This is a genomic window from Bradyrhizobium sp. RD5-C2, assembly GCF_019972155.1.
Taxonomy (GTDB): Bacteria; Pseudomonadota; Alphaproteobacteria; order Rhizobiales; family Xanthobacteraceae; genus Bradyrhizobium.
This window is the reverse complement of the sequence record NZ_BOVL01000008.1, coordinates 155,271-270,309: the sequence shown is the minus strand read 5'-3', so window position 1 is coordinate 270,309 and position 115,039 is coordinate 155,271. Positions and strand designations below refer to the sequence as shown.

Below are 115,039 nucleotides of genomic sequence, written 5' to 3'. Positions count from 1 at the left end.
CGCCGCGTCGCCATTCAACGGCGTATGGCGGTTTGCCTTCGGCTAATCCGCCATGCGCTGCTGCGGAGGCGCTATTTGGCGATCGCTCAATGGAGCGGCGCCGACCCGATGTGGATGTCAAATTCGCCGTTCGTCATGTGGAGCGATGAGGCCGGCTTGAACCTACTGGGCGATTGTCCTCAGCTAGAGCTCCTTTTGGCTCTCTTGTCGCAGGAAGTCGAAGCTAAGATAGCTGTAATCCGAAATGGCGGCTGCTATGCACAAGTCTCGATCGGAAGATATCAGGAGGGCGCGCTTTGCAATTTCCAACAAAACGTTGTCCGCAACTCCAAGTTCAACATGTTCCTTGCGAGAAATAGCATTTGCACTCGGGACATATACTTCGGACTGATTAGCAATAAAGACATTGAAAACCTGCCTGATTTCCGATCGTGCCGGATCGCGTATGTGATCGATCCAATTCGAGGTTTCGGTAATTGTATTTGGAGTGAGGATGATTTTCCCGGAGCGATCCAATGTTTCGGTAAGAAGAAGAAAATCTTGGCGAGAGTAATCGACTAAGCGCTTGTGCTTGGAGATGTAGTCGGCGTTTGTTAAGCCAACTATGAGCAGAAGGAGTAAATTCGTATCTACCGTGACTGCTTTGCTCAAGTAGAGTCACCAACACGCCGTTTCATTGATACAACCTTGCCGTCCAAGTCGCTTATTGAGATGACTCGGTACGCTCTCTTTAGCGCAGGCTGCGTAACTGCGAGCGCGGCAGCAAGGCCAGTAAGCTGGCTGTCTTTTGGAGTATTCCAACGACGTGAAAAACCTATTGTAACGTCCCAGACATGATCCTCGTCATTATATTCAACTTCCTCCAGTCCGACATTTTGGACATCCTCGTCCGCCAGAATTTCTTGAACCCAATTTTTAGCGGTATTGACGGCGTCCTTCACATCCATGGTATTTTGCTCGTCCTGGTTGTCCGCTGATAACTTTCCGCTCTACACCACTACCCGAAATCGTTGAATGCCTTAAGAAGCTTCATCGTAGCAAATCCGTCGAGACTGTCTCCAGTGTAGCGGCATTCGTACAACCCCTGTAGGTTCGAAGGTAGCTTAACGCCATCCTCAACTAGGAGAATAAATCGGCGCCCATATAGCGCCATTGCGGCGCCGATCTCGATTAAGACGTTCCCATTGATCTGCGGAATAAGGGTGCCGTTTTGATCCGCAAGTACGCCCTCCGGTGCGACATGAATTACCGCCGCTTGGCACATCCTCATGTCTTCCAGGACCTTCTCGGGAACGGGTTTAGAGACAGTTTCATGCTCCACAGAAACGACTGGTTCGTGTTTGCCGTATCGCACGATTTCCTTGATCTGCTCGAGAATCTTAGTGTTTTTTCCGTGCGTAATGAAAACCTTCCGGACACTCGCTGCCTCGGGGGGCGGGCTCTTTCGTTCGCCGCCTTCGATCACTTCGAAGTGCCTAGTTCCATCCGGTAGCCCGCTTATGTCGGGAGATTCCTCATCGAGCGTTTGCCCTGGACGAGAAGGCGAGAGACGACCTGACGGACTAAGAGCAACAAATAGACCGGTTGGTATGTCGCGTAATAGGCCTGAGAAGTGCCCGTTCTCTTTAAGAAGAGCTAATCCCGCTTCTGAACGCTCCTTCGGAAGCCCAAGTGAAATCAGAACGTTCTTGGCAACATCATCCTTCGGAAACTTTGCCGCGTCATATTTTCGGTAGAAATCTCTAAATATCCTGGGCCGGAGAACGGCCTCAACTCGCGCTTGAATCTCAGCACCGTCCTCTAATGGGGAGACGACTGCCTTGCCCAACGGCGCGAGGCTAATCTCACGCGAATTCCAGCCAGCTGTAACCAGTCCATAGGCTACCGCGGCGTTGGCGAGCATTCGCCACCCGCTGCTCGTCGGACTCAGTCCCATTGCGATTGCGAGGTCGTGCGGGGCACAACCTTTGCCCGCAAAGTTGTCCCACAAACAGCGGGGAACTTCGATGGCCTTCTCCAACGGGTATGCTGGAAAGTCCGATTGACTTACGGTTGTCGCGCGATCCTTCGCTGGAGTTTTTTGAGATTTCGCCATAACTCAGCGTCTTTCCTTGTACCCGAAATGTTCTGCTAGCGACTCGCCCTCGGTCAAGGTGACCAAGGGCGCTTCTGTGCTTCTTCTCGATTTACTTTTGAGGCTTCACGAACACCCCGTCGTGCTGCCGCAAGTATCGCACTTCATGCAGGTGCCATTCCGCACCAGCGTGAAGTTGCCGCACTCCGAGCACATCTCGCCCTCGTAGCCCTTGGCCTTGGCTTCGGCGCGACGCTCGGCCTTGCTTGGGGCGGCGGCTGCGGCGGTGCCGGGCTTGCTCCAGTTCAGCGCCTCGAGCTTCTCGGTCGGCGAGAGGTCGTGGCTGACCTCCTGCTTCAGCGCAACCGCGCCCTCGATGGTGTCGGAGACGCCGCGGGCGGTGGCGCCGTGCGGGGCGAGAGCCGTGACGCGGCTGCCGCCGGCGGGGGCGTTGTCGGCGTTGCCGCTGACCGCGGCCGAGCCGCCGCGCATGACGACGAGGTTGTCGGTGCGCGAACGGGTCAGGCCCTTCGACACGTACTTGGTCGCCTGGTGGGTCGGAGCCTCATCCGGCTCCTTGCCTTCCTCGACACCCTTGCCGAGCGCGTCGAAGCCAGACTCGTTCGGATCGACGTGGGCGAGGTCGAAGCGGCTCATGTAGCTCACCGCGAGCTCGCGGAAGACATAGTCGAGGATCGAGGTCGCGTACTTGATGGAGTCGTTGCCCTGCACCGGACCCGCGGGCTCGAAGCGGGTGAAGGTGAAGGCGTCGACATACTCTTCGAGCGGCACGCCGTATTGTAGGCCGAGCGAGACCGCGATTGCGAAGTTGTTGATGAAGGAGCGAAGTGCTGCGCCTTCCTTGTGCATGTCGATGAAGATCTCGCCGAGCCGGCCGTCGTCATATTCGCCGGTACGGAGATAGACCTTGTGGCCGCCGACAACCGCCTTCTGGGTGTAGCCCTTGCGGCGATCCGGCATCTTCTCGCGCTCGCGCATCACGATGATGCGCTCGACCAGCTTCTCGACGATCTTCTCCGAGACATGGGCGGCACGCGCCGCCATCGGCTTCTCGTAGAGCGCTTCCACCGCATCGTCCTCGTCCTCATCGTCGGAGATGAGCTGCGAGTTGAGCGGCTGCGACAGCTTTGAGCCGTCGCGGTACAGCGCGTTGGCCTTCAGTGCCAGCTTCCACGACAGCAAATAGGCGGACTTGCAGTCCTCCACCGTGGCGTCGTTCGGCATGTTGATGGTCTTGGAGATCGCGCCCGAGATGAACGGCTGCGAGGCCGCCATCATCCGGATGTGGCTCTCGACCGACAGGTAGCGCTTGCCGATCTTGCCGCAGGGGTTGGCGCAGTCGAACACGGGGTAGTGCTCGGCCTTCAGGTGCGGCGCGCCTTCCACCGTCATCGCACCGCAGATGTGGACGTTGGCGGCTTCGATCTCACGTTTGGAGAAGCCGACCGCAGAGAGCAGGTCGAAGCCCGGCGCAGCAATCGCTTCCGCGCCGATGCCGAGCGTGTCGCGAATGAAGTCTTCGCCAAAAGTCCACTTGTTGAAGGCGAACTTGATGTCGAACGCGGTCGGCAGCGCCTTTTCCACCTTGGCGATGGCTTCATCGGTGAAGCCTTTGGCCTTGAGCGTCGAGGCGTTGATCCCCGGCGCATTGGACAGCGAGCCGTGGCCGACGGCGTAGGCCTCGATCTCGGCGATATCAGCTTCGCGATAGCCGAGCGCGCGCAAGGCCGCCGGCACCGCCTGGTTGATGATCTTGAAGTAGCCGCCGCCGGCGAGCTTCTTGAACTTCACCAGCGCAAAATCAGGCTCGATGCCGGTGGTGTCGCAATCCATCACAAGGCCGATGGTGCCGGTCGGCGCCACCACCGTGGTCTGGGCGTTGCGATAGCCGTTGACCTCGCCGAGCGCCAGCGCGTCGTCCCATGCGAGCTTGGCATGCGCGACGATGTCGGCCTGCGGGCACGATTCGTGGTCGAGCGCCACCGGATTGACGGCGAGCGCCTCATAGCCGCGGCTTTCACCGTGGGCGGCGCGGCGATGGTTGCGGATCACGCGCAGCATGTGGGCCGCGTTCTTCTTGTAGCCCGGGAAGGTGCCGAGCTCGGCCGCCATCTCGGCCGAGGTCTTGTAGGAGATGCCGGTCATGACAGCGGTCAGCGCGCCGCACAGCGAACGGCCTTCCTTCGAGTCATAGGGCAGGCCCATGGTCATCAGCAGGCCGCCGATATTGGCGAAGCCGAGGCCGAGCGTGCGGAACTCGTAGGAGAGTTCGGCGATCGCCTTCGACGGGAACTGGGCCATCATCACGGAGATTTCGAGCACGATGGTCCAGAGCCGGCAGAGGTGCTCGTAGGACTCGATATCGAACCGCTTGGTGGTCGAGCTGTAGAACGTCAGCAGGTTGGCCGAGGCGAGGTTGCACGCCGTGTCGTCCAGGAACATGTATTCCGAGCACGGATTGGAGGCGCGGATGTCGCCGGACGCCTTGCAGGTGTGCCAGTCGTTCATCGTGGTGTTGAAGTGCAGGCCCGGATCGGCGGAGGCCCAGGCGGCGTAACCGATCTTCTCCCAGAGGTCGCGCGCCTTCAGCGTCTTCGTCACCTTCTTGGTGGTGCGGCCGACCAGGTTCCAGTCGCCGTCGGTTTCCACTGCGCGCAGGAAGTCATCCTTCAGCGACACCGAGTTGTTGGAGTTCTGGCCGGAGACGGTCAGGTACGCCTCGGAATCCCAGTCGGTGTCGTAGATGTCGAACGAGATGTCCTTGTAGCCCTGCTTGGCGAATTGGATGACGCGCTTGATGTAGTTGTCGGGCACGAGGCTGCGGCGCGCGAGCTTGATCTCGCGGCGGAGCGCCGGGTTCTTCTCGGGATCGAAGCAATCGTCGCCACTGCCTTCGCAGTTCACGCAGGCCTTCATCACGGCCTTGAGGTGCTTCTGGTTGATCTTGGAGCCGGTGACCAGCGCCGCAACCTTCTGCTCCTCCTTCACCTTCCAGTCGATATAGGTCTCGATATCGGGATGGTCGGCATCGACCACGACCATCTTGGCCGCACGACGCGTGGTGCCGCCCGACTTGATCGCGCCCGCGGCGCGGTCGCCGATCTTGAGGAAGCTCATGAGGCCGGACGAGCGGCCACCACCGGACAGCTTTTCGCCTTCGCCGCGCAGGCTCGAGAAGTTGGAGCCGGTGCCGGAGCCATACTTGAACAGGCGCGCCTCGCGCACCCAGAGGTCCATGATGCCGCCCTCGTTGACGAGGTCATCGCCGACGCCCTGGATGAAGCAGGCGTGCGGCTGCGGATGCTCATAGGCCGACTTCGATTTGGTCAGTTTGCCGGTCTTCCAGTCGACGTAGTAGTGGCCCTGGCCGGGACCATCGACGCCATAGGCCCAGTGCAGCCCGGTGTTGAACCACTGCGGCGAGTTCGGCGCGACCATCTGCTTGGCGAGTTGGAAGCGCAGCTCGTCGAAGAAGGCGAGGGCATCTTCTTCCGTCGAGAAGTAGCCGCCCTTCCAGCCCCAATAGGTCCAGCAGCCGGCGAGGCGATCGAACACCTGCTTGGCGCTGGTCTCGCCGACGATGCGCTCGTTCTCGGGCAGGGTGGCGAGTGCGTCGGTGTCGGGCACCGAACGCCACAGCCAGGACGGCACGGTCTCTTCCTCGACCTTCTTCAGGCGCGCGGCAACGCCGGCCTTGCGGAAGTACTTCTGCGCCAGCACGTCGGAGGCGACCTGCGACCAGAACTCCGGAACCTCGACGTTCTCGGCGCGGAACACGACCGAGCCGTCCGGGTTGCGGATCTCAGATGTGGTCAGGCGGAAATTGATCCCGGCGTAGGGAGATTGTCCGCTGGTGGTGTTGCGTCGTTGGATCTGCATGGTCGAGCCCCGTCTCTTCTTCTGCCCGGCCCCACGTTATTCGCAGGTTGCCGGAATGTTATCTGTTCGCGGACTTTGGGAGAACGCGTCAGCACGCCTCCCGTCATCCGCAGCTCAGCCGGTGGATCCGGCCTGTTTTCTCTCGTCCGCCAGGCGCCGGTTTGACCCGATCCAGCGGCGGCATGGTCCCGCGGCGGTGCCCGACTGGTCGGGTCCTCCGGGTCATGCATTCAACGCCCCAAACGCTCACGCGACACGTCACGCGTACGCTTCTCGTGGGCCGGTTACGGCCTCTGTTTCCGGGTCCTTCTCGGCCCGTTCTGTCGTCCCTACAGCGGCCCAAAATCAGGGCAGACAAGCCCTTCACCCGCGGCCCGAAGGCCTGGCGGAGTGGTCATTTTGGAACCCTTGTGGGAGCGACCGGCGGGGACCCAAACACACTCGCGCCGAACAGGTTGAAAGCTAGGCCATGTCCGTTGCGCCCGTCAAGGACTAGTACGAGTTTCTGAATCAAACACTAAATATGGTGGACGGAGGGGGATAACAGGGGTCAGTGCCGCGCCTGTGATCGAGCCAACTATCGGTGAGTCCTCAGGGATTCCCAAGCCAAAAAAATTCACTCCGCCTGTGGATTGGAGGTTCGCCCCGCTGTTCACAGGCGAAGTTTTTATTCGCCGTGGCGGATTGAATTTTGGGGACTCACGTAACCCTACGGGCAAACTACGGATCAGGCATGTCAGAGGCGTGATGGTCGGGCGACAAAATCGCGGGCAAGCTGCGGCCGACTCACTCCTCTTCAGACCTTTGCTCTTCACACCCTTGCCGGGTTCCATGACAGATCCGAAGCCTTCCGGGCGGACGCGCCTTGCGCCCGCCGGCCTGATGTTCCTCGCCATCACCTCGGTGGGCTGGGGGTTCAACTGGCCGTCCACCAAGTTCCTGCTCAGCGAGCTGCCGCCGCTGACCCTGCGCGGCATCACCGGCGTGATCGGCGCCGTGCTGCTGGCTGCCCTCGCGCTGCTCCGCGCCCAGAGCCTGCATGTCGAGGCAAGGCTGTGGCCGCGCCTCGTGCTGTATGCGGCGCTCAACGTCAGCGGCTGGATGGTGCTGATGGGGCTCGCGCTGTTGTGGCTGCCGGCGAGCGAGGCCGCATTGATTGCCTACACCATGCCGGTCTGGGCCTCGCTCCTGGCCTGGCCGGTGCTCGGCGAGCGGCCGACGCTATTGCGGACCATCGCGCTGGTGATGGCATTCGCGGGGCTTGCCGCGATCATGGGCGGCAACGGGATTTCCGCGAGCAAGGACAAGCTGCCGGGAATCATCATGGCGCTTGGCGGCGCGTTCGGCTTTGCGCTCGGCACGGTGCTGGCGAAGAAATATCCGCTGGTGATGCCGCCGATCCCGGCTGCGGCCTGGCAGATCGGCCTTGGCTGCGTGCCGATCGCGATCATCGGCCTGATGATCGAGACCACGCATCTCGACCGCGTCACGACGGTCGGCTGGTGGCTGCTGGCGTATTCGACGCTGATCCAGTTCTGCGTCGCCTATGTGGCGTGGTTTGCCGCGCTCGCCCGCCTGCCGGCCTCTGTGGCGGCAATCGGCACCATGGCGGTGCCAGTGATCGGCGTGATTGCCTCCGCCGTCGCGCTGCACGAGCCGCTCGGGCCGACCCAGATCACAGCGCTGCTGTTCACGCTCGCCGGCGTCGCGCTGGCGACGAGGTAGCTCGCCTCACTCGCCGAGCGCCTGTTGCAGCATGCTGGCGAGCTGCGCCTTGCGGTAGGGCTTTGCCAATAACAGCACGCCTTCGTCGAGGCGGCCGTGATGCACGATCGCGTTCTCGGTATAGCCTGAGGTGTAGAGCACCTTCATGCCGGGCCGCCGTTTTGCCACTTCGTCCGCGAGCTGCCGGCCGTTCATGCCGCCGGGCATGATGACGTCGGTGAACAACAGGTCGAACTTCTCGCCCTTGTCGACCAGCGCCAGCGCGGCGCGGGCGTCAGGCACGGCAATGGTTTTGTAGCCGAGCGCGCCGAGCTGCGTGACCACGTAATTGCGCACCAGCTGGTCGTCTTCAACGACCAGGATGACCTCGCTGCCGCGCCGCGGCGGCTCCGGTGCAGGCGCCTCGACCTCGACCTGGCCGCGGGCAGGGGGCAGATAAAGCTTGATCGTGGTGCCGTGGCCTTCCTCGCTGTAGATCTTGATGTGGCCGCCGGACTGCTTGACGAAGCCGTACACCATGCTCATGCCAAGGCCGGAGCCCTTGCCGACCTCTTTGGTGGTGAAGAACGGCTCGAACACCTTGTCCTGCACCGCGTGCGACATGCCGGTGCCGGTGTCGCTAACCGCGAGCAGCACGTAACGGCCCGGCGTAATGTCGGGATTGACAGCCGCATAGGCGTCGTCGAGCACGATGTTGCTGGTCTCGAACAGCAGCTTGCCGCCGTTCGGCATCGCGTCGCGGGAGTTGATCGCCATGTTGAGCAGCGAGTTGGCAAGCTGCGACGGGTCGATGTGAACGCTGGCGACATCGGGCGCGAGCACCTGATCGATCTCGATCTGCTCGCCGAGCGTCGGCCGCAGCAGCTTGGCGATATCGACCACGGTGCCGTTGATGTCGACGGTGCGCGGCTCCAGCGGCTGGCGGCGGGCGAAGGCGAGCAGATGCTGGATCAGCTCGCGGCACCGCTCGGCGGCGCGGTCGATCAGCTCGGCGGTTTGCGCAAGCTTCGGCTGGCTGCGCAGGCTGTCGACCAGCGTCTCGGTGGTGCCGGTGATCACCGTCAGCATGTTGTTGAAGTCGTGCGCGACGCCGCCGGTCAGCTTGCCGATGGCGTCGAGCTTCTGCGCCTGCTGCAGCTTGTGCTCGGTTTCGCGCGAGGCCGTGATGTCGTGATAGATCAGCGCCGCGCCGGTGATGGCGCTGTCGCCGTCACGCAACGGCCGGCCCGACACCACGAGGTGAATCTCCGGCGCGCCGCGCACCGGCCGGGCGACGAATTCCAGCCCGTCGAATTCCTCGCCGCGCAGCGCCTTGGCCGAGGGCATGTCATCGGCCTGCATCGGCGTGACGCCGTCGGCCTGGAACACGTTGCTCATGGCGCGCAGCTGGCGGACCGTCATGCCGGGCTTATAGCGCAGCATCTTCTCGGCAGCCGGGTTCGAGAGCAGCACGATGCCTTCGGCGTCGATCACCAGCACCGCCTCAGCCATGGTGCGGAAAGTGGTTTCCATTACCGAGGTGGAGCGGCGGAGCCCTTCGAGGGCGGCGCCGAGGTCCTTGGTGCGTTCGGCCACCTTGCCCTCGAGCGACAGATTGGTCGCCTTGGTCGCGCTGAGCACGCCCTGCAATTCGCGGCTGGCGCGCCGGGCCGCCAGCGTCAGCGCGACCGCGAGCAGGAGGATCATCACCACGCCGGCAAGGTCGACCGCCAGCAACAGCCGGCCATTGGTCTTCGACTGTTCGGTGCGAATCCCGAGCAGGCGGCGTTCCTCGGTGACCAGGCGGTCGAGCGCCGTACCGACCTTGTCCATCAGCGCGCGGCTCTCGTCCGCCGAGATCAGCGCCGCGGCGCCGGCCGTGTCGCCCGCCGTCCGCAACCTGATCAGTTCGGCGCCGAGCGCAATGGCGCGCTCGACCTGTCCCTTGGTGCCCGCGATCAGCTGCGCTTCCTCCGGGGCCGACTTCACCGCGGCCATCAAATCGTCGAAGGCGGCGGTGAGGGCGGTGCTCTGCTGGCGAAACTCGTCGGCAAAGGACGTATCGCCCGTCAGCGCGAACCCGCGCGCTGCGCTCTCGACGCCGCGCGGCAGCGAACGCGCGTCCGAAATGCGCTTGAGGATGCCGAGCGCGTGATCGACCGAATCAATCTCGCTGCGCGACTTGACGTCCAGCCCGATCGACGCCGCGCTGATGACGAGAAGGATCGCAAGGCCGCTGCCGAGGATGAGACGCTGGGAAGCCATCGACGATTAGTACGAGCAATTATTTGGAAAGACGAGCAGAAGGAGCAGACTTCGCAAGACATTCGTTAACGGCGGCAACCAGCGCCTGCGGGGTAAACGGCTTGCGCAGGCAGGCCGATGCGCCGAGCTCGATCGTCATCCGCAGGAAATCCGGCGCCCGGTCGGCATTGGCGAAGGCATAGCCGGACATCGCGATGACGGGAATATGGGGCGCGCGTTCGTGGAAGACGCGGATCGCCTCGAAACCGCGCATATGCGGCATGAAGACGTCGACCAGCATGACGTCGAACGACGCCTTGTCCAGCGCGCGCATACCCGATTCACCGCCATCCGCGACGGTGACGTCGAAGCCCTGGCGCTGCAAACACACCTCGATGGCGACGCACACCATCGGGTCGTCATCGACCACGAGAACGCTCGGCACGATGCATCCTCTTCCTGCGGCCTTGCGTGCCGTCGACTCGCTTGGCCCGTCTGCCGATTAAGGCGGAACCTGGATGGAAAGTCTGTATCATAGAATGCATATGCTGTTTGCTGACAAGCAGATTTCCAGCTAGCCCTGACACCATCACTTGTATTTGTCCGCCCACATTACGACGGGTCCATGACCGCAGTTCCAGTCGCCGGCCGCGCCCCGCTGTCACCGCTCGGTCTCGCATTCCTGGTGGTCGCATCGACCGGCTGGGGTCTCAATTTCCCGATCATGAAGTTCCTGCTCACGGAGTGGCCGCCGCTGTCGTCGCGCGGGCTCTGCGGCGTGGTCGGCGCGATCGCACTCGCTCTGGTGGCGGTCGTACGCGGACAGACGCTGCGCGTCCCTGACGGCATGTGGTTGCGGCTCGCCCTGGTGTCGACGCTGTCGATCGGCGGCTGGGTCGCGTCGATGGGCCTGGCGCTGATCTGGCTGCGGGCCAGCGAGGCGGCCGTGCTCGGGATCTCGATTCCGGTGTGGGTCGCGCTGGTCGCCTGGCCGGTGCTCGGCGAGCGCGTGTCGCTGCCGCGTGCGCTCGCGCTTGGCGTGGCGCTTGCCGGCATCGCCGCACTGATCGGCGGCGGCGGCCTCGACGCGAGCCTCGGCAAGTTGCCGGGCCTGCTGTTCGCGCTCGCGGGCGCGCTCTGCGTCGGGCTTGGCACGGTGCTGACCAAATCCTTCAAGCTCCCAATGCCACCGCTGTCGCTCGCCGCCTGGCAGCTCGCGATCGGCTGCGTGCCGATCGCAATCGCCGGCGTCCTGATCGAGCAGCCGCAGCTTGCGGCGCTGTCGCAACTCGGCTGGGCGTCGATGGTCTACATGACGCTGATCCAGTTCTGTCTTTGCTATGTCTGCTGGTTCGCGGCGCTGGAGCGGTTGCCGGCGGCGACCGCGTCGATCGGCACGCTGCTGGTGCCCGTCGTCGGCGTGCTGGCGGCAGCGGCCATGTTGCGCGAGCCGCTCAGCACGAGCGACGTCGCGGCGCTGGTGGTGACGTTCGCGGCCGTCGCGGTGGCGTTGCGGACATGAAAAAGGGCGGCGTTGCCGCCGCCCTTCGCCAACTCAAAGATTCAGGCCGTGATTACGGGCAGGGGTGCCGCAGGCCGTCAAAGCCGAGATAGGTGCCAGAGGCCGGATCGTAGGACCTGTAGCGCTGCGCGCAGTAGCTCGCATCGCCGCCCGGCGCGGCCTCGACGGCGACAGGCGCGCTGTCGTCGTAATAGCCGTAGCTGTCGTCATAGTAGCCGGGGCCGTAGCCGCCGTAATACGCGCCCGAGGCGAGGGCACCGCCGACGACTGCACCGGCAACCGCGCCCGGCCAGAAGCCGCCGCCGCGGTGATAGCCACCGTGCCAGCCGCCACCGCCGCCGCGCCAACCGCCGCCGCCACCACCGGCCCAGTGGCCGCCGCCACCGCCACCGCCACCGGCCCAATGACCGCCGCCGCCACCGCCCATCGCGGCACCACGGCCGCCGCCAAAGCCACCACCGCCGCCGCCGACATGGCCACCGCCACCGCCGCCGCCGCCGCGAGCACCACCGCCACCGCCCATCGCGCCCATCTGCGCGGCAGACTGGGCGAACGAGATGGTCGGCGCCACAGCCAACGGCAGCGCAAGCGCCAGCGCCGCGGCGGTGCTCAGAACCTTCATATTGATCATTTTGGACTCCATCAAAACGGACAATGTCTAACCAACTCTGCGGTCGGACGTTCCCGCGTTCCACATTGATTGTCCGTCATCTTTGCTTGACCGGCGGCGCATGTATGGCAGGTGAACAAAACTCCTCGTGACCGCGTCATTTGGTCGCCAAAGGGCCCGCATCCCGGTCTCTGCCGGGAGTGCCGGGCTACCTTGGCGGCGGCTGGACATTTGGAGATTCAGGTGGCATCAGAGCCAGACTGCCTCGAACCGACGACCGGCCACGCATGAAACAATTCCTGCTGAAATTCTTCACCTGGTGGAACGGCCAGACCTTTGGCACGCAATTTTGGACCTCGCGCTACGGCGAGCTGGTCGGCGAGGACGAGCAGGGCAATCGCTACTACCGGACCAAGGGTGGCGAGATCGATCCGACGCTGCATTTCGAGCGCCGCTGGGTGATCTATAACGGCTATGCCGAAGCGTCCCGGATTCCGGCCGGCTGGCACGGCTGGCTGCATCACACCGTTGATGTGCCCCCGACCGAGGAGAAGTACGCGCCGCGGGAATGGGAAAAGCCGCATCTGCCGAACATGACCGGCACCGCGCAGGCTTACCGTCCGTCCGGCTCGACGCTGGCGAGCGGCCGCCGCCCGAAGGCGACCGGCGACTATCACGCCTGGACGCCGGGAAGCTGAGCTTCACGCATTGTTGTTTCGGATGCGCGCGCGCGTAACACCGCGCGTGCGTCGCACACGCGCCTGTGGCAGCGCAAGCGCGCCTGTGAACAACGGTAACAGCGGGGACAGGTGCGCCGCATGCGATGCTGTCCGCTTGCGCTGTGCGCGCCTTCGCGGCTCAATGAAGCCATCTTACGGAGATGGGAAACCATCGCGTCGGATCGGGCTCCAGATCGCGACTGTCCCGATGAGCAGCGGCCTCCGAGTTGGATGCGGCCGGGAGATAGGCCCCCGGTGCAGACGTCCGGAAATCGCCCGCAAATGTGAGGCTGCCGTGAGACAGGAAGGGCCGCTCGGGAAACCGGGCGGCCTTTTTCTTTGTCTCACGATCTTTTTGGTCTCACGATCGGGTCAGGACAGCCGTGCCGCGGCGCGGCTCATCAATTCGCCCCGGCGCGCGTGTGCCGGTCCCATCCGCTCCTTCATGGAGGCGAGGATCTCGGCCGGCGCGGTATCGGGTGAGCCGGCATTGAACGGCGGGGCCGGGTTGTATTCGAGCCTGAGCTGGATCGCTTCCGCGGTCTTGCGATCGACGAGTTCGGACACCAGCGTCAGCGCGAAATCGATGCCGGCCGTAACGCCGCCGCCGGTGAAACGGTTGCGGTCGACGCAGACGCGCGTCTTGGTCGGGATGGCTCCGAAGCTCGACAGGAAATCGATCGCGCTCCAATGCGTGGTGGCACGATAGCCCTTCAGCAGACCGGCGGCGCCGAGCACCAGCGAGCCCGTACAAACCGACGTGACGTATTTCGCTCCTTCGGCCTGCTTGCGCAGGAAGCCGAGCATCTCCTCGTCGCCGACCATGTCGTCGGTGCCGAACCCGCCGGGCACGCAGATCACGTCGAGCTGCGGACAGTCGGTAAAGGTCGTGGTCGGCGTCAGGATCATGACGGAGTCGGTCGGAACGGGTTCGATCCGTTTCCAGATCAGATGCACCTTGGCGCCGGGGACCGAGGAGAACACCTGCAGCGGGCCGGTCAGGTCGAGCTGGGTCACCTTCGGGAAGACGAGCAATCCAATCTGCAGGGGTTCGGACATCGGAGGTCTCCAAATAGCGCTTGACGGAACCACGATGCCATGGTGGCCTCCTGTCCAAAATGGCGTAATTCCCTCATTTTCGGACGTCGACGCCATCTCCCGGTATTCGGCATTGCGAGGATTTGGCAGATGATCGGCGTCCTGATCTTTCCCGACTTCCAGCTGCTCGACGCAGCCGGCCCGATCGCGGCGTTCGAGATCGCGGCACGCTTCGCCAACAATCCGCCTGATATCAAGACGATCGCGCTGAAGGTCGGGCCGGTGCGCTCTTCGTCCGGCGTCGAGATGCTGGCGCGCGGCTTCAAGCCGTCGGCGGCGATCACGACGCTGATCATCGCGGGCGGCAACGGCGTGCGCACGCCGGCGACGTGTCCGATCACGCTGTCATTCGTGCGGCGGATGGCGAGCCGCGGCATCCGCGTCGCCAGCGTCTGCTCGGGCGCCTATGTGCTGGCCGAGGCCGGTCTGCTCGACGGCCGCCGTGCCACCACGCATTGGCAGCGCACGCCGCATTTCGTGAAGACCTATCCGAAGGTCAAGCTCGAGCCGGACCAGATCTTCGTCCGCGACGGCAACATCTGGAGCTCGGCCGGCATCACCGCCGGCATCGATCTCGCGCTCGCCATGATCACCGAAGACTACGGCGACGAGGTCGCACAGAAAACCGCGCGGCAGCTCGTGCTGTATCATCGGCGCAGCGGCGGGCAGTCGCAGTTTTCCTCGCTGCTGGAATTGAAGGCGCCGAACGGCCGGTTCGGGCCGCTGCTCGCCTGGGCGCGCGAGCATCTCGACGCGCCGCTGACGGTCGAGGATCTCGCCGACAAGGCCGGGATGAGCTCGCGCCATTTCACCCGCGCCTTCATCGCGGAGACCGGCACCACGCCGTCGAAAGCGGTCGAGCGGTTGAGGATCGAAGTGGCGCGGCAGCGCGTGCAGTCGTCGGGCGAGGCGATCGAACGCGTCGCCGAGATCACCGGCTTCCGCGATCCGGAGCGGATGCGCCGCGCCTTCATCCGCGCCTTCGGCCAGCCGCCGCAATCGCTGCGCCGGGCGTCGCGCGCCGGGTAGGTCGTGGACGCGCGGAACCCCGGCGCGTTGTTGGAAAGATTGGGTGATCATTCCAGCGGCGAAGCGAACGCGGCCGCCGATGAGGGGCCGTCGCCAAGCTCACCGGCGCTGCCGGCAGCGGCAATTTGAGTTTGGGACAAGCTCGTTGTCCGATCTCACGCGATTCATTCAGTCGTTGCACCGATGAACCGGCGCGAAGGTTCCTGTGACCCACGTTAGGTGGGGCGTTGCGGACCCGAGGAGGTTCCACATGACAAAGCATCGAACGATTACCGGGTTCGTGGCCGTCACCCTGCTGGCTGTCACTGCAACCGCCGCGACGATCAGGTCGCACCTGCCCCGGACCGAGGGTGTCGTCGTCTCCGACACGGACGCGCTCCCGGCCAAGGATTTCAGCGACCGCTGGTCCCCGATTTCAGCCTTGCCTCCGGCGACGGACATGGCTGAGCGCGCACCTGACGTGCGTTAAGCGGTCATCGACGCAGATCCGGCCCAATCGCGGACACGCCGCGCGCAGAGTTCACCGCAGCACAAAGGCCCCGCCGAAGCGGGGCCGGATGTTGAACCACTTGATGTTGAACGACTTAATCCCGAACGACTTGGTCTCGAATAGAACTAACGGTTCCGCCGCGCCGGAATAGCGCAGGCCTTAACCTATGCACGCCCAAGAATCCACGGATGGCTGAGCACGAAACGTGTGCGAGCCGAAATATCAATTGCCCAATGTGTCGGTCGCGATCTTCTTCTTGAGTGCTTCGCAGGTATTCCTGACCTCCGTGGTCATCAACGAAACGGCTTCGATCTGCAGGAAGAAACGCTTGCCCTGGTCGCGGTAACCCGCGGCGAACTCCTTGATTTCCGCGATCATCTCATGGACGCCTGCCACCATTGCCTCACAGTTCTTGGCAGCCGCTTGCAGTTCCGTTCCAAGGGCCTCGATCTCTTTGACCGCCGCTTCGTATTCGCGCACGACCGCCTCGGCCGATAGCTTGCCAACCTCGTTGACGCCGTTGCGGTGCTCGACGTAGTCCGGCATCGGTGAGAGAGGTCTGACGTTGCTGCGTGGTCGAGGCGAAGTCATCGTGTCGACTTCGCTCTGCAACTGTTCCAGCGGGGCGCGGGCGAGGACTTCTGCACTGACACTCATGCGAACGCTCCATAAGTTGTTACGGCGAATGGAGTTTAGCAATGTCAACGGATTTGTCTCGCTTTTCCACAAGTTTGAAGCAATTAAATTGTGCGTCGCAGCATGGCGGACTCTGCATTTGCGTCAGTGCGGCGCGTCGGGATGCCAGCCGAGCAGAGTAAGCATCACGAAGAAGCCGACGACGTAGGCCACCATGATCGGCCAGCCCTGGGTGATCCAGCGGACCACCGACTTGGCTTCCGGATACATGTTGGACACCGCAACGCCCGCGGACGAGCCGAACCAGACCATCGATCCGCCAAATCCGACCGCGTAGGCGAGGAAGCCCCAATCGTAGCCGCCTTGCCTAAGTGCCAGCGCGGTCAGCGGAATGTTGTCGAACACCGACGAGATGAAGCCGAGCCCGAGTGCGGTCTGCCATGATGCGGCCGGCAGCGTCTCCACCGGCATCATCGAGGCCGCCGTCACCAGCGCGAGCAGGAACACGGTGCCCTTGAACGTCTCGGGCATCACCGACCAATCCGGCCGCCGCAGCAGGGAGGTGACGAGGATCGCGGCCCAGACCGCGAGCCCGAGCACGGGCAGCGCATCGAGCAGCGCCGGGAATTTCAGATTGGCGGTCACATTGGCCGAGAGCGCGGCGAGCAGGATCACCGCGACGATCGCAACCCGCGACCAATCGATCGCGAGACCGGACGGCGCGTTCTTCACGATCGGGGAATAGCGGTGCTGCTGCAACGAGGCCGGCACCGCAAACACCAGCATCGCCACGATGGCCGCGACATAGGCGTCGACGACGGTGAGCGGGCTGACGCCGTCGATCCACATCATCGTGGTCGTGGTGTCGCCGACGACGCTGCCGGCGCCGCCGGCATTGGATGCGGCAACGATGGCCGCGAGGTAGCCGATATGGACTCGGCCGCGGAACACAGAACGCGCGACGGTGCCGCCGATCAGCGCCGCCGCGATATTGTCGAGGAAAGCCGACAGCACGAACACGATCACCAGCAGGATCAGTCCGCCTTTCCAGTCATCGGGCAGCAGCGCCGGCATCTCGTCCGGGATGCGGCTTTCCTCGAAATGCCGCGACAACAGCGCAAATCCCATCAGGAGCAGGAACAGGTTCGCGAGCGTGACCCACTCATGCTCCATCTGGTGCACGAGGCCGGGCAGGCCCGTGCCGAACCTTGCGAAGCCCGTGAACATCAGCTTGTAGGCGACGATCGTGGCAAGGCCGGTCAACGCCACGGCGAGCGTATGGTGATGGAAGATCGCAACGCCGAGCAGCGTCAGCGCAAACAGGATGAATTCGAGCGGGATACCGTAGACGAGGATGGGCGTGAACAAGACGATCTCGATGGCTGGAGTGCCCGGTGGCGCGAAGCGTGCCCGGCCGCACTATCGCGCGGCGCGGGGAACTTCAAGGCGCGCTAACGCCGCAAGCTGCGCGCGCCATCCACTCCGAGCTTCGATCGAGAGGGCGACGCTGCAAGCGCGTCGCCCGGATCGGATCGCTAGCCGAGCGTCTTCAGCCAGGCGCTGATCTCGGTCACCGCGATGTTGGCCTGGTTGAGCAGCTTGCCCATGGTGAAGAAGCCATGGAACTGGCCGGGGAAATGCCGGTAGGTGACGGGCACGCCGGCGTCCTTGAGGAATTTGGCGTACTCGTCGCCTTCGTCGCGCAGCGGATCGGCGCCGGCGGTCAGCACATAGGCCAGCGGCAATCCGGCGAAGTCTTTCGCGCGCGCGGGCGAGGCGCGCCAGTCGCTGTTGTCGGCGCCGCCGAGATAATGGTCGCCGAACCAGCCGATCACCGAATGCGTCAACAGGATGCTGGTCTCGGGCTCGCGATGCGAGGGATGCTTCCGCGAGAAATCAGTCGCGGGATAGACCAGCAGCTGGGCGGCGAGCTTCGGTCCGCCGTCGCGGGCGGTGAGGGCGACCACCGCAGCCAGATTGCCGCCGGCGCTGTCGCCGCCGACGATCAGGCGCGCAGCATCGATGCCGAGCGCCTTGGCGTTGGCGGCGACCCATTTGGTTGCGGTGACGGCGTCGTCCACCGCAGCAGGGAAGCGGTGCTCGGGCGCCAGCCGGTAGTCGACCGAGATCACGATCAGTTCGCCCTCATGGGCGAGCTTCTGGCAAACCACCTCATGGGTGTCGAGATCGCCGATCACCCAGCCGCCGCCATGGAAGAACACCAGGCACGGCGCGAGCCCGTCCTTCCTGCGCAGCGTCTTCGGCGTGTAGATGCGGGCCGGGATCGCGCCGTGCGGCGCCGGGATCGCAAGCGGCTTGCTCGATTCAAGGGCCGGCGGCTCGGGATTGGAGACGATGCGGGCGGCGCGATAATAGTCGCGCGCTTCCGGTGCGGTCAGCGATTCATAGGCGGGGCGGCCGGCCTCCTGGAAAGCCTTGTAGACGGCAGCGGCATCGGGATCGAGAACGACGGGCATATTGGTTGTGACCTATGATGTTCGGTTTTGATTGATGTCATTCCGGGGCGATGCGTAACATCGAACCCGGAATCTCGAGATTCCGGGTTCGGTCCTGCGGACCGCCCCGGAATGACGGTTGTGTCAGGCGGCGGTGCGGCCGCCGTCGACGGTGTAGGCGGAGCCGGAGACGTAGCTCGCCTCGTCGGAAGCGAGGAAAGCGACGATCGATGCGACCTCGCTTGCGAGGCCGAGCCGGCGCGCCGGGATGCGGTCGACGATCTTCTCGACCGGCGGCGGCGCGTTGCCGCCGGAACGTCCCTGCAGAATGGTGCTCAGCATCCGGCTCTCGATCATGCCGGGGCAGACGCAATTGACCCGCACGCCGGTGCCGGTGCATTCCCAGGCCGCGCTCTTGGTCAGCCCGATCACCGCGTGCTTGCTGGCGCTGTAGACCGCGATCATCGGCGATCCCATCAGGCCGGCGATCGAGGCGGTGTTGATGATGCTGCCCTTGTTCTGCTTCAGCATCACAGGCAGCACATGCTTCATGCCGAGGAAGACGCCGACGACATTGACGTCGAGCACCCGGCGAAAGCTCTCCAGCGAATATTCCTGGATCGGCCTGACGTCGCCCTCGATGCCGGCGTTGTTGTAGAAGGCGTCGATGGTGCCGAAGCGGTCGACGGCGGCGCGGACATAGTCCCTGACCTCGTCCTCATCGGTGACGTCCGCGGTGATCGCGAGGGCCTCGGCCGAGGCGGGGAGGTCCTTGATGGCCGCTGCAAGATCGGCCCCCTTGCGGTCGACTGCGACGATCCGGGCCCCACGTTCGGCGAGCAGCTGGAGCGTGGCGGTTCCGATGACGCCGGCAGCCCCGGTGACGACGGCAACCCGGCCGTCGAGCCTGATGCGATCTGGCATGTTTGGGTTTCCTCTGGCTGGTCCGGTTCGATCCGGATTTTCTCAGGTTTTCGCGCGGTGTCGCGCGCCTTCAGCGTGAGGACTATCACACGTGTTCCCAAGGGTGACCAGAGGGTGACCCGTGCCTGGCCGACGGCCCGGGGACGGGCCTCCGGGCGCCCTTTCCCCGCCGTATTCGGCGTGTTAACCGGAGGCCTGCGAGCGGCCGATATCAAGGTAAACTGTCGCGAGCCCGATTCGCCTTTTAAAGCCCGCGAGATGCTTCGAACCATTGCCCTGACTGGCTTTGCGGCCCTGGTCGCCGCCTCAACCATCTCGCTTGCGCCGCCCGCGCGCGCGCAGATCGGAACGATTTTCTCCGATCCCGCGCCGCGTCCGCCCGGCTCGATTCCGCGTGGCCAGGTGGCGCCACCCAGCGACGACGACGAGGAAGTGCCGGAACTGCCGCGCGGCCGTCTGCTGCCAACGCAGCCGCGCGCGTTGCCGCCGGGCCAGTCGGTGCCGCCGCCTGGTAATGTGCAGTCGCAGCCTTTGGCACCGCCGCCAGGCAGCACTGTCGCGCCGCCCGGCGTTGCGGTGCAGCCGCCGCAGCCCGGTGGGCCCGCCGTTGCCAACACACCGCCCGCAGCCAACCCGGCGCCGGGGCAGCGTCCGGCCGCCAAGGGCGCGGCTCCGGGCGCGGCGCCGCAGACACCGGCCGCGTTGCAGCCGGGCGACGAGGTCGTGCAGGAGCCACCGTCGACCAAGATCACCAACAAGAAGGCGAGCTTCTCCGGCCTCGACAAGATCACCGGGCGCATCATCAATTTCGACGAGGACATCGGCGAGACCGTGCAGTTCGGCGCGCTGCGGGTGAAGACCGATGCCTGCTACACCAGGCCGTCGACGGAAGCCGCCAACACCGACGCCTTTGTCGAGGTCGACGAGATCACGTTGCAGGGCGAGGTGAAGCGGATATTCTCCGGCTGGATGTTCGCGGCGAGCCCCGGCCTGCATGGCGTCGAGCATCCGATCTACGACATCTGGCTGACCGACTGCAAAGGCCCGGACCAGACCATCGTGACCGCCGCGCCCGATCCGCCGAAGGCGCCGACGCCTCCGCCGCCGGCCCAGAAGCGCGCGCCGCCGAAGCAGGCCGCACCGCGTCCGCCGCCGCAACCGCTGCCGCAATACCAGCAGCAGCCGCCGCCACCTCCGCCGCCCCAGCAGCAGCGGCCGGGCGGACTGTTCGGCGGATTGTTCGGAAATTGATTGGCACTGCGTAGCCCGGATGGAGCGTTAGCGAAATCCGGGTTCTTTCTGCGCGGATAGCGTCGTCCCGGATTGCGCTTCGCTTCATCCGGGCTACATCCGCCGCGAGATCAATTGCGCGCAGCGATGATCGAAAGCGCCTCGGCACCCTTGACCGGCTGTGTCGTGTCGAGCTTGCGGAAATCCGCCGGCTCGCCTGCGATCGCCTTGTCGAGCAGCGCGCGATAGCGGCGGCGCGAAATCTCCACCGCGCCGAACGTCTTCAGATGCTCGGTCACATATTGCGTGTCGAGCAGCTCGAACCCGCCCGCGATCAATCGGGCCACCAGATGCACCAGCGCCACCTTCGATGCGTCGCGCGTGGTGTGAAACATGCTCTCGCCGAAGAAGGCGCGGCCGAGGCTGACGCCGTAGAGGCCGCCGACCAGATTGTCGTCCTGCCAGACCTCGACACTGTGGCAATGGCCTGACGCGTGCAGTCCGAGATAGAGATCGCGGATCCGCTTGTTGATCCAGGTGTCGTCGCGGCCGGGCTGCGGCGCCGCGCAACCGGCGATCACGGCCTTGAACGCGGTATCGACGGTGACGCTGAACACATCCGAGCGCACGGTGCGCGCCAGGCGGGAGGCGACACGGAAGCCGTCGAATGGAATCACGCCGCGCAATTCGGGCTCGACCCAGAACAGGGTCGGATCGTCGGCGCTCTCCGCCATCGGGAAGATGCCGCAGGCATAGGCGCGCAGCAGCACCTCGGGCGTGATCTCGGAGGAGGCGGAGTCGCGTGCGGTCATGCCGGCGAAGATAGCAAAGCGCGGGCAGACTTGCGATGGGGCCTGCCAGGGGTCGCGACGTGTTGACGAAACGCGCCGGTTCCTCCACAAGCCGCGCCATTCCGCCGCAGTTTCCCGAGACGGACTGCGCGGCCATGCTACATTGCCGCAAAAAGATGGCGCCGACGCCCGGGACATGGCGGCTTGCGCGCCTGACAATCAACACAGGTGAGGGGGACGCTGCATGAAATCGTCATGGCGGACGTTTGCGCCGTTGCTGGTCTGGCTGGTGATCTATCTGGTGCCGGTGCCATCAGGGCTGAACGCCAATCAGTGGCACTATTTTGCGGTGTTCGCCGCCGTGATCACCGGGCTGATCCTCGAATCGATGCCGGTCGGCGCCGTGGGCCTGATCGGCCTCACGGTCGCCGGTGTCGGCGGCTACGTCGAGCCTGACCCGAACAAGTCGCTGCGCTGGATGCTCGCCGGCTTCTCCGAGAGCACGGTGTGGCTGATCGTCGGCGCCTTCGTGTTCTCGATCGGCTACCGCAAGAGCGGGCTCGGCCGCCGGCTGGCGCTGCTCCTGGTGCGCGGGCTCGGCCGCCGCACGATCGGGCTCGGCTATGCGGTGGCGTTCTCCGATCTGGTGCTGGCGCCGGCAACGCCCTCCAACACCGCACGCTCGGGCGGCACCATCTATCCGATCGTCAGCAACATCCCGCGCATCTACGGCTCCGAGCCCGGCCCGACCGCGGGCAAGATCGGCACCTTCGTGATGTGGACGGCGTTTGCGACCACGGCCGTCACCAGCTCGCTGTTTCTGACCGCGCTGGCGCCGAACGCCGCCGCGCTGTCGATCGCCAAGAAGCTCGTCAATATCGAGATCGGCTGGTCGCAATGGTTCATCGGATTCGCGCCGCTGGGTATCCTCTTGCTGCTGCTGGTGCCGCTGTTGAGCTACGTCATCTGCCGGCCCGAGATCAAGGAGAGCCCGGAGATCGTGACCTGGAGCGAGGGCGAGCTCGCCAAGATGGGGCCGCCGTCGCGCCACGAATGGATCATGGCGGTGCTGGTGCTGCTCGCGATGTTCCTGTGGATCTGCGGCTCCAATCCCAACATCAGCGTGCCGCTGCTCGGCTCGAACTTCATCAACGCGACCACGGTGGTGTTCGTCGTGATCTCGCTGATGCTGCTGTCAGGTGTGATCGCGTTCGAAGACATCGTCGCGGAGAAGAGCGCGTGGGAGGTATTTTTCTATTTCACCTCGCTGCTCACGCTGTCGTCGGGTCTCAACGAGATCGGCTTCATCAAATGGGTGGCCGAGGGTTATGCGAAGCCGCTCGCAGGGACGTCGCCGCTGGTCGGGATGATCCTGCTCGTCACATTCTTCTTCTGGATCCACTATTTCTTCTCGAGCATCACCTCGCATACCGCCGCCGTGCTGCCGGTGGTGCTCGCCGTCGGCTCCAGCATTCCCGGCCTGTCGGTGCAGACCCTGATGCTGCTGTGCGTCTATTCGCTCGGACTGATGGGGGTGATCTCACCCTACGCCACCGGACCGGCGCCGATGTATTACGGCAGCGGCTATATAGGCAAAGGCGACTTCTGGAAGTTCGGGCTGATCTTCGGCGTAATCTACTTTGCCGGATTGTTGCTGATCGTGTTGCCCTGGCTACAGATGATCGGGTAAAATAGCCACAATCCAGCGAGAAACAGCGGCCGATCGGGAAGGAGGGCTATCCTTTCCGATTCTTAACGCGCTTTGTCCGACCGAAGCGTTCAAAATGCTTCCTCGGATGTGGCGCGCGCGAACTTCAGGGGACACATAGAGCGGCGCGAGCTCGTTCGTGTTTCTTCGTGGGCAAGTTTATGGACCAGCATGTCAAAGACCCGTCGATTGTGGCGCCCGAGCAAACCAGGCGGCCGTCGCGCGGGCGAGGGTTTCTGACCGGGTGTGTCGTGCTGGCGGTGCTCGCCGGCATCGTCTGGTGGACGCGGCAGCAGGCCGCGCCGCCGCAGGCCGGCGGCGGGCGCAACGCCGGGCCGATGTCGATCGTGCCGGAGGCCGTCGGCAAGGGCGACATCGGCGTCAGCCTGAATGCGCTCGGCACCGTGACGTCGCTCGCCACCGTGACGATCCGGAGCCAGATCAGCGGCTACCTGATGAAGATCGATTTCAAGGAGGGTGATGAGGTCAAGAAGGGTGACCTGATCGCCGAGATCGATTCGCGTCCCTATGAGGCGACGCTGGCGCAGGCCAAGGGCACTCTGGCGCGCGACGAGGCGCAGCTGAAGGGCGCCCAGGTCGATCTCACCCGCTACCAGAACCTCGCCACGCAGAACGCCGTGCCGCATCAGACGCTCGATACCCAGGTCGCGCTGGTCGCGCAGTATCAGGGCACGGTCGAGGCCGACCGCGCGTCGGTGAAATCGGCCGAAGTGAATTTGCAATATTGTCACATCGTCTCGCCGATCAACGGGCGGGTCGGACTGCGCCAGGTCGACCTCGGCAACTACGTGACGCCGGGCGACACCAACGGCCTTGTCGTGATCACGCAGCTCGAGCCGATCAGCGTGCTGTTCACGCTGCCGGAGGACAATCTGCAGGCGGTCGCGAAGCGGTTGAAGGACGGCGCGGTGCTGCCGACGGCGGCCTATGACCGCAGCGGCGCCAACAAGCTCGCCGAGGGATCACTGCAGACCTTCGACAGCCAGATCGATGCGACCACCGGCACGATCAAGCTGCGCGCCCAGTTCGAGAACGAGAAACGCACGCTCTATCCGAACCAGTTCGTCAACATCCGCCTGCTGCTCGACACCCACAAGGATGCCACGACGATGTCGACCGCCGGCATCCAGCGCGGCGTCCCCGGCACCTTCGTCTATCTCGTCAACGCCGACAGCACGGTCTCGGTGCGGCCGGTGAAAATCGGCGTCACCGACGGCGACCGCGTCGAGGTGCTCTCGGGGCTTGTGCCCGGCGATCGCATCGTGATCGACGGCGCCGACAAGCTGCGCGAGGGCGCCAAGGTGGTGGTGCGCTCCGCCGCCGATGCCGCAAGCCCGGCCGGCGCGGCCAAGGGGACGGCGAGCGGCGCGGCGAATGGCACCGCCAAGGGAGACGTCAAGACAGATAGCAAGGGCGGCGCTGCTCCCGACAAGCCGGGAGGCGGCGACCATAAGGGTTCCGCGGACGGGCAGAAGAAATGAACCCGTCGCGGCCATTCATCCTGCGGCCGGTGGCGACGACCCTGATGATGATCGCCATCATGCTGTCGGGCATGCTGGCGTTCAGATTCCTGCCGGTCGCAGCGCTGCCGGAAGTCGATTATCCGACTATCCAGGTGCAGACCTTCTATCCGGGCGCCAGCCCGGACGTGATGACGTCGTCGGTGACGGCGCCGCTCGAGGTGCAATTCGGCCAGATGCCGAATCTGAACCAGATGAGCTCGGTGAGCTCTGCCGGTTCATCTGTCATCACACTGCAGTTCGGCCTGTCGATCTCGCTCGACGTCGCCGAGCAGGAGGTGCAGGCCGCGATCAACGCCGCGGGCAATCTGTTGCCGTCGGACCTGCCGGCGCCGCCGATCTACGCCAAGGTCAATCCTGCTGACGCGCCAATCCTGACGCTGGGCCTGACCTCGAAGACCATGCCGCTGACCCAGGTGCAGGACTTCGTCGACACCCGGCTGGCGCAGAAGATCTCGCAGTTACCTGGCGTCGGCCTCGTCAGCATCAGCGGCGGCCAGCGGCCCGCGGTGCGCATCCAGGCCGACATCCGCAAGCTCGCGGCCTATGGGCTGAACATCGACGATCTCCGCACCACGCTCGGCAACGCCAACGTCAATACGCCGAAGGGCAATTTCGACGGCGCGATGCGGGCCTACACCATCAATGCCAACGACCAGATCCGCAATGCCAGCGACTACCGCTCGCTGATCATCGCCTACAAGAACGGCTCGCCGGTCCGCCTCAGCGACGTCGGCAACGTCGTCGACGGCGCGCAGAACGACAAGCTCGGCGCCTGGATGAACGAGACGCAGGCGATCATCCTCAACATCCAGCGCCAGCCCGGCGCCAACGTGATCTCGGTGGTCCAGGGCATCAAGGACCTGTTGCCGCAGTTGCAGGCGACGCTGCCGGCGGCGATCGACCTCAACATCCTGACCGACCGCACCGTCACGATCCGGGCCTCGGTCCGCGACGTCGAATACGAGCTGGCGCTTGCGGTGATCCTGGTCGTGCTGGTGATCTTCGTGTTCCTGCGCTCGACCCGCGCCACGCTGATCCCGAGCCTGTCGGTGCCGCTGTCGCTGGTCGGCACGCTGGGGGCGATGTATCTGTTCGGCTTCAGCCTGAACAATCTGTCGCTGATGGCGCTGACGATCGCGACCGGCTTCGTGGTCGACGACGCCATCGTCGTGATCGAGAACATCTCGCGCTATATCGAGGAGGGCGAATCTCCACTCGAGGCGGCGCTGCGCGGCTCCGAGCAGATCGGCTTCACCATCATCTCGCTGACGGTGTCGCTGATCGCGGTGCTGATCCCGCTGCTGTTCATGGGCGACGTCGTCGGCCGCCTGTTCCGCGAATTCGCCATCACGCTGTCGGTCACGATCCTGATCTCCGCCGTGGTGTCGCTGACGCTGGTGCCGATGGCCTGCGCAAAACTGCTGAAGCCGGAGAGTATGACGCGCGAGAACACCTTCCAGCGGCTCAGCCGGGAAGGCTTCGACGCCGTCATCGCGATCTACGGCCGGATGCTCAACTGGGTGCTCGACCGCCAGACGTTCGTACTGCTGATCGCGCTCGCCACCTTTGGTCTCACGGCGCTGCTCTACGTGGTCATCCCCAAGGGCTTCTTTCCGGTGCAAGACACCGGCGTGATCCAGGCGATCTCGGAGGCGCCGCAATCGGTGTCCTATGCGGCGATGGCCGAGCGGCAGCAGCGGCTCGCCAGCGCGATCCTCAGGGATCCCGACGTCGAGAGCCTGTCGTCGTTCATCGGCGTCGACGGCACAAACACCACGCTCAACAGCGGCCGCATCCTGATCAATCTGAAGCCGCACGAGCAGCGCAAGGCCGGCGTCGCGACGATCATGAACCGGATCAAGGCCAGTACGGCTGATCTGACCGGCATCACGCTCTACATGCAGCCGGTCCAGGACCTCACCATCGAAGGCACCGTGAGCCGCACGCAGTATCAGTTCATCCTGCAAGACGCCGACCCGAACGAACTCGCGGAATGGACGCCGAAGCTGGTCGACAAGCTCAGGGAATTGCCGGAGCTCAGCGACGTCACCAGCGACATCTCCGCACAGGGACTTTCGGTATTCGTGGACATCGATCGCGACCAGGCCGCGCGGTTCGGCATCACGCCGGCGACGATCGACAACGCGCTGTACGATTCCTACGGCCAGCGCATCGTCTCCACCGTCTTCACCAATTCGAACCAGTACCGCGTCATCCTCGAGGCCGATCCGTCGTTGCAGAACTCGCTGGATTCGCTGTCGTCGATCTATCTACCGTCATCTGTGGGCTCGACGCCGGTGCCGCTGTCCGTCATGGCCAGGATGCGGGTCGAGACCGCGCCGTTGCAGGTCTCACATCTCGGCCAGTTCCCGTCGGCAACCGTTTCGTTCAACCTGGCGCCGGGCGCCTCGCTCGGCGGGGCGGTGACCGCGATCAAGCAGGCGCAGGCTGAAATCAACCAGCCGCTCGGCATGATCACGAGCTTCCAGGGCGCGGCGCTGGCGTTCCAGTCCTCGCTTTCCAACCAGCTGTTCCTGATCCTGGCTGCGATCATCACGGTCTATATCGTGCTGGGCGTGCTCTATGAGAGCTTCATCCATCCGCTGACCATCCTCTCGACGCTGCCTTCGGCCGGGATCGGCGCGTTGCTGGCGCTGATGATGGCAGGCCAGGACCTCACCATCATCGCGATCATCGGCATCATCCTCCTGATCGGCATCGTGAAGAAGAACGCGATCATGATGATCGACTTCGCACTCGATGCCGAGCGCAACGAGAGCAAACCGCCGCGGGAGGCGATCTACCAGGCCTGCCTGTTGCGGTTCCGGCCGATCATCATGACGACGATGGCAGCCGTGCTCGGCGCGCTGCCGCTGATGCTCGGCAGCGGCGCGGGCTCCGAGCTGCGGCATCCGCTCGGCATCTCGATTGTCGGCGGCCTCTTGGTGAGCCAGCTGCTGACCCTGTTCACGACGCCCGTGATCTATCTCTGGTTCGATCGCCTGGCGCTGCGGTTTGCAGGGCGGGCGGACGAGGTCGGCGAGGCGAGCGGGTCGCGTTGAGCCATGGATCCGTCAACGCCCTTCATCCGCCGGCCGGTCGCAACCACGCTGTTGACGTTCGGGCTTGCGGCGGCCGGCCTTGTCGCGTTCTTCAAGCTGCCGGTGTCGCCGCTACCGCAAGTGGATTTTCCGACCATCTCGGTGCAGGCGACGCTGCCCGGCGCCAGCCCGCAGGACGTCGCAACCACGGTCGCCAGCCCGCTTGAGCGGCATCTCGGTCAGATCGCCGATGTGACTGAAATGACGTCGTCGAGCTCGGTCGGCTCGACCCGGATCACGCTGCAGTTCGGGTTGAACCGCGACATCAACGGCGCGGCGCGGGACGTGCAGGCCGCAATCAATGCGGCGCGGGCCGATCTGCCGACCAGCCTGCGCAGCAATCCGACCTACCGCAAGGTCAACCCGGCCGACGCGCCGATCCTGATCCTGACGCTGACGTCGGATACGCTGACCCGCGGCGCTCTCTACGACGCCGCCTCCACGGTGCTGGCGCAGAAGCTGTCGCAGGTCGAGGGTATCGGCGAGGTCGTGGTCGGCGGCAGCTCGCTGCCTGCCGTGCGCGTCGATCTGATCCCGCAGGCGCTCTACAAATACGGCATCGGTCTGGAAGACGTCCGCGCGGCGCTGTCGAGCGCCAATGCCCACAGCCCCAAGGGCGGTATCGATGTGGGCGACCAGCGCTACCAGGTCTACGCCAACGACCAAGCCAACAAGGCCGACGACTACAGATCGCTGATCGTGGCCTACCGCAATGGCGCCCCGGTTCATCTCTCCGACGTCGGTGAGGTGGCCGACGGCGTCGAGAACCTGCGCAATGCCGGGCTCGCCAACGGCAAGCCGGCGGTGCTGCTGATCCTCTACCGGCAGCCGAACGCCAACATCATCAGTACCGTCGACCTGGTAAAGGGGCTGATGCCGCAATTGCAGGCCTCGATTTCGCCGGCGATCGACATCGGCTTGGCGGTCGACCGCTCGACGACCATCCGCACCTCGCTCCGCGACGTCGAACGGACGCTGGTCCTGGCGGTGATGCTGGTCATCATCGTGGTGTTCGCGTTCCTGCGCAATTTGCGCGCCACCCTCATTCCGGTGGTGGCGGTCTCGGTGTCGCTGGTGGCGACTTTCGGGGCGATGTACCTGATCGGCTACAGCCTCGACAATCTGTCGCTGATGGCGCTGACGGTCGCGACCGGCTTCGTGGTCGACGACGCCATCGTCGTGCTGGAGAACGTCACCCGCTACATCGAGGAGGGCCTGAGCCCGCTCGAAGCAGCGCTGAAGGGCGCCAACGAGGTCGGCTTTACCGTGCTGTCGATGAGCATCTCGCTGATCGCGGTGTTCATCCCGATCCTGTTGATGGCCGGCATCGTCGGGCGGCTGTTCCGCGAATTCGCGATGACGATCTCGATCTCGATCCTGATCTCGCTCGCGGTCTCGCTGGCGACCACCCCGATGATGTGCGCGGTGCTGCTCAAGCCGGACCGCGGCGGCCACGGCCGGCTCTATTGGGCCAGCGAGCGCTTCTTCGAGGCGATGCTGAACTTCTACCGCAGGACGCTGACCGCGGCGCTGGCGCATCCACTGTCGGTGATGCTGATCCTGGCGGCGGTGTTCGGCCTCAACTTCTATCTCTACGATGTGATCCCGAAGGGCTTCTTCCCGCAGCAGGACACCGGGCGGCTGGTCGGCTCGATCCAGGCCGACCAGAGCGTGTCGTTCCAGTTGATGCAGCAGAAGCTCGCGCAGTTCGTCGGCATCATCAAGCGCGATCCGGCGGTCGAGACGGTGGTCGGCTTCACCGGCGGCGGCCAGACCAATTCCGGTTTCGTGTTCGTCTCGCTGCGCCCGCTCGACCAGCGCAAAATTGGGGCCGACGGCGTGATTTCACGGCTGCGCCGGGAGATGGCGGTGGTGCCCGGCGCGAGCCTGTTCCTGCAGGCGGTGCAGGACATCAGGGTCGGGGGCAGGGCCTCGAATGCGCAGTATCAGTACTCGCTGCAGGGATCGACGCTGGAGGAGCTCAATGACTGGACGCCGAAGATTGCGGCGGCCATGCAGCGCGATCCGAACCTCGCCGACGTCAACAGCGACCAGCAGAACAAGGGCCTGGAATCCGACCTCGTGATCGACCGCGATGCCGCGGCCCGGCTCGGCATCACGGTGAGCCAGATCGACAACACTCTCTACGACGCCTTCGGCCAGCGTCAGGTGTCGACGATCTATGTCGCGCGCAACCAGTATCACGTCATCATGGAGGTCGCACCGCGCTACTGGCAGAACCCCGAGACGCTGAAGGACGTCTATATCAGCACGTCGGGCGGATCGGTCGGCGGCTCGCAATCGACCAACGCGGTGGCGGGCACCGTGGTGGCGTCGGGAGCCTCGAGCGCGGCCAGTTCGGCCAATGCCCAGGCCGCGCGCAACCAGGCCACCAATTCGATCGGCTCGACCGGGAAGGGCGTGGCCTCGACCGGATCGGCGGTCTCGACCAACAGCGAGACCATGATCCCGCTGTCGGCGGTGGCGGCGTTCAAGCAGGGCGCGACGCCGCTTGCGGTCAACCACCAGGGCCTCCTGGTCGCCAACACCATCTCGTTCAACCTGCCGCCGAACGTGTCGCTGAGCACCGCGGTCGGCAGTATCGAGGCGACGATGAACCGGATCGGCGTCCCGGCCACGATCCGCGGCACCTTCCAGGGCTCGGCGAAGGCGTTCCAGGATTCGCTGAGCAACCAGCCGTTCCTGATCCTGGCCGCGATCGTCACGATCTACATCGTGCTGGGCGTGCTCTATGAGAGCTACGTCCATCCGCTGACCATCTTGTCCACACTGCCCTCTGCAGGTGTGGGTGCCTTGCTGGCGCTGATGGCATTCAAGACCGAGTTCAGTATCATGGCGCTGATCGGCGTCATCCTGCTGATCGGCATTGTGAAGAAGAACGCCATCATGATGATCGACTTTGCGCTGGACGCGGAACGCAGGCGCGGGCTGGAGCCGCTCGAGGCGATCAAGGAGGCATGCCTGCTGCGCTTCCGTCCCATCATGATGACGACGATGGCCGCGCTGCTCGGCGCGGTGCCGCTCGCCGTCGGGATGGGCGACGGCGGCGAGCTGCGGCAGCCGCTCGGCATCGCCATCGTCGGCGGCCTGATCCTGAGCCAGGTCCTGACGCTCTACACGACGCCGGTGATTTACCTCTATCTCGACCGGTTCCGCTTGTGGGCCCTGCGCGTCCGCCGCGGCGGCGCCGTGCGGATGCCGGGCTCCTCACTTCAACCGGGCGAGTAAATGCCGACAGGTGCAGCGTTGCATAGTTTTCGAATCTTGCGGAAACCGGTCCGGTTTCGGCGCGTGGCCGCGTTCGGCGGCCTCAGCCTTGGTCTGAGCCTTGGCCTGACCGGCTGCATTCCCGGGGTGGAGAAGCCCGAGCTCAGTCTCGAAGTGCCGGCAAGCTATCGCGCCGCGGCCAAGGGTGATGCCGACGCCGCCGTTCCGGCGCTCGCCTGGTGGCGCGGCTTCCGCTCGCCCGAGCTGACCGGGCTGATGGAGTCTGCGCAGCAATACAATCTCGATATCGCGGTGGCGATCGCCCAGATCGTGCAGGCGGACGCGCAGGCCGGCGTGTCCGGCGCCGCGCTGCTGCCGTCGATCTCGGGATCGGCGAATGCCGAGCGTCAGAAGGTCGCGACGGGATCGAGTTCATTGCTCGGCGGGAGCAGCGGGACGTTCTCGCAGTACAGTCTGGGGCTGAGCGCGAGCTACATCGTCGATTTCTGGGGCAAGAACCGCGCGACGCTGTCGGCGTCGGAGGAGAGCGCAACCAGCGCACGCTACAATCGCGAGGTGGTCGCGCTGACCACGATGGCGACGGTGGCCAACACCTACTTCCAGGTGCTGGCGGCGCAGGACCAGATCAAGGCCACCCGGCGCAATCTGGCGGCGGCCGAGCGCATCCTGGCTTTGATCAAGTCGCAATTCGCCGGCGGTACCGCCTCGCAGCTTGACCTGTCGCAGCAGGAGGCGCTGGTCGCCACGCAGCGCGCGGCGATCCCGCCGCTCGAGGTGACGCTGGGGCAAAACACCGCCGCGCTCGCGCTGCTGGTTGCGCGCGCACCGGCTGATTTCGCGGTGCGCGGCGGCAGCACCACGCAGATCTCGGTGCCGCGCATTACGCCGGGGATGCCGTCGGAACTGCTCTACCAGCGGCCTGACGTCCGCCAGGCCGAGGCGCAGCTCGCGGCCTCCAATTTCAGTGTCGATGCGGCGCGCGCGGCGTTCTTTCCGCAGATCCAGCTGACCGGCACCACGGGCTTCCAGAGCGCGGCGCTCGCCTCGCTGTTTGCGCCGGGCGCCTGGTACTACACGCTCGCCGCCGGGCTGACCCAGCCGCTGTTCGACGGCTTCCTGCTGGAGAGCCAGTTCAAGCTCGCCAAGGGCCAGCAATTGCAAAACCTGCAGGCCTATCGCAAGGCGGTGCTGTCGGCCTTCGCCGATGTCGAGAAGGCGCTGATCGCGTTGCAGAAGTACACGCTGCAGGAGCGGCTGCAGTCCGACGTGGTGGCGAGCTCGCGCAAGGCGTTCGAGGTTTCCGAGACGCAGCTGCGCGGCGGCACGGTCAATCTCATCACGGTGCTGCAGACGCAGCAGACGCTGTTCACGGCTGAACTCAACCTCGTGACGGTGCGGCTCAACAAGCTGCTGGCGGCAAGCAGCCTGTTCCAGGCGCTGGGCGGTGGCTGGACGCCGGCCGGCACGCTCGCGGCGGCAGTGCCATGAGGTCGGTCATGCAGCGGTTCGTCACACTGTTCGTCGTTACCCTCGTCATCGCGCTGGGCGCGCCGGCCGGCGCGGCCCGGGCGCAGCAGCGGCCACCCAACAGCATTCCGCTCGCCTTCGGCATGAGCGCCGACCAGGCCAGCCAGTCGCTCGGCGTTCCCCTGAACTATGTCCGCGGCACGCCGGGCAATGAATTGTTCGTCGCGCTGCCCAATGTCAGGGGCAGCGTGCTGTCGCGGCGCAGCGACGGGCTCTATCTGCAATTCGGCAAGGGACGCCTGATCGCCTGGAAGGGTGATTGGGGGACCATTCCGCAATGAAGGCCTTGGCCATGACCGCTATCAGAGCATTGATCGCCTGCGCTGCCATCGCGCTCGGCACCGCCGCTGCCTCGGCCCAGAACCTGTCTCATGACTTGGCGCCGCAACGGCCGCTGCGTTACGGCAGCACCGGCGGTGCATATTTCGACGGCAGGAACGACGATCGCGATTTCCGCAGCAACGGCTCCTTTCCGGGCAGCTTCGCCGCCGATCCCTTCAGCGCGGGCTTCGGCGCAGCGGGTCTGTTCGGCTCGACGCCGTACCACTCCGCGCGGCCCTATCCGTCGCAGGTGATCTTCGGCGCGCCATGTCAGGATTGCCGTCTGCATCGCCCGCGGCGGCACCGCGATCGGGCTGATTGAGGGTTTAGCTCTTGCTCAGAAGGTCGTCGATGATGCGCAGCTTCATCCAGCCGGCCTTGTCGATGATCTCTCGGCGCAACGCGTCCTTTTCCATTTCATATTGCTCGTGCGGGACGTGGTGGCCGCCGCTCGTGGCTATTCCGAATTCCTGGAGCAGGGCGTTGTGCCGCGCCTCCCACGCGATCACATGCTCGGTCATGAGCTGCGTCACCGCCGGAAGGAAGCCGGGATGGCCAGCCAGCCCGCATGTTTCCGTGGTCTGCGGATCCTCCGCCAGCATGATCACGTTCCACTCGTCGTAGCCGATCAGATCCAGCTTCGCGTAGAGAAACGCGCCGTGCGACCCGTCCCAGATCTTGTGGTCGATGACCAGAAACGGCAACGCACGGCAGTGGCCGTGGCGCGCCGTCATGTCACGGTTGAAACTCTCGGTGCGCTCCTGCAGCCGTTGGTTGGCCGCAGCAAACACGGCGAGGCGATTGTCCGCCGTCGGCACGATGCTGGCTGTGTCGTCGGGCACGAACCCCGCATCGCGCAGCATCGGCCCGATCCGCGGATCTTCCCACTGCCTCCTGTGAAAGGCGGGTGCCGCGCCGTCGGCACCCGGTGCCGGACGCAAGGGCTCCCTAGGGTCGCCCGCGGTCGCCTGCTTCTTTCCAAAAACCACCCTGCGCTCGAACATCGTGCCGTTCCTGCCAAGCTGGGGGAAAAGCATGGCAAGCAATGCCCAGATTTGTCTTAACCCGGTCAGGGCAGGCGGCTGCGATCGAACAACAGGGTGACGCGGCCGTTAACGCCAGCGCGAAAATTCGATCAGTCCGCCGGCGGCGGCCTAACTGGCGGCGACGCTTGTCGATTTCGCCGGCGCTGGGGTGACGCGGGAGAACCGCACCACGATGCGGGTGCCCTTTTGGCTGGGGTCGCGCTCGACGCTGGCGTCGAGCTTGACGGCCATCGCCGCGACGATGCGCTGGCCCATGCCGGTGCCGCGTGGATCGGCCTTGTCGGAGAAGCCCACGCCTTCATCGCTGATCGCAAGCTGCAATTCGTCCGCCCGTGGCTTCAACTCGACATGGATCGGGCCGGCGCTGTCGGGATAGGCGTATTTCACGGCGTTCATCACCAGCTCGTTGACGATGATGCCGATCGCGACCGCACGGTCCGGATCGATCTCGACGGGGTCGGCCTTCAGCGTCAGCCGCGACATCTTGTTGCCTTCGGCCGATCGCCTGAGATCCTCGAGCAGCGCCTCGAGATACTGGTTGAGCATCACCGTCTTGAAGTCGTGCGAGGTGTAGAGGCGGCGATGCACCTGCGCGACGGCGGCGACACGGCCCATCGCATTGGTGAGCGCCGCCTTGACGTCCTGCTGGGTCGAAGAATTGGCCTGCAGGTGCAGCAGCGAGGCAATGATCTGCAGCGAATTGCCGACACGATGGTTGACCTCGCGCAACAGAACCTCGCGCTCGGCGGCGAGCGCGGCGTAGCGGTCGCGTGAAGCGTGCACCTCGGCCTCGGCCTCGTCGCGCGCCTTCTGGATCGCGGCGCGCCGGATCGCGCCGTTCACCGCGACCTGGAGCAGGGGGATGAATTCGCCCCTGACGTCCTTGACCAGATAGTCCGCCGCGCCGGCCTTCAGCGCGGTGACGGCGATCGCCGAATCCTGCGAGGCGGTGACGAACACCACCGGCGGCGCGTCCGCGATCTTGAGGATCTGCTCCAGCGTCTCAAGCCCGTCGAGGCCGGGCATGTACTGGTCGAGCGCGACGACGTCGATGCCGCCCTGGGCGAGCCGGTCGAGACCGTCCTGGCCGCTTGCGGCGTGCACGACCTTGTAGCCCGCGCGCGTCAGCCCGCGTTCGACCAGGCGCGCCAGCGCCGCGTCGTCGTCGATATAGAGCAGTGTCGGCGTTGCGCTGGTCATATTGAAGCTGGCGGCACCTGAATCACGGAAAAGAACAGGCCAAGCTGGCGAATGGCGTTGGCAAAGCTTTCGTAGTTCACCGGCTTGGTGATGTAGACGTTGCAGCCGAGTTCGTAGCAACGCTTGATCTCCTGGGAGTCGTCGGTGGTGGTCAGCACGACCACCGGCGTCGCCTTGAGATGCTTGTTCTCCTTGACCCGCTTCAGAATGTCGATGCCGGTCATGTCAGGCAGATTGAGATCAAGCAGGATGAGCAGGGCCTGGTTCTTGCGCTCGACCGCGCTGCCATCCTTGCCGAACAGGTAGTTGACGGCCTCTGTACCGTTGGTGAACGGGACGATCTCATTGTTGACACCTGAGCGCCGGATATTCCGCTCAATCAGGCGGGCATGGCCCTCGTCGTCCTCGATCATGATGATGGTGACTGGATCGCTCATGATTCCCTATCCCGGTTCTTGCCTGAGTTCTTGCCTGACCATTTGATGGGCAGCGTGATGGTGAACGTGCTGCCGTTGTGAAGTTCCGATGCTACCGACATGGTGCCGCCCAGTCTGCGCACAAGTGCGCGGACATGGGCAAGCCCGATGCCCTGACCGGGCTTGTCCTGGGTTCCGGCCCGGCGGAACAGATCGAAGATGCGCTGGTGGTCCTTCGGATCGATGCCGCGGCCGTTGTCCGTCACTTCGAAGATCGCAAAGCCCAGCTTGGTGCGGCCCTCGATCGCGATCTCCCCGGGGACGCCGTCCTTGAGGTATTTGAGTGCATTGTCGATCAGGTTGGAGAATATCTGCTCCAGCGCGAGGCGGTCGCTGACGATATTCGGCAAAGCGCCGATCTCGACGGTCGCATTGGCCTCGGCGGCCTGATGCGCGACCGTCTTGACGATGCTGTCGATCAGCTCGCGGAGATCGATCCGCACCGGCTTGAACTCGCGGCGGCCCTCGCGGGTGAGATTGAGGATGGCGCTGATCAGGCGGTCCATCTTGGCGATCGACGATTTGATGAAGCCGAGCGATTCGTTGAAATCGTCGGATAGCTGCTTGTCGGAGCCTTCGAGCTCCGGCTCGGCCACGTCGGTCGCATCTTCCATCGCCGGCGCCAGCAATGCGGTGCGGTTGAGCGTGGCGATGCGTCTGAAGATGTCGCCGCGCAATTCCTCCAGTTCGCTGGTGAAGCCCATGATGTTGACCAGCGGCGAGCGCAGGTCGTGGCTGACGATATAGGCGAAGCGCTGGATTTCCTCGTTGGCCTCGCGCAGGTCGGCGGTGCGCTCGTCGACGATGGTTTCGAGATTGACGTAGTTGTCGCGCAGCCTGGCCTCGGCGTCGTCGCGCGCCCGCGAGGATTGCCGCAGCAGCACGAGAGAGAGGGCGGCGAGCGCCAGCACCATGCAGGAGCCGGCGATGGTGACGGAGGAGGCGAGCACCTGCGTCCGGTCCGCGGTCGCGGTGCGCGCCGCCAGCAGGCGATCCTCCTCGGCGCGCATGTCGCGGCCGATCCGGGCGATCGCCTCGACCGCATCGGTCGATGTGCCCTTGCGCAGGATGTCGACGCTGGTGGCGACGTCGTTGTTCTTGACACGCTCGACGCCGAGGGCGAATTCGGCGAGTCGCTGCTCGACGGCGGCCTTCAGCTTCGCGGCATTGGCGACCTGCGTCGGATTGTCGACGGTCATCATCTGGAGATGACCGAGCGCGGCCGGGAGTCCTGCCGCCGCGGCCTGATATTCGGACAGGTATTGTGGTGCGGATGTCAGCAGATAGGCCCTGGTCGCGCTCTCGGCGCGCCTGATGTCAAGCAGCAGGTTGGCGACCTGGCTCTCGACCTCGACCGTATGGACCACCAGGGCGTTGTCCTCGCGTGCCTTGTTGACCAGCAGGACGGACGCCACGCTGATTGCGACCAGCACGAAAAATCCCGCCGAAAGCAGCAGGATCTGTAACGTGGACCGGCGTCGTGAAACTTGTGTCACGACGGTCTCTTCGCAGGAGTGGGATTCAATGCGTCCCCGTGGAAAGCCAATAACCCTTCAGTACGTTAGTACGTTTGAGCAGGGCGCTGGGTTCCACCGGGTTCCAAACTATTTCGGGGCGTCGGATGGCTGGCCGGCGAGATACTGCTCCAGCCAGTGGATGTGGTAGTCGCCCTCGATGATGTCGGGCTCGCGCACCAGCGCGCGGAAAAGCGGCAACGTCGTCTCGATGCCGTCGACCACCATCTCGTCCAGCGCCCGGCGCAGCCGCATCAGGCACTCGCCGCGGGTCTTGCCGTGCACGATCAGCTTGCCGACCAGCGAGTCGTAATAGGGCGGAATCACGTAGCCCTGATAGACGGCGGAATCGATCCGCACGCCGAGGCCCCCCGGCGCATGGAATTGCGTGATCCGTCCGGGCGAGGGGCGGAAGGTCTGCGGGTTCTCCGCGTTGATGCGGCACTCGATGGCGTGGCCGATGATCGCGATGTCGCTCTGCTTGGCCGGAAGCTCGCCGCCGGCCGCAATCCGGATCTGCTCGAGCACCAGATCGATATCCGTGATGCTTTCGGTGACGGGATGCTCGACCTGGATGCGCGTGTTCATTTCGATGAAATAGAACTCGCCGTCCTCGTAGAGGAATTCGATGGTGCCGACGCCGAGATACTTCATGTCCCGCATCGCCTTGGCGCAAGTCTCGCCGATCCTGGTGCGGGCCGCGGCCGCGAGCACTGGCGAGGGGCCTTCCTCCCAGACCTTCTGGTGACGGCGCTGCAGCGAGCAGTCGCGCTCGCCGAGATGGATGGCGCCGCCGCGGCCGTCGCCGAGAATCTGGATCTCGATGTGGCGCGGCTTCTGCAGGTATTTCTCCAGATAGACCGACGCGTCGCCGAATGCCGACTTGGCTTCGTTGGCCGCAGTCGTGAGCGCCAGCGCGAGGTCAGCCTCGGTGTGGGCGACCTTCATGCCGCGGCCGCCGCCGCCGGCCGCCGCCTTCACCAGCACCGGGAAGCCGATTTCCCTGGCGATCGTCATGGCGTCGTCGTCCGCCGTCACCGCGCCGTCCGAGCCGGGCACCACGGGAATGCCGAGGCGCTTGGCGGTCTTCTTGGCCTCGATCTTGTCGCCCATCAGGCGGATGTGCTCGGCCTTCGGTCCGATGAAGCCCAGATTGTGATCGGCGAGGATCTCGGCGAAGCGCGCATTCTCGGACAGGAAGCCGTAGCCGGGATGCACGGCGTCGGCGCCGGTGATCTCGCAGGCGGCCAGCAGCGCCGGGATGTTGAGATAGGAATCCTTCGACGGCGGCGGGCCGATGCAGACGCTCTCGTCGGCGAGCCGCACATGCATGGCGTCGGCGTCGGCGGTGGAATGCACCGCGACGGTGGCGATGCCGAGCTCCTTGCACGCCCGGAGCACGCGAAGCGCGATCTCGCCGCGATTGGCTATGAGGATCTTGTCGAACATCGCAGCGCCTGACGTTGACGGAAGCTATTCAATGATGACGAGCGGCTCGCCGAATTCGACCGGCTGGCCGTCCTCGATGAGGATCTGCGTCACGGTGCCCGCGCGCGGCGACGGGATCTGGTTCATCGTCTTCATCGCCTCGATGATCAGAAGCGTCTGGCCAGCCGCGACCTTGCTGCCGACTTCAATGAACGGCTTGGCGCCGGGCTCCGGCGCCCAATAGGCGGTGCCGACCATCGGCGAGGGCACGACACCCGGGTGCTTCGCCATGTCGGTGGCGGCAGCGGCGGCAACCGGCACTGCCACCGGCGCGGCGACTGCATGTACGGCTGACGGCACGGAGGCGGCGATGCTGATGTTGCGTGCGACCCGGACACGCAGGCCGGCGCGCTCGATCTCGATCTCGGTGAGGTTGGTCTCGGCAAGCAGCAGCGCGAGCTCGCGGATGAGGACGCTGTCGTCGCTCCGGGCGTCGTTCTTGGACTTTACGGCTGATTTGTCGTCTGGCTGGCGCGCCATGTTGTTTGATCCGAAATCTCTATCTGGTGACGGGGAACGTCAGGATTGACGATTAAGTCTTTGCCTTCGCACCGATCCTGGTGGCGAGGCCGATGATCGCAAGCCGGTAGCCGTCGATGCCAAAGCCGCATAGCGACGCGAAGGCGGCTTTAGCAGTGAACGAATGGTCCCGGAAGCTCTCGCGGGCGTGGATGTTGCTGACATGGACCTCGACGGCGGGGATCTTGACCGCAACCAGCGCGTCATGCAGCGCGATCGAGGTATGGGAGTAGCCGCCGGCGTTGATGATGATGCCGACCGCCTTCTTGGCGTGGGCCTCATGGATGAAGTCGATCAGTTCGCCCTCGCGGTTGGACTGCCGGCAATCGGCGGTCAGCCCGAACTGCCGCGCGGTCTCCGCGCACAGCTTCTCGACGTCGGCGAGGGTGGCATGGCCGTACGTCTCCGGCTCGCGCGTCCCCAACAGGTTGAGGTTCGGGCCGTTCAGCACATAGATCGTTCCGGCAGCAGCCATTTCCAGGGGTTCCGGCGAAGGGGAAAGTGGGCCGGGTTATAGGTAACAACCGGCCGCAGGGGAAGTCTTTAGGTGAAATCGGAACCTGTTCAACAGCTTCCTCCGGCCTGTTAGATAGCTGGCGTAACCTGCGGAAATCGCTGATTAACCAAATCCGGAGGTGGCCGCCCCTCGGCTGTGCTCCCGCCAGCCATCCACCGGCGACTGCGAGCTGCAGCCGCATGCAAAACCCCGCCCCTGAGGGGGCGGGGTTGAGATCGAGGCGAGGGCCGTCAAGGCACCCTCGCGCCGAGGCCGAGGTCAGCCCTCGATGATGTAGACGATCTCGTGGGTCTCCGGCTGCACGATAATGTAGCGGCCGTGGACCAGGATGAACTCATAGCCGCGCCACTGCGGGTAGATCGTCACGACGCGCTCCGGCACCGGGTAGAAGTGCACGTCGGTCGGGACGCGGGTGCCGACCGCCACGTTGAAGTTCACGTTGGTGACCTCGGTGACGTGCTCCGACTTGATCGCGGTCGAAATCTGGGTGCGCTTCTCGGCCGGCGGCGCCGCGGTGGCCGACGTCGCCGCGTTGCCGGTCGTGGTCTGGGTACGGCTGGTGTCGTTGGTCTGGGCGCGATTGGTCTCGGCCGGGCTCTTGGTCTGAGCGTTCTGGTTGGTGGTGGCACCATTCTTGTCGCGGCTCTCGGCGGCGTTGTTCATCTTGCCGCTCTTGTCATGCTCCTCGGCCTTCATGTTGCCGCCCTTGTCGCGGCCTTCGGCCTTCATGTCCTTCGAACTCTCCTTGGCGCCCTTGGTCGCATCGTTCTCCGAGCTCATGCTCTTCGACTTCTGCGTGTTCTCCTGTGCACCCTTGGTGGCGGGGCCAGACTTTTCGGACTCGGCGCCCTTCATACCGGACTGGTCATCCTTCATGCCTGAAGACGACTCACCGGTCGTGGAGTGCTCGGAACCCTTCATGCCGCCCGTATCGCGCTGCATGGCGCCCGACGATGCGCCGCCGGACGGTGCAGAGTGCTGCACGGTCGCGCCGCTGCCGGCCCCGGTCTCCTTGTTGGCGCCGCCTGCGCCCTGTGCATTCGCGAAACCGGTGCCGGCGATCAGGGCCGCCGCAGCGACCGAAATCAGAAAGCGGTTCATCATCATATTCCTCCTCGTTATTCAGCATTGCCCGCGCCGACAACGGGAGAGGATGTGTGATGTTCCTGTTGATTTGCGGTTCCCCGCGGTTTGTTTCTTGTGTGAATGCGCGATGAACAATCTGCACTTCAACCGCAGGCCCAGTCGAACTCCATGCTCGCAAGATCGAGCTGGCCGTTGCCGCCGCCGAAATTGAAACCGCCGAAATGTTCCTCGATCTCGAGATAGGTCGCGCTGAATTTTGGTGTCCACTGGTTTGGAAACATCGTGCCGCCGAGATGGTTGCGGCCGTGCAACCGCTCGAGACCGCGTGCACTGCCTTGCTCGCCGTAAGGCGCGATGTAGTCACCGAGCTCGCCCTTGTGCAGCAGATGATCGCGCGGCGGCTTGCCGACGTTGGGATCGTCGTCGCGCGGCGCAAGGGCGATGCCGTAGGCGTGGTGTCCGGTCGCGGGGATGCCGCCGAACAGGCGATACCAGTATGTCTTCTCCAGAGCGTCGGTGCGGGTGCGGCCGACATTGACGTCGAACGCGGTGCGCGCCGCGCCCTTCACGAGCCAGCGCGGCGGCGAGTTGGCTTCCAGCAGCGGATTGCCGGCAAGCTCCGGCGGCCGGCAGAGCGGTCCGGCGAACTCGGTCTCGGTGAGCCAGATCGCCGCGAAATTGTGGTCGATGATGTCCTTCATCCGAAACTCCATCGGATGACGGTTCTGCCGATAGGCGAAGTAGGGCAGCAGATTGGGATCGGATGGACGCGCGATGGTCTCTGCAGCGAGATATTGCGCGACCGCGTCGATCTCGTCGGGTTCGTCATATTGCTGATCGGCGAACATGGCGAGCGCGACATGGGCGTCACCCTTGGCGCGGTATTGCGATGGGACACGCAGCGTGAAGCAGTGCTGCATCGGAAAGCCGTCATGGGGACTGAGCGGCCATTGCTCGGTGCGAATGCCCGGCGGCAGGCCGTAGCACCAGCCGTGATCGTGGTCGGTGCCACGCTGTGGCGCCGTCTTCAGCAGCGTGAGATCGTAGCCGAGGGTTGGCGAGGCCAGTGTTGGCGAGGCCAGTGGCATGGCGCGCGGCTTCCGTTGTTGGTGATGCCCCTTGGTTGCGCCCAGCGCGGAAGCGGTTCGGTGCCGCAAACAAAAAAATCCGGCTGCCTGGCAGCCGGATTTTTGAATGGATGAGCGCTGTCGAAGCGACGATCAGCAGGTCGCCTTGCCGCAGCGGGCAATGCCGATCTTCTCCTTGAGACCGTCGACGCCGACCGCGCCGATCACGACCTGCTTGCCGATCACGTAGCTCGGCGTGCCGTTCATGCCCATGGATTCGGCGAGGCGGAAGTTCTCCTCGATGGTCGCCTTCACCTCGGGGCTGGCCATGTCCTTCTCGAGCTTGGTCATGTCGAGACCGACCTCCTTGGCGACCGCCAGCGCACGCGCCTTGTCGGCGGCGCCGCGGCCGCCGAGGAGTTTCTGGTGAAACTCGAGATACTTCTTGCCGGTCGGATCCTGCATGCGCACGGCGACCGCGACCTGCGCGGCCTCGACCGAGCCCTGGCTCAGCACCGGGAATTCCTTCAGCACGACCTTCAGCTTCGGATCCGACTTCATCAGGTCGAGCATGTCGGACATCGCGCGCTTGCAGTAGCCGCAATTGTAATCGAAGAACTCGACGAAGGTGACGTCGCCGTCCTTGTTGCCGATCATGACGCCGCGCGGCGAGTTGAAGATCGTGTCGGCGTTCTTGGCGACACTCTGCTCATGCTTCTCGGCTTCGGCGGCGGCCTGCCGCTTGCTGAGCTCGTTCATCGCCTCTTCGAGCACCTCGGGATGCGCGATCAGGTAGTTGCGCACGATGGTCTCGATGTCGCCGCGCTGGGTGTCGTTGAAGCTCTGCGCGGACGCAGTCAGCGGCGCGGCGCAAATGCCGAGCGCGAGCAGGGCAGGGGCGAGAAAACGAAGCGCTGGCATGGCAAAATCCTTGTTCGAGGTGGCCCGAAATACGGCAGGGCCGCGGGCCGGTTTCGGTGATCGTTGTATGGAACTACGGTTTATTTCTAGTTGTTTTTCTGACCCGGCATCGGCTTGGCGCTCACAATGTCGTCAGCTTTGACCCAGCCGGGCGTGCCGATCGCAAACCGCGTCTTGGCGCGCGAGGCCAGTTCGCGGGCCGTCTTGTTGTCGCCACGGAGATAGGCGGCCTGCGCCGAGGCAAGGTCGGCCTGGGCATAGTCGCCCTTGCGGCCATACGCCATCGCGAGCTGGGTATAGCCTATCGGCGCCTCCGGCTCGCGCGCCACGGCGTTGCGCAGCATGTTGATCGCGTCGTCGGTGTAGCCCTTGTTGTCGGAGGCGACCAGCGCCTGGCCGAGCAGCATCTCGATCAATGGCGAATTGCCGGAGAGCTGCACCGCGCGGCGCAGCGGCGCGATGGCCTCCGCCGGCCGGCCGCCTTCGAGCAGCGCCTGGCCGCGCAATTCGTAGAAATAGGGATTGTTGGGCTGGACCTGGATCAAGCCGTCGATCTGCGCGATCGCCGAACGCAGGTCGCCGTGCAGATAGGTGGTGATCGCGCGGGCATAGCGCGCCGGCATGCTGGTGTTGGACAGCGGATAGCGGCGATAGACCGTGTCCTGCCGCTCCATGAAGCCCGAGATCTTGGCGCGCATCATGTCGTGACGCAGCTGCAGCGCCGGATCGTCCTTCTTGTCCCAATAGGGACTCGAGCGCGCCAGGTCCGCCAGCGCCGAGACACGATCGACCGGCATCGGGTGCGACTGCAGATAGGGGTCGGCGCCGCGCGCGGCGAACAGGCTCTCGTCGGTGAAGCGCTTGAACGTCTCGTACATGCCCTTGGCCGACTGGCCGGTCGCGTTCAGGAACTTGACGCCGGCGCGGTCGGCGTTTTCCTCCTGCTGGCGCTGGTAGGAGAGCAGCGTGCGCTGAATGACCGACTGCGGCGCCGAGATTGCGGCAGCTCCAGCGCTGGAGAGGCCGTTTCCAACGCCGCCACCCGCGGCGCCTGCGGCCAGCGCACCGACGCCGAGCAGCATCGCGATGATCATTTGGGTCTGCGCCTGCGCCAGCTGCTCGCGCATCTTGGCGAGGTGGCCGCCGGCCAGATGGCCCGTTTCATGCGCCAGCACGCCGATGATCTGGTTCGGGGTCTCCGACTGCAGCAGCGCGCCGTAGTTGACGAAGATGCGACGGCCGTCGGCGACGAAGGCGTTGAACGAGCCGTCGTTGATGATCACGATCTGGATGTTCTGCTTTTCCAGACCCGCGGCGCGCAGGATCGGCCTTGTGTATTCGCGCAGCAGCTGCTCGGACTCGGTGTCGCGCAGCACCGGCGGGCCCTTCTGCTGGGCGCGCGCAGGGACGACGGGGCCGACGGCGAGCGCAACCGCGGTGAGCAATGCGGTCAGCTTGGAGGTCTTGGTGCGATGCGTGAGGCGGAACAGCATGGGCGATCTATCGGCGATGGCTGGCCGCGCCGCGGCAAAGTCCGGTTCCCGACCCGACCGGATCAGGCGCGTGGCACAGTCTGTTGTTTTTGCAGTTCTTCTTCACGCGAACCGGGTATTCACTTGGCCTGAAAGCGTTATAAGGAGCCACCGAATGCGGCCAGTCTGGGGCGGCAGCCGGTATCGGAACCCGAATTCGGCAGCGGCCGTGCAATAGCAGAAATCCATGCCTGAAGCGACAGCGAGAGACCGTGTGAGCAGCCTTTTGACGGCGTCCGGCCGGAGCGATGTTCCGCCGTTCATGGTGATGGACGTGATGGCCGCGGCGGCGCGAATCGAGGCCGCCGGCGGCCATGTCATCCACATGGAGGTGGGGCAGCCCGCCGAGGGCGCGCCGAAGCCGGCGATCGCGGCCGCACAGGCCGCCCTTGCCGGCGGCCGGATCGACTACACGTCAGCGCTCGGCATCCCCTCATTGCGCGCGCGCATCGCCCGGCATTACCGCGACACGTATGGCTGCGCGGTCGATGCGGAGCGCATCATCGTCACCACGGGCTCGTCGGGCGGGTTCATCCTGGCGTTTCTTGCGATGTTCGAGCCGGGCGACCGGGTCGCCGTCACCGTGCCGGGCTATCCGCCTTACCGGCACATCTTGACCGCGCTCGGCTGCGAGCCCGTGCTGATCGAGACCTCCGGCGACACCCGCCACGCGCTGACCGGGGAGGCGCTGCTGGCCGCCCATCGCAAGGCGCCGCTGAAGGGCGTGCTGGTCGGCAGCCCTGCGAATCCGACCGGCACGATGATGTCGCGCGAGGCGCTGTCGAGCCTGATGGCCGCCGCCGACAGCGCGGGCATCCGCTTCATCTCCGACGAGATCTATCACGGCCTCGACTACGCGTTTCCGGCGGTGACGGCGGCGGCGCTGTCGCCGAACGCGCTCGTCATCAACTCGTTCTCGAAGTACTTCTGCATGACCGGCTGGCGCGTCGGCTGGATGGTGGTGCCCGACGTGCTGGTGCGGCCGATGGAGCGGCTGCAGCAGAATTTGTCGATCTCGGTGCCGACCTTGTCGCAGATCGCCGCCGAGGCGGCGTTCGAGGGCCGCGAGGAGATGGAGGCGATCAAGCGCGGCTATCAGGAGAATCGCCGCATCCTGATCGAAGGCTTGCCCAAGGCCGGGCTGACCAAGTTCCTGCCGGCCGACGGCGCATTCTATCTTTACACCGATGTCTCCGACTTCACCTCCGACAGTTTCGCGTTCGCCAGCGAGATGCTCGAGAAGGCGCATGTCGCAGCGACCCCGGGCGTCGATTTCGACCCGATCCACGGCCGTGCCTTCATCCGATTTTCCTATGCGCGCTCTGCGGCGGAGATGCAGGAAGCAGTTGCGCGGATCGCGCATTGGCTTAAATAGCCCGCGAAGTTCGAGATCTTTCCGTCTTGTCAGACAGATCGATTTCGCATCCGGCGCCGTGATCGCGGCCGCGTGGTGCGCGGCAGATCGTCGCGGATAAGCGGCAGGGCGCAAACAGTTCCAGTTTGACTCGAACGGCCAAGTTGATCTTGGCTATTTCCGCCATTTCTGAGGGGGAGTGACACATGGCAACGGCAACCGTTGCCACGGCTTCACCGGCGTCTGCCGGTGGCAAGCCGTGGTACAAGATTCTCTATGTTCAGGTTCTGATCGCGATCGTGCTCGGCGCGCTGGTTGGCTGGTTGTGGCCCGGCATTGCCACCAACGAGTGGATCAAGGCGCTCGGCGACGGCTTCATCAAGCTGATCAAGATGGTGATCGCGCCGATCATCTTCTGCACGGTGGTCTCGGGCATTGCCCATATCCAGGACGCCAAGAAGGTCGGCCGCATCGGCGTCAAGGCGCTGGTCTATTTCGAGGTCGTCTCGACTTTCGCGCTGGTGATCGGCTTGCTCGTCGGCAATATCGTGAAGCCGGGTGCGGGCTTCGGTGGCGCGGCGGCGAGCGCCCAGGCGGTTGCCGGCTATGCCAAGCAGGCGGAAGCGCAGAAGAGCGTCGACTTCGTGCTGCACATCATTCCAGACACTGTGGTGGGTGCGTTCGCGCAGGGCGAGATCCTGCAGGTGCTGCTGTTCTCGGTGCTGTTCGGCTTTGCGATCATGGGCCTCGGCGAGCGCGGCCACACCATCCGCTCGTTCATCGACGACGCCGCGCATGCGGTGTTCGGCGTGATCTCGATCGTGATGCGGGCGGCGCCGATCGGTGCGTTCGGCGCGATGGCCTTCACCATCGGCAAGTTCGGCACCGGCGCCATCCTCAACCTGATGGGGCTGATCGCGACCTTCTATCTGACCGCAGCCCTGTTCGTCCTCGTGGTGCTCGGCATCATCGCGCGGATCGCCGGGTTCTCGATCTTCAGGTTCCTGGCCTACATCAAGGACGAGCTCCTGATCGTGCTCGGCACCTCGTCCTCCGAGAGCGCGCTGCCGTCATTGATGGAGAAGCTCGAGCGTCTCGGCTGCTCGAAGTCCGTGGTCGGCCTCGTGGTGCCCACGGGTTATTCGTTCAACCTCGACGGCACCAACATCTACATGACGCTGGCGACGTTGTTCATCGCGCAGGCGCTGGGCTACGACCTCTCGTTCAGTCAGCAGCTCACGATCCTGGTGGTGGCGATGCTGACTTCGAAGGGCGCCTCGGGGATCACCGGCGCGGGCTTCATCACGCTGGCGGCAACGCTTGCCGTGGTCGATCCGCGGCTGGTGCCGGGCATGGCGATCGTGCTCGGCATCGACAAGTTCATGAGCGAGTGCCGCGCGCTGACCAATCTGTGCGGCAACGGCGTCGCCTGCGTGATCGTCGCCTGGTGGGAGGGCGAGCTCGATCGCGACAAGCTCAATGCCAATCTCGCCCGGCAGATCGACCCGACCGACCTGGAGACCGCCCTGACGACGGATTGATCTTCTTTCGACGTCAGAAGCGATCCAGCCGATACGGCGAGGTGTCCACCGAGGATGCCTCGCCGTTCATCGTTTCGGCCAGCACCCGTGCTGTCGCCGGGCCGAGCGTAAAGCCCTGATGGCCGTGACCGAAATTCACCCACAGCCCGCGATGGCGCGGCGCCGGCCCGAGCACCGGCAGCATGTCGGTGGTGCAGGGGCGGGTGCCGAACCAGGGCTCGGGCTCGACACGGCTGCCGATCTCGATCAGCTCGCGTGCGGCCGCTTCGGCATGGCCAAGCTGGATCGGCGTCGCCGGCGCATCGGGGCTGGTCAGCTCCGCGCCGGTCGTGATGCGGATCCCCTTGGCCATCGGCGCCATCGCATAGCCATTCGCGGTGTCGACCAGCGGCAGGTCGAGCGAGCGACCGCCCTGGTAATGCATATGGTAGCCGCGCTTGCGTACCAGCGGGATCCGGTAGCCGAATTTGCGCAGCAATTGCGGTGACCATGGCCCGAGCGTGATCACGATGTGGGCGGCATCGATCCGGCCGCCGGTGGTGTCGACCGACCAGCCGGTTGTGGTCTCGGTCAGCGTCTGCGCGTCGCCGCGCAGCAGCGTGCCACCGAGACGCTCGAACAATCCGGCATAGGCCGAGACGAGGCCGCCGGGGTCCGACACGGTCCACGGCCCAAGCCAGTGAATGGCGCCGGGCAAGTCGTCGCGCAGCAAGGGCTCGGCTTTGGCGAGCTCGCTGCCGTCAAGCACGCGAAACTGCACGCCGAAGTCACGCTGGTTCTCTTCGGCGACTGCGATCGCCTGCTCCAGTGCCGCCGGGTCGCGATGCAGCAGGCGATAGCCGGCGCGGCGGATCAGATTGTCGGCATGCGCATCGCGGATCAGCGTGTCATGCTCTGCCGTGGCGTAGGCGATCAGGCGCGCCCAGGCGATGGTGGCTTCGCGGTGCCGCTCGGGCGTCGAGTTCCACCAGTAACGCAGCAGCGGACCGGCGTGCCCGGGCAACGACGCCAGACGGTAGCGCACGTCGTTGGTGCGTCCCATCGCGATCCTGGCGAGCGTTGCCGGATCGCGCGGCATCGGATAGGGCCGCACCGCCTCGCTCTGGATGATGCCGGCATTGCCGTAGCTGGTCTCGCGGCCCGGTTCCTTGCGATCGACGAGCGTCACCGACCAGCCGCGGCGTCGCAGGTGTAGCGCCGTGCTGACGCCCACCATGCCGCCGCCAAGAACGATCGCGCTTTGCATCGGGATCCGTCTCCGTCAGGCTCCGTCACGCCGGCGTCTGACGAACGGATGGCCTGTCCAATAAAAACGCCCGGCGTGAACCGGGCGTTTTGACTTTCAGGTGGCGCTAGTTGCCGCCGCCGCCGAAGCGGCGCGACCACCAGCCCTTGCGGGCCGGAGCCTCGGCCGTGGCGGCGTCCGGTGCGGACTGCGGGGCAGCGGCTGCGGGTTCAGGGGCAGGTTCCTCCGCCGGGCTCTGAGCCAGTGCCGCGGCCTCGGGCTGCGGGCTCGACGCGAAGCTGACCTTTTCACGCACAGTCGAGCGGCGGCGCTGCGCGCGATCGGCGTCCGCCGTGTCCTCGGCGGCAGGCGCCGCGACAGGCTCGGGCTCGGGTGCTGCAATCGCCTCAACCGGTGCGGCCTCGATCGGCTGCCATTCCGTCGGCGGGGCAAACAGCTCGGGCTGCGCGAGCGAGGGGGCCGGCTCCGCATCGTGGCTGTCGAAATCGGCGACCGCATCGGTGGCCTCGGGGGCCGCCGCGGGGCTCAACTCATCGGAGATCGATCCGGCGAGACCGTCTTCCGGTCCGCCAGTGCCGCGCCGCCGGCGGCCGCCACGACGTCCGCGGCGTCGCGGACGCCGATCGCCGTTGCCGGCCTGGTCGTCGCCGGCCGCGCCCTGCGCTTCGCCGCCTTCATCCTCGTCGCCTTCGGCATCCGTGGCGGCAACCGCCTCGGTGCCATCGGGCATGACATGCATCAGATCGCCGTCCTCGCGCGGCTGCGGAGCGCCATCACGCGGCTCGTTGGCGCCACCACGGCCGCGACGCCGGCGGCGGCGCTTGCGGCGCTGGCCGTCGCTGTCGCCCTCAGCGGCGCCCGATTCCTCGCCGGCCGCCCGGTCGTCGGCGAGGCCTTCGGTCTCGTCGGTCTCGATCTCGGCCTCGTATTCGAACAGTTCTTCCTCGTCATCCGGCTCATCGGCCTGCGCCGGCGCAGCGGCAGCTTGTGCAGCAAGCAGCGCCTTGGCGGCTTCGAGCGTATGCACCTGTTCGCCGCGATCGATGATGTAGGATTGCTGGCCGTGCACCGTGGCGTCGGCGACGATCGACAGCGAGACGCGGAAGGAGTCCTCGAGGTCGCGCAGATGGCCGCGCTTGTGATTGAGCACGTAGAGCGCGACGTCGGTGCGGGTGCGGACCACCAGATTGTGGGTCGCGCCCTTCATCAGGATTTCCTCGATGCCGCGCAGCAGCTGCAGCGCCACCGACGAGACCGAACGGACGTGACCGCTGCCGCCGCATTGCGGGCAGGGCTCGGTCGAGCTCTCCAGCACGCTGGCGCGGATGCGCTGGCGCGACATTTCCAGGAGGCCGAAATGCGAGATGCGGCCGACCTGGATCCGGGCACGGTCCTGGCGCAGACAGTCGGACAGCTTGCGCTCGACCGCACGGTTGTTGCGCTTCTCGTCCATGTCGATGAAGTCGATGACGATCAGGCCCGCGAGATCGCGCAGACGCAATTGACGCGCGACTTCTTCCGCGGCTTCCAGATTGGTCTTGAGCGCGGTGTCCTCGATATGGTGCTCGCGCGTGGCGCGGCCCGAGTTGACGTCGATCGAGACCAGCGCCTCGGTCTGGTTGATGACGATGTAGCCGCCGGAGCGTAATTGCACGGTCGGCGAGAACATCGCGTCGAGCTGGCTTTCGACGCCCATGCGCGAGAACAGCGGCTGGCCGTCGCGATATTGCTTCACCGCGCGCACGTTGGCCGGCATCAACATCTTCATGAAGTCGCGTGCTTCGCGGTAGCCGGCTTCGCCCGCCACCTGGATCTCGTCGATTTCCTTGTTGTAGAGGTCGCGCAGCGAGCGCTTGATCAACGAGCCTTCCTCGTAGACCAGGGTCGGCGCCTGCGACTTCAAGGTCAGGTCGCGCACCGTCTCCCACATCCGGATCAGGTACTCGAAGTCGCGCTTGATCTCCGGCTTGCTGCGGGAGGCGCCGGCGGTGCGCAGGATGATCCCCATGCCCTCGGGCACGTCGAGGTCCTGCACCACTTCCTTCAACCGCGAGCGGTCCTGGGCCGAGGTGATCTTGCGGCTGATGCCGCCGCCACGCGCGGTGTTGGGCATCAGCACGGCGTAGCGGCCGGCGAGCGAGAGATAGGTGGTCAGCGCGGCGCCCTTGTTGCCGCGCTCTTCCTTGACGACCTGCACCAGCATCACCTGCCGGCGCTTGATCACTTCTTGGATCTTGTACTGGCGACGGGGGCGGAACGCGCGCTCCGGAACCTCCTCGAGCACATCGTCGCCGCCGACGGACTCGACGACATCCTCTTCCTCGCCTTCCTCGCCGTCATCCTCGTCATCGTCTTCGCCAGCATCGTCGCCATGCCGGGCCTCGGCCGCGGCTCCGTCCGCAGGCGTTGCGTAGTCGGCGACGCCGTGCTCATCGGCGGCGGCGTGGACTTCGTCGGCAGCCCCATGCGGCGCGTCGTCGGCATGCGCGGCGTTTTCCGCGACCTGTTCCTCACGGGCCCGCTCGGGCTCATGATTGACCTCGGCGGTCTCGACGAATTCCGGCGCGGCTGACGCAACGGAGGCCTCGACCACCGCGACAACGGGATCGGACGGCGCGTCGGCGGCCGGCGCCTCGCTCACGACGGGGGCGTGGTCGTGATCGTGCGCATGATCATGGTCGTGGTGATGATCGTGATCATCGTGGCCATGATCGTCGTGACCATGGTCATGGTGATGCTCATGCTCATGCTCGTGGTGATGGTCGTCGTGATGCGCATGATCATGCGCATCATGCTCGTGACCCTCATGGGCGACCACGCCGTGCTCGTGATGCCCGGCATCATGTTCATGATGCCCCGTATCGACAGAATGTTCGTGAGCCTCGGCTGCCGGCTGCGCCTGCGCGTCGCCCGCGCCCTCGATCACCTCGCTCTGGACACGGTCGCCATGGCCGCGGCGGCGGGCATTGCGATGGCGCGACCGGCGGCGATGGCCGCGGTTCTCGTGCTCTTCCTCGGCCTCGCGATGGGCGCGCTCGTCGGCTTCGATCAGCGCCTGACGGTCGGCGACCGGGATCTGGTAGTAGTCGGGATGGATTTCGCTGAAGGCCAGGAAGCCGTGTCGGTTGCCGCCATACTCGATGAAGGCAGCCTGCAGCGACGGCTCTACGCGCGTGACCTTGGCGAGGTAAATGTTGCCGCGCAGTTGTTTGCGCTGGGCGGTCTCGAAATCAAACTCTTCGACGCGATTGCCGCGGACCACGACGACCCGGGTCTCTTCCGGGTGGGTGGCATCGATCAACATCTTGTTGGGCATTTTGGGGCTCTTGACGGCGGCGGGCGCGGATCAAGGCGCGCGCAAACTGCGCCGCCCGGTGACGCGACGGTCCACCTGATTCGGGGGTGAGGGGAAGGCCAAAACGCGTCTCGCGGCGCAGCGCCGGACGGGAACCCACCGGGATGATGCGACGGGCGAAGTTTTCACCTCGCGTCAGCGCGATCATTGGGGGGATCCTGGTCGGCAATGCAGTCTGGCGCATTAAGCGTCGGCCCGTCTAAACATGTTGGCGGCGAAATTGACCGCCGTATCTTTTGCTGAAGGCCCCGCCTGGCGCCGAAGCACCTGCCGGCCATCGCATATCGAGGCCCCAAGGGGCCGGATAATCGGTTACGCCGTGTCTCAAACCGTCCCTCTGGCGAGGGAGTGTGTCTGGGACCGGACGCCGCTCGGGCTTGAATCCGCCTCTCCGTGTCAGCCGCGCGCGGCGCTGGCTGGGGAGGGACCGGAAAAACACGGCGGGATCTTCGACTTGGAAGGTTCCACCGCTGCACCAAGAGGCTGAACGTGACACAACCGGGAGTACTAGCCGTCAGCAACTCCGTACATACGTGGATTGCCCGTCGCGTGCAAGGGAAGCGTCACGCCGCCGCAACACTCGGTTCTTTTCACCGGCGCGTCATTAGCCTGCGATTAACCGTGCGGTTCTAATGCGGTAAGAAGCAGCTGGGAGGCTCCGAATCGGGTGGAGAACCGCGCAAAACACCTTGTTTTCTTGGGATGCGGGCTGTTGTGCGCTGCAGCATTGGCGCTTGCCGTGGCCAGCGCCCCGAGCGCGGCCGAGGGACCAAAGGACGGCCAGCCGGCCGCCACTGCTTCTGCCGCCAACGCTCCGAATTTCCCGGTCGCATCCGGCGCCAGGCTCGCCGGCGACGACAAGCAGACCCGATTCATCCTCGATCTCGACCGCAAGATCGAGTTTCGGGCTTTCCCGTTGGCCGACCCCTACCGTGTCGTGGTCGATATCCCGCAGGTCAGTTTCCAGCTTGCTGCCGGCACCGGCGCGGCGGCGCGGGGATTGGTGAAGGCGTTCCGCTATGGCCTCGTGATGCCCGGCGGCTCCAGAATCGTGTTCGACATGACCGGCCCGGTGAAGATCGCCAATTCCTATGTGCTCGATGCCGCCAATGGCCAGCCGCCGCGGCTGGTGCTCGACTTCGAGCAGGTCGATCGCACCAGCTTCGTGCAGTCGCTCGCGCCGGAGAGCCGGCCCGAATTGAAGCCCGCGATCTCCGAAGGCAACACGGCAAGCATCCCCGCCGTCACCACGGCGGCATTGCCGCCGGTTGCGACCACCGACTCGCGTCCGCTGATCGTGATCGATCCCGGGCACGGCGGCATCGACAACGGCACCCAGTCCGGCGACCAGACCGAGAAGAGCCTGGTGCTGGGCTTTGGCCTCGCTTTGCGCGATCGGATCGAGAAGTCGGGCAAATATCGCGTGGTCATGACCCGGTCTGACGACACCTTCATCCCGCTCAACGACCGGGTGAAGATCGCCCGCTCGCAATCCGCGGCACTGTTTGTCTCGATCCATGCCGATGCCTTGCCGCGCCGCGAGGGCGACGCCCAGGGCGCCACGATCTACACCGTGTCGGACAAGGCTTCCGACGCCGAGGCCGAACGGCTGGCGGAAGCGGAAAACAAGGCCGACGCGATCGCCGGCGTGAACCTGACCGACGAGCCGACCGAGGTCGCCGACATCCTGATCGACCTCGCGCAACGCGAGACCAAGACCTTCTCCAACCGCTTCGCCCGCCTGCTGATGGACGAGATGAAGTCCACGGTGCGGATGCACAAGCATCCGCTGAAATCGGCCGGCTTCCGGGTGCTGAAGGCGCCCGACGTGCCGTCGGTTCTGGTCGAGATAGGCTATGTCTCCAACAAGGGCGACCTCGAGCATCTGATCTCCGAGAACTGGCGCAACAAGGCCGTCGGATCGATGGTCCAGGCGATCGACGCGTTCTTCGCCAAACGGCTGGCAACCGCCGGACCTGCAAAGTGAAATTGGCCGTCTGAAAAGCCCGGGCCGTGGCCCGGAAGCCCTAGTTTGGCCACAGCGGCGACGCTATAGACAAGGGACCGCAGGTCCGCAGAATCGACCATATTGTCCGGCGGCTTTTGTTTATTCGCGTGCGCAAGGCGGCTCGCTGGGCCAAGGCTTTGAAGTAAGGCCTCAATGCAAAGGCCTCGACGATGTAAAGGCCTCCGTTATGTGAGGCTTCGCACTTTTGGACAGGCGCTTCTGACGATTGAGCGCCGGAGGGTAGGAACGGAACGTCGATAATGCGCCTGCTCGTGCGGTTCATGGGTTTCTTGTTCGCCGCCGGAACGGTCGTGTTCCTGGTCGGTGTCGCCGCCGTCGCCGGCGCCATCTGGCATTTCTCCAAGGATCTGCCCGACTATTCGCAGCTCCAGGACTACGAGCCGCCGGTGATGACCCGCGTGCACGCCGCCGACGGCGCGCTGCTCGGCGAGTACTCGAAGGAGCGCCGGCTCTATCTGCCGATCCAGGCGGTGCCGAAGCTCGTGATCAACGCGTTCCTCGCTGCCGAAGACAAGAACTTCTACGAGCATGGCGGCATCGACTATCAGGGCATGGCGCGCGCTGCGATCGTCTACGCGCAGAACTACGGCTCCAACCGCCGCCCGCAGGGTGCCTCGACGATCACCCAGCAGGTCGCCAAGAACTTCCTGCTGACCAACGAGGTCTCGTTCGCGCGCAAGATCAAGGAAGCCTTGCTGGCGATGCGCATCGAGCGCGCCTATTCCAAGGATCGCATCCTCGAGCTCTACCTGAACGAAATCTATCTCGGGCTCGGCGCCTACGGCATTGCGGCCGCGTCGCTGGTTTACTTCGACAAGTCGGTCAATGAGCTGACGATCGCGGAGGCGTCCTATCTGGCCTCGCTGCCGAAGGCGCCGGCCGCGCTGCATCCGGTGCGCAACCGTGACCGTGCGATCGAGCGCCGCAACTATGTGATCGACCGCCTGCTGGAGAACGGCTGGATCAAGCAGGCCGACGCCGACAAGGCGCGCAAGGACCCGCTCAACGTCACCAGTCGCTCGAACGGCGCGCACATCTTCGCCGGCGAATATTTCGCCGAGGAAGTCCGCCGCGACATCTTCGAGCGCTACGGCGAAAAGAAGCTCTATGAGGGCGGCCTGTCGGTCCGCACCACGCTGGATCCCAAGATCCAGGTGATGGCGCGCAAGACCATGGTCGCCGGCCTCGTCAATTACGATGAGGCGCAGGGCTGGCGCGGGGCGGTGCACAAGCTCGACGTCTCCGGCGACTGGGGCGTCAAGCTGGCCGACGTCAAATCGCTCTCCGACATCTCGCCGTGGCGGATGGCAGTCGTGCTCGAGACCAGTGATCAGTCGGCGCGGATCGGCTTCCAGCCGGGCCGCGAGCTCGGCGGCGCGGTCAGCAAGGAACGGCAGACCGGCATCATCACGATGGACGGCGTGCGCTGGGCGAAGAGCAAGGGCAAGGCGCCGACGGCGGTTTCGCAGGTGCTGCAGCCGGGCGACGTGATCTATGCCGACCCGCTGGTGACCAAGGACGGCAGTGCGGTCGAGGGCCAGTATCGCCTGCGGCAATTGCCTGAAGTCTCCGGCGCAATGGTGGCGATGGATCCGTGGACCGGCCGCGTGCTCGCGATGGTCGGCGGCTTCTCGTTCGACCAGAGCCAGTTCAACCGTGCGACGCAGGCCTACCGGCAGCCCGGATCGTCGTTCAAGCCGATCGTGTACTCGTCGGCGCTGGACAATGGTTATACGCCGTCGACCACCGTGATCGATGCGCCGATCGAGATCGATCAGGGGCAGGGCGCCGGCGTGTGGCGTCCGGAGAATTATTCGTCCGGCAAGTATTACGGCCCGACCACGCTGCGCAACGCGTTGCAGCGCTCGCTCAACACCGTGACGGTGCGGCTCGCGCAGGACATCGGCATGCCGCTAGTCGGCGAGTACGCCAAACGCTTCGGCGTCTATGACGAACTGCCGAACTATCTGTCGTATGCGCTGGGTGCCGGCGAAACGACGGTGATGCGTATGGTCACGGCGTATTCGATGTTCGCCAATGGCGGCCGTCGCGTGAAGCCGACGCTGATCGATCGCATCCAGGATCGCTACGGCCACACCATCTTCAAGCACGACAGCCGCGAATGCCGCGGCTGCGACGCGCCGGGCGGCTGGAAGAGCCAGCCGGAACCGCAGCTCGTCGACCGCCGCGAGCAGGTGCTCGATCCGATGACCGCCTATCAGATCACCGAGATGATGGAAGGCGTGGTCCAGCGCGGCACCGCGACCGTCGTCAAGGAGGTCGGCAAGCCGATCGCCGGCAAGACCGGCACCACCAACGACGAGAAGGACGTCTGGTTCGTCGGCTTCTCGCCGGATCTCGCGGTCGGCGTCTACATGGGCTACGACAAGCCGCGCAATCTCGGCCGCACCGCCACCGGCGGTCACGTGGCAGCTCCCATCGCGCGCGACTTCCTCAAGCTTGCGCTCGCCGACAAGCCGCCGACCCCGTTCAAGGTGCCGGCCGGCATCAAGCTGATCCGCGTCGACGCCAAGACCGGCATGCGCGCCGGCCCGGGCGATGGCGGCAACACCATCCTCGAAGCCTTCAAGCCGGGCACCGCGCCGCCGGACAACTACTCGGTGATCGGTGTCGCCGATGCCGATGGCCGCGGCCCTGCACCCGGTCCGCAGCCGTCGCAGAGTGGTGGGCAGCCCGATGGCGGCTTCTTCATGCGACCGGGAACCGGGGGGCTGTATTAGCGGTCGTTTCGGCCGAATCGCCGGGATAGCGTGGCCAAGCCGATTGCGCTTTGCCGCGCCGGTCGTTACATCCCCGGCAAGCTTTTTCACCAACACCTGAAAGACCATGCGCGCGGAAATCGAACGCCTTGTTGAAGAGATCAAGCAGTCAGTCGGGCTGCTGAGGAGGCATCTTTGACGTCGAACAATCGACGGCACGCCTCGCTGAGCTGAACAAGCTCGCTGAAGACCCCAATCTCTGGAACGATCCGCAGAAGGCCCAACGGCTGATGCAGGAGCGCACCTCGCTGGAGGACTCGCTCTCGGGCATCGGCAAGGTCGAGCGCGAGCTCGAAGACAATATCGGCATGATCGAGCTCGGCGAAGCTGAGAACGATGCGGCCGTGGTCGCCGAGGCCGAGAAGGCACTGAAGGACCTCAAGAAGGAGGTCGCCCGGCGCGAGCTGGAAGCGCTGCTCTCGGGCGAGGCCGACAAGTTCGATTCCTATCTCGAGGTCCATGCCGGCGCCGGCGGCACCGAGAGCCAGGACTGGGCGCAGATGCTGCTGCGCATGTACACGCGCTGGGCGGAGAAGCACGGCTTCAAGATCGAGTTCCTCGAGGAGCAGCAGGGTGAAGAGGCCGGCATCAAATCGGCCACCATCCAGATCTCCGGCCACAATGCCTATGGCTGGCTGAAGACCGAGGCCGGCGTGCATCGCCTGGTGCGCATCTCGCCGTTCGATTCCAACGCGCGGCGGCACACGTCGTTCTCGTCGGTGCAGATTTTCCCGGTCATCGACGACTCGATCAAGATCGAGATCAAAGAGTCCGATGTCCGCACCGACACGATGCGGTCGGGCGGCGCCGGCGGTCAGCACGTCAACAAGACCGAGTCGGCAGTGCGCCTGACGCACATTCCGACCGGCATCGCGGTGGTCTGTCAGGCCGGACGCTCCCAGCACAAGAACCGGGCACAGGCCTGGGACATGCTGCGCGCACGGCTTTACGAGATCGAGCTCAAGAAGCGCGAGGAGCAGGCGGCTGCCGATCAGGCCGCCAAGACCGACATCGGCTGGGGTCACCAGATCCGCTCCTACGTCTTGCAGCCCTACCAGATGGTGAAGGATCTGCGCACCGGCGTGCAGACCTCCGATACGTCGGGGGTGCTCGACGGCGATCTCGATGAATTCATGGCGGCGACCCTGGCGCAGCGTGCGTTCGGCACTGGGCCCGGCTCCGTCGAGGATGTGGATTAGCCCATGACGCGCGTCGCTTTCATCGGATTGGGACGCATGGGCCACGGCATGGCCGGCCGTTATCTCGATGCCGGTTTCACCGTTGCGGTGTGGAACCGGAGCAAGGCCAAGGCCGAGGATTTGATCGCGCGCGGCGCGCTGTGGGCGACCTCGCCGGAGGACGCCGCGATCGATGCCGATGCCGTCGTGACCATGGTCGCAGACGACGAGGCGTCGCGCGCGGTCTGGCTGACCAAAGACGGCGCCGCCGCCACCATGAAGGCCGGCACGCTGGCGATCGAGTGCTCGACGGTCTCGTACCAGCACACGCTGGATATGGCGCGCGAGCTCAACAGCCGCGGCCTGATCTACATCGATTGTCCGGTCACCGGGCTCCCCGAGGCGGCGGCCGCGGGCAAGCTGACGCTGCTGGTGGGCGCCGATGCCGCTGATCTCGAGAAGGCTCGGCCGTTCCTTGCCCCGATCGGCAGCACGATCCGTCATTTCGGCGCGGTCGGCACCGGCACCGTGTTCAAGCTGATCAACAATCTGATCGGCGCGGTGCAGATCGCAAGCCTCGCCGAGGGCGTCGCAATCGCCGAGCAGGCCGGCCTCAACATGCAATTGGTGGCCGAGGCGCTGGCGAGCGGTGCGATCGCGAGCCCGCAGATCATCCGCCACAGCAAGCGGATGATCGACCGCAATTTCTCCGGCGCATCGTTCACGGCGGCGCTGCGCCACAAGGATGCCGACTACGCCGTGCGGCTCGCCGAGACGCTGCTGCCCGGCGTGCCCGTGAGCCGCGCCGCGCTCACCGCCTACGACAAGGCGAGGGCCCATGCGCCCGACGGCGACGAAGGCCAGATGATCGAGATCGTGTCGCGGCCGAAATAGGCAGAGCCGCCATTCACGGAAATCGGGTGGCCAGCGCCGCCGCGCCCGGCTAGGCATCAGCACCTGCGCAGATGAGTGCCCGCCATGCCTTCCGCCGACAACAGGATCGATCGCCGCGACTGGGGGCTGCTTCTCTTTCTGTCGGTGCTGTGGGGTGGCTCGTTCTTCTTCAACGGCGTCATCCTGCGCGAATTGCCGCCGTTGACCCTGGTGCTGCTGCGCGTCGTGCTCGGCGCGCTCATCCTGCTGCCGCTGCTGCGGGCGCGGAAGATCGAATTCCCGCGTGGTATGTCCGGCTGGGCGCCGTTCACCGCGATGGGGTTGTTCAACAACGCGCTGCCGTTCTCGCTGATCGTGTTCGGGCAAACCTATATTCCGAGCGGGCTGGCCTCGATCCTCAATGCGACGACGCCGCTGTTTGCGGTGGTCGTGATGGCGGTGGCCGGCGAGGAGCGGCTGCAGGCGCGCCGCGTGGCGGGCGTGGTGGTCGGGCTGATCGGGGTCGCGATCCTGCATGGTGATGCGCTCGGCTTCGAGAGCAGGCAGGGCATCGGCATCCTGCTCTGCCTCGCTGGCGCGTTCAGCTACGGCATCGCGGCGCTGGTCGGTCGGCGGCTGCCGCAGCGCGTGCCGCCGTTGGGCACGGCGACGTTCCAGATGATGGCCTCCAGCGTGATGATGGCAGTCGTTGCCGGCGTGGCCGAACGACCTTGGCTGCTGCCGATACCGCATCTGACCACGTGGCTTGCCGTGCTCGGGCTCGCGGTGCTGTCGACGGCGCTGGCCTATATCGTGTTCTTCCAGATCCTGCAGCGCTCCGGCGCGACCAATGTGATGCTGGTGACGCTGCTGCTTCCGGTCACCGCGATGCTGCTCGGATATCTCGTGCTCGGCGAGCCGGTCGCGCCGCGCGAGGTGATCGGCGCGCTCGTGATCGCCAGCGCGTTGCTCCTGATCGACGGGCGCGTCTTGATCTGGTTCAGCCGCGCGCCTGCTTCCACGCCGCATACCAGCCGGTGAAGCGGCCGCTGTCGCGCTCGCCGCCGTGCCAGGCCGCGTAGGCGGTGCCGTCGTCGGCGACCAGCACCACGGCATCGAGCCCCCTGGAGCGACGCAGCGTGTCCATTGCCTGCGCCGGCGTCTGCGCGATCGGGCCCGCGACGTTAAACGACGTGTTGACCGACATCTCGACGCCGATATGGCGCCCGAGCGCCTTCAGATAGGCATAGGTGAGGGGATCGTCGGCCTCGCGCACGATCTGGATGCGGCCGGTGCCGTCGGCATGCACCACGGCGGGAATCTTCGCGCGTGCCTCCGGCTTCGAATGCGCCGTGAGCACCATGTAGTTGTAGGCGTTGTAGTCGGCGTCGGACGCGCCGTCTTCGAGTTCGAAATAGTCGCGCGCGGCCTGCAGCGTCGCCATTGGCGCCAGTGGCCGGATCGCCTCGCGATATTTGACGCGCTTGTTGAGCCGCTCGCGGACCTCGGGGTCGCAGGGGTTGGCGAGGATCGAGCGATGGCCGAGCGCGCGCGGACCGGTTTCAGCCGCGCCCTGATAGATCGCGATCACGCCGCCTTGGGCCACCATGCCAGCCATCAGATCGGCAACCGCATCGCGCCCTTCCGATGTCGCGACATTGCCGATCTCGGTGGAGGCGACGTCGTCGGCGCGCAGCGCCGCGGTGATGTCGGCGTTCGAAGGCGGCAGGCCGCAATAGAAGGCGTGCGACAGCGGCGCGCCGCGCACAGCGCCCGCCATATGCGCGAACAGCCAGGCCGCGCCGATCGGCACGCCGGGATCGCCGGGCACCGGCGGCACCCACATATGCAACCGGGTCTTCCGCTGCTGCACGCGTTCGAACCACGCCTCGTCGAAGTGCTCGAGCAGCCGCATATTGCCGAGCGCGTTCAGCGCCACACCGCCGGTCAGCACCAGGCGGTCGGTACCGGTGATGCGGAGGAGATGATCGATGACATGGATCATCGCGTCCTCGAGCACCAATTGCGTGGCGGCCGCCTTGTCGACGCGGTCCTTGGTGTCGGGGCGGTGATTGATGTCCTCGACGCGCAGCACGGCGTCGGGATTCCAGAGCTGCTCGGGCCGCAGCGGCGGGCCGAGAATATCGATCAGCGGCTGATGATAGGGATTGTCGGCGGGATCGGCATACCAATTGGCCATCGCGCGATTGAGCCGCACGCTGCCGTTGGGCCCGAGCTGCAGCACCGCCTTCAGGCGCTGGTAATAGGGATTGGTAGCGCGGTTCATGTCGCCCCAGGCGGCAGCGCCCATGTAGCGGCCCTCGCTGGAGAGCCAGGTCCAGCCGCCCTGGCTCGACGAGATCACTGTGTAGAAAGCACCGAGCGAGTCGAACAGGCTCTCATTGCAATAGAGCTGCTTCATCTCGCCGTTCTCGGCGACATAGAGCGAAATTGAACCGACGTCGCCGGTGCCGTCGAGCACCGCAATCGCGACACGCTCGCCCGTGTCGGCGAAGGGCGAGGCCGTGAAAGAATACCAGGCATGATTGTCGTGATGTGGCATGCAGATCAGCGGCAGCTGTTCTCCGAGCCCGTACATGTTGCCGAGCTTGCGCGAGATGCGCCGCACCTGGTCCATGTGCCGCAGCTTGATCGCGGGCGCGACCGGCGCGCGCAGCAATTTGAAGCTGGCCGGCGCTTCCTCGAACGAGGTGCGGATCAGCATCGCGATCAGCGCCGGATAGTCCCACGTCGTGACGAAGGCCGCGATGTCGCCGATGTCGCGGCCCATCCGTTGCAACACCTTGCGCATGTCGTCGAGCGCGTGTTGCGGAAACTCATTGGTGTGTTTGTTTCCGGAAAAGCGCTCTTCCTCGTTGTTGACGATCAGGCGCGGTCCGTCCTTCTGGGTGACCTCGACCAGCGCGACGCCGGTGTTGTGCGTGCCGGGGCAGGCGAGGCCGGCGATGTAGACGGTCTCGCCGCGCTGCAGCCTTTCGCGGATCGAGGCGATGGTGCGTTGCGCGAACTCGCCATTGGCCTTGTGCAGGCCACGCTTCGCCAACGCACGTTCGCTGAGGCGGCGCGTGATCTCGTAGCCCGCGGCCGCAATACGCGGATGCCGCGGACCGGTGCGAATGTCCGGTTTACGCAATCAGAACGCCTCGACTCGTGATCCCCAGATCGACTTCAATCATAAATAGCGCCAGGCAACAATGCCGTTTCGCCCAACGGAAAAACCCAGCGCTTGCCAGCACATGCGTCTCTTGCGAGACTTGCCGCCAAAACCAACGACAAAAATCGGGAGAAAATGATGCGGGCTCGTCTCGGATATATTGGCGCGATTGTGGCCTTCGCAAGTGCCGCATTGATCACGACTTCGGCCACGGCGCAGAAGAAATACGATCCCGGCGCGAGTGATGGCGAAATCAAGATCGGCAACATCATGCCGTATAGCGGCCCGGCGTCGTCCTACGGCGTGATCGGCAAGACCGAGGCCGCGTTCTTCAAGATGATCAACGAGCAGGGCGGCATCAATGGCCGGAAGGTCAACTTCATCAGCTACGACGATGCCTATTCGCCGCCGAAGGCGATCGAGCAGGCGCGCAAGCTGGTCGAGAGCGACGAGGTGCTGCTCATCTTCCAGCCGCTCGGCACGCCGTCGAATTCGGCGATCATGAAATACATGAATGCCAAGAAAGTGCCGCAATTGTTCGTCGCCTCCGGCGGCACCAAGTTCGGCGATCCCAAGAACTTCCCCTGGACGATGGGCTTTCAGCCCAACTACCAGAGTGAGGGGCGCATCTACGCGAAATACATTCGCGACAAATTCCCCGACAGCAAGATCGCGGTGTTCTGGCAGAATGACGACGCCGGCAAGGATCAGTTCAAGGGCCTGAAGGACGGCCTCGGCGACAAGGCCAACATGATCATCGCCGACAAGTCCTACGAGGTCTCCGATCCCTCGATCGATTCGCAGATCGTCGCGCTGCACGATTCCGGCGCCGACGTCTTCTTCTCCTGGGCGGCGCCGAAGGGATCGGCGCAGGCGATCCGCAAGGTGGGCGAGCTCGGCTGGAAGCCGAAATTCTTCCTCGCCAACACCGCGACCTCGGTCGCCTCGGTGCTGAAGCCGGCGGGCCTCGAATATTCAAAGGGCATCATCTCGACGGCCTATCTGAAGGACCCGACCGATCCGACCTGGGACAAGGATCCCCCCGTCATGCAGTGGCGCGCCTTCATGGACAAGTATTATCCCGACGGCGACAAGGGCAACGCCAACAACCTCTATGGTTATGTGCAGGCCGAGGCCATGGTGCAGGTGCTGAAGCAATGCGGTGACAATCTCACGCGCGAGAACGTGATGAAGCAGGCCGCCAATCTGAAGAACTTCCACTCCGACCTGATGCTGCCGGGCGTCATGGTCAACACCTCGCCGGACGACTACTTCCCGATCGAGCAGATGCAGTTGATGCGATTCAACGGCGAAGCGTGGGAGCTGTTCGGCGACGTCATCACGGGTGAGGTCGGGCACGACGCGACGCGGTAGGCGGTGATGGGAGGCACTGCTTGTATCGCAACACCACCGTCGTCCCGGCGAAGGCCGGGACCCATACGCCGCGGCGGTCGTTGTAAACGGGACTCGTCGTTCCAGCGTTGCGCGACAAGCAGCATCGGTGGTTATGGGTCCCGGCCTTCGCCGGGACGACACCGAATATGTTGCGCGGTATTAGTGCGGCGGCGCACCACAGGTGTCCGCCAAGATCTTCTCCGGCCGGCGGGCGCGCAGCGCCATGCCGCCGGCGACGCCGACGCCGATCACATACATCCAGCCCTCGTGAAAATCGGACAGATGCGAGTTCAGCAGCGAGCTCGTGATGTTCTGCACGACGGCAGCGAGGCCGATCCAGTTCACGAGATCGCGGCTAGTGAAGAGGCTGATGTGGCTGATCCACGTCGCGTACAGCAGCAGCACGCCAATGAGCCCCCACTGGATCGCGACATTGAAGGTCTGGTTGTGCGGGTTGTTGATCACCTCGGCCTCGAGGCCGGTTTGTCCTGTCGCATCCTGCGTGAACAGGTGCCTGATCGCACCGGTGCCGTGCCCGACGAGCGGCGCCTCGGTGATGAACTTCACCGATTTGCGCCAATAGGTCAGGCGCTGCGCTGTGGAGGCGATCCCGGACGTGTCATGTGCGCGATACTCGACGCCGACGTCGGCGATGCGTTGGCGCAAATAGGGGGACGTCGTCCACACCAGCAGGCTCGCCAGCGCGACAGCGGCGAACAGCAGCCGCGTGGCACGGCGGGACAAATGCAGCGAGGCGAACAGGACCAGCAAGATGGGCATGGTGACCAGCGCGGTCCGCGCCGAGACGACATAGAACATGTTGGCGACGAACAGCAGGATCAATGCAAGGACGCCGGCTGCGATGCGCCATTGCCGGGCCCGCAGCGCCGTCAACGCCGGCAGCATCAGTGCGAAGGCGCACAGCACGAATTCCTGGCTCTGGTCGAGGTAGTTCTTGACCGGCACGCCGTCGGAGGCGGTGTGCGCGAGCTTGAGCTGCGGCACCGCCAGCACGATCCAGGACAGCATCATCAGCAGCGTGCACGACGCCAGGAAAGCCAGGAACACCCAAAACCCGCGCTGCGAGCGCTGGAAGTAGCCGAGCAGGAACGGCAGCAGCAATAGCTTGCTCAGCGGCTTGATGCCTTGCAGCCGCTCGGCCCAGCCGGCTTCCGACCAGGCCAGGCCGAGCACGGCGAGCATGACCAGCGCAACCGGCAATGCAAAGGCCGGTTGCGCGAGGTCGAGAATGAACTGCTCCCAATCGATGGTCGGGATCACGGCGACGAGCCACAGCAGCATGAAGACGGCGAGCGCCGTCGTTGACCATGGCAGCGAAGCCGCGGCGAGTGCGATCAGGATGTCGGTCGCACGGGCATAGGCAGCCGAGCCAGGCCAGGCGCGGACACGATCCCGCCAATGCAGGACCGGCGCGATGGCGAGACGGATGGAGTCGGAATCAGTGCTCATGACCCGTCACACACTGTGCGCGGTCGCGCCGTTGAAGGTCGCCATCGCGGCGGTGAGCGCCGCCGCGGCGGTCGCGACATCAGGGGCCGGCCGATGCGACAGCAGGTCGCGCGCCTGGGTGTGGTGGCCGAAGCGCTCGGTGAGCTCGGTCCGGCACTCGCGGATCTTGTTCCGCCATTGCTCTTGCTCCGCCAGAACCCGGGTGACCGAGGCGCCGATGGATTCGATCGAGAACGGGTCGAAATAATCGGCGAGCTCGCCGGCGACTTCGCGGAACACGGCGATATCCGAACACAGCACCGGCGTGTTGACGGCCAGCGCCTCGATGATCGGCACGCCGAAGCCTTCGGCGAGGCTCGGCATGATCAAGCCATGGGCATCGGCAATCAGGGCGGCTTTCTCGTGCTCCTCGACATAGCCGGAAAAGCGGACATTGGGTGGTGCATTGCGGGTCAGGCTGGGCGCGCCGGTGTAGCCGATCACGACGAGATCGGCCTGGGGCAATTTGCGGAAGGCGCGGATGACCGCGGCGAGGTTCTTGCGCGGCTCGGCGGAGACGATCACGACGAAGTATGGCCGTCCGCTCGGCGCACCGGCTGCCGGCAGCGCCTGTGCATCGAACCTGGTGCGGGGATAGACCACCCGCGCTGGCAGATGCGCGAACTGCGGAAGCAAAGCGCGGAAGCGGCCAAGGCTGTAATTCGAGACGAAAGCGAGCTCGTCGGCCTGCTGCAGGCTGGTGAACAGGCGCGACAGGAACAGCCGCGTTGCGACGTCGCTGAGCTTGAGGTCGGTGAGCGGCAGCAGGTCGTGCACCACGCAGATCACCTTGGCGCCGCGCTTGCGCTGGATCGCGACCCGCGTCGGCGTGTCGACGAGGATGACGTCATAGCCGCGCGCATCGACCCGCGGCGGCGGTAGCCGCAGCAGTGCCGAGGTGTCCTGATAGCTGTAGAAGCCGGGCTCGAGCAGGAAGTCGCCGAACAGCCTGAGATGGCGCAAATCGGTCGGGATGTATTCGAGGCCGTCGGCATGGTTCTCGATCAGGCTGACGCCGGCCGGCAGCAGATGGAGCGCGCGCAGGAAGCTGACCGCGAATTCCAGCGAGGTCGCGGCGCGCAGCTTGCCGCGGAACCAGTCGACGGTGCGGCGCAGGCCGCCGCTGCTGCGCATGACGGGCGCATTCATGTCGGCCTCGTCGAGGAAGCGATAGAGCGCGAGCAATTCGATCAGCCGCGACCCGTCGGGCAGCAGCCTGGTGCGCTGCTGGCGCTGGCGCAGCTTGCGGTAGCGGCGCGTGGTCTCGACCAACAGCGTCAGCTCATGGCCGTCGCCGGCCAGCGAGCGGATCAGTTCGCGTGTGAAATGGAAGATGCCGCGCTTGTGGTTGGGTTCGCCGAGCGCCTCGCTGACGACCAGGATCTTTGTCATGCGGTTATTTCTGTGAGCTCGAGGTGATGCGGGATGGGTGGATCCAGCGCAACGGTGCTGGTGATGCGGCCGTGATCGAGATTGATGATGCGGTTGCAGGTCCGGCGCAGCAGCCCCTGGTCGTGCGAGGCGATGATCACGATCGCCGCGGCCTCGACCATCTTGCGCAGCCGCTGCTCGGCCTTGGCCGAGAAATTCTCGTCGACCACGCTGAGCCATTCGTCGAGCAGCAGGATGTCGGCGGGAAAGGCGGTTGCGGTCGCGAACAGCACGCGCATCAGCATGCCCGACGAGAACATGCGCAGCGGCAGCCGCTGCATGCGCGCCTCCAGCTCCGTGAAGGCCCAGATCTCGTCCAGGATCGCCGGCGTCGGCTTGCGTCCTGAGATCCGCAGCAGCAGGTTGATATTGTCGGCCGCAACGAAGTCGAGATTGACGCCGGCGCCGAGGCCAAGCAGCGGCACGATGTTGCCGGAAATCGCGACCTCGCCGCTGGTTGCCGGAAACACGCCGGCGATCAGCCGCAGCAAAGTGGACTTGCCGGAGCCGTTCGGCCCGGCGAGGCCGATGCGGGCGCCGGCCTTCGCCTCGATCGAGATATTGTCGACCGCGCGGATGGTGCGCATCTCGCTGGTCTGGCGGAACAGGCGGCCGAGCAGGCGGCGCTTCAGCGAGAAGTCGTAGGCGCCGTACAGCGGATAATCGAGGCAGACGTCGCGGAGGTCGATGCTTGCCATGTGCTAGATCCAGAATGCCGCTTTGCGCAATTGAGCGACCGTCACGGTCGCCGCGACCGCGAGCGCGGCAAGGCAGGCCAGCACGTAGATCACGCTCGTCGTCGCGACATGGCCCGATGCCAGCGGGTCGCGCCAGACTGCGAAGAGATGGGTCAGCGGATTGAGCCGCATCACGGTAGAGCCGCGATCGATCATCTCAGGCGTCCAGATGATCGGCGAAGCCAGGAAGGCCAGCGTCAGCGAGGACTCGATGATCGGCTTGATGTCGCGGTAGCGCGTTGCCAGCGCGCCGAGCACGAGGCACACCCCGAGCGCGCAGATGACGAACAGGACGAGGCCGGGCAGGGCGGCGATCGCGCCGCCGACATCCCGCGGTGTCAGCGCGAGCCACAGGATCAGCGGCACGACCGCGTTGTGGGCCGCGAACAGCGCCTGGCGGAAGGTACATTGCAGCAGGAAGATCACTGGCGGCAGCGCGCGATCCTTGATCAGGCTGGCCGAGCCCTGCAGCGCGGTGGTGGCGTCGAGCACGACGCTGTTGAGGAAGGTCCAGGCGGTGAGGCTCGCCGCCAGCATCGGCAGCCGCGCCACCGCGCTGGCGTTGGAGAGATGGCCGATGACCGAGCCGAGCACGGCCACCATGATCGCCATCTGGATCGACATCCAGAAGGGTCCAAGGAGGGAGCGGACGTAGCGATGGCGGACGTCTGACCAGGCCAGCGCTGCCGCGATCTGGATCGCGCCGACGAGACCGGCCGTTCGGGGGCGCGGGGCTGGGGCTGACGACCCTGCGTCCTTTGCGGCGGCCTCTTCGGTAACGACCTTGCGGTACACCGTCTCCACTCCCTCCTTGAAGGCTGATGTCGAGTATTTCGTGATCGCGCGATGGCGCGCGGCCTGCCCCATGCGGCGGCGCCGCTCGGGGTCGTTGATCAGCGTCTCGATGGCGTCGGCGAGGGCTGTGGGATCGCCGGGCGGCACGGTGATGGCCTCGAGGCCGTCGCGGGCGACATGCGGAACGCCGGTGTCGAGCGCGGTGTTGACGATCGGCCGACTCGCCGCCATCGCCTCGAGTTGGGCCAGCCCGAAGGTTTCCGCATTGGTCACCGACGGCATCACGAAGACGTCGGCGATGCGCATCAGCTTGACGCGTTCGCTCTCGGACACCGAGCCGAGCAGGCGGACGCGATCCTGCAAGCCGTATTCGCGGATCAGCTGCTCGAGATGGTCGCGCTCGCGGCCCTCGCCGACGATCCAGACCTCGAAATTGCGGGCGTGGGCGGCGCGCACCAGCACGTCAAAACCCTTGTAGGGCACCAGCCGGCCGCAGGCGAGAACGAGGCGGCCGCGGGCGTTGACGTCGTCGGCTTGCGCGGCGGGGCGGTCATACTTCTCGACATCGACGCCGAACGGAACGGCGTGGCACTTGTCGGCAAATTCCTGCAGCAGCGGCGTGGTTTCGATCAGCACCGGATCGGAGACGATGATCGCGGCGGCACGGCGCAAGGTCCGCCGCATCATCGGCTCGACCAGAAAGCGCAACGCCGCGTGCGAGACGATATCGGCGTGCCAGTGCACCACCAGTGGACGCGCGCGGCCGAGCCCGAGCGCGAACACCAGGTCGGCGAGCGGGAAGGGGGCGTGCAGCGCCAGCAGATCGTGCTCGGCGATGCGGCGCCACAGCCGCCACGGATAGGTCGGCGCCGCCGGCAGCGACAGCACATCGCCGAACGAATGCACGCGCTCGACGGCAACGTCATTGACCACGATCTGCCGCTCGCCGCCGGCGCGCGAGCAGACCAGCACGGCAGCGTCGAACGTGTCCTTCAGGGAGGCGCAGATGTCGCGGATCACGGTCAGCGTGCCGCCGAACAGGTCGGGGTAGTAGACCTTGAAGATGTGCAACACCGACGGACGCCGGGCCGGCGCGTTCAGACCAATCATGGGCGGCTCGATCCGGATCATGCGACGAACAGGGCGACGACGAACGGCAGCGCCAGCGCTGCCGCGAACACCAGCGAGCGGAGCAGCGCCGGAAACACCGGCTCGATCGGGCCGCAAGGCGCCTGCGGCGCGAAGCAAAAGGCTGCCTGCGGCTTGAAACGGAGTGTGGTGGCGGCGAACCGACCGGGTTCGCGATGTGAACCGGGTTCGCAAGACGAACCGGGTTCGTGGGCCGAACGAAGAGACATTGCGTCGGATTCCCTGTTGAATGGATTTCTGAGTACGTGGGAAAATTTCACACGTCAATGGCATCGGACTAAAATGTGGGATTATGTCCCACGTGTGGCGGTGGATAACTTTTTTGGCGGGAGGCATCGGCGCGCATGCCGGCGCGATCGCGCCGTGACGGCGCGAGGCGAGCAGGTCGGGAGTGCTAGCGAGGTGTCAGGCCGGCTCGGCCGGGCTGCCCGTCGTCGATGGCTGCAACTGGCGGCGGATGGCGGGGATGTCGAAATGGATCCGCTCGGGCAGCATCGCGGCCGCGGGCCGCTGCAAATCCTGCTCGATGACGACGCGCTTGCCGCCGTCCGATGTCAGCGCGATCGAGATCGAGTTCGCGCGCGGCTCGGCGGTGAGGCCGGCATGCGCGCGGCAGGCATATTCGCCGGCGCGCAAGCCGCCGAAGCCGAAGGCGAGCAGGCGGCCATAGATGTACAGCGCCAGCAGGTCGGTCTCGCCGAAGCGGCGCGGCGAACCGGGCGCCACGCCCGGCAGGCAGGGATAGCCGCCCGCCATCACCGTCGACACGAACTCGTCGTAGGGAACCTGGGCGATCCGGCAGGCTTCCGCGATCGCAAGGTCGAATCGGGCAGGCGTCATGGAGCGGTCCGTAGGGATATCGGCGCCCCGCAGGCCGCGCCGTGTCCGGAGGTTACTTTTGTTTCCCATAAGTGGGAAAATGTCACACGTCAAGCGAGGTGGGCGAAACGGTGGGATTGTGTCCCACGCGGCGGGCGGCTAAAAGTTAGGCATGAATGCCAAGCCCCCGAAGCCGAAGCCGGGATCGGCTGCGCCGATCACTGCCGCGAAGCTGCACTCGCCACTGGCGCGAATGCTGCGCCCGCTGGTGCGGCTTTGCGTGCGCGGCGGCATGACATTTCCAGCGCTGACCCAGCTGTTGCGCGAGCTCTATGTCAACGTCGCCGAACACGACTTCGCGCTCGAGGGCAAGGAGCAGACCGACAGCCGCGTCAGCCTGCTGACCGGCATCCACCGCAAGGAGGTCGCGCGGTTGCGCGGAGCGGGCGCGCCGGTCAATGCGGTGCCGGCGACATTGTCGCGCACCAGCGCGATCATCGCGCGCTGGCTGGCCGCGCCCGAATTCACCGACACGAAGGGCGATCCGCTGCCGTTGCCGCGCACCGCCGATGGCGGCGCGCCGTCGTTCGAGACGCTGGTCGAATCGATCACCAAGGACGTGCGGCCGCGCGCCGTGCTCGACGAATGGCTCGACCGCAAGCTCGTCACCATCAATGACGACGATGAGATCATGCTGGTCGAGGAGGCCTTCGTCCCGCATGGCGACGACGACCGCAAATGGCATTATCTCGGCCGCAACCTGCACGACCATGTCGCGGCCGCCGAGATGAACGTATCCTCGGCGACACCGCGCTTCCTCGAACGCGCGGTGCATTACGACGGGCTGTCGGCCAAACTGGCCAAGCGGCTCGAGGGCCGTTCGCGCGAGCTCGCAATGGAGGCGCTGAAGGTCGCCAACCGCGAGGCCAACCGCGCCTTGGCCAAGGACAAGGGCGGCGACTACCGCTGGAATTTCGGCATCTACATCTATCGCGAGGGCCCCGACGGCCCGGTCGATGACGATGCCGACGAAGGCGGTGCGGCATGAAAGGCCCGCCTGTCATTTCTCGCCGCGCGCTGCTGATCGGCTTCTGGCTCGCCGGAACGTCGCTCGCGGGCGCGCAAGTCAAGAAGCGCGGCAACGATCAGGGCATCGGCGGCACCGGGATCACCGGCTCCGACCAGGGCATCGGTGGCACCGGCATTGTCGGCGTGATCCAGCGGTTCGGCTCGATCTACGTCAACGGTGAGCGCGTCGCCTATGCGGCCGACGTGCCAGTCCGGATCGACGGCGAGGCGGCGAACGCCAAGGCGCTGCGGATCGGGCAGCTCGCGCGCGTGGTGGCGGAGCGCGATGCCGGCGGCTCGCTGTCGACCAAGCGGATCGACGTGGCGAGCGAAGTGACCGGGCCGGTCGAGCAGATGAAATCGGGCGAGCTGACGGTGCTCGGCCAGAAGGTCGCCTGGAGCGGCCGCGACAGCTGGCTGAAGGTCGGCGCGCATGTCGCCGTGTTCGGGCTGCGCCGCACCGACGGTGTGGTCGTCGCAAGCCTGGTGCAGGAGCGCCATGACGCTGCGATGCGTGTCGCGGGACCGCTCGAGCGCGACCGCGCGGGTAGCTTGCGCATCGGCGAGCTCAAGCTCAGCGGCGTCGATGCGGCTTTGGCCGGTCAGCGCGTGCAGGCCGAGGGCCATGTCACGCAGGGCGTGATGCAGGTCTCGCGCAGCCGCGCCGACGACTTCTCCGACCTCACCGGCGCCAAGCGGCTGTTGATCGAGGCCTATGTGCGGCGGGTCGGCAATGACCTGCAGCTCGGCTCCGGCTTCGTCGCGCGCGATCATTCGCGCTTTTCGCCGGCGGCCGATACGCGCGTGGTCGTCAATGCGCAGCTGTCGGGGACGCGCGAGCTGCGCGTCGAGTCGGTGCAATCGGTCACCAAATTCCCGGGCTCGTCGGTGCGGAGCCCCGGCACGCCGGGCCGCGGCTCCGGCGGCGGTGGCTCCGGGCCGGGACATGGATCCGGACCGGGCGGGCGCGGCGCGCCTGGTGGTGGCCCCGGTGGTAGCGGCCCAAGTGGCAGCCCTGGCGGGCCGTCCGGTGCGCCCGGCGGCGGGCCGCCGGGTGGTGGCGGTCCTGCACCTGATCCCCTGAATGGCGGAACGACCGGCCCGGGTCCGGGCGGCTTCGGCTCGCCCGGCGGACCATTCAGCCCCGGTGGTGGCGGCGGTGGCCCATTCGGGCCCGGCGGCGGATTCGGTGGCGGCGGGCCGCCCGGCGGCATGGGCGGCGGTGGCCGCCGCTAATCCGGCAAGACAAAACCGGCGCAGGCTTGGGCCAGCGCCGGTTTCAGAACGTGCCGCGTGATTGGAGGCTTTAGCCTGCGCTGAGCCGGACGCCGGCGCGGAGGAATTTCTGCGGATCGACCGCTTCGCCGTCGATGCGGGTTTCGTAGTGCAGATGCGGGCCGGTGGAACGTCCGGTCGAGCCGACAGCGCCGATCACCTGGCCGATCTTGACGGACTCACCGACCTTGACGCCGATCTCGGAGAGATGGCCGTAGCGGGTCGACAGGCCATTGCCGTGATCGACCTCGACCATGCGGCCGTAACCGCCGGCCCAGCCCGCCGACACCACCTTGCCATTGGCAGTGACGCGTACCGGATCGCCCTGCGCGGCGCGGAAGTCGAGCCCGGTGTGCATCGCCGGACGGCCGAGGAAGGGATCGGAGCGAACGCCGAAGCCGCTGGTGAATTCGACCTCGCCGACCACGGGTTTGCGGTAAGGCACCAGCGCCAGCGTCTGGTTCAGGCGCTGCATCTGCGCGCGGTTGATGTTGATGCGGTAGAGCTGGCGCTCGAACGCGCCGGCATCTGGCGCGAGCTTTACCGGCACATAGGGGCCGCCCATGCCGGAGCGGGGCGTCGCGGCTTCGAGCTGCGCCATGTTGAGGCCGAGATCGGAGATCACGCCGCGCATCCGGCGCACCCGCGATTCGATGCCGTCCTCGACCGAGGAGAGCGCGGCGACCTGGCGCCGCTCGACCTGGTCGAGCGAAGTCTGCAGGCGGACCAGGACATTGTCGACGCCCTGGGCCTTGGCGAACTGGTTCGGCTGCGCCTTGGCGATCAGCGGCGCGCGTGATTCCAGCCGCGCCTCGCGATCCGGCGGCGCCACGAAGATCACGGTGTCGCTGATCGGGGAGGGCTTTGGCGTGCCGGATGACGGCGCGGCGTCGGCGCGGCCCTGCGGCTTGATCGATCCTGTAGTGGTCGCATCGGGCATTGCGCCGAGCGCGGTGGCGCGCGATTCCAGCGCCGACTGCCGCTTCATGATCTGGTCGAGCTTCTGGTCGAACTGCTCCTGGTCGAGCAGCTGGCGGCTGGTGGTGCGGTCGACCTTGGAGCGCAGCTCCGAGATGCGGTCCTCATAGGCGTATTGCATCTCGGCCTGGCGTGCGATCAGCCGGGTCAGGACGTCGTCACGGAACGCGAAATAGGTCGCAGTCGCCGCCGACCACATGCCGAGCAGGACCACGGTGCCGACCGCGATCCAGAACACCACCGGTCCGAACCGGACCTGCTTGCCGGCATGGACCAGCGTATAGCCCTCGCCGGAAGCCGCCACCGCTGCTTGCTGCGCGACCGGACGGCGTGCCGGCGTCCGGCCATGGTCCTGAGGATGATGGTGTTTCTGGTGATGACCGGACCGGCTCGACATCGGTACTCCCGCGGCCGGTCGGACCAAGCTCCGTACGGCTAATTTGCGGGGCCGATTTGAGCTCGCCATGGTTAATTTTCAGGAAACGGAACCCTTCCGTCAGAGCGATCGGGCGGCCTCCAATACCGCTTCCGCATGGCCGTCGACCTTCACGTGGCGCCAGATGCGGGCAACTTTTCCGCCGGAATCGACCAGAACCGTGGTGCGAATAATTCCCATGAAGGTCCTGCCATACATGGATTTTTCGCCCCAGGCGCCATACGCCTCCAGCATCTGATGGGCGGGATCCGAGGCCAGCGGCACCGACAGCTGGTGTTTGTTTCGAAATGACTCCTGCGCCTTAACCGTATCGGCGGAAATGCCGACCACTTCGGCCCCTGCAGCCGCGAACTCGTTCTTGAGCCGGGTGAAGTCGATCGCCTCCCTTGTGCAGCCGGGGGTGTCGGCGCGGGGGTAGAAGAACAGCACCAGCTTCTTGCCGGCAAAATCCCTCAGTGAAACGCTGCCTCCGCCGTCGCGCGGCAGGTCGAAGCCGGGCGCCGCGGCGCCCTCAGTGAGTGTGACGGCGGACGACTTGGTCACGCTCGCGGCCGCCTTCGGCTTTAACGGTTTCGATGCGGCCTTGTGCGACGCTTTGCTTGGAACACCCGCTGCGCTCTTGGTCTTTGCGGTTTTGGCCGCTGCCTTCTTCGCAACCATTGTGCGGGTTTTCGTCGCGGACTTCCCAGTGCTTGCGCCTGCGGCGCGCGCAACTTTTGTTGCGACCCGCTTTCCGGTTGTGTTGGAGGATTTCTTGCGCGTTTTCTTGGACATACGCCTTCCTTTCGTCGCTTTCCGAAGATCAACCATTGGGGTATTGCGGGTCTCATTCGCGGCGGCCGGATTCGCATCGTCCGCTGGGCAAGTTTGATGGCCACGGAGTATGGTGACAAGGAATTCGACGCATTACCCGTCCGCTTGCTGAATTGGCTTTCGATTGATTGGTTTGGTCCGTTCCGAGGGCCATCGGCGAGTAACATGATTAGGCGAGGATAGGCGGCGATGCCGGCAAGGGAGCGCTCGATAACAGTCGACGGGCGCCCCGATGGCGGCGATCAGCTTCGCCGTCAGCACCGAGAGGCAATGGCAAGGAACACGTCGCCGCAAGGTCCAAATTCGCGCGCCGGGACTGACTTCTCGCAATGGGAAGACGACGGCGCGTGGGACGAGCAGGATGAGGCGGCGGGCAACCGTGCGCGGCAATTGCTGTCGCGTTCCAACACCAACCTGCATCGTTTCACCGATTTCTGCTCCGGCATGCAGCGCTGGCTGAAGCGCGAACGCTGGATCCGTCGCATCGGACTGGTCCTCGTCGTGCTGGTCGTGCTGTTCGCGACCTGCTTCGGCGCATTGTGGTGGCGGCTCGGCGCCGGTCCGATCAATCTCGATTTGGCGACGCCATGGCTGGCGGCGGCGATAGAGGAGAATATCGGCCACGGCAACACGGTCGAGGTCGGCGGGACGCAGATCGAGCGCGCCGGCCGCGTCAGGATCGCGGTGCGCATCCGTGACATCATCGTCCGCGACCGCGACCATGCGGTCGTCGCCAGCGCGCCGAAAGCCGAAGTGCGCTTGTCCGGAACGGCCTTGCTGATGGGCCAGTTGCGGGCGGAGAGCCTCAATCTGGTCGATGCGGAACTGTCGGTGCGCATCACGCCGGACGGCAATGTCACCGTGTCCGCCGGCGACACCGCAAAACCGCTCGCCACCGGCGTTGCATCCAAGCGCGAGGCGGGGTTGCCGCCGACATTCCCGCGGCCGTCGACCGCTGCACCGCCGCCGCCGGTTGCCTTGCCTCCGGTTGCCTCCGGGCCCTCGGCCACCGCACCCGATTCGGCCCAGAGCGGGCTGCTCGCCGGCCTCGACTGGCTCGACAGCCTCAGCCTGACCGGTCTCGACGGTCAGAACCTCAACGAGATCGGCCTGAAGAACGGCAATCTCGTCGTCGACGACCAGCAGCGCGGCAACAAATGGAGCTTTGAGAATATCAGCCTGAGCCTGCGGCGCCCGAGCGGCGGCGGGGTTGCGCTCAGCTTCGGCGAAGACGGCGCAAAGCCCTGGTCGGTGCGCGTGCTGATTGGACCGCAGCAGAACGGCGTGCGCTCGGTCGACATCAAGGCAGACAAGGTTTCGACGCGGAACATCCTGCTCGCGATGAGGACCAAGGATCTCACCTACACCGCCGACCTGCCGCTGTCGGGCGAGATGAAGGGCGAGCTCGGCCGCGACGGCCTGCCGACCTATTTCCGCGGCAAGCTCAATGTCGGCGCCGGCAACATCATCGACACCGACACGCCCGACTACCCGATGCCGGTCGATTCGGCCGAGATGAGCGTCGAATGGGATTCAGGCCGCCGCGTGCTGCTGGCGCCGATCAAGATCGTCTCGGGCGCCAACCGCATCACGCTGCTCGGCCATCTCGAGCCGCCGAACGACAACGTCACCGACTGGCAGGCGGGCCTGTCCGGCGGCACCATCGTGCTCGCCGGCGCCGACAAGGACGAACCGCCGCTGATCTTCAATCGCATCAACATCGGTTTCCGGTTCGACACCGAGAAGAAGCGGGTGCTGCTGACCCAGGCCGATATCAGCAATGGCGAGATCGGGGTCGCTGGCACCGGCAGCATCGACTATTCGGGCGAGCCGCGGTTGCAGCTCGGCTTTGCCGGCACCCCGATGTCGGCCTCGGCCCTGAAGCGGATGTGGCCGATCATCATCGTACCCGAGGTGCGCGAATGGGTGCTCGAGCGGATCGACCGCGGCACGCTCCAGCGCATCGATGTCGGCGTCAACTCGCCGGTGCACAATCTGTCGCGCAAGGGACCGCCGATCCCGGATGACGGCCTCTCGGTCAACATCGTCGCTTCGGGTGTCACGGTGCGTCCGGTGGACAAGATGCCTGCGGTGCATGATGCGGATCTGAAGGCCAGGGTGACCGGCCGCACCGCGACCGTGACCATCAACCAGGGCATCGCCGACACGCCGGCAGGCCGCAAGATCACGCTGTCGGATTTCAGCTTCGAGGTGCCGGACATGGCCCCGAAGCCGTCGCCGTCGAAGGTCAAGTTCCGGGTCGACTGTCCGGTGCCGGCTGCCGCCGAAATCCTCGCATCCGACCGGCTCAGCGATCTCTCCGGTCCACCGATCGATCCCAATGCCAGCAAGGGCAACGTCACAGCCACGATCAATCTCGGCATGCCGGTGACGGGCGGGCTGACCAAGGCCGACACGCAATATTCCGTCACCGCCGACATCTCCGGCGTTGCCGTCGACAAGCTGGTGATGAACCAGAAGCTCGAGGCCAACACACTGAAGGTGATTGCGAGCAACGCCGGCTTCCAGGTCAAGGGCGACGTCAAGATCAACGGACAGGCGGCCTCGCTCGATTACCGCAAGCCGGCTGATGGCGATGCCGACGTCAAGCTGCAGGCGACGCTCGACGACGCGAGCCGCGCTCGGCTCGGGCTTGATCTCGGCCCCGCAGTGTCAGGCGCGATCCCGATCAAGCTGAGCGGCAAGATCGGCAGCGGCGACAATCCCACCACCAAGATGGGTGTCGAGGCCGACCTGACCCAGCTCAAGCTCGACAACATTTTGCCCGGATGGGTCAAGGCGCAGGGCAGGGGCGGCAAGGCGACCTTCAACGTGGTGCCGAAGGGGCAGTCGACGCGGTTCGAGGATATCTCGATCGAAGGCAGCGGCGTCTCGATCAAGGGCGCGCTCGAGGTCGACCAGAACGGCGACCTCATGAATGCGAACTTCCCGACCTATGCGCCGTCGGACGGCGACAAGACATCGCTGCGGGCCGATCGCGGTCCCGACGGCGTGATCAAGGTGACGATGCGCGGCGACGTGTTCGATGGCCGCGGATTCCTGAAATCGGCGATCTCAGGCCGCGACAGCGATCCCAAGAGCAAGGCCAAGACCACCGATTTCGATGTCGATCTGAAGCTCGGCGCGGTGGCCGGTTTCAACGGCGAGGCGCTGCGCGCTGTCGACGCCAAGATCTCGCGCCGCAACGGGTTCTTCAAGGCGTTCACGCTGAGCGGCAAGGTCGGCGGCCAAGCCACTCCCGTCAGCGTCGATATGCGCGGCCGCCAGCAGGGCCGCGAGGTGATCTATTTGCAGACCGGCGATGCCGGCGCGTTCCTGCGCTTCATCGACACCTATTCGAAGGTGGTCGGCGGCCAGCTCACGCTGGCGATGGAGCCGCCGATCCCCGAGCCCAGCCCGAGGGAAGGACTCATCAATATCACCGGCTTCTCGGTGAAGGGCGAAACCCAGCTCGACCGCGCCGTCGCCGGCGGGCCGGTCAGCACCCAGAACGGCATCGGATTCGACGCGTTGCGCGCCGAGTTCACACGCCAGAGCGGCCAGCTTTCGATCCGCAACGGCGTGGTCAAGGGACCGAGCATCGGCGCGACCATCGAAGGCAGCATCGATTATGTCGGCAACCAGGTGCGGATGAACGGCACCTTCATTCCGATGTACGGCTTGAACAACATGTTCGGCCAGATCCCGTTCTTCGGGATTTTCCTCGGCGCCGGCAGCAATGAAGGCCTGATCGGCGTGACCTATGAAGTGGTCGGCACGCCCAACCAACCGGTGCTGCGCGTCAACCCGATCTCGGCGCTGGCGCCGGGCCTGACGCGCAAGATCTTCGAGTTCAAGCAGTACGGGCCGAACGATCTGCCGACGACCAACAATTAGCGCGTCGGTTCATTCCCTCGGCTTCAGCCGACGGCCCGGACGAGATCGCCGGACCTAGCTGACCGGATCATCCATCGTGACGAGTGAGATGCCGCAGTGGACATGCGGTCGATTGTCGCACGCCCGTAACAGTCCGCCCGCAGATTGCGCGCGCCGACCGCCGACATCGCGGGCGGTTATGCGCCCTCGTTTTCTGAGAAAATCTTACATTGGGAGAAAAGCAATGATCGCCAAAGGATTGCGCCCGCCTGTGGGGCTTCCGCTGTCTCGGCCGGTTTTTGCGTTGACGCTGCTCGCCTCCACGGCGCTGGCCAGCAGTCTTGCGCACGCCGACGGCGACGACGTTCATTTCCGGCCGGGTCATCTGTTGTTGAGCCGTGCGGTGTTCGTCAACAACGCCGTCACCATCACGCCCGGCGTGACCCAGTTGCCGCCGAATTGCGTGTCGCCCAATTGCGTGACCGCCACGGCGGACGGCACTTATCCGACCGTGTTCAACAACGACGGCGTCGACGGCTCGTTCGGCCTGACCGCGAAGATCCTGCTCGACGAACTGCGTCTCGACGGCAGACATGTGCAGTCGCTCGAGGTGCCGAACAGCGCCCAGCGCGGCGTGTCCCAAACCAAGGACCAGATGGTCACCAGCTTCTCGTCAAAATCCGAGCTGGCGCTCAATCTGTCGCTCGATCATCGCAGCGTGACCTTCATGGGCTATCTCGCTCCGATCGGCGCCATCGACGTGTCGAACTCCAACACCCCTGACGTCATCGATCCGACCAATCCGGTGCCCGGCACCTACTATCGCCTGGTCGCCGAAGTCGATGAGAACGGTCGCTTCCACTTCACCAAGGTGAACGGCAATAGCGGCAACAACGGCCGCGCTGCGGTGTTCAACGATCGGCATGGCGCGGGCGTGTTCTACACCGCCGGCAATGCGGGCAATGGCGGCAACCCGCAGCCCGCCGGGGTCATCACGGGCGCCGGCATGCAGATCGCGCGAGAGGCCGACGCGCCGCTCGCTCGCCAGGCGGATCCGGGCGGACCTTTCCCGCTCGGCAGCTTCAACATCACGGAGCTCGGCCAGAAGGCCGACAAGATCGGCAAGGACACCAATTTCCGTGGCCTCACCGTGTTCAACAACGTGATCTACACGACCAAGGGCAGCGGCGGTAACGGTATCAACACCGTCTACTTCATCGACACCACCGGCAACGCCGCTAACGGCAGCCCGAAGGCGTGCCCGAACGGCGTCGGCGTGCCGGCTCCGTCTGCATCGCTGCCGACGACGCAGATCTTCTACGACGGTTCGAAGTTGGCGACGCAGGGCGTCACGCCCTACAACATGTGCGTTCTGAGCGGTTTCCCGACTGCGCTCAAGAGCACAACCTCGTTCCCGTTCGGCATCTGGTTCGCCGACGCGAACACACTCTACGTCGCCGACGAGGGCAACGGCACCGCGACATTCGACCCGGCATCGAACAGCTATCCCGCTGCCAAGGCGCAGACATCAGCCGGATTGCAGAAGTGGGTGTTCGACAGCACTGCGGGTGCGTGGAAGCAGGCCTACACTTTGCAGGCGGGACTTGACCTCGGTGTGCCCTACACGGTGCAGGGTTATCCGACCGGCAACAACGCCGCGACCGGCAAGCCGTGGTCGCCGGCGACCGACGGCCTGCGCAACATCACCGGCCGCGTCAATCGCGACGGCAGCGTGTCGATCTGGGCGATCACCTCCACGGTGAGCGGCAGCGGCGACCAGGGAGCCGATCCGAACAAGCTCGTGATGATCACCGACAAGCTTTCCGCGGCCACGCTGCCGGCCAACGAGCGTTTTGTCACGCTGCGGACCGCGAACTCCGGCGAGGCGCTGCGCGGCGTGTCGTTCACGCCGGGCACCGGCGATGGCCGTGAAGAGGCCCATGACCGCGGCTCCTGCGGCCGCGACCACCGCGGCGACGATTGCCGCGACATCGACTGAGCGAAAGACGTCGTAGCCTTCGGCCTCTCCCCATGTGCCTGTGGGAGGGGCCGTCTACCATGCCAAATCATTGCGGCGCGGGCGAAGGCCCTCCCGGAAAGCGAATCCCGAAGCGCTGGATCAGGCCGGGGACGCTGCCCATGTCCATGTCGAGCGCATAGCGCGCGCAGAGCGCCGCCAGCCGCTCTGGATCAGGCGGACCGTTACTCAACTCGGCCTCGAGCTCTCGGAAATAGTTCTCGAAGCCGGCCGGCGAAGTGATCTCCAATATGCGGGTGGGCGTGTCCCCGGCATTCCAGAACGTGTGCCACTGCTCGCGCGGCTTGAAGATCAGGTCTCCCGGATTGCCGATCACGACGGTGTCGCCGAGCATCGCCCCGATGCGGCCCTCGAGGACGAAACTGTATTCGTCCTCGCGATGATGCCGGTGCATGGGCGCCGCCAAGGCGCGCGGCTGCATCGGATGTTCGACAACGGCGAAGCGCTTGCCGGCATCGTCCCCGTCGATCATGAAGCGGGCGCTGGTGCCGCCGAGAATTGCGAGATGACCATCATGCGGGCCGAGTGTTCGCGGCGATGCCATGGTGTCCTTCCTTGAGTGCTCCGGATTGCTCGGCATATCCGCGGCTCTGGTGGTTGGGCCGGCGGCGGCGCCCGCGATGCCGGCTGTGATGATGCCAAGCTGGCGGCGCGTTGTTCTCATCGCCGTCCGGTCCCCCGCTAGGGCCGGCCTTGCGGCGGAGGCGGCAGCGCTCCGATCTGATGAAGCAGCGCAAACCGGTCGGGTACGCCCCAGTGCTCGACGAGCTTGCCGTCGGCAAATCGGCAGATATCCATGACATCGATGGAAACAGGTTTTCCAGAGCGCGGGTCGACGCCCGTTGCCCTACTTCGCGCCCACACCGTATCGCGCGTTTCCACGATCGCCTCGATCGTGAGCTTCAAGTCCTTGATGCTGCGCCGCGCGTCCTCGATTTGCCCTTTCAGGATTTGTGGGCCGGGAATATCAGTTTTCGACAGATACTCATGCTCGATCAGCGTCTCGGCGCAAACTTCGTCGGCGACTGTCAGGTCGCCGCGAGAAAAGCCGCGCTCGACGATGGCCTTGAAGCGCTCCAGGTTGGTCGACATGTTCATTGCTCCAGCTCTCGGGCCGGCGACCGCGATGCCAATCGCAACGACGCCGAGTTGCGCCGCGTCATTCTCGTTGCCATGCTGGCCTCCCGCGAAGGCAGACCTTGCCGGAAGCGCTGGCGAAAGCGCTTGTAAATTTTGGTCATCAGCCGGGGGAAAAGACATTGTCCCAATCGCCGATGAGGCTGCTTGGCGGCAGGCCGGCGAAAGTGTGGCATTCGCGGATGAAATGGGCCTGATCGAAATAGCCGAGTTCGTGGACAATGTCGGTCCAGGACCGGCTTGGGGCATCACGGCGGGCGACCAGCGCCCTGTCGAACCGGATCGTTCGCGCAAACAGCTTTGGCGTCATTCCGACCTGCATCGCAAAGCGACGCTGGAACTGGCTGGCGCTGAGGCCGGAATTTGCAACGAGGTCCTCGATCCGTGTACAGCCCCGGACGGCGATCATCCAGCGCGAGGCGGCGGCGATCGCGCAGTCGGGGCCGCGCTTCTCGAGCATCGCCTCGACCCAGCGTTCGACCGCGGCGACGCGCAGATCGAAGTTAGGCGCCATGCGCACGGCATCGCCTAGCGACGTGGCGGAATTGCCGAGAACATCGGAGGCCGCAGGGTCATGGTTGACCAGGGTGGTCATGTCGATCCCAACCAATCGGTTCAGGCCGGTCGGTTGAAACAGGATGTTGAAGACATGGACCGAGCCAGACAGGCAAACATGCGCGCGACGATAGGTCTGCGGTCCGACCACGCCCACATCCGGCGTCGTGCTGACCTGGCCGCCGTCGATGCGCACGCGATATGGTTCAGCCAGATGGATATCCAGGATCTGATGCGGCCGGGCGGCGACGGGCCAGGCCAGAACGGCGCCTCCCAAGTCCACGCGCCGTTCCTCGAACGAGCGCAGGACGCCGCGAAGTCGGGGATGGGGTAGCGCCCGCTTGATATCCATTGAGGACCTCGGCGGCGGAAGCCTAGATCGACCTGGGACTTGCGACAATATCTGTCTTGTCGGCGCAGTTGCTGCGCCGAACGGAGCGCTAGCGCCGCAGCGCCGGCACCACCAGGAACGGGATCAGGCCGAGCACCACGTTGACGAGCGCGAAGGCGATCAGCGGATTGTAGCTGTGGGTCCAGTCGTGGAGCAGGCCGCCGCCCCAGGAGCCGAGCGCCGAGCCGAGGCCGCTGCCGATCATGATGGTTCCGTAGATCGTGCCGACGCGCTCGCCGCGGAAGATTTTCAGCGCGGTCGCGGTGATCAGTGGGCCGCGCGAGCCGATCATGCTGCCGAAGCAGATTACAAAGCCGGTCAGCAGCCAGTAGTTCGGATACCACTGCAACAGCCAGAGCAGGATGATGCCGAGGATCGACACGCCGTAGCTGAACAGCACGCTGGGACGGCGGCCGATGATGCCATCGAGCGTGGACACGCCGAGCATGCCGACGAACAGCGCGACGCCGGAGAAGCCCCAGGCGGTCGCCGCCTGGAGCGGCGGGAAGCCGACATCGATCAGGTAGGCGACGATCTGCGCCGTCAGCGCATACATCGCGACCGCCGTGAAGAAGAAGGTGGAGAACAGCGCCCAGAAGGCGTGGTGGCGCATCGCGGCCAGCAGCGTCCAGCCTTCTTCGGCGAGGCCGGCTTGCGCCTTCCTGACGATGTGCGGCGATCCGCCGGCGAGCAGCCGCCACGGCAGGAAGACGAGCGGGACAAGCAGGCAGAGCGCACTGACGCCGAACACCTGATAGGCCTCGCGCCAGCCGATCCGGTCGATCAGCACCTGTGACAGCGGCAGCAGAACGAGGAGGCCGGCGCCAGTCGCCGAATACATCACGGCCATCGCGGTTGGCAGCCTTGGTCCGAACCAGCGGCCGAGCAGGATCGAGTTCGAGACGTTGCCGATCAGCGCGGTGCCGAAGCCGACGCAGAGGCCGACGCTGAGCTGGAATTGCCAAAGCTGCTGCGCGTGTGACGCAATGAGGAATGCGCAACCGAGCAGCGACAGGCCGAGCGCATAGACCACGCGCGGACCCGAGCGATCGAACAGGCGTCCGACTAGGGGCGCGGTGAGGCCGCTGGCGAGCCAGGTCAGCGAATAGACCGACACGACCGAGGCGCGGTCCCAGCCGAAATTTTCCGAGATCGGTTTGAGAAAGACCGTGAAGCTGTCGCTAAGGCCGCGTCCGAGCACCGACAGCACGAAGCAGAGCGCAAGCACGTTGAGTGCGACGCGCGACTGTTTCGCCGGCGTTGCAAGCGTGTCGTTCGGCGGCGTGTTCTGGTCCATCGAAAAGGAGGGAGCGCGCTTTCGGCACCCCCTGCAACCGACAAATGCGAATGCGCCTATGCAGGCTTCAGCAGGACGTGGCGCTTCTTGCCGAGCGACAATTTGACCACGCCTTCCGGCGTCAGATTGGCCGGCGTCAGCAGCATCTTCTCATCGGTGACCGCAACATCGTTGACGCGCAGGCCGCCGCCCTTGATCTGCCGGCGTGCTTCGCCGTTGGAAGCGACGAGCTCGGCCTTGACGAAGGCAGCGAGCACGCCGACGCCGGCCTCGAATTCGCCGCGCGGAATTTCCACCGTCGGCAAGGTTTCCGCCAGCGCACCTTCCTCGAAGGTGCGGCGCGCGGTCTCGGCAGCCTCGTTCGCCGCATCGCGGCCATGGAGCAGGGCGGTTGCCTCGGTCGCCAGCACCTTCTTGGCTTCGTTGATCTCGCTGCCACCGAGCGCTGCAAGCTTGTTGATCTCGCTCATCGGCAGGATCGTGAACAGCTTGAGGAACTTGACGACGTCGGCATCCTCCACGTTGCGCCAGTACTGCCAGAAGTCATACGGCGAGAACTGGTCGGCGTTGAGCCACACCGCGCCCTTGGCGGTCTTGCCCATCTTGTCGCCGGAGGCGGTGGTCAGCAGCGGCGTGGTCAGCGCGTACAGTTGCGGCGAGCCCATGCGGCGGCCGAGATCGACGCCGTTGACGATATTGCCCCACTGGTCGGAGCCGCCCATCTGCAGCCGGCAGCCGGCGCGGCGCGACAGCTCGACGAAGTCGTAGGCCTGGCAGACCATGTAGTTGAATTCGATGAAGCTCATCTCCTGCTCGCGCTCGAGCCGGAGCCGCACCGAGTCCATCGTCAGCATGCGGTTGACCGAGAAGTGCCGGCCGATGTCGCGCAGCATCTCGATCCAGTTCAATTTGGTCAGCCACTCGGCGTTGTCGAGCATGATGGCGTCGGAAGGCCCGTCGCCATAGCGCAGCACCTTGGCGAACACGCCGCGGATGCTCGCCTTGTTGGATTCAATCTCCGCGACGGTGCGCATCGCGCGCGTCTCGTCCTTGCCGGAGGGGTCGCCGACCATCGTGGTGCCGCCGCCCATCAATGTTATCGGCTTGTTGCCGCTCTGTTGCAGCCAGTACAGCATCATCATGGTGAGGAAGTTGCCGATGTGCAGCGACGGCGCGGTGCAGTCGTAGCCGACATAGGCAGTCGCCTCGCCCTTGGCGGCGAGCGCGTCGAGGCCCTCGAAATCGGAGCACTGGTGGACGAAGCCGCGTTCCTGTAGAGTGTTCAGGAAATCCGATTTAAATGCAGTCATTTGTCGGCGAGCCAGATCATTCTTGTTTTACGGTTTTTGCATCTATTTGCGGAACCTTGACGCTTGAGGCTGCCGCAGGCGGACGCGCAGTGGCATTATAGGATGTACTTGTTTGAGACAAGCCGGGGGTTCCCGGCTGGGGCGCTTCCAAGATGATGTTAACGGCACTCGGTCTGATGAGCGGGACCTCGCTCGACGGGGTCGACGTGGCACTGATCGAGACCGATGGCCGCCAGATCAAGGCCTTCGGACCTACCGGCTATCGACCCTATACCGACAGCGAGCGCAGCCTGCTGCGCCAGGCGCTGACCGAGGCCGTTCATCTGTCGCGGCGCGATGCCCGGCCGGGAATCCTGCGGCAGGCCGAGCAGACCGTCACGACAGCCCATGCCGAGGCGGTCGCCAGTTTCACGGCGCAGACCCGGATCTCCGCCCAGGACATCGACATCGTCGGGTTCCATGGCCAGACCGTGCTGCACCGCCCGGAGCGGAAGTTGACGGTGCAGATCGGCGATGCCCTGGCGCTCGCCAAAGCGATCCACATCCCGGTGATGCATGATTTCCGTGCCGCCGACGTCGAGGCCGGCGGGCAGGGCGCGCCGCTCGTGCCGGTCTATCATCGGGCGCTGGCGCAATCGCTGAACCGCGAGGGGCCGATCGTCGTGGTCAATATCGGCGGCGTCTCCAACATCACATATATCGACGGTGCCGATACGTTGATCGCCTGCGACACCGGGCCCGGGAACGCGCTGCTCGACGATTTCATGTTCCGCCAGATGCATCAGCCGTTCGACACCGCCGGCAAGTTCGCCGCGCTGGGCAAACCGGACGAAGCCTGGATCGCTCAGGCGCTCAAGCTGCCGTTCTTCTCGGTTCCGCCGCCGAAATCGCTCGACCGCAACCACTTTGCCGGCCTGAAGCTCGGTGCCGTGGCGCCGGCCGATGGCGCGGCGACGCTGACCGCTTTCACGGCGGCTGCGATCGCCCGCGTGGTGCCGCTGCTGCCGAAACGCCCGAAGAGCTGGATCATCTGCGGCGGCGGCGCCTCCAACCTCACGATGATGCGGATGCTGCGCGAGCGCCTGGCGCCGGCAATCGTCGAGCCCGCCGAGGCGCTCGGCTGGGCGGCGGATGCGATCGAGGCGCAGGCCTTCGGCTTCCTTGCCGCGCGCGGCATGAGGGGGCTGCCGCTGAGCTACCCCGCCACCACGGGGGTGCCGATCCCGATGACCGGGGGCATCATCGCGCGACCGTGATTTAGATGCAAATGCATCTACCTTGACAGTTCCATGCCACTGCATTTAATTCGATGCAGTTGCATTGAACGCGAGGTTTCGTCCATGGCCGCCCTGAAGCTGATCAGCCACAAGCTCTGCCCCTATGTGCAACGCGCGGTAATCGCGCTGCATGAGAAGGGTGTGCCGTTCGAGCGGATCGACATCGATCTCGCCAACAAGCCGGACTGGTTCCTGAAGATCTCGCCGCTCGGCAAGGTGCCGGTGCTGGTCGTGACCGGCGACGACGGCAGAGAGGTCGCGCTGTTCGAGAGCAACGTGATCTGCGAGTACATCGAGGAGACGCAAGGCGGCGCCAAGCTGCATCTGCAGGATGCGCTCACCCGCGCCGAGCATCGCGCCTGGATGGAGTTCGGCTCGGCCGTTCTCGGCGACCTGTGGGGGCTCGAGACCGCAACCGATGCCGCGACCTTCGAGAGCAAGCGGCAGGCGGTCACCGCAAAATTCGCGCGCGTCGAGGCTGCGCTCGGCGCGGGTCCATTCTTCGCTGGCGACAGGTTCAGCCTGGTGGATGCGGTGTTCGCGCCGGTCTTCCGCTATTTCGATCTGTTCGATCAGCTGACCGATCTGGCAGTTTTCGCCCACACGCCAAAGCTTCGGGCGTGGCGCAGTGCGCTGGCGCAGCGGCCAAGCGTGCGCAGCGCCGTTTCGCCTGAATATCCCGCGCTGCTGCACGCGTTCCTGGTCGGGCACCGCGCACACATGCTGAAGCTTGCCGCCTAAGCCATGTCGCACTCCATTGCCTGGATCGCGCTGGTCGTCGCCGGTCTTCTCGACGTCGGCTGGGCCATCTCGATGAAATATGCCGAGGGCTATACGCGCCTCGGCTGGACGCTGGTCTCGCTGGTGCTGCTCGCCGCGTTCGTGTTCCTGCTCGGGCGCGCGTTGCAGGTGCTCGGCGTCGGCGTCGCCTACACGGTATGGACCGGCATCGGCGCGGTCGGCACGCTGACCATGGGCGTGCTGTTGTTCAACGAAGCCGTGAACCCGATGAAGGTGGCCGGGATCGCGCTGGTGCTGGTCGGCATCGCCGCGCTGAAATTCGCGCCGGAGTGAGTCTGCAGGGACCGTAGCCCGGATGAGCGAAGCGATATCCGGGGTCTGCGCCGTTGCGACCCGCATGTCGCTTCGCTCATGCGGGCTACAAGGTCGGTGGCGTCAGCGCACGTTGGCGAGGCGCATGTCGAGATAGCCGGTCACCGTTTCCATCAGCGGCTCGAGCTTGCCGTCGAAGAAATGGTTGGCGCCGGGGATGACCTGCTGGTCGATCACGATGCCCTTCTGCGTCTTCAGCTTCTCGACCAGCGTGTTGACGTCCTTGGGCGGCACCACGGCATCCTTGTCGCCGTGCACGATCAGGCCCGACGACGGGCAGGGCGCGAGGAACGAGAAGTCGTAGAGATTAGCGGGCGGCGCGATCGAGATGAAGCCCTCGACCTCCGGACGGCGCATCAAAAGCTGCATGCCGATCCATGCGCCGAACGAGAAGCCGGCGACCCAGCAGGCGCGCGCCTCGGGATTGATCGCCTGCGCCCAGTCGAGCGCGCTCGCGGCATCGGACAACTCGCCGGTGCCGTGATCGAACGAGCCCTGGCTGCGGCCGACGCCACGGAAGTTGAAGCGCAGCACCGAGAAGCCGCGATGCGCGAACGCGTAGTAGCACTGGTAGACGATCTGGTGGTTCATCGTGCCGTGGAACTGCGGATGCGGATGCAGGATCATCGCAATCGGCGCGTTCTTCTGCTTGGCCGGATGGTAGCGGCCCTCGAGACGGCCAGCAGGGCCGGTGAAAATGACTTCAGGCATTGTGTTCCCTTGATTGACGCGTTCCCTTGATTGACGTCGATCAATCAACCGGTTGGAGCCATCTTCGGCGACGGGCGCGAGTAGAGCGGCTCATGATGAAATCGGGCGCAGGCACCGCCGGGCGGCACGCTGGAAGGCCTTCTAGCATGACGCAAGGGGCAAAAATCAAGGAAATTGTGCCGCTTGGCGCAGGCTAATCCGCGCCGTGACGCGCGCGTAGCCGGCGCGTCGGCGGCGATCCGGATCGACGCGTCGATTTGTTCGCTGGCTACCTGAAGTTTTGATTTGTCATATTGCTATCGCGCTCGGTGCGCAGGCCGACATCTTGCCTGGCAACACGACGAGACTCCCGGCGAGCGTGAAAAATCTCTCGCGCCAGTGACTCTGATCTGGTCTCGCTGCCCGACTGTCGTTATGTCGCAGTGGAAGGCCGCAACCATGGTGGTTGCCGCGGACAAGCTCGATGGCCGATCGCGTCTATCTCGACTGGAATGCCACCACGCCGCTTCGCCAGGAGGCGAAGGCGGCGATGGCTTCTGCATGGGAATTGAGCGGCAACCCGTCCTCGGTGCACAGCGAGGGACGCCGCGCGCGCCGGCTGGTTGAGGATGCCCGCAATGCGGTGGCCACGGCGGTCGGCGGCCGGCCGCAGGACGTCGTGTTTCTCTCCGGCGGGACCGAAGCCAATGCGCTCGCATTGACGCCGGGATTGCGCCGCGGTGCGGGCGCTCCGATCGGGCGGCTGCTGGTGTCCGCGATCGAGCACGCGTCCGTCCTTGCGGGCGGGCGGTTCGCGCGTGAGGCGACCCTCGCGATCAATGTCACGCGCGCCGGGGTCATCGATCTCAACCATCTGCGCGCGCTGCTGGCCGACGGTCCACCCGCTTTGGTCTCGGTGATGCTAGCGAACAACGAGACCGGCGCCATTCAGCCGGTGGCTGACGTCGCCGAGATCGTCCACGCAGCCGGTGGCCTGCTGCACGTCGATGCGATCCAGGCGTTCGGAAAGATCTCGTTCGATCTCGCCTCGACCCAGGCCGATCTCGTGACGCTGTCGGCGCACAAGATCGGTGGACCGAAGGGCGCAGGCGCACTGGTGCTCGCCGAAGGCGTTGAAGGACTGGAGGCGTTCCTGCGCGGCGGCGGGCAGGAGCTCGGGCGGCGGGCAGGGACTGAGAACGTCGCTGGGATCGCAGGCTTTGGCGCGTCCGCGAAGGCCGCGATGGTGGCGCTGAAGGCCGACGCCGCCCGCGTCAGGGGATTGCGTGACAGGCTCGAGCACGGGCTCCGGCAGACGCCGGACATGCTGATCTTCTCCGATGACGTGAAGCGGTTGCCGAATACCGTCTTGTTCACCGCGCCCGGCATGAAGGCCGAGACGGCGGTTATCGGATTCGACCTGGCCGGGGTCGCGGTGTCCTCCGGTTCCGCCTGCTCGTCGGGCAAGGTCCAGCCGTCTCACGTGTTGGAGGCAATGGGATACCGTTCAGAGGTGTCCCAGGGAGCGGTGCGGCTCAGTCTTGGCTGGTCTACCACGGAGACAGACGTGGATTTCACCCTCAAGGCTTGGCGAAAGCTCGCCGATACCCTAGTTAAGGGGGAACGACGAAACACAGCTTGAACTGTTCTAAGCCAGTGATTTCGTGTTCAAAGCATCGTAAGTGATTTTTCTGAACTAGAGATCCACCGCGGTCCTTGAAACCGCGAGCGGAGGATTGAATGCCTGCTGTACAAGAGACGGTCGAGCGCGTCCGGCGCATCGACGTCGACCAGTATCGATATGGGTTTGAGACTCAGATCGAGTCCGACAAGGCCCCGAAGGGGCTGTCGGAAGATACCGTCCGCTTCATCTCCGCAAAGAAGAATGAACCGGCCTGGATGCTGGAATGGCGCCTCGAGGCGTATCGCCGCTGGCTGACCATGACCGAGCCGACCTGGGCGCGCGTCGACTATCCGAAGATCGATTACCAGGACATCTACTATTACTCGGCGCCGAAGCCGAAGAAGACGCTGTCCTCGATCGACGAGATCGATCCGGAAATCCTCAAGACCTATGAGAAGCTCGGCATTCCGCTGCGTGAGGTCGCGATCCTCGAGGGCGTCGAGCCGCCGCCCGGTGGACCGCCGTCGCCGAGCCGCAAGATCGCGGTCGATGCCGTGTTCGACTCGGTTTCGGTCGCGACCACCTTCCAGAAGGAGCTGAAGGCTGCCGGCGTGATCTTCATGCCGATCTCGGAGGCGATCCGCGAGCATCCGGAGCTCGTGCAGAAATATCTCGGCACCGTGGTGCCGACCTCGGACAACTACTTCGCGACGCTGAACTCGGCGGTGTTCTCCGACGGCTCGTTCGTCTACGTGCCGCCGGGCGTGCGCTGCCCGATGGAGCTGTCGACCTATTTCCGCATCAACGAGCGTAACACCGGCCAGTTCGAGCGCACGCTGATCATCGCCGACAAGGGCTCCTACGTTTCCTATCTCGAAGGCTGCACCGCGCCGCAGCGCGACGAGAACCAGTTGCACGCCGCCGTGGTCGAGCTCGTCACGCTCGATGACGCGGAGATCAAGTATTCGACGGTGCAGAACTGGTACCCCGGCAATTCCGAGGGCAAGGGCGGCATCTACAATTTCGTCACCAAGCGAGGCGACTGCCGCGGCAAGAACTCCAAGATCTCCTGGACCCAGGTCGAGACGGGATCTGCGATCACCTGGAAGTATCCGAGCTGCATCCTGCGCGGCGACAATTCGAGCGGCGAGTTTTACTCGATCGCGATCTCGAACGGCTACCAGCAGGTCGATAGCGGCACCAAGATGATCCACCTCGGCAAGAACACGTCGAGCCGGATCATCTCCAAGGGCATCGCCGCCGGCAGGTCGCAGAACACCTATCGCGGTCTCGTCAGCGCGCATCGCAAAGCCACCGGCGCGCGCAACTACACCGCCTGCGACTCGCTCCTGATCGGCGACAAATGCGGTGCGCACACCGTGCCCTATGTTGAGGCCAAGAACTCCTCGGCTACGTTCGAGCACGAAGCGACGACGTCGAAGATTTCCGAGGACGTGCTGTTCTACTGCATCCAGCGCGGGCTCTCGCAGGAAGAAGCCGTCGGCCTCGTCGTCAACGGCTTCGTGAAGGACGTGCTGCAGCAACTGCCGATGGAGTTCGCGGTGGAAGCGCAGAAGCTGATCTCGATCAGCCTTGAAGGTTCGGTTGGCTAATCCATCCCGCTAACGGCGCGGCCGACGCGCCTTGCGGATGATGCTCAGGAAAAATCAGATGTCTCTGCTTGAAGTGAAAGATCTGCAGGTTCGTGTCGAGGAGCGTGAGATCCTCCACGGGCTGTCGCTCACGGTGAACCCGGGCGAGGTGCACGCGATCATGGGGCCGAACGGCTCCGGCAAGTCGACGCTTTCCCACGTCATCGCGGGCAAGCCCGGCTACGAAGTCACCGGCGGGCAAATCCTGTTCAAGGGCGAGGACCTGCTGGAGATGGCGCCCAACGAGCGCGCCGCCAAGGGCGTATTCCTGGCGTTCCAGTATCCGGTGGAAATCCCCGGCGTGACCACCTGGAATTTCCTGCATGCGGCGCTCAACGCCCAGCGCAAGGCGCGCGGCGAAGACGAAATCTCGTCGCCGGCCTTCCTCAGGAAGGTCCGCGAGGTCGCCAAGTCGCTCAACATTCCGCAGGACATGCTGAAGCGCGGCGTCAATGTCGGCTTCTCCGGCGGCGAGAAGAAGCGCAATGAGATCCTGCAGATGGCGCTGTTCGAGCCGGCCGTCTGCATTCTCGACGAAATGGATTCCGGCCTCGACATCGACGCGCTGCGGATTGCAGCCGACGGCGTCAACGCCTTGCGCTCGCCGGAGCGCGCGATGGTCGTCATCACCCACTATCAGCGGCTGCTCAACTACATCGTGCCCGACGTCGTGCACGTGATGTCGAAGGGCCGGGTGGTGAAGAGCGGCGGCAAGGAACTTGCGCTGGAGCTGGAAGAGTCCGGTTACGCGCAGTTCGAAGACGCTGCCTGATAAATGCGGGTTCTCAGATGAACGTTGTTGCAAAGACCGAGACCGGACGCGCGCTGGGCGATGCATTCGCCGTCGTGCGCGACCGTCTGCCGGGCAAGGGCAAGATCGCCGATCAGCGCCGCGAGGCATTCGAGGCCTATGAGCGCCTTGGCCTGCCGCATCGCCGGATCGAGGATTGGAAGTACACCGACCTGCGCGCGCTGATGCGCGAGGTGCTGCCGCTGGCCCCTGCGCCGGATGCCGCAGCACTGAATCGCGCCGCTGCTGCCGTCGAGCTGCGGGCGATCGACGGCGTGCGCCGCCTGGTGCTGGTCGACGGCGCTTTCGCGCCTGATCTGTCCGATCTCGGTAATCTCGACAAGGGACTCAGCATCCGCCCGCTGCGCGAGGTGCTCGACGCCGGCGATGCCGCGCTTTCGGCGCAGGCCTTTGCGTCAGACACGTCCAATCCCATGATCGCACTGAACGGTGCGATGGCGACCGATGGCGTCGTCATCGACATCGCCAATGGCACGGTGCTGGCCCAGCCGCTGCACATCGTCCACGTCGCCTCCGGCGCGACGCCGACTGCGATGTTCACGCGTTCGCTGCTCCGGCTCGGCCGCGATACCGGCGTGACGCTGGTGGAGAGCTATCTCGCAGGCGATGGCGCCAAGGCCTATCAGACCCATGACGGGCTGATTGTCGCGATCGGCGACAATGCGCGGCTCGATCACGTGCGTCTGGTTGAAGACAGCGTCGATGCCTTCAACATTTCCTCGGCGACCGTGTCGCTCGGCGCGCACGCCCATTTCAACACGTTCGGCCTGACCTCGGGCGGTCATGTCAGCCGCTACCAGCTGACGGTCACCTGCGCCGGCGAGGGCTCCAATGTTGAGACCAACGGCGTCAACCTGATCAACGGCAAGCAGCACGCCGACACCACGCTGTTCATGGATCACGCGGTGCCACACTGCGCGAGCCGCGAGATATTCCGTGCCGTCGTCGACGACCGTGCCCATTCCGTATTCCAGGGCCGCATCATCGTCCGTCCGGACGCGCAGAAGACCGACGCCAAGATGATGACCCGCGCGCTGCTGCTGTCCGATGACGCGGAAGCCGACAACAAGCCCGAGCTCGAAATCTTCGCCGACGACGTCACCTGCGGTCACGGTGCGACCACCGGCGCGCTCGACGAGAGCCTGCTGTTCTACATGCGCGCCCGCGGACTGCCGGAGAAGGAAGCGCAGGCGCTTCTGATCCAGGCCTTCGTCGGCGAGGCGATCGAGACGATTGCCAGCGACGCGTTGCGCGAGGTCGCAATTGCGACCGCGCAGCGCTGGCTTCAGGCGAGGGCGTGAGCATGCACAAGGCGGTCGCCAACGGTTCTTACGACGTCGCTCTGGTGCGGCAGGATTTCCCGGCGCTCGCCATGCAGATCTACGGCAAGCCGCTGGTCTATCTCGACAACGCGGCCTCGGCGCAGAAGCCGAACGCGGTGCTCGACCGCATGACCGAGGCCTACAAGAGCGAATACGCCAACGTGCATCGCGGCCTGCATTACCTCGCCAATGCCGCGACGGAGGCCTATGAGGGCGCCCGCGGCAAGGTCGCGCAGTTCATCAACGCCCGCCGCACCGAAGAGATCGTCTTCACCCGCAACGTCACCGAGGCGATCAATTTGGTGGCATCGTCCTGGGGCGGGGTGAACATTGGGGAGGGCGACGAGATCGTCCTCTCGATCATGGAGCACCATTCCAACATCGTGCCGTGGCACTTCCTCAGGGAGCGTCATGGTGCCGTGATCAAGTGGGCGCCGGTCGACGACGAAGGCAACTTCCTGATCGAGGAGTTCGAGAAGCTCCTGAGCCCGCGTACCAAGATCGTCGCGATCACCCAGATGTCGAACGCGCTCGGCACCCTGGTTCCGGTCAAGGAGGTGGTCCGGCTCGCCCACGCCCGCGGCATTCCGGTGCTGGTCGACGGCGCACAGGGCGCGGTGCACCTGCCTGTCGACGTTCAGGACCTCGATTGCGATTTCTACGCTTTCACCGGCCACAAGGTGTACGGGCCGACCGGCATCGGCGCACTCTATGCCAAGCACGAGCATCTGGTGGCGATGCGGCCGTTCAACGGCGGCGGCGAGATGATCCGTGAAGTGGCCAAGGATTGGGTCACCTATGGCGATCCGCCGCACAAGTTCGAGGCCGGGACGCCGCCGATCGTCGAGGCGATCGGGCTCGGTGCTGCGATCGACTACGTCAATTCGATCGGCAAGGAGCGCATTGCTGCGCATGAGCATGAGCTGCTCAGCTACGCGCAGGAGCGCCTGCGCGAGATCAATTCGATTCGCGTGATCGGCACGGCCCGCAACAAGGGCCCGGTGATTTCCTTCGAGATGAAGGGCGCGCACCCCCACGATGTCGCGACCGTGATCGACCGGCAGGGCATCGCGGTGCGCGCCGGCACCCATTGCGTGATGCCGCTTTTAGAGCGGTTCAACGTCACGGCCACCTGCCGGGCGTCCTTCGGAATGTATAATACAAGGGAAGAAGTCGACCATCTGGCGCAGGCGCTGATCAAGGCGCGGGAATTGTTCGCATGACCGATACAGCCGAAGTCAAGACGGCCACCATGGAAACCACCTCGGCACTGCCGGCGGAGGAGACCGAGCGCATGAGCGGCGAGATCGTCGCAGCGCTGAAGACGGTGTTCGATCCGGAAATCCCGGCCGACATCTACGAGCTCGGCCTGATCTACAAGGTCGACCTCAAGGATGATCGCTCGGTCGACATCCTGATGACGCTGACCACGCCGAACTGCCCGGCCGCCGGCGAGTTGCCGCAGATGGTCGAGAACGCGGTTGCCAGCGTTCCCGGCGTCGGCGTCGTCAACGTCAATCTGGTGTGGGATCCGGCCTGGACGCCGGACCGGATGTCGGACGAGGCACGCCTCGTCCTCAATATGTGGTGATGCGTTAGGGGATCGAGCTTAACCTTGGAATGACTGGCAATTGATTTGCCGCTGGGACTGACCACATGAGTGACATGACACAAGCCTCACCAACCCCAGCCAAGCCGAAGCGCCCGCGCCCGCAGGTCATGAGACTGACCGATGCCGCGGCGGAGCGGATCACCGAGCTGACCAAGCGCGCCGATTCTGAGATCGTCGGCCTGCGCGTCGGCATCAAGAACGGCGGCTGCGCCGGACAATCCTACACCGTCGAATACGCCCATGAGATCCGTCCGACCGACGAAGTGGTCGAGGACAAGGGCGTGAAGATCCTGGTCGATCCGAAGGCCGTGCTGTTCCTGCTCGGCACCGAGATGGACTACGTGGCCGACAGGATGCAGGCCCAGTTCGTGTTCAACAACCCGAACCAGGTTTCCGCCTGCGGTTGCGGCGAATCGGTGCAGCTCAAGCCGGCGACGGTCTGATCGCTGCTGCGCCCTCGCGAGCGCGCAATCGCGCTCGCGCGTTATCCGATACCCACCATCGTTGCATGTCGACGCCGTCGTCGACCATACTGCGCTGCCAACAGGCTGCGGCAGGCGCGTTCGGCCGCGCTGGAACAAGGGTGGCACATGGACCGCGAATTCCTGACCGACCTGTTCGCCGATTTCGGTCCGGTCACGCTGCGCCGGATGTTCTCCGGCTACGGCATCTCCGCTGACGGCACCAACTTCGCGCTCGCCCTGCGTGCCGGGCTCTACTTCCGCGCCGACGAGGAGACCATTCCGCAGTTCGAGGCCGAAGGCTCCAAGCCGTTCCAGTACACGACGCGGGAAAAAACCGTCACGGTGAACTCGTACTGGCAGCTGCCGGCGCGGCTGTTCGATGATTCCGAGGAGCTTGCGGTCTGGGCACGCTCGGCGCTCGGCGCCGCCCGGCGCGCCGCGCTGCGCAAGCGGCCGAGGAAACGGTCGGCTGAGCGGACGGCGAAGGCGCCGGTGAAGAAGGTCGCCGCGAAGAAGAGCGCGGGGAAGAGGGCAACGACCAAAAGAGCGGCGAAGAAAGCGGCCAAGACGACCAGCAGGCGCGCTCCGAAGAAAAAATCCTCACCCTAAGGCCGCCGCTCTATCCACGTCATTGCGAGGAGCGTAGCGACGAAGCAATCCATCTATCCGCATTTGCGGGCAGATGGATTGCTTCGCTTCGCTCGCAATGACGATGGGGAGAAAGACGCGGACCGGTCACGCCACTTGGGTCTGGGTCTCGGCGCTGTATTCCGGGTCGGCTTCGCAGATCACGCGGTTGCGGCCGGCGCGCTTGGCGGCGTAGAGGCAGGCGTCGGCGCGCTCGATCAGCGAGTCCGTGTCGTCGGCCGGCTTCAGCATGGAGACGCCGACCGAGATCGTGACGCGGCCGAGGATCTCGCCGGTCGACTTCTTCTTCAGCTCCTTGGCCATCACGGCACGGCGGATGTGGTCGGCGACCGTCAGCGCCTGGCGCAGCGCGGTGTTCGGCAGCACCACCGCGAATTCTTCGCCGCCATAGCGGGCGGTGATGTCCTGGCCCTTGATGGTCTGCTTCAGCGACTGCGCCACCAGCCGCAGCACCTGGTCGCCGGTGAGATGGCCGTAGGAATCGTTGAACGACTTGAAGTGATCGATGTCGAACATCAGGAGCGATAGCGGCTCGCCGCTGGCCAAAGCAGCCTGCACCGCCATGTCGATCGAGCGGTCGAAATATTTGCGGTTGCCGAGGCCGGTGAGCGGATCGGTCAGGCTCTCGGCGCGGATCGCCTCGAGGCTGTGTTGCAGGTCGCTGATCTCCGACTTCGACAGCGCGAGCCGGTTCTCCAGTGCCTGATTGGTCTCGCGCATCTCGCGCGTCGATTTGGCCAGCCCCTCGACGATGGTCTTGATCTGGTCGCGGGTGGTCGCGGTCGAGAGCCGGTCGCTGGCGCCGACGAGGCTCGCGTCGTAGGTCGCGGACACGCCGAGCGCATCGGTGATCAGCCGCATGACGGCGTCGATTTCACCGATGACGCGTGCGCCGACCTTGTCGATGCGGTCCGAGGTCTTGATGTGCGACAGATAGGTTTCGTAGATCTGCTCGAGATCGGATTCAGAGAGCTTGCCGCTGCGCGCCAGCGTCTCGTTGATGACCTTGTTGAGCGGTGCGTTGTATCCGGTCGCGTAGACGTACCAGATTTCGTAGTTGCGCGGCACGGCGGTCTGACGAAGCGAGCGAATCTGACCAAGTGCGACTTCGGCAAAGGCCAACGTACGTTCGTGTTCGTCCAGCAGCTTGACCACTGTTACGTCCTTAATGCACGCAATGCCGGTCATGCCCGGCAGCAATGACTAAATTATTGCGCGAGGGTACGGGACGAGAATGAAGGCAAAGTAAACAGTGGAACTACGGGATTTCGCCGCGACTAATGTCGTACGAACGCGATCCCATCGCGGATCGCGCGCGGCTTTCGCAAGCTTTTGGCTTGCTCGCCATTGCGCTGCGAAAACTGCGCGCATTTGCTTCAAACGCGAGGAATCAGCGTGGGTGTCGGTCGGCGGCGAAACAGATTCCGCGGAATGCCGCCGCTGGCGCGGCGGCATCGGAGCCGGCCTTAGGCGCGTGCGCGCACAGGTCGCAGCAGGAAGGCGGGCAGGTGCGAATGATCGGCGGGCTCATGGTCCGCCTCGCGCTGCGGCCGCGATGGCTCGGCACGCCCGATCGACGGCACGTGCGACGGGGTGGCCCTGGGCGCGGTGCCGCGGCCGTGACGCGGTTCGCGCTCCGGCTTGGCTGCACGCTCCTGGCGGGGCTCCTGGTCCTGACGCGGCTCGCGTTCACCCTGACGTGCTTCGCGTTCGCCTTGACGCGGCTCACGCTCACGTCGCGGCTTGCGGCCGCCGCGGGCGCCGTCGCGCGAACCTTCGCGGCTGCGCGAGCGGCGCGGCGCACCGTCCTCGTCGGAGGCCTCGCTCTTAACGGTGAAGTCGCCCTCGGCGCGCGGGATCGGCTGGCCGATCAGCTTCTCGATCGCCGTCATCGACTTGCTGTCGAGCGAGGTGACAATGGAGATCGCGGTGCCGGTGCGTCCGGCGCGGCCGGTACGGCCGATGCGGTGGACGTAATCGTCGGGGTGGTGCGGCACGTCGAAATTGAAAACGTGGCTCACGGCGGGAATGTCGAGGCCGCGAGCGGCGACGTCGGAGGCGACGAGCAGCGGAATCTCGCCCTTGCGGAATTGATCCAGCGCCGCGGTGCGGGCGGACTGATCCATGTCGCCGTGCAGGGCGCCGACACTGAAGCCGTGCTTCTGGAGTGATTTGTGAAGGACGGCGACTTCGCGCTTGCGATTGCAGAAGATGATCGCGTTGTTGAGGTCCTTGGCGTCGCGCAGCAGGCGGCGGAGGATCTCGCGCTTGTCGTGCGCTTCGCGACCGGCCGGGACCTGCAATTGCGTCACGGTGACGGCGGTGGTCGCGGGCTTGGAGACTTCGATCCGGGCCGGATTGTGCAGGAAGGCCTCGGTGATGCGGCTGATCTCAGGCGGCATCGTCGCGGTGAAGAACAGGGTCTGCCGCGTGAAGGGGACGAGCTTGCAAATGCGTTCGATGTCGGGAATGAAGCCCATGTCGAGCATGCGGTCGGCTTCGTCGATCACCAGCAGCTCGACGCCGGTGAGCAGCAATCCGCCGCGTTCGGTGTGGTCGAGCAGGCGGCCGGGCGTTGCGATCAGGACGTCGACGCCGCGCATCAGCTTGGAGTCCTGGTCGCCGAACGAGACGCCGCCGATCAGCAGCGCCACGTTCAATTTCTGACCGGCGCCGTATTTGTCGAACTGCTCCTTCACCTGCGCGGCAAGCTCGCGGGTCGGCTCGAGGATCAGGGTGCGCGGCATGCGTGCCCGCGCGCGGCCCTTCTCAAGCAAAGTGAGCATCGGGAGAACGAAGGCAGCGGTCTTGCCGGTGCCGGTCTGGGCAATGCCGAGCACGTCGCGCCGGGCGAGGACGTGCGGGATTGCCTGTTCCTGGATGGGAGTGGGGGTGGTGTAACCGGTGGCCGCAACTGCGGCGAGGACCTTATCGGACAGGCCTAGATTGGAAAAAGACATTGAGCCTCTGGTCGAAACCGCCGTTCGGCATCGCAGGTAAAAGGCTGTCGCGTTCGGCCCCGAAACGGCTCGCTTTTCTATAAAGCTCGGGGGCTCTGACTAACGCTGACGGACGGCAAACCTGACGAATCGCGTTTCGATCCGAGGGCCGCGTTGTCCGCAACATAGGGGCGAAAGCGGTAAAGTCAATCTTGGAACCAGCCGAAGAGCCGAAAAAGCTTAATGTTTTCGCCGAAATAACCGTCGTTTCCGTCATTTGGCGGTCAAATGAATCACTACCTCCGTATCCGATGGCGCGGCCTGGACGGGGGCCTGCACGCTGTTTCGGGCCCTGAATTCGCCGGGCGTCAGGCCTTCGGAGGCGCTGAAGATCCGGTAGAACGTCGCCAGGCTGTTAAACCCGCAGGCGAGGGCGATATCGGCGATCGGCCGCGGCGGCTTTTCGCAAAGCAGCCTGCGGCTCTCGCCCAGACGCTCGGCGGTGACGGTCTGCGAAAAGCTCGCCCCCGTCGCTTCGAACAGGACGTGCAGGTAGCGGACCGAGACGCCGAGCAGGTCGGCGATCATCCCCGGCGACAGCGCCGGCTTCGCGAGGTGGCGCGTGATGAGGCGGCGCGCGAGGCTGAGCCGGCCGACGCGCAGCGCCTGCTGGGCGCGGCGGCTGCCCGGCCTGATCGCGCCGCGCTCGATCAACGCAAGCTCCGCCACGATCTTGACCAGCGCAGGAATGTTCGCGGTATCACCGGCCTCGGTGGCCTCCTTGAAATCGGCAAGGCAGGCTTCGAGCAACGGCGCCCAGCCGCGATTGCTTGTCGTCGGAGAACTCCGACGCGCAAGCGCGAGGGCTGCAGTCTGATCAACGCGCTGGTCCAGGGCATCGGAGCCAGGGGCGCACGCCGGGCCTGCGGATGGCGATTCCGTGCCATGATCCTCGAGCTTAGTGCGCATCGTGCATGACCCCTCGCTCTGCATCAGACCGCGCGTCGCCGGTAAGGAAATTGGCTGTGCCGAGCCTGGGCGAAGCGCCAGCGCGGTTCTGGCGAAATCGCCGGAAATTATCTTCTCAATGCGCGCAGGCTGATCACTTCGGTTCGGAGGACACGGAATCGCGCCACGATTGGCCGGGTCGTCCGTCTGTCCCATGTCAGCCATTCGAGATGTCTCCAAAGGTCTTGCGATGCAATATCGTATATTTCACATAGTTATGTAAAATATGAAATAGCCAACAAGCGGCCAAACTTATCCACGGGCCCGGCGAAATGGTCCGGCCGGTCTCTGATGGTCGATTGTCGGGGGCTAGCGGAGACGGCCGTGCGCGGGCCGTCGTACGGACTACTTCCGCTTCGGCATCACCGCGCAGCCGTAGAGCACCATCGCGCACATCTGGCGGTAGCGGGCCGAGAAGTCGTCGCGGGCGATCGGCGGCAGCGCCTGGTTGACGGCCCGCGTGCCGTCCGCAAGGGCCTGTGCGATCTGCACCGGTTTGAACGCGCCGTTCAGCTTCAGCAGCCGTGCGGCCTGCAACTCGATCACCAGTCTTTCCAGATCAGCCTGGAACGAGACGGCGGATTTGATCATCAAATCGCGGCAGCGCTTGAAGGCCTCGGCATTGAGCTCGACGGTGTGCGGCGAATGGGTGAGGCGGCGCCGCGTCTCGCCGTAGCGGACGTCGAGAATCGTCGCGAAAATATCCAGCGCGCCGCCGCCCTTCGCCCGCACGGACTGGCCGGCCTCCAGCGCGAGTGCCACGTCCTCGACGTGGCGCCAGGCGATGACGGCGCGAAACGCCTCTTCCTTGTTGCTGAAATAGTAATACAGCGCGCGCTGTGTGAAGCCGCAGGCCTTGGCCAGCCCGACCATCGACAGCCCGCTATAGCCGTAGTCGAGAAAAGCCTGATTGACCTGCGCCAGCAGGTCAGGTCCAGGCTTGATCATCTTCTTCGACATCAGGATCCCAGGGACGACGAGGGACGGCGCGTGACGCCGGGAATCCCGATTACGGGCATCAAGGCGCTTTAGCAACCCGCAAGTGCCCGGTGTCCCGGCCGGTTCGGATCGAGGCTCAGGCCACCCGTGCCCGGTAATCGCCCGGGGTCATCGATTCGGACGCATTGAAGAGGCGGTAGAACGTCGCGAGGCTCTCGAAGCCGCAGGCGAACGCCACCTCGGCGATCGTCTGCCCGGATCGCTCGCGGAGCAGGCGGCGGCTTTGCGCGAGCCGAAGCGCGGTGACGGTCTCAGAGAAAGTTTTCTCCGTCTCCTCGAACAGGATGTGCAGGTGACGCACCGAGATGCCGAGCAGGCCGGCGATCAGGCTTGGCGTCAGCGCAGCATCAGCGAGGTGCCGCTGGATCAGGCGGCGGGCCTGTGACAGATGGGCGCTTCGCAGGGCCTGCTGCGCGAGCCGGCTCTTGGGACGCATGATGCCGCGCTCGATCAGCGCGATATGGGCGAGGGCCTGCACCATCGGGGCCGCGTCCGCCGCGGTGGCGTCATGGCCTTCGACGAGGTCGCGGAAGCAGGATTCCAACAATGGCCGCAGCGCGGTCTCATCCTGCACCGGCCGCGGGACGAATTCGCCGAGCTCGGCACCCGGCGGGACGATGTTCGCCACCGGGATCTTGATGATGCGCAGGTGGAAGCCGTCGTCGCGAAGCGGGGCGGTCTGATAGGGCAAGTCCGAATAGCTGGTCGCGAACATGCCGTCGCGCACCGCGAATTCATCGAGCCGCGCGCCGCCGAACCAGCCGCCACCGCCGAGCTGCTGATAGATGCACAGGCTGTCGCTGCGGGCGTCGGCGATGTCGCCGGCGCGCCGCTCGACGCGGTAGGGCGAGGCCCGCAGCTCGACCAGCCCGGCATCGCCGAGCTGGCGCAGCGAGAACTCGCCGAAGAAGTCGCGGCGGTGCTCGGGTTCGAGTTCCGCGGTGACGCCGAACAACCCCTTGGCGCGCACCTCGCGCCAATAGTCGAAGCGATCGCGGGGATCGACTTGCTCAGTGGACCATGTGTACACGGAAAAGCCCCTGGAATGCCCTTGGGACGTGCGGAGAGCTCGCGCCGGATGGAAGGTGGAATCTATCATGCGGGCCGTAAAAAGAAACTTGACCTAGGACGGACGGGACGCCTCATGGGGCCGAGAGGGTCGCCAAGGCGGCGGTCAAGACGGCCGTCCGGCGTCGGCCTTGAACCGGCCAAACGGCTGATCCGACTATTAGGCGGCGGTCGCACGAGCGGCGCACTTGTCGTGCAGGCGGGAATTGGGATGAAGAGCTGGCTTTCGAGACTTTCAGCGACCCTGTTGGCGGTCGCATTTGTTGCGTCGGCGGCGCCCGCCCAGGCTGAAAAGCGCGTCGCCCTGGTGATCGGCAACAATGATTACAGGAACGTGCCGAAGCTGCAGAAGGCGGTCAACGACGCCCGCACCATGGGCGACACGCTGAAGCAGCTCGGTTTCAACGTCATGGTGGCCGAGAATCTGAACCGGCAGGCGTTCTCCGAGACGCTGCTCGCCTTCGACCGCGCCGTGGAACCCGGCGACACCGCGTTCTTCTTCTATGCCGGTCACGGCTTCGAGATCGCGGGCCAGAACTTCCTGCTGCCGACCGACGTGCCGGCCGCGACCGAAGGGCAGGAGGAGCTGGTGCGCGACGCCTCGGTTCTCGCCGACCGCATCATCGAGCGATTGCAGAACAAGAAGGCGCGGACCTCGATCCTGGTGTTCGACGCCTGCCGCAACAATCCATTCGAGCGCGCCGGCACGCGCGCCGTTGCCGGTGGCGGTGGCCTTGCGCCGATGACGCAGCTACCGGAAGGCGTGTTCTCGGTGTTCTCGGCGGGGCCGCGCCAGACCGCGCTCGACCGGCTCTCGAACGACGACGCCAATCCCAATTCGGTGTTCACGCGAACGTTTGCCAGGGAGCTGCTGCAGCCCGGTGAAAACCTGGTGCAGGTCGCCCAGCGTACGCGGCGTCTGGTCAGCGAGATGGCGGAGACCGTGAAGCACAAGCAGATCCCGGTCTATTTCGACCAGATGGTCGACGACGTCTTCCTCAACGGGATCGCGAAGGCGCAGGCCGAGGCGGCCAAGCCGTCCGCTCCGCCGCAGCAGGTGGCCGCGCTGCCGCCGGTCTCGGTGCCGAAGCTGCCGAAGGACGATTCCATCAACGCGCCGATCGCGAGCTTCTCGCGGCACAATGGCGGCTGGACCGTCGTGTTCTCGATCGCCGATCCGACCCTCGGCATCTCCTGGCGGATCGGCGATAGCGGCGACTTCCGCGAAACCGGCTTCATGGACACGCTCGATCCGCGCACGCGCAAGCGGATGCCCAATCCATCGATCGAGCTGCCGGCCGATGCGCCGGCGGCCACGATCGAGCTTCGCTATGTCGATACGCAGGGCGAGATGCAGGGGCCGTTCCCGATCAAGTTCGATCCCGATGCTGCGCTGATCCGCGACCAGCGCAAGATCCTCGACATGACGGCGACGAGCTGGCTGTCGTTCCGCGAGTTCAACGGGCTGCTCGTCTACTACACGCACCTGATGTCGTACCGTTGCGCGATCCGCGAGGTGCGGATCGGCATCGACACCGCGGTACCGGACAAGGTGTTGAAGATGCCGGCCTGCAATTCGCGCGATCCGAGCGCAATCCCGTCGGACGCGCAGCCTTATCTGAAGCTCGCGCCGCAGACCAAATCGGTTTCGGTGGAGCTGACCTATCGCGACGGCAGCGTGTCGGAAATCAAGACGTTCAGACGATAGCCTTGCATCCCTGTCGTCCGATCCGCGTTACAATCGAGGCCTGAGGGTCGAAGCAGCGGTAGGGAAGGCATCATGGATGCAGGCAATCCGGTAGCGCCGAAAACGCGTCAGATGAAGGTGCGCTGCTGCGTCGTGGGCGGCGGGCCGGCCGGCATGATGCTCGGCTACCTGCTCGCGCGCGCCGGGGTCGATGTCGTGGTGCTGGAGAAGCACGCCGATTTCTTCCGCGACTTCCGCGGCGACACCGTGCATCCATCGACCCTGCAGGTGATGGACGAGCTCGGTCTGATCGACGGCTTCCTGAAGCTGCCGCACCAGGACATCCAGAGGCTCGACGGCATGTTCGGCGGCACCGCGGTGCGGATCGCCGACCTCAGCCGCCTCAGCGTCAAATATCCATTCATCGCGATGATGCCGCAGTGGGACTTCCTCAATTTCCTGCGCGAGAGCGGCAAGCGTTTCCCTTCGCTCAAGGTGTTGATGAACGCCGAGGCGACCGACCTGATCCGGCGCGGCGACGCTGTTGCGGGCGTCCATGTGAAGACGCCTGATGGCCCTATCGAGATCGAGGCGGATCTCACCATTGGCTGCGACGGCCGGCATTCGATCGTGCGCGAGCGCGCCGGCCTCGACGTCGAGGAGATCGGCGCGCCGATGGACGTGCTGTGGTTTCGCGTCGGGCGGCGTCGGGACGAGACCGAGAATCTGTTCGCCCGCATCGACCACGGCAAGATGATGGTGACGTTCGATCGCGGCGACTATTGGCAATGCGCCTATGTGATCGCCAAGGGACAATACGAGGCCGTGAAGGCGAGGGGATTGCCGGCGCTGCTCGACGACGTGCTGCGGCTCGCGCCGATCCTCAAGGCCGGCATTGCCGACGTGAAGAGTTTTGACGACGTCAAGCTGCTCACGGTTGCGATCAATCGCCTGACGCGCTGGACCCGTCCCGGCCTGCTTTGCATCGGCGACGCTGCGCACGCGATGTCGCCGATCGGCGGCGTCGGCGTCAACCTCGCGGTGCAGGACGCGGTCGCGACCGCGAACATCCTGGCGGCGAAGCTCGTCACTGGCTGCCCGTCGGAGGACGAGCTCGATGCCGTGCGGCGACGCCGCGAATTCCCGGTGCGGGTGACGCAACGCATGCAGGTGATCGCGCAGAACAACCTCATCAGCGCCGCGCTGAAGGGCGGCGATGAGCCGGTGCCGTTCGCGTTGCGGTTGATCACCGCGATGCCCTGGTTGCAAGGGCTGACGGCGCGTCTGGTCGCGGTCGGGGTGCGGCCGGAGCACGTGCACTCGCCGGCGGCGCGTTGACCGGCGTCGCACGCAGGGAAGGAATTTATCAAGGATAACAGCTCCTTAAAGGAGCCTTTAGAAGTTGCGTGATTGCAACAGACCGACATGATTCGAAACCGGCAGACACGGATTCTGCGCGGCCGGTTCCCGCGGTTTGCTTTTGGTAAGGGTCTCTCTGGGAAAGCTCGTCTCCGTCAGACAATCTGGGGATGCCACCATGTCTCATGCCAAATTCATTGCCGCGCTGACCGTGACTACGGCGCTCGGCGTCGGCGCTGCATCGGCCGCCGACCTTGCCGCCCGTCCGTACACCAAGGCGCCGGCCTATGTGGAAACGGTCTACAACTGGTCCGGCTTCTACCTCGGCGGCCATCTCGGCGGCGCCTGGACCAATGAGCAGTGGGTCAACAGCGCGAACACGACGGCGTTCGGCGATCTCGCACCCGGCCAGGGCTTTCGGCAGCGCGGCTCGGGATTCATGGGTGGCGGTCAGATCGGCTACAACTGGCAGGCCAACAACTTCGTGTTCGGCGTCGAGGGCACGTTCTCCGGGCTCGACAATTCCGGCCGCGTCACCAACACGGTGTTCGGCGTCGGCCGCGACGATCAATTCAGCTGGCGCTCGAACTTCATGGCAACGATCGTCGGTCGTGCCGGCTACGCGATCCAGAACAATCTGCTTTATTTCAAGGGCGGCTATGCGGGCGTGAACAACCGCCTGTCCGTCGTCGACAACCTTCCGCCGGCAACCGGCTCCGGCAGCCAGACCCATTGGGCCAGCGGCTGGACGGTCGGCGCCGGCTGGGAATACGGCATCACCCGCAACTGGACGGTCGGCGTCGAATACAACTACGCAGCCTTCGAGCGTCAGACCTATCAGCTCGCCGGGACCGCTGCGGGCACCTACACGTTCGACGCCAAGCCGCGCGACATCCAATGGGCGGTGGTGCGGATGAACTACAAGTTCGACGCGCTGGTCATCGCGCGTTACTGAGCTCTACTGAGGCGAACAGGATGCAGGAGCCCCGGCCAACGCCGGGGCTTCTGTGTTTCATGGATCCGGTGTTTCAGGCCATCACTGAGTAGCCGCCGTCGACGGGGATCGCGGTGCCGGTGACGAAGTCCGACGCCGGCGAGGCCAGGAATACGGCAATCCCTGAGAAGTCGTCGATCGCTCCCCAGCGGGCCGCCGGCGTGCGTGCGAGCACGCGCTCGTGCAGGCCCGCGACCTGCTGGCGCGCGCCCTTGGTCAGATCGGTGTCGATCCAGCCCGGCAGGATGGCGTTGACCTGGATGTTGTCGGGGGCCCACGCGTTGGCGCAGGCGCGGGTGTACTGCATGATGCCGCCCTTGCTCGCGGCATAGGCCGCAGCGAAGCTCGCGCCGAAGATCGACATCATCGAGCCGATATTGATGATCTTGCCGTGGCCCGAGGCCTTGAGCGCCGGATAGGCCGCCTTCGAGCACAGGAAGGCGCTGGTGAGGTTGGTGTCGATCACCTTGCTCCACTCGTCGAGCTCGAGCTGGTGCGGCGGCTTGCGGATGCTCATGCCGGCGTTGTTGACGAGGATGTCGATCCGGCCGAGCTCGCCCGTGACCCGCTCGACCATCGCCGCGACGGCGGCCTTGTCGGTGACGTCGGTTGCCACCGCGATAGCCTTGACGCCGCGCTTGCCCAGATCCTCGACGGCGGCCTTCGATTTCGCCTCGTTGCGGCCGACCACGGCAACCGCCGCGCCGGCGTCCGCCAGGCCGCGCGCCATGCCAAGCCCGATGCCGCCATTGCCGCCGGTGACGATCGCGACCCGGCCCGAGAGATCAAACTGTCCGTTTCTCATTGTTATTGTCCGCTGTGGTTTGAACCTGCGGAGAGAGTGCCCGATCGCCACAGCGCTGACCAGATCGAGCGCGGCCAGTCGGCCCTGCGCGAAGAGGCGCGCGCGCGAAGTTGTTCTCGAACGTGTTCAGGCAACAAAAAAGCCCCGGACAATGCCGGGGCTTTTCGTCTGCTGGATCAGCAGGGACTATTCAGCTCAGTACTTAGCAACAACCGGACCGGTCCAGTTGAAGCGATAGACCAGCGAGGTGCTGATGGTCTGGACGAGCGGCTTGAAGGTGATGTCGCGGCCGTTCGAGATGTTGGTGACGTCGGCGAGTTCCGAGATGTTCTTGCTGTCGTAGTAGGCAGCACGGTACTCGGTCTTCATGAACCAGCCCGGCGCGGTGATGCCGAAGATGTTCAGGTTGTTCTCGACGCCGCCGCCGACGAACCAGCCGCTGCGATCGAAACCGTTGGTGTGCAGGCCGGAGGGAAGTGCGGTCGCGGTGTTGAACAGCGTGGTGCCCTTCCAGTGCGAGCTGGAGTAGCCGGCGTTGACGTAGGACAGAACGTTCGGAGCGACCAGATAACCGAGGCGCGCACCGGCGGCCCAGCTGTAGTCATTCTTGATCGAGCCGGCGACGAACGGACCCTGATCCTGGATCGTGCCCTTCAGGCTGCCGAACTGGCCGTCAGCGAACACGCCGAGGACCCAGCTGTTGGCGGTCTGCCAGTCGTAACCAGCACCGACGGTGCCGTACCAGCCATCGCCGCCCTGGCGCTGATTGAAGCCGAGGATCGGCGCGCCCGTGACAGTCGACTGGACACCGGTGTCAGCGTCCCAGACGCCGCCGCCGCCACCGCCGAAGATGTAGAAGCCGGTCCAGCTCGGCGCGACCGCGATCGGGGCCGGAGCCTTGGTGTAGGGGCGGGCGGCCAGATCGGCAGCCGACGCGGAACCCGTCATCGCAGCAACCGCGGTCAGAGCGAGCAAAATCTTCTTCATATCCAAATCCTCGACTTTAGCGTTCGATCGGGTCGCTGACGGGGGCGCGATCGCACTGATTCCCGAAACTCATGTCAGGACTATACGTGGTTCCGTCGGAAATGCTGTTGCGGGTGAGACACAACCGCCCGAAAAGGAAACCGCGGCCACTCTCCGAGAGGGCGAATGAAAACGGCCGCCCCGATCTGGATGCGGCCGGAAAATCATTTCAAATCAGTCGGTTGGGCCCTAGACGTCGAGCAGGTCGTCGCTCGCAAATTCGGCCTTGTCGGAGATGAAGGCAAAACGGGCTTCCGCCTTGGTGCCCATCAGCCGCTCAACCGAGTCGGCGGTGCCCTCACGATCGTCGGCAAGCAGCACCACGCGCAGCAGCGTGCGCTTGGCCGGATCCATCGTGGTCTCCTTGAGCTGCGCCGGCATCATCTCACCGAGGCCTTTGAAGCGGTTCACCTCGACCTTGGCGTTGGCGTTGAATTCGCTCTTGAGCAGTTCTTCCTTGTGCGCGTCGTCGCGGGCGTAAACCGACTTGGTGCCGTGCTTCAATTTGTAGAGCGGCGGCACCGCCAGATAGAGATGCCCTTCGTCGATCAGCCGCGGCATCTGCCGGTAGAAGAAGGTGATCAGGAGCGATGCGATGTGCGCGCCGTCGACGTCGGCGTCGGTCATGATGATGATGCGCTGATAGCGCAGATCCTCTTCGCGATAGTGCGCGAGCGTGCCGCTGCCGATCGCCTGCACGAGATCGGAGAGCTGCGCGTTGGCGGTCAGCTTGTCCTTGCCGGCGGACGCGACGTTGAGGATCTTGCCGCGCAGCGGCAGCACGGCCTGCGTCTTGCGATCGCGCGCCTGCTTGGCGCTGCCGCCGGCCGAGTCGCCTTCGACGATGAAGAGTTCGGAGCCTTCGGTGCCGGCATCCGAGCAATCCGCGAGCTTGCCGGGAAGGCGCAGTTTCTTGCCGGCGGTCTTGCGCGCGGTTTCCTTTTCCTGGCGGCGGCGCAGCCGTTCCTCGGCGCGATCGATCACGAAATCGAGCAGCCGGTTGGCCTGGTTCGGATTGCCCGACAGCCAGTGGTCGAACGGATCCTTCATCGCCTGCTCGACGATGCGCTGCGCTTCGGCAGTGGCGAGGCGGTCTTTGGTTTGGCCCTGGAATTCAGGCTCGCGCACGAACACCGAGAGCATCACGGCCGCGCCCACCATCACGTCTTCCGAAGTGATGGAGGCCGCGCGCTTGCCCTGACCGGCGCGCTCGGCGTGGTCCTTCAAGCCGCGCAGCAGCGCGCTGCGCAGGCCCGATTCATGCGTGCCGCCATCGGGCGTCGGCACCGTGTTGGTGTAGGACGACAGGAAGCCGTCGGCATCGGCCGTCCAGGCCACCGCCCATTCGCACGCGCCATGCGCGCCGCTGCGGCCGGATTTGCCGGAGAAGATATCCTGATGCACCAGCGTGTCGGCATGGATCGCCGCGGCGAGATAGTCCTTAAGGCCGCCGGGGAAATGAAACTTGGCTTCTGCCGGGACGTCTTCAACGCCCTTCAACAGCTCCGGATCGCAATGCCAGCGAATCTCGACGCCGCCGAACAGATAGGCCTTCGAGCGCGTCATCTTGAAAAGACGCTGCGGCTTGAAGGCCGCCTTGGCGCCGAAAATGTCGGTGTCCGGCTTGAAGCGGATCCGCGTGCCGCGGCGGTTGTTGACCTTGCCGAGGTCTTCGAGCTTGCCCTTGGGATGGCCGCGCTCGAACGTCATGCGATGCAACTGCCCGCTGCGCGCGACCTCTACCTCGAGCCGCGAGGAGAGGGCGTTGACCACGGAGACGCCGACGCCGTGCAGACCGCCCGAGGTCTCGTAGACCTTGGAGTCGAACTTGCCGCCCGAATGCAGCGTGCACATGATGACTTCGAGCGCTGACTTCTTCGGGAATTTCGGATGCGGGTCGACCGGAATGCCGCGGCCATTGTCGGTCACGGTCAGAAAGCCGTCAGTGGTCATCTCGACGTCGATGAAGGTGGCGTGGCCGGCGAGCGCCTCGTCCATGCAATTGTCGATCACCTCGGCGAACAGGTGGTGCAGCGCCTTCTCGTCGGTGCCGCCGATATACATGCCAGGGCGACGGCGGACCGGCTCCAGTCCTTCCAGCACCTCGATATCAGCCGCCGTATAGCCGGCTTCGGCGCCTCCGGTAGGCCGCGAAGCAGCCTTCGCCGGGGCGCGTCCCTTCGGCTCCGGGGCTCCGAACAGGTCGTCGGCAGATTTACTTTTGGCGTTTGATTTCAGTGGTTTGGTCATGGTTCTTCAAGTGGCGCGCCAGTCACGGCGCAGCGAATCGGTTGCTCTGACTATGCCACGGATGGGCTGCCAAATGGGGGCGGCCGCGCCCCGAGGGCTCGGCCGCCTGTGTAGATAGGAGCCCGCGATTACGCCCGCGAGGTGCGAAATACAACGACCGTGAACAGGGCCATGGCGGCGACCACCATCAGTGACCCGACGATCGGCGCCGCCTCGAAAGAGGGACCCTTCAGCAACACGGCGGCAACGCCGGCCGGAAACAGGATGCCGCCGACGATATGCAGCCAGCCCTGGATTTTGGCGAGCAACATGGCTCCCGCCGCCGGCACCAGCCGGTAATACAGGCCGAACAGGAACAGCAGCACGCCGCCGACCAGATTGAGATGCGCATGCGCCGGCCCCAACGTGAAGTCGTGCTGGATACCCATAACGATGCCCGCGAGCATTCCGAACAACAAGACGAGAACGCCCACGCACATCATCAGTGACCCGATCATCAAGTGATTCCTTTTTCTTATGAGGGAGATGCCAGCCAGCCTGGACCGCAGGGGCCTTACGGGAAATCACGTTCGATCCCCGCCTTTGTGACTTGATGTCACGCAATGGGCTGGCTTACCTGTTCTTAGGCTGCGTGCGGCTAGAAAGGTTCATTCGGGGTTCAACGGAGCGGAAGGCACTCGACGAGATGGAAGACTTTACGCGGGCCCTGGCCGAATTCGTCCGCCATCACCAGGCCTGGGCCGCTCCGATCGTCATGCTGCTGGCGTTCGCTGAATCGCTCGCCTTCATCTCGTTGCTGGTGCCCGCCTGGGGCGCGCTGGTTGCGATCGGCGCCCTGATCGGCGTCAGCGGCATCAGCTTCTGGCCGATCTGGATCGCGGGCGGCATCGGCGCCGCGCTCGGCGACTGGGTCTCCTACTGGTTCGGCTATCGCTACAAGGAGCAGGTCGCGCAGATGTGGCCGCTGTCGCGCTATCCGGAGATCCTGCCGCGCGGCGAGGCCTTCGTGAAGCGCTGGGGCGTGCCCAGCATCTTCATCGGCCGCTTCTTCGGCCCACTGCGTGCCTCGGTGCCGCTTGCGGCCGGCATTTTCGAGATGTCGTACTGGCAATTCCAGATCGCCAATTTCGTCTCCGCCCTGGTCTGGTCGGCGGCGCTGCTGCTGTTCGGCGACGTCATCGGCCAGGTCGTCGAGTGGATGTGGCGGGTGGTGTAACGACGTCAGGAATATCGCTGCGATGCAGGGGTTAGCGGAAGAACAATTGCTCGCACAGCCGTCTTCACGCGACTGTCAAAACGCTGAGCAAAACTCACCACAGCGGACGCGGCTCCGCCGGGCGCATCATTTCTTCACTGGGAGGACATCAGATGGATCTGACACGACGTCACGCTCTCGCAGGTGCTGCCGGCATCGCCGCCGCACCGTTGTTATCAGCCGTTCCCGCGGCCGCGGCAGCGCCCGCCGCCGACAAGCAGGCGCCGAGCTTCTATCGCTACAAGGTTGGCGACATCCTGGTCACCGTGGTGTCTGACGGCAAGAACGTCTTCAAGCTGGAAGATGCCTTCATCCCGAATGCGAAGCGGGACGATGTCAACGCGGCGCTGGAGAAGGCGTTCATGCCGCGCGACGTGGTGTCGATCTGGTTCGCGCCGCTGGTGCTCAACACCGGCGGCAAGCTGGTCGTGATCGACACCGGCAACGGCGCGCTGGCGAAGGCCAGCACGAAGGGAGCCAATGGCCTGTTCGCCGACAATTTCGTCGCGGCCGGCTTCGATCTGAAGAATGTCGACATGGTCGTGATCTCGCACTTTCACGGCGACCACGTGAACGGCCTGCTGACGGCCGAGGGCACGCTGGCATTCCCGAACGCCGAAGTGCTGGTGCCGGCGACCGAATGGAAGTTCTGGATGGACGACGGTGAGATGAGCCGGGCGCCGGCCGGCCGCATGGCGGGCCTGTTCAAGAACAACCGCAACATCTTCGAGGCCGGCCTGAAGAAGAAGGTCACGCCCTATGAATGGGGCAAGGAGATCGCGCCGGGCCTGACCTCGGTCGAGACCGTCGGCCATACGCCGGGCCATACCTCCTACGTGCTGGCCTCGGGTCCGGACAAGGTCTTCATCCAGTCCGACGTCACCAACAATCCGAACCTGTTCGCGGCCAATCCCGGCTGGCATGCGTTCTTCGACCAGGACGGCGACGTGGCGGAGAAGACCCGCCGCCGGATCTACGACATGGTGGTCGCAGAGCGGCTTCAGGTGCAGGGCTTCCACTATCCGTTCCCGGGCCTCGGCAATGTGGTCAAGGACGGCAACGGCTACCGCGTCGTGCCGGCGCCGTGGAATCCGGCCATTTAGGTCCGTCATTCCCCGGTGCGCAATGGCGCACCTGAGGGCGATGCGTAGCATCGAACCCGGAATCTCGCGCCGCAATCTCTGGATTCCCCGATGCGCAATTGCGCATCTGAGGTTCGCGGGCAGGGCGCGCGCGCCGGAATGACGAAAGCAAACCTTGACGCAAAACGGGCGCGGCCTTATAGCCGCGCCTATGATCAACGCCGCGACCATCATCATCGCCCGCCGCCGCCGCATTCTCGCGGTATGGGCGGTCGCTCGCGTTTAAGACCATCGCCTCTGCCGCCGGATCCGATCCCGCGGCGCTCTCCTGAAAAAGACACGCGGTTCGATCTGGCGGCTCCTTCGTCATGCAGGAGCTTCGACCATGTATACGCCACCGCCTTTCAAGCCTGACCGCGCCGCGAGCCTTGCATTCGCGGACGCGCGCGGTTTCGGCATCGTCTGCGCGTGCGACGGCGGCAAGCCGATCGCCTCCGCGCTGCCGTTCTATTTGACCTACGCCGCCGACGGCACGCCGCGGGCGCTGTTTCATGTTGCCCGTCACAATCCGCTGGTAAAGCTGGCGAACGGGAGCCCGTGGCTGCTGGCCGTCAACGGCGCGGATGCCTATGTGTCGCCGGACTGGTACGTGTCGCCCGATCAGGTGCCGACCTGGCTTTATCAGGCGGTGCATCTGACCGGGCCGGTGCGGACGTTGTCGGATGAAGAGCTTGCCGTTCAGATCGACGTGCTGAGCGCCAAGTTCGAGGAGCGGCTGCTGCCGAAAAAGCCGTGGGTGTCGGGCAAGATGACCGCCGCGCGGCTGGAAGGCATGAAGAAGGCCATCGTGGGCTTTGAGATGACGGTGGAAGAGGTGGAGGGCAGCTTCAAGCTGAACCAGCACAAGTCTGAAACCGATTTCGCGGCGGTCGGCAACACGCTCGCATTGCAGGCCGAAGCCGGTGCCCGGGACATCGCGGCTTTGATGCGCGATGTGCGCCCGCAGGCTTTCGCAACGACACAGGCCGAGATGACTACGCTTCCGAGGAGCGAGTAATGACGAAGAAGAAAATCGGAATTTTGGGCGCGTCCGGCTACACCGGCGCCGACGCGGTGCGCCTGCTGGCGCGGCACCCGAACGCCGAAATCACCGCGCTTACCGCCAACACCCATGCCGGCAAGGCGATGAGCGAGGTGTTTCCTCACTTCTTCATGCTCGACCTGCCAAAACTCGTGGAATGGGAAAAGGTCGACTGGACGCGGCTCGATGCCGTGTTCTGCGGACTGCCGCACGGGACGACGCAGGAGATCATCGCCGCGGTGCTGAAGGCCAATCCCAGGATCAAAATCCTCGATATGTCCGCGGATTTCCGACTGCGCAACAAAGACAGCTACGCGCAATGGTACGGCCACGAGCACCGGGCGCTCGAATTGCAGGACGAGGCCGTCTATGGGCTGACCGAACTCTACCGCGAGAAGGTCACGGCCGCGCGGCTCGTGGCCTGTCCCGGCTGCTATCCGACGGCGGTACTGCTGGCGCTTGTTCCGCTGGCGAAGGCAAAGCTGATTGACGTCGACGACATCATCATCGACGCAAAATCGGGCGTCACCGGCGCCGGACGCGGACTGAAGCAGAACACGCTGTTCAGCGAGGCCGGCGAAGGGCTGTCGCCCTATTCGATTGGAAGTCATCGACACTCGGCGGAGATCGAGCAGGAGATGGGCGCGGCCGCTGGCTCGGCTGTGACAGTGAACTTCACCCCGCATCTCATTCCGATGGCGCGGGGTGAGTTCTGCACATCCTATGTCAAGCTCAATGGGGCCACGCCGGACGATTTGCGCGCCGAGTTGGAAAAGGCCTACGCCAACGAGCCGTTCGTCTATGTGACGAAGAAGGGCGTGCTGCCACAGACGCAGAACGTACGCGGCTCGAATTACGTTCAGATCGGCGTCGTCGCCGACCGGATCAAGAACCGCGCCATCGTGCTCTCGACGCTCGATAATCTTGTGAAGGGTTCGGCCGGACAGGCGATCCAGAACATGAACCTGATGTTCGGCTTGCCCGAAACCACCGGGCTGGAACAGATCGCGCTGTTTCCATGAGCAGGGGTTGTTGTCGTGGGCGAGGGCGCGCTCAATCCAGGGATAACTGCCCATCCCCGTTGGCAGCGCAGGCGCGGCCAGATGTGTTAAACGAAACGAACGATCTCGAAAGGACCATGCCATGACCGTCACCGACACCAACCAGCCGAAAACCAAGAGCGGTGCGACCAAGGCCACCGTGTTCGTCGACGGCGCGTCCGGCACCACCGGCCTCGGCATCCAGGAGCGGCTGCACACGATCGGTGACGTCGCGGTGAAGCAGATCGCCGAGGACAAGCGGAAGGACGCGGGCGCCAAGCGGGCGCTGATGGAGGAGGTGGATCTCGTGATCCTCTGCCTGCCGGACGAGGCCGCCAAGGAGACGGTCGCGCTGATCGACACGATGGGCAATTCGGCGCCGAAGGTGCTCGATGCGTCGACCGCCTATCGCGTCGCGCCCGACTGGGCCTACGGTTTCGCGGAGCTCGC

At 65.1% G+C, this 115,039-nt stretch carries 94 protein-coding genes (1 of these 94 running past the window's edge); 44 read left to right on the top strand and 50 right to left on the bottom strand.

Annotation, left to right across the window (positions count from 1 at the left end; translation table 11 throughout):
* Positions 1–183 precede the first annotated feature (183 nt).
* From BraRD5C2_RS08935 to BraRD5C2_RS08920, 4 genes are all read right to left on the bottom strand, one after another.
* Complete coding sequence (locus BraRD5C2_RS08935; RefSeq protein ID WP_223967920.1) at positions 184–651, bottom strand: PIN domain-containing protein; 468 nt, start codon at positions 649–651, stop codon at positions 184–186.
* Positions 648–947 carry a hypothetical protein gene (locus tag BraRD5C2_RS08930; RefSeq protein WP_223967919.1) on the bottom strand — a complete coding sequence of 100 codons (300 nt, stop codon included), beginning with the start codon at positions 945–947 and terminating at the stop codon, positions 648–650. Before BraRD5C2_RS08930 ends, BraRD5C2_RS08935 begins: the two co-directional genes overlap by 4 nt.
* Before the next feature lie 50 nt (positions 948–997).
* Positions 998–1,903, bottom strand: coding sequence for a TIR domain-containing protein (locus tag BraRD5C2_RS08925; protein ID WP_223967918.1), 906 nt, complete (start codon positions 1,901–1,903; stop codon positions 998–1,000).
* A gap of 297 nt (positions 1,904–2,200) precedes the next feature.
* The gene (locus tag BraRD5C2_RS08920; protein WP_223967917.1) at positions 2,201–5,974 is read right to left on the bottom strand and encodes a vitamin B12-dependent ribonucleotide reductase; all 3,774 of its coding nucleotides are present in this window, start codon (positions 5,972–5,974) and stop codon (positions 2,201–2,203) included.
* An 831-nt stretch (positions 5,975–6,805) separates the two neighbouring features.
* Here BraRD5C2_RS08920 and BraRD5C2_RS08915 point away from each other — a divergent pair.
* Complete coding sequence (locus BraRD5C2_RS08915; protein ID WP_223967916.1) at positions 6,806–7,699, top strand: DMT family transporter; 894 nt, start codon at positions 6,806–6,808, stop codon at positions 7,697–7,699.
* Positions 7,700–7,705: 6 nt separating this feature from the next.
* Here BraRD5C2_RS08915 and BraRD5C2_RS08910 read toward each other — a convergent pair whose 3' ends face one another.
* Together BraRD5C2_RS08910 and BraRD5C2_RS08905 are read right to left on the bottom strand one after the other, a co-directional pair.
* The gene (locus BraRD5C2_RS08910) at positions 7,706–9,943 is read right to left on the bottom strand and encodes a CHASE3 domain-containing protein (protein ID WP_223967915.1); all 2,238 of its coding nucleotides are present in this window, start codon (positions 9,941–9,943) and stop codon (positions 7,706–7,708) included.
* A 19-nt stretch (positions 9,944–9,962) separates the two neighbouring features.
* Positions 9,963–10,367: a response regulator gene (locus BraRD5C2_RS08905; protein ID WP_223967914.1), complete on the bottom strand. Its 405-nt coding sequence runs from the start codon at positions 10,365–10,367 to the stop codon at positions 9,963–9,965.
* 180 nt (positions 10,368–10,547) lie between these two features.
* Between BraRD5C2_RS08905 and BraRD5C2_RS08900 the strand changes: the two genes are divergently transcribed.
* Complete coding sequence (locus BraRD5C2_RS08900) at positions 10,548–11,444, top strand: DMT family transporter (protein WP_223967913.1); 897 nt, start codon at positions 10,548–10,550, stop codon at positions 11,442–11,444.
* 52 nt (positions 11,445–11,496) lie between these two features.
* On the opposite strand, the gene BraRD5C2_RS08895 is transcribed toward BraRD5C2_RS08900, so the two are convergent.
* Positions 11,497–12,075 (bottom strand): BA14K family protein, encoded by a 579-nt coding sequence (locus BraRD5C2_RS08895; RefSeq protein ID WP_223967912.1) that lies wholly within the window; start codon positions 12,073–12,075, stop codon positions 11,497–11,499.
* 266 nt (positions 12,076–12,341) lie between these two features.
* Here BraRD5C2_RS08895 and BraRD5C2_RS08890 point away from each other — a divergent pair, with 266 nt between their 5' ends.
* A complete protein-coding gene (locus tag BraRD5C2_RS08890) occupies positions 12,342–12,752 on the top strand; it encodes an NADH:ubiquinone oxidoreductase subunit NDUFA12 (RefSeq protein ID WP_223967911.1) in 411 nt (136 codons plus the stop codon).
* A 393-nt stretch (positions 12,753–13,145) separates the two neighbouring features.
* Here the strand turns inward: BraRD5C2_RS08890 and BraRD5C2_RS08885 are convergent, their stop codons facing one another.
* Positions 13,146–13,832, bottom strand: a complete 687-nt coding sequence (locus BraRD5C2_RS08885) for a DJ-1/PfpI family protein (protein ID WP_223967910.1) — start codon at positions 13,830–13,832, stop codon at positions 13,146–13,148.
* Between the two features lie 129 nt (positions 13,833–13,961).
* Here BraRD5C2_RS08885 and BraRD5C2_RS08880 point away from each other — a divergent pair, with 129 nt between their 5' ends.
* Both BraRD5C2_RS08880 and BraRD5C2_RS08875 read left to right on the top strand, forming a co-directional pair.
* Positions 13,962–14,900, top strand: coding sequence for a GlxA family transcriptional regulator (locus BraRD5C2_RS08880; protein ID WP_223967909.1), 939 nt, complete (start codon positions 13,962–13,964; stop codon positions 14,898–14,900).
* Positions 14,901–15,150: 250 nt separating this feature from the next.
* Positions 15,151–15,369, top strand: coding sequence for a hypothetical protein (locus BraRD5C2_RS08875; RefSeq protein ID WP_223967908.1), 219 nt, complete (start codon positions 15,151–15,153; stop codon positions 15,367–15,369).
* A gap of 243 nt (positions 15,370–15,612) precedes the next feature.
* On the opposite strand, the gene BraRD5C2_RS08870 is transcribed toward BraRD5C2_RS08875, so the two are convergent.
* The 4 genes from BraRD5C2_RS08870 to BraRD5C2_RS08855 all read right to left on the bottom strand — a co-directional run bounded on the left by BraRD5C2_RS08870 (position 15,613) and on the right by BraRD5C2_RS08855 (position 19,406).
* Entirely contained in the window at positions 15,613–16,047 is a 435-nt protein-coding gene (locus BraRD5C2_RS08870; RefSeq protein WP_223967907.1) for a hypothetical protein, read from the bottom strand.
* A gap of 123 nt (positions 16,048–16,170) precedes the next feature.
* Entirely contained in the window at positions 16,171–17,394 is a 1,224-nt protein-coding gene (locus tag BraRD5C2_RS08865; RefSeq protein ID WP_223967906.1) for an SLC13 family permease, read from the bottom strand.
* 167 nt (positions 17,395–17,561) lie between these two features.
* Complete coding sequence (locus BraRD5C2_RS08860; RefSeq protein WP_223967905.1) at positions 17,562–18,503, bottom strand: alpha/beta hydrolase; 942 nt, start codon at positions 18,501–18,503, stop codon at positions 17,562–17,564.
* 123 nt (positions 18,504–18,626) lie between these two features.
* Positions 18,627–19,406, bottom strand: a complete 780-nt coding sequence (locus BraRD5C2_RS08855; RefSeq protein ID WP_223967904.1) for an SDR family NAD(P)-dependent oxidoreductase — start codon at positions 19,404–19,406, stop codon at positions 18,627–18,629.
* Positions 19,407–19,664: 258 nt separating this feature from the next.
* Here BraRD5C2_RS08855 and BraRD5C2_RS08850 point away from each other — a divergent pair, with 258 nt between their 5' ends.
* The gene (locus tag BraRD5C2_RS08850; protein ID WP_223967903.1) at positions 19,665–20,657 is read left to right on the top strand and encodes a DUF2155 domain-containing protein; all 993 of its coding nucleotides are present in this window, start codon (positions 19,665–19,667) and stop codon (positions 20,655–20,657) included.
* Between the two features lie 110 nt (positions 20,658–20,767).
* Here BraRD5C2_RS08850 and aat read toward each other — a convergent pair whose 3' ends face one another.
* Positions 20,768–21,448 carry a leucyl/phenylalanyl-tRNA--protein transferase gene (gene aat, locus BraRD5C2_RS08845; RefSeq protein WP_223967902.1) on the bottom strand — a complete coding sequence of 227 codons (681 nt, stop codon included), beginning with the start codon at positions 21,446–21,448 and terminating at the stop codon, positions 20,768–20,770.
* Positions 21,449–21,671: 223 nt separating this feature from the next.
* On the opposite strand from aat, the gene BraRD5C2_RS08840 reads away from it, so the two are divergent.
* The 7 genes from BraRD5C2_RS08840 (at position 21,672) to BraRD5C2_RS08810 (ending at position 33,199) form a co-directional block, all read left to right on the top strand.
* Entirely contained in the window at positions 21,672–23,117 is a 1,446-nt protein-coding gene (locus BraRD5C2_RS08840) for a DASS family sodium-coupled anion symporter (RefSeq protein ID WP_223967901.1), read from the top strand.
* Between the two features lie 179 nt (positions 23,118–23,296).
* A complete protein-coding gene (locus BraRD5C2_RS08835) occupies positions 23,297–24,637 on the top strand; it encodes an MdtA/MuxA family multidrug efflux RND transporter periplasmic adaptor subunit (protein WP_223967900.1) in 1,341 nt (446 codons plus the stop codon).
* Complete coding sequence (locus BraRD5C2_RS08830) at positions 24,634–27,741, top strand: MdtB/MuxB family multidrug efflux RND transporter permease subunit (protein WP_223967899.1); 3,108 nt, start codon at positions 24,634–24,636, stop codon at positions 27,739–27,741. The genes BraRD5C2_RS08835 and BraRD5C2_RS08830 overlap by 4 nt, the downstream gene beginning before the upstream one ends.
* A 3-nt stretch (positions 27,742–27,744) precedes the next feature.
* Complete coding sequence (locus BraRD5C2_RS08825) at positions 27,745–31,029, top strand: efflux RND transporter permease subunit (protein ID WP_223967898.1); 3,285 nt, start codon at positions 27,745–27,747, stop codon at positions 31,027–31,029.
* Positions 31,030–32,517 (top strand): efflux transporter outer membrane subunit, encoded by a 1,488-nt coding sequence (locus tag BraRD5C2_RS08820; RefSeq protein WP_223967897.1) that lies wholly within the window; start codon positions 31,030–31,032, stop codon positions 32,515–32,517.
* Positions 32,518–32,525: 8 nt separating this feature from the next.
* Entirely contained in the window at positions 32,526–32,837 is a 312-nt protein-coding gene (locus BraRD5C2_RS08815; protein WP_223967896.1) for a hypothetical protein, read from the top strand.
* A gap of 11 nt (positions 32,838–32,848) precedes the next feature.
* A complete protein-coding gene (locus BraRD5C2_RS08810) occupies positions 32,849–33,199 on the top strand; it encodes a BA14K family protein (protein ID WP_223967895.1) in 351 nt (116 codons plus the stop codon).
* Between the two features lie 4 nt (positions 33,200–33,203).
* Here BraRD5C2_RS08810 and BraRD5C2_RS08805 read toward each other — a convergent pair whose 3' ends face one another.
* From BraRD5C2_RS08805 to BraRD5C2_RS08755, 11 genes are all read right to left on the bottom strand, one after another.
* Entirely contained in the window at positions 33,204–33,881 is a 678-nt protein-coding gene (locus BraRD5C2_RS08805) for a hypothetical protein (RefSeq protein ID WP_223967894.1), read from the bottom strand.
* A 150-nt stretch (positions 33,882–34,031) separates the two neighbouring features.
* The gene (locus BraRD5C2_RS08800; protein WP_223967893.1) at positions 34,032–35,123 is read right to left on the bottom strand and encodes a sensor histidine kinase; all 1,092 of its coding nucleotides are present in this window, start codon (positions 35,121–35,123) and stop codon (positions 34,032–34,034) included.
* Positions 35,120–35,560 carry a response regulator gene (locus tag BraRD5C2_RS08795; RefSeq protein ID WP_223967892.1) on the bottom strand — a complete coding sequence of 147 codons (441 nt, stop codon included), beginning with the start codon at positions 35,558–35,560 and terminating at the stop codon, positions 35,120–35,122. The genes BraRD5C2_RS08800 and BraRD5C2_RS08795 overlap by 4 nt, the downstream gene beginning before the upstream one ends.
* The gene (locus BraRD5C2_RS08790; RefSeq protein WP_223967891.1) at positions 35,557–37,095 is read right to left on the bottom strand and encodes a sensor histidine kinase; all 1,539 of its coding nucleotides are present in this window, start codon (positions 37,093–37,095) and stop codon (positions 35,557–35,559) included. The genes BraRD5C2_RS08795 and BraRD5C2_RS08790 overlap by 4 nt, the downstream gene beginning before the upstream one ends.
* A 108-nt stretch (positions 37,096–37,203) precedes the next feature.
* The gene (gene accC, locus BraRD5C2_RS08785) at positions 37,204–38,562 is read right to left on the bottom strand and encodes an acetyl-CoA carboxylase biotin carboxylase subunit (protein WP_223967890.1); all 1,359 of its coding nucleotides are present in this window, start codon (positions 38,560–38,562) and stop codon (positions 37,204–37,206) included.
* A gap of 24 nt (positions 38,563–38,586) precedes the next feature.
* Positions 38,587–39,081, bottom strand: a complete 495-nt coding sequence (gene accB / locus BraRD5C2_RS08780; protein WP_223967889.1) for an acetyl-CoA carboxylase biotin carboxyl carrier protein — start codon at positions 39,079–39,081, stop codon at positions 38,587–38,589.
* A gap of 52 nt (positions 39,082–39,133) precedes the next feature.
* On the bottom strand, positions 39,134–39,595 hold the full coding sequence (gene aroQ / locus BraRD5C2_RS08775; protein ID WP_223967888.1) for a type II 3-dehydroquinate dehydratase: 462 nt from the start codon (positions 39,593–39,595) through the stop codon (positions 39,134–39,136).
* A gap of 300 nt (positions 39,596–39,895) precedes the next feature.
* Complete coding sequence (locus BraRD5C2_RS08770) at positions 39,896–40,738, bottom strand: DUF1236 domain-containing protein (protein WP_308444395.1); 843 nt, start codon at positions 40,736–40,738, stop codon at positions 39,896–39,898.
* A 128-nt stretch (positions 40,739–40,866) separates the two neighbouring features.
* Positions 40,867–41,811: a hypothetical protein gene (locus tag BraRD5C2_RS08765; protein ID WP_223967886.1), complete on the bottom strand. Its 945-nt coding sequence runs from the start codon at positions 41,809–41,811 to the stop codon at positions 40,867–40,869.
* Between the two features lie 132 nt (positions 41,812–41,943).
* Complete coding sequence (locus BraRD5C2_RS08760) at positions 41,944–42,711, bottom strand: DsbA family protein (RefSeq protein ID WP_223967885.1); 768 nt, start codon at positions 42,709–42,711, stop codon at positions 41,944–41,946.
* Between the two features lie 86 nt (positions 42,712–42,797).
* Positions 42,798–44,204, bottom strand: coding sequence for a M48 family metalloprotease (locus BraRD5C2_RS08755; protein ID WP_223967884.1), 1,407 nt, complete (start codon positions 44,202–44,204; stop codon positions 42,798–42,800).
* 226 nt (positions 44,205–44,430) lie between these two features.
* On the opposite strand from BraRD5C2_RS08755, the gene BraRD5C2_RS08750 reads away from it, so the two are divergent.
* Together BraRD5C2_RS08750 and BraRD5C2_RS08745 are read left to right on the top strand one after the other, a co-directional pair.
* On the top strand, positions 44,431–45,618 hold the full coding sequence (locus BraRD5C2_RS08750; protein ID WP_223967883.1) for a pyridoxal phosphate-dependent aminotransferase: 1,188 nt from the start codon (positions 44,431–44,433) through the stop codon (positions 45,616–45,618).
* 185 nt (positions 45,619–45,803) lie between these two features.
* Positions 45,804–47,138, top strand: coding sequence for a dicarboxylate/amino acid:cation symporter (locus BraRD5C2_RS08745; protein ID WP_223967882.1), 1,335 nt, complete (start codon positions 45,804–45,806; stop codon positions 47,136–47,138).
* Between the two features lie 13 nt (positions 47,139–47,151).
* Here BraRD5C2_RS08745 and BraRD5C2_RS08740 read toward each other — a convergent pair whose 3' ends face one another.
* A complete protein-coding gene (locus tag BraRD5C2_RS08740) occupies positions 47,152–48,384 on the bottom strand; it encodes an NAD(P)/FAD-dependent oxidoreductase (RefSeq protein WP_223967881.1) in 1,233 nt (410 codons plus the stop codon).
* A 106-nt stretch (positions 48,385–48,490) separates the two neighbouring features.
* Positions 48,491–51,700, bottom strand: coding sequence for an Rne/Rng family ribonuclease (locus BraRD5C2_RS08735; RefSeq protein WP_223967880.1), 3,210 nt, complete (start codon positions 51,698–51,700; stop codon positions 48,491–48,493).
* Positions 51,701–52,406: 706 nt separating this feature from the next.
* On the opposite strand from BraRD5C2_RS08735, the gene BraRD5C2_RS08730 reads away from it, so the two are divergent.
* From BraRD5C2_RS08730 to BraRD5C2_RS08710, 5 genes are all read left to right on the top strand, one after another.
* Complete coding sequence (locus tag BraRD5C2_RS08730) at positions 52,407–53,726, top strand: N-acetylmuramoyl-L-alanine amidase (protein ID WP_223967879.1); 1,320 nt, start codon at positions 52,407–52,409, stop codon at positions 53,724–53,726.
* A 281-nt stretch (positions 53,727–54,007) separates the two neighbouring features.
* Positions 54,008–56,509 (top strand): penicillin-binding protein 1A, encoded by a 2,502-nt coding sequence (locus BraRD5C2_RS08725; protein WP_223967878.1) that lies wholly within the window; start codon positions 54,008–54,010, stop codon positions 56,507–56,509.
* 106 nt (positions 56,510–56,615) lie between these two features.
* A protein-coding gene (gene prfB, locus BraRD5C2_RS08720) for a peptide chain release factor 2 (protein ID WP_223967877.1) occupies positions 56,616–57,747 on the top strand; the annotation gives its coding sequence in 2 pieces (ribosomal slippage) (positions 56,616–56,684 and positions 56,686–57,747; 1,131 coding nt in all).
* Positions 57,748–57,750: 3 nt separating this feature from the next.
* Complete coding sequence (locus BraRD5C2_RS08715; RefSeq protein ID WP_223967876.1) at positions 57,751–58,620, top strand: NAD(P)-dependent oxidoreductase; 870 nt, start codon at positions 57,751–57,753, stop codon at positions 58,618–58,620.
* Positions 58,621–58,704: 84 nt separating this feature from the next.
* Positions 58,705–59,640 carry a DMT family transporter gene (locus tag BraRD5C2_RS08710; RefSeq protein WP_223967875.1) on the top strand — a complete coding sequence of 312 codons (936 nt, stop codon included), beginning with the start codon at positions 58,705–58,707 and terminating at the stop codon, positions 59,638–59,640.
* On the opposite strand, the gene BraRD5C2_RS08705 is transcribed toward BraRD5C2_RS08710, so the two are convergent.
* Entirely contained in the window at positions 59,600–61,753 is a 2,154-nt protein-coding gene (locus BraRD5C2_RS08705; protein ID WP_223967874.1) for a carbamoyltransferase C-terminal domain-containing protein, read from the bottom strand. The two genes, BraRD5C2_RS08710 and BraRD5C2_RS08705, sit on opposite strands and share 41 nt — an antisense overlap.
* 159 nt (positions 61,754–61,912) lie before the next feature.
* Between BraRD5C2_RS08705 and BraRD5C2_RS08700 the strand changes: the two genes are divergently transcribed.
* On the top strand, positions 61,913–63,148 hold the full coding sequence (locus tag BraRD5C2_RS08700) for an ABC transporter substrate-binding protein (RefSeq protein WP_223967873.1): 1,236 nt from the start codon (positions 61,913–61,915) through the stop codon (positions 63,146–63,148).
* Positions 63,149–63,328: 180 nt separating this feature from the next.
* On the opposite strand, the gene BraRD5C2_RS08695 is transcribed toward BraRD5C2_RS08700, so the two are convergent.
* The 6 genes from BraRD5C2_RS08695 to BraRD5C2_RS08670 all read right to left on the bottom strand — a co-directional run bounded on the left by BraRD5C2_RS08695 (position 63,329) and on the right by BraRD5C2_RS08670 (position 69,630).
* On the bottom strand, positions 63,329–64,639 hold the full coding sequence (locus tag BraRD5C2_RS08695; protein ID WP_223967872.1) for an O-antigen ligase family protein: 1,311 nt from the start codon (positions 64,637–64,639) through the stop codon (positions 63,329–63,331).
* A 6-nt stretch (positions 64,640–64,645) separates the two neighbouring features.
* Positions 64,646–66,070 carry a glycosyltransferase family 4 protein gene (locus BraRD5C2_RS08690; RefSeq protein WP_223967871.1) on the bottom strand — a complete coding sequence of 475 codons (1,425 nt, stop codon included), beginning with the start codon at positions 66,068–66,070 and terminating at the stop codon, positions 64,646–64,648.
* Entirely contained in the window at positions 66,067–66,807 is a 741-nt protein-coding gene (locus BraRD5C2_RS08685) for an ABC transporter ATP-binding protein (RefSeq protein WP_223967870.1), read from the bottom strand. The genes BraRD5C2_RS08690 and BraRD5C2_RS08685 overlap by 4 nt, the downstream gene beginning before the upstream one ends.
* 3 nt (positions 66,808–66,810) lie before the next feature.
* Entirely contained in the window at positions 66,811–68,751 is a 1,941-nt protein-coding gene (locus BraRD5C2_RS08680) for a glycosyltransferase (RefSeq protein WP_223967869.1), read from the bottom strand.
* Positions 68,752–68,768: 17 nt separating this feature from the next.
* Positions 68,769–68,999 (bottom strand): hypothetical protein, encoded by a 231-nt coding sequence (locus BraRD5C2_RS08675; protein WP_223967868.1) that lies wholly within the window; start codon positions 68,997–68,999, stop codon positions 68,769–68,771.
* 196 nt (positions 69,000–69,195) lie between these two features.
* Positions 69,196–69,630: a hypothetical protein gene (locus tag BraRD5C2_RS08670; protein WP_223967867.1), complete on the bottom strand. Its 435-nt coding sequence runs from the start codon at positions 69,628–69,630 to the stop codon at positions 69,196–69,198.
* 151 nt (positions 69,631–69,781) lie between these two features.
* Here BraRD5C2_RS08670 and BraRD5C2_RS08665 point away from each other — a divergent pair, with 151 nt between their 5' ends.
* Together BraRD5C2_RS08665 and BraRD5C2_RS08660 are read left to right on the top strand one after the other, a co-directional pair.
* A complete protein-coding gene (locus BraRD5C2_RS08665; RefSeq protein ID WP_223967866.1) occupies positions 69,782–70,657 on the top strand; it encodes a DUF6502 family protein in 876 nt (291 codons plus the stop codon).
* Positions 70,654–71,913 carry a DUF5666 domain-containing protein gene (locus tag BraRD5C2_RS08660; protein ID WP_223967865.1) on the top strand — a complete coding sequence of 420 codons (1,260 nt, stop codon included), beginning with the start codon at positions 70,654–70,656 and terminating at the stop codon, positions 71,911–71,913. The genes BraRD5C2_RS08665 and BraRD5C2_RS08660 overlap by 4 nt, the downstream gene beginning before the upstream one ends.
* A gap of 70 nt (positions 71,914–71,983) precedes the next feature.
* Here BraRD5C2_RS08660 and BraRD5C2_RS08655 read toward each other — a convergent pair whose 3' ends face one another.
* Together BraRD5C2_RS08655 and BraRD5C2_RS08650 are read right to left on the bottom strand one after the other, a co-directional pair.
* Positions 71,984–73,327, bottom strand: a complete 1,344-nt coding sequence (locus tag BraRD5C2_RS08655) for a M23 family metallopeptidase (RefSeq protein ID WP_223967864.1) — start codon at positions 73,325–73,327, stop codon at positions 71,984–71,986.
* Positions 73,328–73,426: 99 nt separating this feature from the next.
* A complete protein-coding gene (locus BraRD5C2_RS08650; RefSeq protein ID WP_223967863.1) occupies positions 73,427–74,140 on the bottom strand; it encodes a peroxiredoxin in 714 nt (237 codons plus the stop codon).
* A gap of 228 nt (positions 74,141–74,368) precedes the next feature.
* On the opposite strand from BraRD5C2_RS08650, the gene BraRD5C2_RS08645 reads away from it, so the two are divergent.
* On the top strand, positions 74,369–78,076 hold the full coding sequence (locus tag BraRD5C2_RS08645; RefSeq protein ID WP_223967862.1) for a DUF3971 domain-containing protein: 3,708 nt from the start codon (positions 74,369–74,371) through the stop codon (positions 78,074–78,076).
* 223 nt (positions 78,077–78,299) lie between these two features.
* Positions 78,300–80,054 (top strand): hypothetical protein, encoded by a 1,755-nt coding sequence (locus tag BraRD5C2_RS08640; RefSeq protein WP_223967861.1) that lies wholly within the window; start codon positions 78,300–78,302, stop codon positions 80,052–80,054.
* Positions 80,055–80,121: 67 nt separating this feature from the next.
* Here BraRD5C2_RS08640 and BraRD5C2_RS08635 read toward each other — a convergent pair whose 3' ends face one another.
* From BraRD5C2_RS08635 to tyrS, 5 genes are all read right to left on the bottom strand, one after another.
* Positions 80,122–80,565 carry a cupin domain-containing protein gene (locus BraRD5C2_RS08635; protein WP_223967860.1) on the bottom strand — a complete coding sequence of 148 codons (444 nt, stop codon included), beginning with the start codon at positions 80,563–80,565 and terminating at the stop codon, positions 80,122–80,124.
* A 209-nt stretch (positions 80,566–80,774) separates the two neighbouring features.
* The gene (locus tag BraRD5C2_RS08630; protein ID WP_223967859.1) at positions 80,775–81,185 is read right to left on the bottom strand and encodes an ester cyclase; all 411 of its coding nucleotides are present in this window, start codon (positions 81,183–81,185) and stop codon (positions 80,775–80,777) included.
* Between the two features lie 148 nt (positions 81,186–81,333).
* On the bottom strand, positions 81,334–82,137 hold the full coding sequence (locus tag BraRD5C2_RS08625; protein ID WP_223967858.1) for a helix-turn-helix domain-containing protein: 804 nt from the start codon (positions 82,135–82,137) through the stop codon (positions 81,334–81,336).
* An 88-nt stretch (positions 82,138–82,225) separates the two neighbouring features.
* A complete protein-coding gene (locus tag BraRD5C2_RS08620) occupies positions 82,226–83,473 on the bottom strand; it encodes an MFS transporter (RefSeq protein WP_223967857.1) in 1,248 nt (415 codons plus the stop codon).
* 56 nt (positions 83,474–83,529) lie between these two features.
* The gene (gene tyrS / locus BraRD5C2_RS08615; RefSeq protein WP_223967856.1) at positions 83,530–84,783 is read right to left on the bottom strand and encodes a tyrosine--tRNA ligase; all 1,254 of its coding nucleotides are present in this window, start codon (positions 84,781–84,783) and stop codon (positions 83,530–83,532) included.
* Positions 84,784–84,935: 152 nt separating this feature from the next.
* Here tyrS and BraRD5C2_RS08610 point away from each other — a divergent pair, with 152 nt between their 5' ends.
* From BraRD5C2_RS08610 to BraRD5C2_RS08600, 3 genes are all read left to right on the top strand, one after another.
* Complete coding sequence (locus tag BraRD5C2_RS08610) at positions 84,936–86,039, top strand: anhydro-N-acetylmuramic acid kinase (protein WP_223967855.1); 1,104 nt, start codon at positions 84,936–84,938, stop codon at positions 86,037–86,039.
* Between the two features lie 84 nt (positions 86,040–86,123).
* Positions 86,124–86,801 (top strand): glutathione S-transferase family protein, encoded by a 678-nt coding sequence (locus BraRD5C2_RS08605; protein ID WP_223967854.1) that lies wholly within the window; start codon positions 86,124–86,126, stop codon positions 86,799–86,801.
* A 3-nt stretch (positions 86,802–86,804) separates the two neighbouring features.
* Positions 86,805–87,134 (top strand): DMT family transporter, encoded by a 330-nt coding sequence (locus BraRD5C2_RS08600; RefSeq protein ID WP_223967853.1) that lies wholly within the window; start codon positions 86,805–86,807, stop codon positions 87,132–87,134.
* A gap of 102 nt (positions 87,135–87,236) precedes the next feature.
* Here BraRD5C2_RS08600 and BraRD5C2_RS08595 read toward each other — a convergent pair whose 3' ends face one another.
* The gene (locus tag BraRD5C2_RS08595; RefSeq protein ID WP_016843213.1) at positions 87,237–87,884 is read right to left on the bottom strand and encodes an alpha/beta hydrolase; all 648 of its coding nucleotides are present in this window, start codon (positions 87,882–87,884) and stop codon (positions 87,237–87,239) included.
* A 463-nt stretch (positions 87,885–88,347) separates the two neighbouring features.
* On the opposite strand from BraRD5C2_RS08595, the gene BraRD5C2_RS08590 reads away from it, so the two are divergent.
* The 8 genes from BraRD5C2_RS08590 (at position 88,348) to BraRD5C2_RS08555 (ending at position 95,957) form a co-directional block, all read left to right on the top strand.
* The gene (locus BraRD5C2_RS08590) at positions 88,348–89,505 is read left to right on the top strand and encodes a cysteine desulfurase family protein (RefSeq protein ID WP_223967852.1); all 1,158 of its coding nucleotides are present in this window, start codon (positions 88,348–88,350) and stop codon (positions 89,503–89,505) included.
* 98 nt (positions 89,506–89,603) lie between these two features.
* Entirely contained in the window at positions 89,604–91,100 is a 1,497-nt protein-coding gene (gene sufB, locus BraRD5C2_RS08585) for a Fe-S cluster assembly protein SufB (RefSeq protein WP_223967851.1), read from the top strand.
* A 58-nt stretch (positions 91,101–91,158) separates the two neighbouring features.
* The gene (gene sufC, locus BraRD5C2_RS08580) at positions 91,159–91,911 is read left to right on the top strand and encodes a Fe-S cluster assembly ATPase SufC (RefSeq protein ID WP_223967850.1); all 753 of its coding nucleotides are present in this window, start codon (positions 91,159–91,161) and stop codon (positions 91,909–91,911) included.
* Between the two features lie 17 nt (positions 91,912–91,928).
* Positions 91,929–93,251, top strand: a complete 1,323-nt coding sequence (gene sufD / locus BraRD5C2_RS08575; protein ID WP_223967849.1) for a Fe-S cluster assembly protein SufD — start codon at positions 91,929–91,931, stop codon at positions 93,249–93,251.
* Complete coding sequence (locus BraRD5C2_RS08570) at positions 93,248–94,495, top strand: cysteine desulfurase (protein WP_223967848.1); 1,248 nt, start codon at positions 93,248–93,250, stop codon at positions 94,493–94,495. Before sufD ends, BraRD5C2_RS08570 begins: the two co-directional genes overlap by 4 nt.
* The gene (locus tag BraRD5C2_RS08565; RefSeq protein WP_028342143.1) at positions 94,492–94,863 is read left to right on the top strand and encodes an SUF system Fe-S cluster assembly protein; all 372 of its coding nucleotides are present in this window, start codon (positions 94,492–94,494) and stop codon (positions 94,861–94,863) included. Before BraRD5C2_RS08570 ends, BraRD5C2_RS08565 begins: the two co-directional genes overlap by 4 nt.
* 74 nt (positions 94,864–94,937) lie before the next feature.
* A complete protein-coding gene (locus BraRD5C2_RS08560) occupies positions 94,938–95,327 on the top strand; it encodes a HesB/IscA family protein (protein ID WP_018271449.1) in 390 nt (129 codons plus the stop codon).
* Between the two features lie 147 nt (positions 95,328–95,474).
* Positions 95,475–95,957: a TfoX/Sxy family protein gene (locus tag BraRD5C2_RS08555; protein ID WP_223967847.1), complete on the top strand. Its 483-nt coding sequence runs from the start codon at positions 95,475–95,477 to the stop codon at positions 95,955–95,957.
* Positions 95,958–96,083: 126 nt separating this feature from the next.
* On the opposite strand, the gene BraRD5C2_RS08550 is transcribed toward BraRD5C2_RS08555, so the two are convergent.
* From BraRD5C2_RS08550 to BraRD5C2_RS08530, 5 genes are all read right to left on the bottom strand, one after another.
* Positions 96,084–97,151 (bottom strand): GGDEF domain-containing protein, encoded by a 1,068-nt coding sequence (locus tag BraRD5C2_RS08550; protein ID WP_223967846.1) that lies wholly within the window; start codon positions 97,149–97,151, stop codon positions 96,084–96,086.
* Positions 97,152–97,462: 311 nt separating this feature from the next.
* Positions 97,463–98,956 (bottom strand): DEAD/DEAH box helicase, encoded by a 1,494-nt coding sequence (locus BraRD5C2_RS08545; protein WP_223967845.1) that lies wholly within the window; start codon positions 98,954–98,956, stop codon positions 97,463–97,465.
* A gap of 252 nt (positions 98,957–99,208) precedes the next feature.
* Positions 99,209–100,108 carry a helix-turn-helix transcriptional regulator gene (locus BraRD5C2_RS08540; RefSeq protein WP_223967844.1) on the bottom strand — a complete coding sequence of 300 codons (900 nt, stop codon included), beginning with the start codon at positions 100,106–100,108 and terminating at the stop codon, positions 99,209–99,211.
* Positions 100,109–100,288: 180 nt separating this feature from the next.
* Positions 100,289–100,903 carry a TetR/AcrR family transcriptional regulator gene (locus tag BraRD5C2_RS08535; protein ID WP_223967843.1) on the bottom strand — a complete coding sequence of 205 codons (615 nt, stop codon included), beginning with the start codon at positions 100,901–100,903 and terminating at the stop codon, positions 100,289–100,291.
* 115 nt (positions 100,904–101,018) lie between these two features.
* Entirely contained in the window at positions 101,019–101,972 is a 954-nt protein-coding gene (locus BraRD5C2_RS08530) for a helix-turn-helix transcriptional regulator (protein WP_223967842.1), read from the bottom strand.
* 249 nt (positions 101,973–102,221) lie between these two features.
* On the opposite strand from BraRD5C2_RS08530, the gene BraRD5C2_RS08525 reads away from it, so the two are divergent.
* The 3 genes from BraRD5C2_RS08525 (at position 102,222) to BraRD5C2_RS08515 (ending at position 106,011) form a co-directional block, all read left to right on the top strand.
* Positions 102,222–103,718 carry a caspase family protein gene (locus tag BraRD5C2_RS08525; protein WP_223967841.1) on the top strand — a complete coding sequence of 499 codons (1,497 nt, stop codon included), beginning with the start codon at positions 102,222–102,224 and terminating at the stop codon, positions 103,716–103,718.
* Between the two features lie 72 nt (positions 103,719–103,790).
* A complete protein-coding gene (locus BraRD5C2_RS08520; protein ID WP_223967840.1) occupies positions 103,791–105,035 on the top strand; it encodes an FAD-dependent oxidoreductase in 1,245 nt (414 codons plus the stop codon).
* Positions 105,036–105,234: 199 nt separating this feature from the next.
* Positions 105,235–106,011, top strand: coding sequence for an outer membrane protein (locus BraRD5C2_RS08515; RefSeq protein ID WP_223967839.1), 777 nt, complete (start codon positions 105,235–105,237; stop codon positions 106,009–106,011).
* A gap of 73 nt (positions 106,012–106,084) precedes the next feature.
* Here BraRD5C2_RS08515 and BraRD5C2_RS08510 read toward each other — a convergent pair whose 3' ends face one another.
* The 4 genes from BraRD5C2_RS08510 to BraRD5C2_RS08495 all read right to left on the bottom strand — a co-directional run bounded on the left by BraRD5C2_RS08510 (position 106,085) and on the right by BraRD5C2_RS08495 (position 110,628).
* Entirely contained in the window at positions 106,085–106,855 is a 771-nt protein-coding gene (locus tag BraRD5C2_RS08510) for a glucose 1-dehydrogenase (protein WP_223967838.1), read from the bottom strand.
* Positions 106,856–107,050: 195 nt separating this feature from the next.
* A complete protein-coding gene (locus tag BraRD5C2_RS08505; RefSeq protein ID WP_223967837.1) occupies positions 107,051–107,842 on the bottom strand; it encodes an outer membrane protein in 792 nt (263 codons plus the stop codon).
* Between the two features lie 228 nt (positions 107,843–108,070).
* On the bottom strand, positions 108,071–110,131 hold the full coding sequence (gene parE / locus BraRD5C2_RS08500) for a DNA topoisomerase IV subunit B (RefSeq protein ID WP_223967836.1): 2,061 nt from the start codon (positions 110,129–110,131) through the stop codon (positions 108,071–108,073).
* Positions 110,132–110,259: 128 nt separating this feature from the next.
* Complete coding sequence (locus BraRD5C2_RS08495; protein WP_223967835.1) at positions 110,260–110,628, bottom strand: hypothetical protein; 369 nt, start codon at positions 110,626–110,628, stop codon at positions 110,260–110,262.
* A 188-nt stretch (positions 110,629–110,816) separates the two neighbouring features.
* Here BraRD5C2_RS08495 and BraRD5C2_RS08490 point away from each other — a divergent pair, with 188 nt between their 5' ends.
* The 5 genes from BraRD5C2_RS08490 to argC (BraRD5C2_RS08470) all read left to right on the top strand — a co-directional run.
* The gene (locus tag BraRD5C2_RS08490; protein ID WP_223967834.1) at positions 110,817–111,347 is read left to right on the top strand and encodes a DedA family protein; all 531 of its coding nucleotides are present in this window, start codon (positions 110,817–110,819) and stop codon (positions 111,345–111,347) included.
* Positions 111,348–111,499: 152 nt separating this feature from the next.
* Positions 111,500–112,489: an MBL fold metallo-hydrolase gene (locus BraRD5C2_RS08485; protein WP_223967833.1), complete on the top strand. Its 990-nt coding sequence runs from the start codon at positions 111,500–111,502 to the stop codon at positions 112,487–112,489.
* A gap of 364 nt (positions 112,490–112,853) precedes the next feature.
* Positions 112,854–113,525 (top strand): FMN-binding negative transcriptional regulator, encoded by a 672-nt coding sequence (locus BraRD5C2_RS08480; RefSeq protein ID WP_223967832.1) that lies wholly within the window; start codon positions 112,854–112,856, stop codon positions 113,523–113,525.
* Positions 113,525–114,571: an N-acetyl-gamma-glutamyl-phosphate reductase gene (argC, locus tag BraRD5C2_RS08475; protein WP_223967831.1), complete on the top strand. Its 1,047-nt coding sequence runs from the start codon at positions 113,525–113,527 to the stop codon at positions 114,569–114,571. The genes BraRD5C2_RS08480 and argC (BraRD5C2_RS08475) overlap by 1 nt, the downstream gene beginning before the upstream one ends.
* A gap of 121 nt (positions 114,572–114,692) precedes the next feature.
* Positions 114,693–115,039, top strand: the beginning of a protein-coding gene (gene argC / locus BraRD5C2_RS08470; protein ID WP_223967830.1) for an N-acetyl-gamma-glutamyl-phosphate reductase. It continues 634 nt past the right edge of the window; only the first 347 of its 981 coding nucleotides appear in the window; the start codon lies at positions 114,693–114,695; its stop codon lies off the right edge, out of view.

Coding starts and splice junctions, on each gene's coding strand:
- BraRD5C2_RS08795 (WP_223967892.1), bottom strand. CDS start 35,560: ATGAGCGATCCAGTCACCATCATCATGATCGAGGACGACGAGGGCCAT.
- BraRD5C2_RS08900 (WP_223967913.1), top strand. CDS start 10,548: ATGACCGCAGTTCCAGTCGCCGGCCGCGCCCCGCTGTCACCGCTCGGT.
- sufC (WP_223967850.1), top strand. CDS start 91,159: ATGTCTCTGCTTGAAGTGAAAGATCTGCAGGTTCGTGTCGAGGAGCGT.
- BraRD5C2_RS08825 (WP_223967898.1), top strand. CDS start 27,745: ATGGATCCGTCAACGCCCTTCATCCGCCGGCCGGTCGCAACCACGCTG.
- BraRD5C2_RS08515 (WP_223967839.1), top strand. CDS start 105,235: ATGTCTCATGCCAAATTCATTGCCGCGCTGACCGTGACTACGGCGCTC.
- BraRD5C2_RS08805 (WP_223967894.1), bottom strand. CDS start 33,881: ATGTTCGAGCGCAGGGTGGTTTTTGGAAAGAAGCAGGCGACCGCGGGC.
- BraRD5C2_RS08810 (WP_223967895.1), top strand. CDS start 32,849: ATGACCGCTATCAGAGCATTGATCGCCTGCGCTGCCATCGCGCTCGGC.
- BraRD5C2_RS08840 (WP_223967901.1), top strand. CDS start 21,672: ATGAAATCGTCATGGCGGACGTTTGCGCCGTTGCTGGTCTGGCTGGTG.
- BraRD5C2_RS08715 (WP_223967876.1), top strand. CDS start 57,751: ATGACGCGCGTCGCTTTCATCGGATTGGGACGCATGGGCCACGGCATG.
- BraRD5C2_RS08650 (WP_223967863.1), bottom strand. CDS start 74,140: ATGTCCAAGAAAACGCGCAAGAAATCCTCCAACACAACCGGAAAGCGG.
- BraRD5C2_RS08765 (WP_223967886.1), bottom strand. CDS start 41,811: ATGCCACTGGCCTCGCCAACACTGGCCTCGCCAACCCTCGGCTACGAT.
- BraRD5C2_RS08555 (WP_223967847.1), top strand. CDS start 95,475: ATGGACCGCGAATTCCTGACCGACCTGTTCGCCGATTTCGGTCCGGTC.
- BraRD5C2_RS08850 (WP_223967903.1), top strand. CDS start 19,665: ATGCTTCGAACCATTGCCCTGACTGGCTTTGCGGCCCTGGTCGCCGCC.
- BraRD5C2_RS08760 (WP_223967885.1), bottom strand. CDS start 42,711: ATGCCAGCGCTTCGTTTTCTCGCCCCTGCCCTGCTCGCGCTCGGCATT.
- BraRD5C2_RS08700 (WP_223967873.1), top strand. CDS start 61,913: ATGCGGGCTCGTCTCGGATATATTGGCGCGATTGTGGCCTTCGCAAGT.
- BraRD5C2_RS08495 (WP_223967835.1), bottom strand. CDS start 110,628: ATGATCGGGTCACTGATGATGTGCGTGGGCGTTCTCGTCTTGTTGTTC.
- accC (WP_223967890.1), bottom strand. CDS start 38,562: ATGTTCGACAAGATCCTCATAGCCAATCGCGGCGAGATCGCGCTTCGC.
- aroQ (WP_223967888.1), bottom strand. CDS start 39,595: ATGGCTGCTGCCGGAACGATCTATGTGCTGAACGGCCCGAACCTCAAC.
- BraRD5C2_RS08890 (WP_223967911.1), top strand. CDS start 12,342: ATGAAACAATTCCTGCTGAAATTCTTCACCTGGTGGAACGGCCAGACC.
- BraRD5C2_RS08830 (WP_223967899.1), top strand. CDS start 24,634: ATGAACCCGTCGCGGCCATTCATCCTGCGGCCGGTGGCGACGACCCTG.
- BraRD5C2_RS08480 (WP_223967832.1), top strand. CDS start 112,854: ATGTATACGCCACCGCCTTTCAAGCCTGACCGCGCCGCGAGCCTTGCA.
- BraRD5C2_RS08665 (WP_223967866.1), top strand. CDS start 69,782: ATGAATGCCAAGCCCCCGAAGCCGAAGCCGGGATCGGCTGCGCCGATC.
- BraRD5C2_RS08540 (WP_223967844.1), bottom strand. CDS start 100,108: ATGGCTGACATGGGACAGACGGACGACCCGGCCAATCGTGGCGCGATT.
- BraRD5C2_RS08915 (WP_223967916.1), top strand. CDS start 6,806: ATGACAGATCCGAAGCCTTCCGGGCGGACGCGCCTTGCGCCCGCCGGC.
- BraRD5C2_RS08565 (WP_028342143.1), top strand. CDS start 94,492: ATGACCGATACAGCCGAAGTCAAGACGGCCACCATGGAAACCACCTCG.
- BraRD5C2_RS08855 (WP_223967904.1), bottom strand. CDS start 19,406: ATGCCAGATCGCATCAGGCTCGACGGCCGGGTTGCCGTCGTCACCGGG.
- BraRD5C2_RS08590 (WP_223967852.1), top strand. CDS start 88,348: ATGGCCGATCGCGTCTATCTCGACTGGAATGCCACCACGCCGCTTCGC.
- BraRD5C2_RS08600 (WP_223967853.1), top strand. CDS start 86,805: ATGTCGCACTCCATTGCCTGGATCGCGCTGGTCGTCGCCGGTCTTCTC.
- BraRD5C2_RS08860 (WP_223967905.1), bottom strand. CDS start 18,503: ATGCCCGTCGTTCTCGATCCCGATGCCGCTGCCGTCTACAAGGCTTTC.
- BraRD5C2_RS08655 (WP_223967864.1), bottom strand. CDS start 73,327: ATGTCGAGCCGGTCCGGTCATCACCAGAAACACCATCATCCTCAGGAC.
- BraRD5C2_RS08505 (WP_223967837.1), bottom strand. CDS start 107,842: ATGAAGAAGATTTTGCTCGCTCTGACCGCGGTTGCTGCGATGACGGGT.
- BraRD5C2_RS08625 (WP_223967858.1), bottom strand. CDS start 82,137: ATGGATATCAAGCGGGCGCTACCCCATCCCCGACTTCGCGGCGTCCTG.
- BraRD5C2_RS08740 (WP_223967881.1), bottom strand. CDS start 48,384: ATGCAAAGCGCGATCGTTCTTGGCGGCGGCATGGTGGGCGTCAGCACG.
- BraRD5C2_RS08910 (WP_223967915.1), bottom strand. CDS start 9,943: ATGGCTTCCCAGCGTCTCATCCTCGGCAGCGGCCTTGCGATCCTTCTC.
- BraRD5C2_RS08725 (WP_223967878.1), top strand. CDS start 54,008: ATGCGCCTGCTCGTGCGGTTCATGGGTTTCTTGTTCGCCGCCGGAACG.
- BraRD5C2_RS08535 (WP_223967843.1), bottom strand. CDS start 100,903: ATGTCGAAGAAGATGATCAAGCCTGGACCTGACCTGCTGGCGCAGGTC.
- BraRD5C2_RS08640 (WP_223967861.1), top strand. CDS start 78,300: ATGATCGCCAAAGGATTGCGCCCGCCTGTGGGGCTTCCGCTGTCTCGG.
- BraRD5C2_RS08920 (WP_223967917.1), bottom strand. CDS start 5,974: ATGCAGATCCAACGACGCAACACCACCAGCGGACAATCTCCCTACGCC.
- sufD (WP_223967849.1), top strand. CDS start 91,929: ATGAACGTTGTTGCAAAGACCGAGACCGGACGCGCGCTGGGCGATGCA.
- BraRD5C2_RS08930 (WP_223967919.1), bottom strand. CDS start 947: ATGGATGTGAAGGACGCCGTCAATACCGCTAAAAATTGGGTTCAAGAA.
- BraRD5C2_RS08750 (WP_223967883.1), top strand. CDS start 44,431: ATGCCTGAAGCGACAGCGAGAGACCGTGTGAGCAGCCTTTTGACGGCG.
- BraRD5C2_RS08695 (WP_223967872.1), bottom strand. CDS start 64,639: ATGAGCACTGATTCCGACTCCATCCGTCTCGCCATCGCGCCGGTCCTG.
- BraRD5C2_RS08815 (WP_223967896.1), top strand. CDS start 32,526: ATGCAGCGGTTCGTCACACTGTTCGTCGTTACCCTCGTCATCGCGCTG.
- BraRD5C2_RS08560 (WP_018271449.1), top strand. CDS start 94,938: ATGACACAAGCCTCACCAACCCCAGCCAAGCCGAAGCGCCCGCGCCCG.
- tyrS (WP_223967856.1), bottom strand. CDS start 84,783: ATGACTGCATTTAAATCGGATTTCCTGAACACTCTACAGGAACGCGGC.
- BraRD5C2_RS08820 (WP_223967897.1), top strand. CDS start 31,030: ATGCCGACAGGTGCAGCGTTGCATAGTTTTCGAATCTTGCGGAAACCG.
- BraRD5C2_RS08595 (WP_016843213.1), bottom strand. CDS start 87,884: ATGCCTGAAGTCATTTTCACCGGCCCTGCTGGCCGTCTCGAGGGCCGC.
- BraRD5C2_RS08710 (WP_223967875.1), top strand. CDS start 58,705: ATGCCTTCCGCCGACAACAGGATCGATCGCCGCGACTGGGGGCTGCTT.
- BraRD5C2_RS08525 (WP_223967841.1), top strand. CDS start 102,222: ATGAAGAGCTGGCTTTCGAGACTTTCAGCGACCCTGTTGGCGGTCGCA.
- sufB (WP_223967851.1), top strand. CDS start 89,604: ATGCCTGCTGTACAAGAGACGGTCGAGCGCGTCCGGCGCATCGACGTC.
- BraRD5C2_RS08800 (WP_223967893.1), bottom strand. CDS start 35,123: ATGACCAGCGCAACGCCGACACTGCTCTATATCGACGACGACGCGGCG.
- BraRD5C2_RS08885 (WP_223967910.1), bottom strand. CDS start 13,832: ATGTCCGAACCCCTGCAGATTGGATTGCTCGTCTTCCCGAAGGTGACC.
- BraRD5C2_RS08685 (WP_223967870.1), bottom strand. CDS start 66,807: ATGGCAAGCATCGACCTCCGCGACGTCTGCCTCGATTATCCGCTGTAC.
- BraRD5C2_RS08610 (WP_223967855.1), top strand. CDS start 84,936: ATGATGTTAACGGCACTCGGTCTGATGAGCGGGACCTCGCTCGACGGG.
- BraRD5C2_RS08510 (WP_223967838.1), bottom strand. CDS start 106,855: ATGAGAAACGGACAGTTTGATCTCTCGGGCCGGGTCGCGATCGTCACC.
- accB (WP_223967889.1), bottom strand. CDS start 39,081: ATGGCGCGCCAGCCAGACGACAAATCAGCCGTAAAGTCCAAGAACGAC.
- BraRD5C2_RS08545 (WP_223967845.1), bottom strand. CDS start 98,956: ATGTCTTTTTCCAATCTAGGCCTGTCCGATAAGGTCCTCGCCGCAGTT.
- BraRD5C2_RS08605 (WP_223967854.1), top strand. CDS start 86,124: ATGGCCGCCCTGAAGCTGATCAGCCACAAGCTCTGCCCCTATGTGCAA.
- BraRD5C2_RS08675 (WP_223967868.1), bottom strand. CDS start 68,999: ATGTCTCTTCGTTCGGCCCACGAACCCGGTTCGTCTTGCGAACCCGGT.
- BraRD5C2_RS08770 (WP_308444395.1), bottom strand. CDS start 40,738: ATGAACCGCTTTCTGATTTCGGTCGCTGCGGCGGCCCTGATCGCCGGC.
- BraRD5C2_RS08745 (WP_223967882.1), top strand. CDS start 45,804: ATGGCAACGGCAACCGTTGCCACGGCTTCACCGGCGTCTGCCGGTGGC.
- BraRD5C2_RS08880 (WP_223967909.1), top strand. CDS start 13,962: ATGATCGGCGTCCTGATCTTTCCCGACTTCCAGCTGCTCGACGCAGCC.
- BraRD5C2_RS08895 (WP_223967912.1), bottom strand. CDS start 12,075: ATGATCAATATGAAGGTTCTGAGCACCGCCGCGGCGCTGGCGCTTGCG.
- BraRD5C2_RS08670 (WP_223967867.1), bottom strand. CDS start 69,630: ATGACGCCTGCCCGATTCGACCTTGCGATCGCGGAAGCCTGCCGGATC.
- BraRD5C2_RS08485 (WP_223967833.1), top strand. CDS start 111,500: ATGGATCTGACACGACGTCACGCTCTCGCAGGTGCTGCCGGCATCGCC.
- BraRD5C2_RS08635 (WP_223967860.1), bottom strand. CDS start 80,565: ATGATCGACGGGGACGATGCCGGCAAGCGCTTCGCCGTTGTCGAACAT.
- BraRD5C2_RS08870 (WP_223967907.1), bottom strand. CDS start 16,047: ATGAGTGTCAGTGCAGAAGTCCTCGCCCGCGCCCCGCTGGAACAGTTG.
- BraRD5C2_RS08690 (WP_223967871.1), bottom strand. CDS start 66,070: ATGACAAAGATCCTGGTCGTCAGCGAGGCGCTCGGCGAACCCAACCAC.
- BraRD5C2_RS08680 (WP_223967869.1), bottom strand. CDS start 68,751: ATGATTGGTCTGAACGCGCCGGCCCGGCGTCCGTCGGTGTTGCACATC.
- argC (WP_223967831.1), top strand. CDS start 113,525: ATGACGAAGAAGAAAATCGGAATTTTGGGCGCGTCCGGCTACACCGGC.
- BraRD5C2_RS08755 (WP_223967884.1), bottom strand. CDS start 44,204: ATGCTGTTCCGCCTCACGCATCGCACCAAGACCTCCAAGCTGACCGCA.
- BraRD5C2_RS08660 (WP_223967865.1), top strand. CDS start 70,654: ATGAAAGGCCCGCCTGTCATTTCTCGCCGCGCGCTGCTGATCGGCTTC.
- BraRD5C2_RS08835 (WP_223967900.1), top strand. CDS start 23,297: ATGGACCAGCATGTCAAAGACCCGTCGATTGTGGCGCCCGAGCAAACC.
- BraRD5C2_RS08925 (WP_223967918.1), bottom strand. CDS start 1,903: ATGCTCGCCAACGCCGCGGTAGCCTATGGACTGGTTACAGCTGGCTGG.
- BraRD5C2_RS08620 (WP_223967857.1), bottom strand. CDS start 83,473: ATGGACCAGAACACGCCGCCGAACGACACGCTTGCAACGCCGGCGAAA.
- BraRD5C2_RS08630 (WP_223967859.1), bottom strand. CDS start 81,185: ATGTCGACCAACCTGGAGCGCTTCAAGGCCATCGTCGAGCGCGGCTTT.
- BraRD5C2_RS08520 (WP_223967840.1), top strand. CDS start 103,791: ATGGATGCAGGCAATCCGGTAGCGCCGAAAACGCGTCAGATGAAGGTG.
- BraRD5C2_RS08490 (WP_223967834.1), top strand. CDS start 110,817: ATGGAAGACTTTACGCGGGCCCTGGCCGAATTCGTCCGCCATCACCAG.
- BraRD5C2_RS08645 (WP_223967862.1), top strand. CDS start 74,369: ATGCCGGCAAGGGAGCGCTCGATAACAGTCGACGGGCGCCCCGATGGC.
- parE (WP_223967836.1), bottom strand. CDS start 110,131: ATGACCAAACCACTGAAATCAAACGCCAAAAGTAAATCTGCCGACGAC.
- BraRD5C2_RS08875 (WP_223967908.1), top strand. CDS start 15,151: ATGACAAAGCATCGAACGATTACCGGGTTCGTGGCCGTCACCCTGCTG.
- BraRD5C2_RS08735 (WP_223967880.1), bottom strand. CDS start 51,700: ATGCCCAACAAGATGTTGATCGATGCCACCCACCCGGAAGAGACCCGG.
- aat (WP_223967902.1), bottom strand. CDS start 21,448: ATGACCGCACGCGACTCCGCCTCCTCCGAGATCACGCCCGAGGTGCTG.